This window comes from Nocardia sp. NPDC004711, assembly GCF_053601595.1.
In genome coordinates, this window is the sequence record NZ_JBSGCB010000034.1 from 1 (window position 1) to 109,815 (window position 109,815).

Sequence of the window (109,815 nt, forward strand, 5' to 3'; positions counted from 1 at the left end):
GAACGGCCCACCCGGCCCGGTCAGCTTCCCGGCCACCCGAGCGGCCAGAGCCTGCAGATCAACGGCATTGGTCATGAATCAAATCCTCGAATCCGATTGCGCGAATCTTCGCAGCTTGCCCGAGTGAAGCCTGTCACGCACGCCCCCGGACTGTGTCGAAGGTCGCTTTCAGGTAGGCGTCGGCACGATCGGAGCCGATCAGGCCGGGCGCCATCCGGTTCATGGCGTAGGCGAAGGTGACGCGGTGGTCCAGGTCGTTGACCACCATCGCGCCGCCCAGTCCGGCCCACCAGCACACCCGGCCGTCCGGCACGTGCGGTGCGGTCTGCGGCTGCGGCAGGCCGTAGCCGACGCCGAAGCGCAGCGGCAGCATGATGGCCAGGTCCAGGCCGTCGGACTGCTGCTCGAAGATGAGGTCGATGGTCTTGTCCGACAGGAACTTCCGGCCGCTCAGCTCGCCGCCATTGCTGATCAGCGACTGCAGGCGCGCGATGGAGCGGGCATTGCCGTGGCCGCCCATGCCGCCCAGCTCGGCCTGCTGCCACTGCGGGGTCCCGCATTCGGCGAAATCCAGCAGCGGCTGGAACAGGGTCTTGAACATGACGCTGTCCTGCGGCAGCAGCGACTGGTCGAACTCCGGCAGCTCCGGCGGCACCAGGGTGGCGATGCGGCCGAGATCGTCGGCGGCGGTGCCGATGTGGAAGTCGGCGCCCAGCGGGCCCGCCAGCTCCTCGGCGAAGAAGCGGCCCAGCGGCCGGCCGGTGACCCGCTTGATCACCGCGCCGAGCAGGTGGCCGTAGTTCATGGCGTGATAGCCGGACGCGGTGCCCGGCTCCCACCAGGGCGCCTGCGCCGCAAGGCGATCCGACGCCGCGTCGGTCTCGTAGATGTCCGAGAGCACGATGGGGTCCTCCCAGCCGGAGACGCCCGAGGTGTGCGAAAGCAGGTGCCGCACTTCGACATCGGCCTTGCCGTTGGCGGCGAACTCCGGCCAATAGTGGGCCACCTTCTGGTGCACGTCCAGCTCACCGCGGTCGACCAGCAGCAGGATGCTGAGCGCGACCATGGTCTTGGTGATGGAGAAGGTGTTCACCAGGGTGTCCGAGGCCCAGCGCGTGGTCTTCTCCAGATCGGCGTAGCCGCCCCAGAGATCCACCACCGGTTCGCCGTCGACGGTCACACACACCGAGGCGCCCAGCTCCGCGCCCGACTCCACCTGCTCGGTGAAAGCCGCACGCACAGCGGCGAATTCTTCGGAACAGAATCCAGCGACGTTGCTCATTCCGCCCACCTCTACGCCCGCACCAGCGCGCGGCTGCGGACCGGCAGGGCATTCCCGGCCGCATCGGCCCGGCGCGCGCCCTCCACCAGTTCCTTCTTCAGCTCGCGGACATAGACGTCGAAGTCGATCTGAATGGTGTGCCGCGGCGAGTTGTAGTAGCGCTCGGCGCGTTCGGCCTCCGCCTTCGCCACCGCCGCCGTCATATCCGCCTGCGACGGGAACCGGTAGTTGCCCGACAGGTACGCCGCGACCAGCTTGGACTGCTGCTCGGCGAAGTTCACCAGGGTCGGCATCGGCTGGGCCAGGCCGAGATAGAAGAGATTGTCGATCTCGGGCTTCATCATCTGGCGGTACAGCGGCAGCTTGTTGTTCTCGTCGGGCCGCAGCGCCGGATCGGTGAAGAACGGGAAGCTGATGTGGTAGCCGGTGGCGCACACCACCACATCCACCTCTTCGGACGAGCCGTCCGCGAAATGCACGGTCTTGCCATCCAGCTTGGTGATCGCGGGCTTGAAATCGATATCGCCGCAGCCGACCCGGTGCAGGAACTCCTCGCTCGCCGACGGATGCGCCTCGAACGGCAGGTGATCCGGCTTGGGCAGGCCGTAATCCTCCATGCGGCCGCGGTTCTTGACCACGAAACGCTGCTTGAGCTTGAGCGCCACCTTCGGCGGCATCCACGCCGGCACCACCTGGGTGTCACCGACCTTGCCGTTGACGTACTTGGGCAGCACCCACACGCCGCGGCGGGCCGAGACCCACAGCTTCGAGGCGATGAACTTCTGCGACAGCTCCGAGGCGATGTCCAGGCCCGAATTGCCCATGCCCACCACTACGACGCGCTTGCCGCGCATATCGATCGGGTCGAACGGGTCGTTGTAGGCGTGCGAGTGGATCAGCGTGCCGCCGAAGTCACCCGGATAGTCGGGCGTACGCGGATCCCAGTGGTGGCCATTGGCCACGATCAGCGCGTCGTAGGTCTCGACGCGGCCCTGATCGGTGGTCACCGTCCACAGGCCGTCGCTGCCGCGCTCGGCCGAAATCACCTTGTTGCCGAAGACGATTCGATCGCGGATGTCGAAATGGTCGACGTAGTCCTTGAAGTACTGGTGCAACTGGCTGTGGTGCGGGAAGTCCGGCCATTCCTCGGGCGCCGGGAAGTCCTCGAACTGCAGCCGGAACTTCGAGGTGTCGATGTGCAGGCTCTGGTAGCAGGCCGACATGCCGTTCGGGTTCTTGTAGTACCAGTTGCCGCCCACCTCGTCGGAGGCTTCGTAGCAGTCGAACGGGATGCCGTATTCGGCGAGCCGCTTCGCGGCGGTGATGCCCGACGGGCCCGCGCCGACGACGCAGACCCTGGGCAATTCACGATTGTGTGCAGATAGCGCAGCCAATTCACTCTCCTGGTTCGGCGACGGGTCACAGAGCCCTGCCGGACGTGATGTGCCACACACGCTAACACTCGCTAGACAGTGTGTCTAGTGAGTGAACTTGCGTCTATCATTCAGTCGTGACCCGATCCGACGTAGACCACCCCGAGACACCTGGCCAGAGCGACACGCCCCGGCGCACGTCGCTGCGCGACGAACAGAAGCGGCTGACCCGCAGCCGGCTCATCGACGCGGCCAAACAGCTGTTCACCACGCAGGGGTACGCGCCGGTCCGCGTCGACGACATCGCCGCCGCCGTCGGCTGCAGCCGCGCCACCTTCTACCTGCACTTCACCGGCAAACCGGATGTGCTGCGCGCGATCGCCGAACAGGGCACGCTGCCCAGCGTCCAGCACTTCTACGAGGACCTCGACCACGTGCTCGACACCGGCTCGCGGGAGGAATTCGCCGCCTGGATGCGGCGCGCCATCGACTGGTTCCAGGAGTACAAGGACCTACTGCCCGCCTGGGACGAGGCCACCACCCTCGAACCCGAATTCCGGGAAGTGGCACGAGAGGGCATCATGGCCCTCCCCAATGTCATGAGCTCCTACCTGTCCCGCTGGCCCGCCGACCGCCAGGACGAAGCCCGCCTGCGCGTGGAACTCCTTGTCGCCCAACTGGAACGATTCTTCACCCGCTGGGCCATGCAGGGCACCATCGACGTCTCCGCCGAGGAAGCCGCGAGTGTGCTCACCGACATCTGGTTCCCGGCCCTGCAGACCCCGAAGGGCTGATCCGCCCGGAGAGCTACTCCGAAATCGGCGTGACGCGGGCGCGGTCCAGTTCCCAGAACGCCCGCAGGGCAACGATTTTCCCGTCCGCATCCACCCGGTAGACGGCGACGAGATCAACCTCGACGACCACCTCGGGGCGTGCGCTGCGAATGGTTCCGGTGAAGGCCGCCTCATCGCCGCACGCGAACGAATCGGCCCACTCGAATTCGATTCGGCTGGGCTCGATCGCTTTGTCCCAGAAGGCCGCGATGGCCTCGTGACCCGAATGCCCCTCGCCCACCGGGTCATACGGGGAGATGCCGACCGGATCCTCGACGCGCGCGTCGGCCGCGAAGAGGGCGAGCCACTCGGCCTTGCGCTTGGCGCGCACCGCCGCCTGCGAGGCGAGTCCGGCGCGGCGGGCGGGATGTTCGGGCGACATCCCGCCATCCTGATCGCCGCCGAACCGAAGGGAACCGGCGAATACCGGTGAGCGAGACAGGTCAGGCCGCAGGACGGCACATAAGCGGAGCGCCTTAACCACTGCTGAGGAGTACCTACTGTGGCGTGGATCACACGGACACGACTCGGGCCGACGCTATTCGGCGTCGGCCCGGAATCTGAAATTAAATTGTTTTGGAATTCAGTGGCCGGCGGCGGAACCGGTCCAGCCGAAACCCGCGCCCTGATCCGTCGGCTGGGTGTTGTTGACCAGCGCCTGGCACTGGTCGTAGGTCTGGCCCGACTGGATGCACGCCGTCCACGGGTCGTAAATCGTGGGGAAATCGGCGGCGGCGGTGGCGGCCGGGCCGGCGATACCGCCCGCGATCACAGCGGCGACGACAAACTTCTTCACGTGGGGATCCTCCAGGGTCTTTACCGAATTGCGGTAAAGGTTGCCATGCGAATCGAAAATCACCAAGTGATAGGGGAATTGGGCGATTCGGTTTCGGGCCGGGCCCCTAACGGATCGGGGCGAGCCCCTAATCCGACCGGGCCCGGACCGTGCCGATCAGGCGACCCGGACGGCCGTCAGCGAATCTATTGCCGCGAAGTAGCGATCGATCAGCAAGCGCACCACGGCCGGGTGCACACCGATCGGCTCGGCGACACCGTCCGCACCCGCCTCGTGCAGGCGCTGGTGGAACAGCCCGTGAGCGAGCAGATAGGAGGCCACGAAGACCCGGCGCGCGCCCGAAGCCCGCACCGCCGCAACCACTTCCGGCACCTTGGGCTCGCCGGTCGCGATATAGGCCAGGTGGGCGGTCGTGCCGACGCGCTCCGAGAGCAGGCGCGCCGCGCGCTGCACATCCCGGCGCGCCCGCGCGTCCGAGGAACCCGCGGCGGCGAACACCACCGCGTCCCCCGGCCGCCAGCCCGCCGCACGCAGCCGCAGGTGCATCACCTCGGCCAGCGCCGGATCCGGACCCATCGCCTGGGTGACCGCGACCGCACTGTGAGCACTCGCGGCCACCTCTCGCGGCACGTCCTGATACACGTGGTAGCCCGAGGCCAGGAAGGCCGGAACCACCACGGCGGGAACCGGATCCAGATCCCGCAGCACCTCGGCCGGGGAGGGCCCCAGCACATCCACGAACGCGGTGCGCACCCGCGGCGTACCGGCGATCGCGATCTCACGCAACGATGCCGATGCGGCCCCGAAATCGGCACCGGCACCTGTCTCGGCGATCCCGCTGCGGACACCGTGCGCGAGCGCCGACGCACCCAGCTCCCGCGCAACAGCTCCGGCTAGTTCGGCGATCATCTCCACACCCCGGGCGCTCCGGGTGCCGTGCGCGACGAGCACCAGCGCCGGCGCGCTCACCAGGCACTCCCGGCCGGACGGCCGGGGCGCGTGGCCACCGCGGGGCGGGCGGCGGATACGGACTGCGCCGGGAAGCCCACCGGGCGGGCCGTCCCGTTCACCGGGGCGATCGGCCGACGGGCGGCCGCGGCGGGCGGCGGGACCTCCGCGTGCGGCGCACGGGTGCCGGGGATGCGCGGCGGCACCTCGCGGCGCGCTCCCAGACCCTGGGGGTGCGCCGGAACCGGCTGGCGCGCAGCCTGGTTCGGACCCTCCGGGTGCGGATTGTCGGTGCACTCGGCGGGGTCGAGAGCCAGCCGGTAGCCGCGCTTGACGACGGTCTGGATGGCCTTGGGGGTGCCGAGGCCCGCGCGGAGACGGGCGATGGCGGTCTCCACGGCGTGGGTGTCGTCGCCCCCACCGGGCAGGGCGGCGAGCAGGTCCTCACGGGAGACGACCCGGCCCGGCTGGCGGGCCAGGGAACGCATGAGCGCCATGGGCGCGGGGGCCAGCTGGCGCACCTGGCCATCCACGACGACGCAACCGCCGCGGACGCTGAGCAGGTGCCCGGCGGCCTGAATCCGGTTGGCGCGCCGGGGAAGTTCCTCGGCGACGTGGCGGGCCAGCGCGCCCAGCCGGGCGCGGCCGGGCATGGACGTCGTGACGCCCAGCTCCTCCAGCGGCGCGGCCGTGATAGGGCCGACGCAGGCCGGCAGCACCCGGGTGCGGAAGGCGTGCAGAACGGCCTCCAGCAGCCCGGTCTCCTTGGCGCGCATGAGAAGTGACGCCACGGCCGGAGCGCTGGTGAAGGTCACGCAATCCAGTCCGGCGGTGACGATGCCCTCGATGAGGCGGTCCATGGGGGTACGGTCCGCCGGCGGAATCCACCGGTAGACCGGAACCGGAACCACATCGGCTCCGGCGCAGCGCAATACTTCGCAGAAGTCCGGCACCGGCTCCCACTCGGTGGTGGCGCCGTGCAGCTGCACCGCGATCCGGACGCCCTCGACCCCCTGGGCCAGCAGGTGATCCAGCACCTCGGCGCTGGATTCCGAAGCGGGAGACCATTCTTCGCGCAGCTCGGCAGCGCGGATGGCGCCCTTGGCCTTGGGGCCGCGGGCCAGCATGCGGGTCGAGCCCAGGGTGACGCGCAGCTCCTCGGCCAGGCCCCAGCCCTCCGCGGCCTCCATCCAGCCGCGGAAGCCGATGCCGGTGGTGGCCACGGTGATCTGCGGCGGAGCCGCGACCAGCTGCCGCGTCACCCGCTCCAGCTCGGTGTCGTCGGCCAGCGGAATGATCCGGATGGCCGGGGCGGAAACAACATTCGCGCCTCGGCGGGCGAGCAGGGTGCCGAGTTCCTCGGCGCGCCGGGCGGCCGTGATGCCGACCGTGAAGCCGGCCAGCGGGGTACCGCTGTCCACCTCGGTCATGCCGTGCCGCCGATGAATTGGACCGGGTCGTTGGACACCGAGACCACACCGTCCGCGACGTGGACCGCGTACACCGGCAGCGAAATCGAATCGTCGTCCAGGCAGCGCCCGTCGATCAGCGAGAAGGCCTGCTTGAGCAGCGGCGACGCCACCACCGGCACACCACCGCGGTCGCCCACCAGACCGCGCGACATGACCGCCGCGCGCCCGAAGGGATCGATATTGCCTACGGCGAACAGCGTCCCGTCGGCGGTGAGGAACAGCGCCGCCTGGCGGCCGCCCTTCAGCAGGACCGCCACGCCGCGGCCGGGAATCAGATAGTCCTGCCGGCAGGCCTGGGTCCAACCCGAAACGGTCGTGACTGCGGTGCCGGGTGTGTCGATCACGGTCATCGGTACTCTCCTCCGAACGCCCTACCTATTGGTACCGGCGCCCTGTTTCCTCGCGGTTAAGCAGTCATTTCCCGTGCGTGGCGGTCTCTGTGGCGTGGGTCGCATTGACCGGGATGTCCGGGATGCCGAGCAGGACGGGCACCTTGCGCTCGCCGGTCTCGTCGAAACCGATGGTCGGGTCCGACTCCTCCGGCGCGTTCACGAAGGACACGAAGCGCGACAGCTTGCCCTCGTCCTCGAGCACCGCGGCCCATTCGTCCTTGTAGCCCTCGACGTGCTTGGCCATGGCCGCTTCCAGATCCGCGGCGATGCCCAGGCTGTCCTCGCAGACGACCTGCTCGAGGTAGTCGATGCCGCCCTCCAGGGCCTCCTGCCACGGCGCGGTGCGCTGCAGCCGGTCGGCGGTGCGGATGTAGAACATCAGGTAGCGGTCGATGTACTTGATCAGTGTCTCGTCGTCGAGCTCGCCGGCCAGCAGCACCGCGTGCTTCGGGGTCAGACCGCCGTTGCCGCCCACGTACAGGTTCCAGCCGTGCTCGGTGGCGATGACGCCGACGTCCTTGCCGCGCGCCTCCGCGCACTCGCGGGCGCAACCCGACACCGCCAGCTTCAGCTTGTGCGGGGAACGCAAACCGCGGTAACGCTTTTCGAGCAGCACGGCCATGCCGACCGAGTCCTGCTGGCCGTAGCGGCACCAGGTCGAACCCACGCAGGACTTCACCGTGCGCAGCGACTTCCCGTACGCGTGGCCGGATTCCATGCCCGCGTCCACCAGGCGCTTCCAGATCAGCGGCAGCTGCTCCACGCGGGCGCCGAACAGATCGATGCGCTGACCACCGGTGACCTTCACGTACAGGTCGAACTCCTTGGCCACCTCACCGATGGTGATGAGCTGCTCCGCGGTCACCTCACCGCCGGGCATGCGCGGCACCACCGAGTAGGTGCCGTTCTTCTGCAGGTTGGCCAGGAAGTGGTCGTTGGTGTCCTGCAGCGAGGCCTGCTCGCCGTCGAGGATGTGGTCGCTCGAGGTGGACGCCAGGATGGAGGCGACGGTCGGCTTGCAGATGTCGCAGCCGGTTCCGGTGCCGTACTTGGCGATCAGACCCGAGAAGGTACGGATGCCGGTCGACTGGATGATGTGGAACAGCTCCGCGCGCGACTGCGTGAAGTGCTCGCACAGCGACTTGGAGACCTCCACACCCGACTGCTCCAGCAGCTTCTTGAGCATGGGAACGCAACCGCCGCAGGAGGTTCCGGCGTTGGTGCAGCTCTTGATGGCCGGCACGTCGCAGGCGCCGTCGGCGATGGCGCCGCAGATCGATCCCTTGGACACGTTGTTGCAGGAGCAGATCTGGGCGTCATCGGGCAGCGCGTCCGCGCTCAGTTCCGCACCCGCCGGGGAGATCAGCGCGGCCGGATCGGCCGGCAGCGGGCGGCCGACCAGCGGGCGCAGCGCCGAGTACTGGGTGGCGTCACCGACCAGCACACCACCGAGCAGGGTCTGGGCGTCATCGGAGACGACCAGCTTGGCGTAGGTGCCCTTGGCCGCGTCGTGCAGCACCACCGACAGCGCGCCCTCGGTCCGGGCGTGCGCGTCACCGAAGGAGGCCACGTCCACACCCAGCAGCTTCAGCTTGGTGGACAGGTCCGCGCCCGGGAACTCGCCCGCGCCGCCGAGCAGGCGGTCGGCGACCACCTCGGCGGTGTTGTAGCCGGGGGCGACCAGGCCGTAGCAGACGCCCTCCACCGCGGCGACCTCACCGATCGCGTAGATGTTCGGGTCCGAGGTGCGCAGGCTCAGGTCGGTGAGGACACCGCCGCGCTCGCCCACATCCAGCCCGGAGGTACGGGCGATTTCGTCACGGGGACGCACACCGGCCGCGAAAACCACGACCGCGGCGCGCAATTCGCTCTCGTCGGAGAACGTGACCGACAGCCGCTCGGCGACCGGCGCGCCCTCGACGGTCTCGATCGAGGAGGTGCCGACACCGGTGTGCACGGCCAGACCCAGCTCGGTCACCAGCTTCTCGAGGATGGCGCCGCCGCCCTCGTCGATCTGGGCCGGCATCAGCCACTTGTTGAACTCGACCACGTGCGGGGTCATGCCCAGCAGGCGCAGCGCGTTGGCCGCCTCCAGGCCGAGCAGACCGCCACCGACCACGATGCCGACCGCGCCCGGACCGGCCGCCTCGGCCGCGGTCCGGATGCCGTCCAGGTCCTCGAGGGTGCGGTAGACGAAGCAGCCCTCGGCGTCGTGGCCCGGCACCGGCGGCACGAAGGCGTAGGAGCCGGTCGCGAGAACCAGTGCGTCGTAACCGATCACCTCACCGGTGGAGGTGGTGACCTTGCGGGCAATGCGGTCGATGGCGTCGGCCTTCACACCGAGCCGGACATCGACCAGGGTGTCGCCCGCGTAGTCGTTGCCGGGCAGCGCCAGCGCGGACGCCTCCCAGCTGCCGACATAGGAGGACAGGCCGACACGGTCGTAGGCGGCCAGCTTCTCCTCGCTGAGGACGATGACCTGCCAGGTTCCGGCCTCGTCACGGGAGCGCAGCGCCTCCACGAAGCGGTGTCCGACCATGCCGTGGCCGACCACCACAACGGTTTTGCGTTCGATGCTGTGGGTCATGACAGTCCCTTTCGCGAATGGACGTCAGGCGCGAGCCGACGAGGTGGACGAGGAATCGTTTGCGGCGGAGCCGGTTTCGGCTTCGAGGACCAGAGCCTCGGCCTCGACGACGACATCGGCGTCGGTGGTTTCGGAGGTCAGCGAGCGCAGGCTCGGGCGGCGCATGAAGACCGCCCAGCAGACGGCGGCGCAGAGCACGTAGAAGGCCATGAAGACCCAGAACGCGGTGGTCGCGGACTTGGTGGAGGCGTAGGAGGAGCGCAGCACCAGGTTGATGCCGACACCGCCCAGCGCGCCGATGGCGCCGACGAAGCCGATGAGCGCACCCGAGGTATTGCGGGCCCAGGCTGCCCGGGTGGCCGAATCACCGTCCAGGGAGCGGGATTTGGCCTCGAACACCGACGGGATGATCTTGGTGACCGCCCCGTTGCCGAAGCCCGAGATGACGAACAGCGCGGTGAATCCGACGATCAGGGCCACCAGCACGCCGCCCTTCGGGTGCCCGGCGTGATCACCCATGGTGGAGGCCACCGCGACCAGCACGGCCGCCGCGGTCATGGCGCCGAAGGTGTACAGCGTGACCTTGCTGCCGCCGATGCGGTCGGCCCACTTGCCGCCGTAGGGGCGGGCCAGCGAACCCAGCAGCGGGCCGATGAAGGCGATCTGCGCGGCGTGCAGGGTGGCCGCGGCGACGCTCGCGCCGCCGGCCTTGAAGCTGATCTGCAGCACCTGGCCGAAGGCGAAGCTGTAGCCGATGAAGGAACCGAAGGTGCCGATGTAGAGGAAGGCGATGGCCCAGGACTGCGGCACCCGCAGCGCCTTGAGCATGTAGGACAGGTCGGCATTCTGGTTCTTGACGTTGTCCATGTAGAGGGCCGCGCCCAGCGCCGCCACCACGATCAGGACCAGGTAGACCGCGCACACCACCGAGGCATTGCCGTAGTGGTTGCCCAGGGTGGCGATCACCGCCAGGCCGACCAGCTGCACCACCGGCACGCCGATATTGCCGCCGCCCGCATTGACGCCCAGCGCCCAGCCCTTGAGCCGTTGCGGGAAGAAGACGTTGATGTTGGACATCGACGAGGAGAAGTTGCCGCCACCGAAGCCCGCGAAGGCCGCCACGACCAGGAAGGTCGTGTAGGAGGTGCCCGGCTGGTTGACGAAGTACAGCGTCAGCAGCGTCGGGATCAGCAGCAGCAGCGCGCTCACGATGGTCCAGTTGCGACCGCCGAACTTCGCGGTGGCGACGGTGTACGGAATCCGCATGAAGCCGCCGACCAGGGTGGGCATCGCGCCCAGGAAGAACTTGCCGGCCGGGTCGATGCCGAACTTGTCGGTCGGCATGAACAGCACCATGACCGACCAGATCGACCACACCGAGAACCCGACGTGCTCGGCGAACACCGACCAGATCAGGTTGCGGCGAGCGATGTCCTTACCACCGGCTTCCCAAGCCGCGACATCCTCGGCATCCCAATGCTCGATGTCGCGCTTGCGGGTCAGCGTCGTCAACAAGAGGCCCTCCTGAAATCTGGATGGCCTCAAGGTAGGAAATCGGTATTGCGTCGATGCTGCGCGAAATGACCGGCAAATCAACGGTTGCTCACGAATATCGGGCAGCCGGCGTGAGAAGTGACCTCATGTTTCAGCTATGTGACACAAGGGTTTCCGGCAGCCACAAATCGCCACAAATCGCCAGGAAACGCTAGAAAATGCGTAACCGAGCCGGAAGTTGAGAGCCTTGCCACAAAGCATGGCCCCAACCTCACGGCTCGGCAACTCGAACGGTGAATTTATTTCCAGGTGTCTTCCAGCATCCGCGGCTTGCATGCCACCCAGGCGCCCGCCATCAGAATCAGGACCGCCACCACCAGGAAGCCGAACGGCGCCAGCCAACCCCCGGTCATCGTGTGCAGCGCGCCGAACAGCAGCGGGCCCACGCATGCCACCGAGTAGCCGACACCCTGGGTGAAGCCGGACAGCGCGGCCGAACCGGCGCCGGTGCGGGTCCGCAGGTTGATCAGGGTCAGCGCCATCGGGAAGGTCGACGGGCCCAGGCCCACCGCCAGCACCCACAGCAGCGGGGCGCTCATCGGCGCGAGCAGCAGACCGGCGAAGCCGATGAAGAAGAACACCGCGCAGCCGATGACGACAGGGAACGGATTGGCCATGCGGCCCACCACGATCGGCGCGCTCAACGCCGCCACCAGGCCGATGAGGGCGAAGATGCCGACCATGCTGCCGCCGAAGGAGGCGCTGGCGCCGGCGTCGCTGAAAATCGTCGGCATCCAGGTGAACAGCGAGTAGGTGATCAGCGAGGTCATGCCGAACATGAAGGCCATGCCCCAGGCCACCGGCGAACGCCACACCTTGCCGGTGGATTCGGCCGCCTCCGAGGGCAATTCGGTGGTGTCCACGCGGGCGTGGTCACGCCGCACCCGCAGCACCGCGATCCACGGCAGCGCGGCGGCGAAGGCCAGCGCGGCCCACATGCCCAGCGACAGCCGCCAGCCGTGCGCGTCCGCGACCGGCACCGCGATCAGGGCCGGGAACACGGTGCCCAGCTGCACCATCACGATGTAGACCGAGCTGAGCGCGGCCAGGCGATCCGAGAAGTACCGCTTGACCAGGGGCGGGATCACCACATTGCCGATGCCCATGCCGGCCAGGGCCAGCGCGGAGAATGCCAGCAGCTCCCAGGTGGCGGGCACCAGGGCGCGGATCACCGAGCCGACACCGGTCATGAGCATGGCCACCAGGGCGGTCGTCTCCAGGCCCAGGCGACGCGACAGCACCGGGGTCAGCAGCCCGCCGAGGGCGAACATGGCGGTCGGCAGCATGCCGAACACGCCGACCACCGCGGTGGAGTAGCCGATGTCCTGCCCGATGCGGGCGGCGAGCGGAGTGAATGCGGTGACGGCGACGCGAAGGGTGAGCGCGGACATGACGATGGCGACGAGCACGAGCAGGCGGCCCTCGAGGAGGGCGCGCTTCGACATTTCAGGGCGGAACCCGGTCGTCTCGCTCGGGGCATTGGAAAGGCCCCGCACCGGGGCCATCGTCTCATCCATCGTCGCAGTCACCCGGAAATCATAGGATGACCCGATGATGTGATGCAACGAATGTGAGGCAAGGTACGCTGTCACCCGTGCAACCAGTCCGGCGCACGAGCCTCATCGCCCAGGTGACCGAGCAGCTTCGTGCCGAAATCCGTTCCGGCCGTTGGGCCGTCGGCTCGCGTATCCCCACCGAACCCGAGCTCACCGAACTCACCGGCACCGGCCGCAATACCGTGCGCGAGGCCGTCCAGGCCCTCGTGCACGCCGGCATGCTCGAGCGCAGACAGGGCTCGGGCACCTACGTCATCTCCACCTCCACCCTCGGCGGCACCCTCACCGAGTACCTGGCCGACGCCCAGCAGCGCGATGTCCTGGAACTGCGGCGGGCCCTCGACACCACCGCCGCCCGGTTGGCCGCCGAGCGCCGCGACGACACCGACATCGCGACCCTGCGACGCGTGCTCGAAGAACGAAACCGCTACTGGGACACCGACTTCGATGCCGCCATCGAGGCCGACGTGCAACTGCACCGCGCCATCGTGGTCGCCAGCCACAATGCGGTATACCTGGAGTTCTACGACTCGCTGCTGCCCGTCATCGCGGCCGGCATCAGGTTCCGGTCCGAGCGCGAGGGCGAGACGTACCATGACGAGCACGCCGAACTGGTGCAGGCGGTCATCGACGGCGATCCGGAACGGGCGGCCCGCACCGCCAACTGCTTCCTCGACTCGCTCATGGCCGAATACCAGACGCTTGATACGAAATTCGAGTAACCGAAAGGTCACCACGCGACACGCCGCCGGGTGAGGTCGAATTACCGTCTCCGTCACGGAAAAACACTCGGATGTAAAAAGCGCTTCCTACGGTTGGACGCGACCGCAGCGGTTCCCCGACGACCGGGAACCCATGATGAGGGCGGTCGCGACAGCCGAGAGGACAGCTGCTCATGGCAACCGTAGTAGAGGCACCGGAAACGACCTTCGCCTTCCAAAGACGCGGACGGTGGATCGACCGCTGGGAACCAGATAACAATGAATTCTGGGAAAACGGGGGTAAACAAACCGCCCGGAAAAATCTGATCTTCTCGGTATTCGCGGAGAACCTCGGATTCAGCGTCTGGGTGCTGTGGGCCAGCGTGGTCACCGCCATGGGCTCGGCCGGATTCGCCTTCCTGAGCGCGAAGAATCCCGACGCGGTCAACAACGCGCTGCTGCTCACCTCCACCCCGACCCTGGTGGGCGCGGCCCTGCGGGTGCCCTACACCTTCGCCATCCCGCGCTTCGGCGGCCGCGCCTTCACCGCCTTCAGCGCGGCCATGCTGCTGATCCCCACGCTGGGTCTGGCGTATTTCATCAACCAGCCGAGCACACCCATGTGGGTGTTCATGGTGCTGGCCGCACTCGCGGGTGTCGGCGGCGGCAACTTCTCGTCATCGATGGCCAATATCAACTTCTTCTTCCCCGAGGGTAAGAAGGGCGCGGCGCTGGGCATCAATGCCGCGGGCGGCAATCTCGGTGTGGCACAGACACAATTGTTCGTGCCGCTCATCATCACGCTGGGCACCCACATCATGGCCAAGAACCCGGGCGGCTACCGGTTCGGCATCACTCTCGCTGTGCTGGTGTGGATTCCGTTCATCCTCGTCGCCCTGTTCGGCGCGCTGCGCTACATGGACTCGCTGTCCGGCGCGAAATCCGATGGCAAGTCCTACAAACTGGCCCTGAAGAACCGGCACACCTGGGTGATGGCGATCCTCTACATCGGCACCTTCGGCTCCTTCATCGGCTTCTCCTTCGCCTTCCCCACCCTGCTCAAGGCCAACTTCCCGAGTCTGGCCAAGATCGGCTGGATGGGCACCCTGGGCAACCTGGCCTTCCTCGGCGCGCTCGTGGGTTCCATGAGCCGGCCCTTCGGCGGCTGGATCGCCGACAAGCTCAGCGGCGCGAAGATCACGCTGTACGTCTTCGGTGGCATGGCGGTGGCCGCCGCGCTCATCGTGGCGTCGCTGTCGGCCAAGAACTTTCCGCTGTACCTGATCTCGTTCCTGCTGCTGTTCGTGTTCAGCGGCGTCGGCAACGGGTCGACCTACCGGATGATCCCGATGATCTTCACCGCCGAAGCGCGGCGGCACGCCTCGGAGACCGGTCAGGACATCGGGGCGGCCCTGATCTCCGCGAAACGGCAGGCGGGTGCGGCCATCGGCGTCATCGGCGCGATCGGCGCGGCGGGCGGCTGGATCCTGCAGCAGGCCCTGCGACTGTCGAACACCCACTACCACAGCATGAATCCGGCCTTCTGGGGCTACGTGGTGGCCTACCTCGCCATGGGCGCGATCTGCTGGTGGTTCTACCTGCGCTCGTCCTTCGCGGTCGGACGCGCACCCTCCCTGGCCCACGCCAACGTCTGAGCACACGCAATGCTCGGGCAATGACTTTGGAAGCGCGCCCTTCCAGAGTTCCCCATCCTCAGGGGAGCAGAAAGGCCGCGCCGGATTCGTCGCCCGGCGCGGCCTTTCCGCCTGTTCATCCCCCTAGAGCAGCAGGCGGATCATGTCGGCGGTGCGGGCCAGGCCCGGGAACGCCTCGGGGGTGGATCGCGGGTGCAGGGCGTGCACGGCGAGGCGGAACATGACCGCGCGCACCAGCATCTGCGGCCATTCGGGGAGATCGCCCCAGCGTTCCAGCAGGCCGTCGTCGGCGCCGCCCCAGGACAGGGCATCGACCACGATGACCGCCGCCGCCCAGGGGGCCGGCCGCCAGTACGGGGTGATATCGGTGAGACCGGGCGCGAAACCGCCCGAGAACAGGACGGTTCCGAACAGATCGCCGTGCACCAGCTGCGCGGGAGTGGTCACCGGTTTGCGCAGCGTGGACAGCTGGGTGATCAGGATCTGGCTGCGTTCGCCATCCGGGGAGGTGGCCTGCAGGATGCCGCCCAGCTTGAGACTGCGCAGCGGAACCGCTTCCCACGCAGCGCGATCCGCGGCCGCGAAGACATCCACATCCACCCACGGCGCGACCGGCTGCGCGGCCAGGAAACGCGGACGCTCCAGCCGCGCGGTCACCTGATGCAGGCGCAAGGACAGCGACACCACTTCGTCGTGCCGCGGCTCCGGCATGCCTTCGAGGAAGGTGTCGGCGCGCCAACCGGATACGACATACCGTCCATCGGTGGCCCGCACCGGCCGCGCCAGGCGCAGCCCGTCCACCCGCAGGGTCTCACGCACCTTCGCCGACCACGCCGCTCGCGCGTGATCGGTCACCGGGCTCAGGACCACATCGCCACAACGCCAGCCGCCGTCCCAGTTCCCCAGCGGAACCGGCACTTCCTCGCGCAACCCGAAGGTCGAGCGCACATGCTCGGGAGGTTCCACAGCAGTCATGGTCACGCGCGTACGGTACCGCTGTACCGCCTCCCCGCGACTTAAGGCCAGACTGGGAGCCGTCGGAGTGTCGTCGGCGACCGGCGGTCGGGCGCGTCACCGATTTCGGACGTACCCGGGGAGTTACCCGGATCCTTCCGAAATCAGTTGTCACGTCGCGATAAATCAACGTTTTCGGTCAGTAGACCGGTAGCGACGGGTCGACCTGGTTGGCCCAGGCGATGATTCCGCCCTGAAGGTGGGTGGCATCGGAGAAGCCCGCGTTCTTGAGCGCCGCGAGCGCCTCTGCCGACCGGATTCCGGTCTTGCAGTGCAGGACGATCGGGGTGTTCTGGGGCAGTTCGGACAGGGCCTCGCCGGAGAGGATGCGGTCCTTGGGGATCAGGGTCGCGCCCTCGATGCGGACGATGTCCCATTCGACGGGCTCGCGCACGTCGATGATGGCGACGTCCTTGCCGGCGTCGAGCATCTCCTTGAGGTCCCGGGCGGTGATGGTGGAGCCGATGGCCGCGGCCTGGCCCTCCTCCGACACCACGCCGCAGAACGCGTCGTAGTCGATGAGCTCGGTGATGGGCTGACGCTCCGGATCGCGGCGCAGCTTGATGGTGCGGTAGCTCATGTCCAGTGCGTCGTACACCATGAGCCGGCCCAGCAGCGGGTCGCCGATACCGGTGATCAGCTTGATCGCCTCGGTCACCATGATCGAGCCGATGGAGGCGCACAGCACGCCCAGCACGCCGCCCTCGGCGCAGGACGGGACCATGCCCGGCGGCGGAGCTTCCGGGTAGAGGTCGCGGTAGTTGATGCCGCGGCCGTCGGGGGCGTCCTCCCAGAACACCGAGACCTGGCCCTCGAACCGGTAGATCGAGCCCCACACGTAGGGCTTGCCGGCCAGCACCGCGGCGTCGTTCACGAGGTAGCGGGTGGCGAAGTTGTCGGTGCCGTCGACGATCAGGTCGTAGCGGCTGAACAGCTCGACCGCATTGTCGGGTTCGAGGCGAATCTTGTGCAGCTCCACGGAGATTCCGGAGTTGATCTCCAGAATCGAATCGCGGGCGCTGTCCGCCTTGGAACGGCCGATATCGGACTCGCCGTGGATGATCTGACGCTGCAGGTTGGAGGCATCGACCTCGTCGAACTCCACGATGCCGAGCGTGCCGACACCGGCGGCAGCCAGGTACAGCAGCGCCGGGGAGCCCAGCCCGCCGGCGCCGATCACCAGCACCTTGGCGTTCTTCAAGCGTTTCTGACCGTCCACCCCGAGGTCCGGGATGATCAGGTGGCGGCTGTAGCGGGCGACCTCGTCCCGGGTCAGCTCCGCCGCCGGCTCCACCAGGGGCGGCAGGGAGGGATGCGATGACACGTCTTCGGACTCCTCAATCGAATTCGCCGGAAACTCGCGGCCATTGCTGCAACACCGCAGGGCGGGGCGTTCTTCCCCAAGCCTACGGATGTCACGTCACAGCCGGGCGGGGAGGTCGAAGAGACGGAAGAGGTCCGGGGAGTGGAACAGGTCCAGGCGGGCGAAACCGTCGCGGTCGAGGGTGAGGACGTGGAGGTTGGCGGCCTCGAAGACATCGCCGCGCTCGACGTAGGCGGCCAGGGCCGGGCGGTTGTTGGCGCGGGTGGGTAGCAGGCGGAAGACCTCGCCGCGGGCGAAGACCCGGCCCAGGAAGGCGGTGACGGCGTCGCGGCCCTGGAACCAGGCCAGGAACGGCGGCATCTGGAGCATGACGTCGTCGCGCAGGATGCGCTCGAGGGCGTCGATGTCCATGGCCTCGAACGCCTCGACGTAGCGCTTCAGCAGCTCGCGCTGCTCGTCGTCGCCCAGTTCGGCGGGACCCGCCTGGACGCCGGACAGCTGTGCGTGCGCCCGCTGCAGGGCGCTGTTGACGGCGGCGGTGCTGGTGTCGAGCAGCCCGGCCACCTCGGCGGCCCGCAGCGCCAGCACGTCTCGCAAGATCAGCACCGCGCGCTGCAACGGCGGAAGGTGTTGCAGCGCGGCCACGAACGCCAGGCGCGCACTCTCCCGGGCCACCACCACCGCCGCCGGATCACCGTCCCCGAGCAGCGCGTCCGGGAACGGCTCCAGCCACGGCAGTTCGGGCGAAGGATCGAGACGCTCCGCCCCCACCACCGGATTCGGCTGTGCCAGATCGACCGGCAGCGCCCGCCGCTGCGCGCTCTTCAACGCGGTCAGGCAGACATTGGTGGCGATCCGATACAGCCAGGTGCGCAGCGAAGCCCGTTGCGGGTCATAGGAATCCGCCGACCGCCAGGCGCGCACCAGGATCTCCTGCACCAGATCCTCGGCATCGTGCAGCGAGCCGGTCATCCGGTAGCAGTAGGCGAGCAGTTCGGGGCGGTGCGAATCGGCGACGGCGACCACGTCGTCGACGGTGGCGGTCATCCCACCTTGCTAGCACGGCGTCGCCGAGCCGTCGAGCGATAGGCCGCCGACCAGCGGCCGATGAGTTTTCGCGAGCCGGTGAGTACGTACCCGTGACACCCCAACCGACCCGAAAGGTCACTCCCCCATGACCACTCACCAGCGCTGGACGCTCGCCCTCACCTCGGTGGCGTCACTCATGGTGGGGCTCGACGCACTCGTCGTCACCACCGCGCTCAACACCATCCGGGTCCAGCTCGGCGCGTCGCTCGAGGCGCTCGGCTGGACCTTCAACTCCTACACGCTCGCACTCGCGGTGTTCCTGCTGACCGCCGCGGTGATCGGCGACCGCATCGGCCGCCGCCGCCTGCTCATCGCCGGGCTCACGCTGTTCACCGTCTCCTCCGCCGCCTGCGCGCTGGCCACCGGCATCGGCGCGCTGATCGCCGCCCGCGCGGTGCAGGGCGTCGGTGCGGCCATGATCATGCCCGCCGCCTTCGCCCTGCTCGGGGTGGCCTTCCCGCCCGCCCAGCGCGGACGGGCCATGGGCATCTTCGCCGGGGTCACCGGGCTGGCCATCCTGGGCGGACCCGTCGTCGGCGGGGCCGTGGTGCAGGGCCTGACCTGGCAGTGGATCTTCTGGCTCAATGTCCCCATCGGCGCGGCCCTGATTCCGGCCGTCCGCCGCTGGGTCACGGAGAGCACCGGGCCCGCCGCCCAGGTCGACACCGTCGGCGTCCTGCTGTCCGGGCTCGGCGTGCTCGGGCTGGTGCTCGGACTGGTGCGCGGCAATGCGATCGGCTGGACCAGCGCCGAGATCCTGGGCGCGCTGCTCGGCGGCGGTGCGCTGCTGGCGGCCTTCGTCGGCTGGGAGCTGCGCACCCCGCAGCCCATGGTGCCCATGCGGCTGTTCACCCGCCCCGGCTTCGGCGCCGCCAATCTGGCGGGGCTCCTGATGACCGCCGCGATCTTCGGCACCGCGTTCTTCTTCGCCCAGTACCTGCAGGCCGGGCTGCACAACACCCCGCTCGGCTCCGGGCTGCGCCTGCTGCCCTGGACCGCAACGCTTTTCGTGGTCGCACCGCTGGCGGGCGCGCGCATGAGCCGGATCGGCGAACGCCGGTTGATCGTGGCCGGACTACTGCTGGCGGGGATCGGCCTGCTCTGGATCGCCCTGGCCGCCGGGGCCGGGGCCGGATACCCGGCGCTGATCGGGCCGATGCTGCTGACCGGCATCGGCATCTCGGCCGCCATGCCCGCGGTGCAGAACGCGGCGATCAGTTCGGTCGGACCGGAGTCCATCGGCACCGCGTCGGGGATCTACAACGCCCTGCGCCAGCTCGGCGGCAGCTTCGGAATCGCGGTCACCTCACCGGTTTTCACCGTCGCCGGCGGCTACACCTCGACGACGGCCGTCCAGCACGGCTTCCGCGCGGCGCTGCTCACCGCGGCCGCGGCGGCGACCCTGGGCGCCCTGGCGGGTCTGGGCGTCGCCCGGCACCGGCCTGCGGCCGCAACGGAATCCGCGCCCGCCGTCGCGGTGGAGGGCGCTCAGGCCCGCGGGTAGGGCCACGGGTTGAAGCGGCAGGTCTTGCCGTCCATCGGCACCACGCCTTCGGGATCGAGCTTCGCGATGTCGTTGTTCCTGGTCCCGAAGGTCTGCTGCATCATGACCGGCGCCAGTCCGCCGTCGACCTCGCACGGCTGGTGCTCGTGGTAGCCGATGGCATGCCCCACTTCGTGATTGATCTGGTACTGCCGGTAGGAGCCGACATCGCCCTCGAAGGCCAGCGCCCCGCGCACCCAGCGCACCTCCGAGAGCACCACGCGGCCCAGATCGGCGTTGTAGCAGGAGGAGTCGACCGGGATCTCGAAACCGCAGGACTTGCGGGTGGTGTCACGGGAGGTCAGCGAGATGCGGAAATCCGGAGTGCCGGTGTCCACGCGCCGGAAGCCGAAACGCGGATCATGGGTCCAGGACTTGGGATTCGCGAGCGTGGCGTCGACCATCTGGCCGATCGCCGGATCACCGCCGAGGCTGGCGGTGTCCACGCCGTCCTCGATCTCCACGGTGTAGGTGAACACGTGCTGGGAGCCGGTGCCGACCTGCGCGGTATTGCCGGGCACCACGTGCCAGTTGCCGGCGCCGGTGTCGGTGTAGGGCCCGCCGGGCGGGACCGCGCCGGTGGGCAGATCGGCCGCGTACTTGCCGTCGCCCTTGGGGGCGCCGCCGATGATGCCGCTGGGCTTGTCGGTGTGCTCGCTGAGACGGCCGAAGCCGGGGAGTCCGGTGCTGGCGTCGCCGGTGTGGCGCAGGGCGTCCACGACGACCAGGACGGTGATGACCAGCAGCACGGGCAGGGCGTAGGCGCGCCAGCCGTAGGTGCTCACGAAGCGGCCCAGCGGACTCTGCTTCTTGGTCTCGCGATCGGGGCGCTGCCGGTTGCGGGCGTCGGCGGGCGGGGCGGTGGGATCCCAGCGGGCGCGCAGCGGCTGGTGCGGCAGCGGCAGGTGATCGCCGGCGGGCCGACTTGGATCGGATGCGGATTCGGGCGGTGTGATGAGCCCGGAAGATACCGAGGGGCCGGTCTGCGATGCGCTGGCGCCGGTGTACAAACCGAGCGGATCGTGGATCGGCCCGCTGGGTCTTCCTCGGCGCTTGTTACCGGCGGTCTTCGGCACACCCGCCCCCACGGGGCGGCGCGAATCAGGCCCGCCGGAACTACTGCCCCCATGGTCGGTCACGACTGACAGACTCTCATAGCCCGCCCCCACGCACGGAAGGGCCGTCGCCGCGCGCTGCTATTGCTGCGAGATATCTCACGCCAATGCGGCAGAGCTCACAAATCAGAACATGTGCTACACAGTTGTGATCGGTCTCGCATAATCGACTGCGAGTCCCACTCGACCATCACAGGTGCTGATCGACAACAACCAGCACACCAAAATTCGGAACCTGGATCGGCACGGGCCCCATGAGCGAGTATCGTTCGTGGGATACCGGTGACATCCTTCCCACCGGGAATCAACTGGGAGAAAAGGCAATGACTGACCTCGTGGACCGGATGACGTCGCACCGCATGTCATCCGAGGCCATGGCGGCGAGCAAGCGCGGAACCCGCCTGCCCCGTGAGGCGCGCCGGGCGCAGCTACTCGCGGCCGCCAGCGAGGTCTTCGTGCTACGCGGCTATCACGCCTCGGGCATGGATGAGATCTCGCAGTGCGCCGGCGTCAGCAAACCGGTGCTCTACCAGCACTTCTCGAGCAAGCTCGAACTGTATCTGGCGGTCCTGCAGAACTACGTCGACGCCCTGGTGTCGAGCGTGCGCCAGGCGCTGCGCTCCACCACCGACAACAAGCAGCGGGTGCGCGCCGCCGTGCAGGCCTACTTCGACTTCGTCGATCACGAAACCCAGGGCTTCCGACTGGTTTTCGAATCCGATCTGACCAATGAGCCGCAGGTGCAGCGCCGAGTCGAGCAGGCCACCGAGGCCTGCGTGGACGCGGTCTTCGACCTGGTCGCCCACGACTCCGGCCTGGAGCCCTACCGCGCCCGTGTGCTCGCCGTCGGCCTGGTCGGCGCCAGCCAGCTGAGCGCGCGCTACTGGCTCGAGGCGGACCGGCCGATCAGCAAGGACGACGCGGTCGACACCACTGTCGCATTGTGCTGGGGCGGCCTGAAGCACGTGCCGCTGCACCCGATGGATTGAGAAATCCCCTCAATCCCCGACAACAACAAAAGAATTGCCCCGCCGAACGGCTCGGCGGGGCAATTCTTTTATGTCACTAGGGGTTTCAGGAAGCCCCGAGAGTTCGGCTAGACGGCCGCGAAGCCGACGCGACCCGAGGAGGGGGTGCCGATCTCGACATAGGCGACCTTCGCGGCCTGGATCAGGAACTTGCGGCCCTTCTCGTCGGTCAGCGTGACGACGCCGCCCCCACCCTGGAGCGCGCCGGTGACGGCCGCCTCGACCTCGGCGGGGGTCTGCGAGCTGTTGATGACGAGCTCACGCGGGCTATCCGAAATGCCGATCTTGACCTCCACGGCCAACCTCCGAACCTAGAGTCCTTGTGCTGTCCTGATCACGCTAGCGCAGCCGGGACAGCGTCCGGCCGCGACCGCCTGCGCTGTCAGCGAACAGCACCCACGGCGCTGTCGGGGAACAGCCACCCACGGCACTGTCTAGGAACAGCGCAGACGGCAGGAAGAACGGGAGTGTCAGCTCAGGCCGAGAACGCGCATGCGCTCGGCGTGACTGTTCTGCATGTGCTCGAACAGCGTGGCGACGCCGTTCAGATCGCCGGTGGCGGTGAGCACCAGCTCGGTGAGCCCGTCGCGCTGCGCCATCACATACTGCGCCTGGGTGATGGCCTCGCCCAGCAGGCGGCGGCCCCACAGCGCCAGCCGGTCCCGCTCGGACCGGTTCTGGGCGACCGCGGTGCGCACCTCCTCGATGACGAATTCGGAGTGGCTGGTCTCGGCCAGCACGTCGCGCACCACGTCGGCGACCTCGGGAGCCAGGGCGCCGGCGATCTCGGTGTAGAAGTCGGCGGCGATGCCGTCGCCGACGTAGAACTTGACCATCGACTCCAGCCAGGTGGAGGGGTCGGTGGAGGCGTGGTAGGCGTCCAGGGCGCGCACGAAGGGGGCCATCGCGTCGAAGATGTCGACGCCGCGGTCGGCCAGCGCCCGCTCCAGGGTCTTGAAGTGTTCCATCTCGTTGCCGGCCATCTTGGCGACGGCCACCCGGCCGCGCAGGGTGGGCGACAGCTTGGCCTCTTCGGCGAGACGGTAGAAGGCGGAGATCTCACCGTAGGCGAGGACCGCGAAGAGGTCGGTGGCTCCAGGATGTTCGGCGGAGATGCGGCCGTCGGAAGACGAAGGAATACGGCCATCGGAAGACTCCGAGGCAGCGCCGAGCGCAGTGGACGAGTTTGCTCCCATGGGACCCCACCCTAGCGGCCGGAAACGACGCGCATTCACCCATCGGCGACGACACCCGGGACGCACCCTCGATACGTTCGTAAGGCCTTGCGACACAACGTAATTCAGTGCTGGTCGCGCAGGAACTTGTCCAGCTGGGTCCACGTGGTGTCGCGGGCGACGAGAATGCCGAGGTGCGAGCCGGGTGCGGTCTCGTACCGCACCTCCGGCGAGCCGGTCAGCGTCGTCGTCCCGTGCTCCACCGCGGCGGCCGGGGTGATCACATCGTTCGGTCCACCGACGAGCAGCACCGGCTGGGTGATGTCGGCCAGCGCGATCTGCTGCTCGCCCAGGTGCACCACGCCCTTGCCGATGTCGTTGTTGAGGATGAAGCGGCCCCACAGCTGGTTGTAGAAACGCCCCGGATAGCCGGGCAGCGAATTCTGGAACCGGTCGATGGTCTCCATCCGGGCCAGGGTCGCGGTGTCCGCGAGATTGCTCGCGATGAAGAACGGCCGCTTGAGTTCCCGATCCCAGGCGGTGGCGCGGTAGGCGATCCGGGTCAGCTGCGCCGAGACCCCGCCGGCGGCGCGAATGGCCGCGGTGGCGGTGCGGCCGCCGTCGATACGCGCCAGGGTGCGCAGTTCGCGCGCACCGAGCATGTGGTCGTAGCTCAGCGGCGCGCCGACGGCCGTGATGGACCGGATGGGCAGCGCCTGATCGGCCGCGGCGGTCAGCAGGGCCAGGACGCCGCCGATGGACCAGCCCACCAGATCCACCGGACGGCCGCCGCGATCGGCCGACACCTCGCGGATGGCCTCGGGCAGGATGTCGTCGATCCAGGTCTCGAAGCCCATGCGCCGGTCCTCGAAGGTGATGTCGCCGCAGTCGACCAGGTATGGCGCGCGGCCGGTCTCCAGCAAGAACCGGGCCAGGCTCTGATCGGGGCGCAGGTCGAAGCAGAAGGCGGGCGCGGCCAGCGGTGGGACCAGCAGCACGGCCGGATCGTCGGGGCCCGCGCCGTCGTAGCGGCGCAGTTCGCGATGCGGCGCGTCGGACAGCACCGTCGACGGGGTGGGTTCGGGGGCCTCGATGCCGTCGCCGAAGGTCAGCGACCACATGTTGCGGGCGGCGGTGGTCACGGTGTCTGCCAAGCTCACCGCAATACCTTCGCAGATAGTGCTACACGGTGTATCACCTATGTGAGCAACTCAACTGTCCGCGCGGTGGCCGACACCGTTGTCCCCGGGCGAATTATGGTGCGCCACAATCATTAACGGCAATGCGAAACCCCGGATCAGACCGTCTTTCGCAACCGATAAGCGCGCCGACCAGCGCAATAACGCCACACATTAGCGGTGGCGGAAATCAGGGCGAAGGCCGTATCACGCTACAATCTCCGCGGACGGCGGAATTCACGCCCGTAGTCCACGGAAAATGTGCGCGCACTCCGATCCGCAGCACTGCACCGCCGCGCCAGGTCGACGCCCATCCACTGGAGAGGCATCCCGCAGCGGCGAGAAACACGGATCAAGTGGTCGTCGCGGACCGACCGGGTCCGCCCCACGCCTCGTGCGCGCGAGACGCGATAAACGAGGAAAGGCAAGAACCTGAGCAAGATCACCGTAGAGCAGGAACCGGGTGTGGCGGACACGCTGCTGACCGCGGAACTCGACGACACCCACCTCGCTCCCACTTTCGCCGAATTGGGCGTGCGGCCGGAAATCGTCCGGGCCCTCGCCGAGATCGGCATCGAACGCACTTTCGCCATTCAGGAACTCACCCTGCCGCTCGCACTGGCCGGTGAGGATCTCATCGGCCAGGCCCGCACCGGTATGGGCAAGACCTTCGGCTTCGGTGTGCCGCTGCTGCACCGCATCGCCACCGGCGACTCCGGCACCAAGGCCCTCGACGGCACCCCGCGTGCGCTGGTCATCGTGCCGACCCGCGAGCTGTGCATCCAGGTCACCCAGGATCTGGAGAACGCCGCCAAGTATCTCGACGACAGCACCGGAACCAAGGTGCGCATCACGTCGATCTACGGCGGCCGCCCCTACGATTCGCAGATCGAGGCGCTGCGCGCCGGTGTCGACGTGGTCGTCGGCACCCCGGGCCGCCTGCTGGATCTGGCCGAGCAGCAGCATCTGATCCTGGGCAAGGTGCAGGTGCTGGTCCTCGACGAGGCCGACGAAATGCTCGACCTGGGCTTCCTGCCCGATATCGAGCGCATTCTCAATATGGTTCCCGAGCAGCGCCAGACCATGCTGTTCTCGGCCACCATGCCGGGTCCGATCATCACCCTGGCCCGCACCTTCCTGAACCGGCCGACGCACATCCGCGCCGAGGAGCACCACGAGTCCGCGGTGCACGACCGGATCACCCAGCTGGTCTACCGCGCCCACGCGCTGGACAAGAGCGAGCTGGTGGCTCGCATCCTGCAGGCCGAAACCCGCGGCGCGACAATGATTTTCGCGCGCACCAAGCGGACCGCGCAGAAGGTCGCCGACGATCTGGCCGAGCGCGGCTTCGCTGTCGGCGCGGTGCACGGCGACCTGGGGCAGATCGCCCGTGAGAAGGCGCTCAAGAAGTTCCGCGAGGGCAAGATCGACGTGCTGGTCGCCACCGATGTGGCCGCCCGCGGCATCGACATCGACGACGTCACCCACGTCGTCAACTACCAGTGCCCGGAGGACGAGAAGACCTACGTGCACCGCATCGGCCGCACCGGCCGCGCGGGCAAGACCGGTGTCGCGGTCACCCTGGTGGACTGGGACGAGCTGAACCGCTGGGGCCTCATCGACAAGGCCCTCGACCTCGGCATCCCGGAACCGGTCGAAACGTATTCCCGCTCCCCCCACCTGTACGAGGAGCTCGGCATTCCGGAGGGCGTCACCGGCGTCATCCGCAAGCGCAAGCCCGAGCGCGACGAGGATGCCGTCGTGGTGGAGCGCGAACGCCGCGGCGCCCACAGCCGCAACCGCCGTCGTACCCGCGGTGGCCGGCCGGTCGAGGGCGAGGCGGCCGTGGTGACCACCGAAACCCCCGCCGCCGAGGCCGATTCGGCTGCCGGTGATCCGGAGAAGTCCGGCCGCCGTCGCCGCCGTCGCCGCCGCGGCGGCAAGGGCGGCAACACCCCGGCCGACGCCATCGTCGCGACCACGGTCGAGACGGAACTCGGCGCCGAAGGCCCCGCCGAGGTTGCCGACGTCGTCTCCGAGGATGCCGGGGACGGCGCCCGCCGGGGACGCAAGCGCACCCGCCGCGGGGGCAAGGGTTCCGCCGAGGGCACCGGCGTGACCGAAGCCGCCGCCGAGGTCGTCTCGGAGGCCGCGGTCGCCGAGACGCCCGCGCCGGTCGAGGCGAGCGTGGCCACGACGACGGTCGAGCCGGTCTCCGACGCGGTCGTGGCCGACGCGCCCCGCAAGCGCACCCGCCGCACCAAGGCGGCCGCCGAGGCCACGGTCCCTGCCGCCGAGGCTCCGGTCGCCACGGAGTCGACGGTCGTCGCCGAGACCGACGCCGCGGCAGCGGCTCCCGTGACCGCCGAAACGGACGCGCCCCGCAAGCGCACCCGCCGCACCAAGGCCGCCGTGGCCGAATCCGGCACCGGCGCAGAGGGTTCCGCCACAGTGGAATCGGCTGCCACCGATGGTGACTCGGCCGAGCCCGCCCTGCGGGCGCCGCGCAAGCGCACCAGCCGCGCCGCGAGCACAGCGCCGACCGCCGCGAGCACCACGCCGACCGCCGACGAGACCGCCACCAGCGCCGACGCCGAGGTCGCCGCGGAGACTCCGAAGAGCGCGCCGCGCAAGCGGACTCGCAAGGCCGCGGCGGCGACCGTCGAGGCCAACGACGCCGCCGAGGCCACCGCCGGAGCGGCGGACGGTGCGGAAGCGCCGAAGGCCGCGCCCCGCAAGCGGACTCGTAAGGCCGCCGCGGCGACCGTGGACGCCAACGGCGCGGCCGAAGCGGTCGCGGCGGCGGCGGACGGTGCCGAGGTGGTCGCGGAAGCGCCGAAGGCCGCGCCGCGCAAGCGGGTCCGCAAGGCCGTCAAGGCGGAGGTCGAAGCGGTCGAGTCGGGTACTGCGGCAAGCGGTTCCGACGAGCCCGCGGCGGCGGCTCCGGTGCGGCGGACGCGGCGGAAGAAGGCCGACGTGGACGCCGAGGCCGCCGTGGTGGTGACCGACGCCGCGGTCGCGGCCTCGGCCTAGCCGCGCGGATCGGTTACTCTCGCTGTCGTGCTCGCACCCGAGCGGCGGACGCGCGCCGATATTCTCACCGCTGTCGCGATCGCCGCTCTGGTGGCGATCGCGGCAGCGGTTGTGGTGCTGACCAGCGATGTGCGCGGCACCCACGCGCAATCCGCGAACCACACCCTCACCCCGCCGCCGGCGGCCGACTCGGTGCCCGCGCAGGTCAAGGAGCTGTGGCACGCCCCGGACGGCGCGGCCATGCGCTCGCTGACGGTGGGCGCGGTGGCCGTCACCGCCGATGACGGCACCGTCACCGGGCGGGATGCCCGCACCGGCGACGAGGTCTGGAAGTACCAGCGGGACATGCCGTTGTGCGCGGTGGAGGTCCAGTTCGGGACGGTCATCGCCACCTACCGGGATCAGCGCGGCTGTAGTCAGACCACCCTGCTCAACGCCGAGACCGGGACCCGGGTGGCGGCGCGGTCCAGCTACATGGACAAGCGGATCACCCTGGCCCCGGACGGCACCTATGTGCTCGCGCTGGGCGACGACCGCCTGGAGATGTGGCGCTCGGATCTGGTCCGCACCCTCGAATACGGCTACGTGGACGCCCCGGTGAATCCGCACACCCAGCCGCGCACCGACTGCCGGCTGCTCTCGGCGGGCTCGGCGCCCAGCCGGGTGGCGGTGCTGGAACGCTGCCCCAAGGACCCCGCCGACCGGCTGTCCATCCTCAATCCCGCGCCCAAGGACGGCACGGTGCCGGAGGAGTACAGCACGCACGTGCTCAACGAGCCCGGCGGCGCGGTGGACAGGGCGCGCGTGATCGCGGTGTCCGACACCCGGACCGCGCTCTACCTCCCCGCCACGCCGACCACCCCGCCGGTGCTGACCATCTATGACGTCAGCGGCAATCTGCTTGCCACCCACCAGGTTCCGGCCTTCACGGACACCGCCATGGTGGCGCGGCTGTCCACCGGTTTCTTCGTCTTCACCGGCGACAGCCTGATCGCCCTCAACCCCACCACCCTCGACCCCCAGTGGGGCGCCCAGCACGTGCTCGGCACCCCGGCGCTGATGGCCGGCCAGTTGGTGGCCCCGGTCCCGGACGGCCTGGCCGTCCTGGATCCCGGCACCGGCGCGCAGGTCTCGCGAATCCCGCTGCAGCGCAGCGACTATCACAACGAGCCCATCGGGCTGAGCGTCTCGGGCAACGTCTTCCTGGAGCGCCGGGGCACCCAGGTGTACGGCGTCGGCGCGGCCGCCTGACCCGGCCGCCCACGGGTGCCCGATTCCGACGGGTCGCTGCGGCCCGCTAGGTATTCGGGGAGGCGGTGGAGCATGATCGAATTCATGAGTGGTGGCGAATTCCGGTTGGTAGTGCTGCGACACGGGGAGACGGCCTGGTCGGCCGCGCGCCGCCACACCGGCCGCACCGATGTGCCCCTCACCGAGATCGGCGAGGCCCAGGCCCGGGCCGCCGGAAAACTGCTGTACGACATGGAATTGCGGAATCCGCTGGTGCTGAGCAGCCCCCGGCAGCGCGCGCTGCGCACCGCGGCGCTGGCCGGGCTGCCCGGCGTCATCGTCGACGACGATCTGGTGGAGTGGGACTACGGCGAATACGAGGGCCTCACCACGCCCGAGATCCAGCGGATGTCGCCCGGCTGGACCATCTGGACCGGCGAGACCCCCGAGGGCGAGACCGCCGAGCACGTCCGCAAGCGCGCCGACCACGTGCTGGCCACCGTCATTCCCGAGCTGGCCACCCGCGATGTGGTGCTGGTCGGCCACGGCCACTTCTCGCGCGCGCTCATCGCCCGCTGGGCCGAGTTCGAGGTGATCGAAGGCCGCCGATTCTTCCTGTCCACCGCCGCGGTTACGGTGCTGGGACACGATCACCAGGCTCGAACCGTGCTCGCGCACAATCTGGTTCCGCCGCTCAACCCGTAGGAAGGGGCCGCCGAATGATTCGCCGCGCCACCCCCGCCGACATCCCGGCGCTCGTCCAGCTCGTCCACGATCTGGCCGAGTACGAGAAGGCCGCCGACGAGTGCACCCTCACCGCGGCCCAGCTCGAGACGGCCCTGTTCGGGCCGCAGCCCGCGCTGTACGCCCATGTGGCCGAGACGGATCACGGCGTGGTGGGCTGCGCCATCTGGTTCCTGAACTTCTCCACCTGGAAGGGCGTGCACGGGGTCTATCTGGAGGATCTCTACGTCAAGCCGGAGGTCCGCGGCCGCGGGCTGGGCAAGAGCCTGCTCGCGACGCTGGCCCGCGAGGCCGTCGAGCAGGGGTACGCCCGCGTGGACTGGTCGGTGCTCACCTGGAACACCCCGAGCATCGACTTCTACGAATCCATCGGGGCCGAGCACCAGCACGAGTGGACCGGCTACCGCCTGCGCGGCGCGGCCCTGGCCCGCCTGGCGACGCACGCGGACGACTGAATTCGCCGCGGCATCCGAATTCGCCGCAGCATCGCTGGAAAGCGCTCGCTCACCCGAGTGGTGGGCGAGCGTCCGAAAACCCGCTCACGGGCCACTGAGCAACGATTACGGCGACTCTGCGCAAACCGCCGCGGCTATTCCTCGACGGAGCCGTAGCCCGCGGCCATCCACCGATTCGAGGCCGGAGCGAACAGCGCACCCAGCGCACCCAGCGCCAGCAATCCCAGCGGCGCCCCGAACTCGGGCCGGTCCGAGGTGAACATGTAGTACGCGACACCCAGCAGCAGCAGCTGGGTCAGCGTGGCGATGGCCCGCCCCCACCGCTTCCCGCGCATCAGCCCGATCCCCGCGGCCAGCACCGCGCCGCCCAGGATGGCCGCGTACCCGGCGGTGAGATAGCTGTTCTTGGGGCTCTGCGCCGACCCGTTCACGCCGACGATGATCAGCACGACCATCGCGACCAGGCCCAGCGCGCCCTCCAGCGCGACCAGCGCGCCCGCCACGCGCACCGTCCCCGGCACCACGTCGCTCTCGCCCGCGGGCTTGTTCTCGCCGTTGTTCTGCTCAGCCACCCGCCCAGCCTACGGTGCCAGATTTGCCCCTCCGCTTCGCTCCGGGGCGGATTCGCGGCCCCGAGGTCTCGATTCTTCCCTCCCCCGCTTCGCTCCCCCGCTCCAAGGCGGAGGTCTATTCCAGCCGCAGTCCAGAATCGAGACGGCCGCGAATCATCGAGGCCGTCAACCGAAGCCGTGATCGCGAGTGCTGCGCTCACTTTGAGCCCAGTAGGCTGCTTTGTGTGCGGACCCTGCTTATCGTGAACCCGAATGCCACTTCGACCACTCGGTCCACTCGCGATCTGCTCGCTCACGCACTGGAAAGCCGCACCCAGCTGACCGTTCGCCACACCGAGCACCGAGGGCACGCCGCCGAGCTGGCGCGCTGGGCCGCCGACACCCGGATGGACCTGATCGTGGTGCACGGCGGGGACGGCACGGTGAACGAGACCGTCAACGGTTTCCTCCCGCTGCCGGGTGAGCCGCAGCGGGAGTGGCTGCCGCGGCTCGGCGTCATCCCGGGCGGTTCGGCGAATGTGTTCGCGCGCTCGCTGGGCATCGAACCGGATCCGGTGACCGCCACCAATCAGCTCATCGATCTGTTGGCCGATGACGCGGACCGCCGTATCGGGCTCGGCGTCGCCGACGATCGCTGGTTCCTCTTCAGCGCCGGTGTCGGGCTCGACGCGGATGTGTGCGAGGCCATCGACGCCAAGCGCGCGGATGGCAAAACCGCGACGCCCGCGCGCTATCTGCGCACCACGGTCCGGCAGTTCTTTCGCGCCAAACGGCATGCCCCGCAAGTGCGTCTCGACATTCCAGGTAACGAACCGGTCACGGATGTGCATTACGCATTCGTGACGAATGCCAGTCCCTGGACTTATCTCGACAACACGCCCGTGGTCACCAACCCGGGGACCACATTCGAATCGGGTCTCGGAGTGTTTGCCATGCGCACGATGGGCGTGCTGCCCACCCTGCTGGTCGCCCGGCAGTTGCTTGCAGCCCATGGAGATCCCAAGAGCCGCACCTTGTTTCGCGATGACGACGTGCCGGCCGTGACCGTCACCGCGGCCGAACCGATCGGCTTGCAAATCGACGGCGACTTCATCGGACGCCGCAACATGGTGAATTTCACAGCCGTCCCGGATATCCTCGATGTGGTCGCGCCGAAGCCCTAGCCGGTTCGACACGCCCTAGAAACATCGCGGTTGCGCTGCGAAAACTGGCTCAACCGAGTACAAATGACACGGCGGATCCCCATGTAGGGGTCTTACAGCGTGAGCTTCCCCACGGTGCACCGGGTATCTATTGACATCTACGGTGTTCGTGAAAGCATTCACAAGCAACCGTGCGGAAACATTCGAGTCGCACAAGTGAACGGACCACAAACCCAAGGGGCAGCGCCGTGCGCGCCCTAGCAAAGGAGCAGAGGAATGGACTGGCGCCACAAGGCCATCTGTCGCGACGAGGACCCCGAGCTGTTCTTCCCGGTGGGTAACAGTGGTCCGGCGCTCGCGCAGATTGCCGATGCCAAGCTGGTCTGCGCTCGCTGCCCCGTCACCGCTGACTGCCTTTCCTGGGCCCTGAAGTCGGGCCAGGATGCCGGCGTGTGGGGTGGTATGAGCGAAGACGAGCGTCGCGCGCTGAAGCGCCGCAACGCGCGTACGCGTACCCGCACCGTCGTCTAACCAGCTAGGCGACAGGCGTTACGGCCGACCCCAGCCTCGCGGCCGCAACGCAATTCGGCCCGGCACCAATTCAGGTGCCGGGCTTCAGTGTGTAAAGGGGCCGGCCCGAGTCTGATCACGAGAGGAATTCCCGTTCAACGGGATTGACTCTTCGAACGAAAGTTCGGGCGCAGAATTTTCACTACGCCCGAACTCGTGCGCCGCGCAATATGTTTCAGCGAGCGGAGCGACGGCCGAGGGGAACTCGCAGCACCGCGTCGGTACCGACATCGGCGCCGGGATGAAGTCCGATGGACCCGCCCAATTCCGCCGTCACGAGAGTGCGGACGATTTGCAGGCCCAACCGGTCGGAGGCTTCCAGGCTGAATCCGTCGGGCAGGCCGCGGCCGTCGTCGCTGATGATGACGTCGAGCCAGCGCGCCGAACGCTCGGAACGGATTGTGACAGTACCGTTCTCGCCGGCGTCGAAGGCGTGCTCGATGGCGTTCTGCACCAGCTCGGTCAGCACCATGACCAGCGGCGTCGCCCGTTCGGCGGAGAAGACGCCGAGCGATCCGGCGCGGCGCACCTTGATGCGGGCGGTGTGCACGGTCGCCACATCGGCCATGATCGGCAGCAGGCGGTCCACCACCTCGTCCAGATCGACCTCTTCGTCGACCGACATGGACAGCATTTCGTGCACCGAGGCGATCGAGGTGACCCGGCGGACCGATTCGGTCAGGGCCAGGCGGGCCTCCTCGTTCTCGGTGCGGCGGGCCTGCAGCCGCAACAGCGCGGCCACCGTCTGGAGGTTGTTCTTCACCCGGTGGTGGATCTCGCGAATCGTGGCGTCCTTGGACAGCAGCGCGCGGTCGCGCCGCTTCACCTCGGTGACATCGCGGACCAGCACCGCGGCCCCGGCGAGTTCCCCGTGCGGGCGCAGCACCAGGGTGCGCAGCAGCACGGTCGCCCCGCGCGCCTCGACTTCCATTCGGCGCCCGGCCTTTCCGGCCAGGGCCGCCTGGATGTCGCCGACGACTTCCTGCGCGTCGAACGGATCGGTGATCAGCGAGCGGGTGGTCAGCGCCAGATCCTGGCCGACCAGGTCGTTCTGCAAACCCATGCGGTGATAGGCCGACAGGGCGTTGGGGCTGGCGTAGACGACGGTGCCCTCGGTGTCGAGGCGGATGAAACCGTCGCCCGCGCGGGGGCTGGAGTGCGCGCCGGTGCGGTCCTCGAGCGCGGGCCAGGTGCCGTCGGCGACCATCTGGCACAGGTCGTCCGCACAGGACATGTAGGCGATCTCGAGGCTGGAGCGCATCTTGCGACGCTGGGTATCGGTGTCACGGCCGAGCACGGCGATGATGTCGTCACCGACCCGCACCGGAATCGCCTCGCGCATGGCGTGCACGGGATGCGGGTGATAGACGCCGGTGAGGGCGGTATCGGTTTCGGTCCGAGCGATATCGGCGGTCAGCAGGGCCTCGAACACCTGCGGATTCGCCTCCTTGGTGGCGAGGGTGCCGACCAGATCCTCGAGGTGCACGGTAGGCGCGGTGGTGGGGCGGCACTGGGCGACGCACACCACCTCCGCGCCGGCACTGACCGGGCCCGTGCCCACCCAGAGCAGCAGATCCGCGAAGGACAGATCCGCCAGCAACTGCCAGTCCCCCACCACCCGCTGCAAATGGTCGACGGCCGCACCCGGTAGATCGGTGTGCTCGGCCAGTAGCTCACTCAGTGTCGACATTCACCACGCTCCTCTGTTCCCACGTCGCGTGTATGTTCCCACGCGACGCGGCAAGGGCGCCTCAGGAGCAGGTCGGGGGCTCGTCGCTCAGGAGATGACGGCGATCAGGTCACCCTGCTGCAGCACCTGGCCGGGGCTGACGTGGATGGAGGCGACGGTGCCCTCGATCTCGGAGATGACGGGGATCTCCATCTTCATCGACTCCAGCAGGACCAGGGTCTGGTCGACGCTGACCTTGTCGCCGACAGCGACCTCGATGTTCAGCACAGTCGACACCATCTCGGCCTTCACTTCCTCAGCCATGTACACCTCTCGCGTTCGCGTTGACCCGTAGCCCCTGAAGGTACAGCCAACCACACATGAAAGAATGACGGCCGACTGAAGGGAGATTACCTATGGGTAAGCGTGGACGTAAGAAGCGTGGCCGCAAGAAGAATGCCGCCAACCACGGCAAGCGGCCGAACGCCTGAGCCGTAGCGAAAAGCTCGAAAACTGCTGAGCGGCACCACTTCCCACTGGGAAGGGTGCCGCTTAGCTGTGTCCAGGTAGGTCCCTATTCCGCGGATTCGATCCGGGTCTCGACCCGCGTGTAGCTGGTCCTGATCTCCATCGTCAGGCGCTGGCGCAGGGAATCCGGTGCGCGGTCGCCGCCGCATTTGCGATTCAGCAGCGACTTCAGCTTCTCCTCCAGGCCGTAGGCCTCGATGCACGGCGAGCAACGGTCGATGTGCTCACGCAACCGTGCCTTCACGGTGTCGTCGCACTCGTTGTCCAGGAGCAGCCAGACATCGGCGAGCACCGCCGAGCAGTCCAGTTCTTCCATCTCGTCGCTCACTGGGTTACCTCCTCACGCGCCGCATCGCTGCTCGACCGATTGAATCCACGTTCCCGCGCCACGTCGGCGAGCAGGCCCTTGAGCTGCTTGCGGCCACGGTGCAGACGGGACATGACGGTACCGATGGGAGTTCCCATGATCTCGGCGATTTCCTTGTAGGGGAAGCCCTCCACGTCGGCGTAGTACACCGCCATCCGGAACTCCTCGGGAAGCGACTGCAGAGCGGCCTTGATGTCGTCGTCCGGCAGCGCCTCGAGGGCTTCCATCTCCGCGGAGCGCAGACCGGTGGAGGTGTGCTCGGCGGTGGAGGCCAGCTGCCAGTCGGTGATCTCGTCGGTCGGATACTGCGCGGGCTGGCGCTGCTTCTTCCGATACGAGTTGATGTAGGTATTGGTGAGGATGCGGTACAGCCACGCCCGCAGGTTGGTGCCCTCGCGGAACGAGCGGAACCCCTGGTAGGCCTTGGCGAAGGTCTCCTGCACCAGATCCTCGGCATCGGCCGGGTTGCGAGTCATGCGCAACGCCGCCCCGTAGAGCTGGTCCAGCAGCGGGAGCGCGTCACGCTCGAATCGCGCGGCCAGTTCCGCCGCGGATTCGGTACTCCTGGCACCGGATTCACTCACCTCGTCATAGTCGACCGCTTGATCGTCGCCGGCGTCGATGCGCTCGCTGTCCGCGTCGTCATCACGCTGGCGATCGACCATGTCGTCGTCGCTCGTCACGCTAATCCCTTCGATCGCCGTAGCACTTGAATCTACCGCGAACAGGGATTCGGCCAGGAAACCGGCCGGGGGCGCGACCTCGGCGGCCCCCCTGCGGAACAGCAGCGGCCCGGTCCGCACCGGGGGCTCTTCGACCAGAACGGTCACCGACTCCTCCTTGGATGAATGGGATGCGTGCGCCCGCGAACCGTGGGCCCTGCGGTTGCTGTGAAGCGCGTATCGCGTGCAACAGGTGTGACGCTCACCCTGTTCCCAGCACCGGAAACCGGTTGCGTCCGCTGGATAGGGTGAGCCCATGGCTGCAGCTCCGACCCCGGCGATCAAGGCTCTGATGCAGGCGAAGGTGGACCACCGGGTGCACTCGTATGCCCATGACCCGCGCAGTGATTCGTACGGGGCGGAGGCGGTGGAGGCGCTCGCGAGCGAGCTCGGGGTTACCGCCGGGCAGATCTTCAAGACGCTGGTGATCGAACTGGGGTCGGGCGGGCTGGCGGTGGCGGTATTGCCGGTGCCGACCACGCTGTCGCTGAAGGCGGCGGCCGCGGCGCTGGGCGGCGGCAAGGCCGCCATGGCCGACAAGGCCAAGGCGGAGCGGACGACCGGGTATGTGCTGGGCGGGATTTCGCCGCTGGGGCAGAAGAAGCGGCTGCCGACCGTCGTCGACGAGTCGGCGCTGGAGTGGGATCGGGTGCTGTGCAGCGCGGGTAAGCGCGGGCTGGAGATCGAGCTCGCCCCGGCGGATCTGGTCCGGCTCACGGGAGCGGTGACGGCCGCGGTCGCAGTGGCCTGACCTGCCCAAGAGGGGCGAATTGTCCGATTCTCCCGTGAGCGGAGACACAACCTCCGGAAAAAGCTTGCCAAGGGACAACTATGTCGGAATACTTGCGCCGTACAACTAGTTGACGCATACAAGCAGTTGACCGACGCAAGGAGGTGAGACCGACCGTGACCGACGATGACCCGGCGACTACCCCCACCGACATCGACGACGGCCTTGTCGACGCCATCGCCTACGAGATCGCCCGGCTCACCAAACTGCGCGACCGCACCAATGCGCAGGTCGCGTCCATGACCCAGGGCGAGATCGAACCGGCCGCGTTCAGCATCCTGTTCCAGCTGATCCACGACGGCCCGAAACGCTCGGGCGCGCTGGCCGAGGCCCTCTATTCCGACGCCTCGACCATCAGCCGGCAGGTCGCGAGCCTGGTCAAGCGCGGACTCATCGAGCGCCGCGCGGATCCGGCCGACGGCCGGGTCAGCGTCCTCGACGTGACCGACACCGGCCGCACCGTGGCCGCCCAGATCCGGGCCCGCCGCAACGACTCGCTGCGCCACATGCTGGTCGGCTGGGATCCCGATGAACGGGAGACCTTCGCCGCCCTGCTGCGGCGCTTCGTCGACGGCTACGAGGAGACCCGGCAGCGCATGCTGGCCGACATCGCGGCCCACAAAGACCTTCAGTCCTATTACGCACCCGCGGAGAGCAATTCGTGACTACACAAACGGAAGTGGCGGAGCCGGAACTCAATTCGGCCGGCTTCACCCACAAGCAGATCCTGGTCATCATGAGCGGCCTGATCATGGGCATGCTGCTGGCGGCCCTGGATCAGACCATCGTGTCGACCTCCATCCGCACCATCGCCGATGAGCTGCACGGCTATTCGGCGCAGGCGTGGGTGACCACCGCCTACCTGATCACCTCGACCCTGGCGACGCCGCTCTACGGCAAGCTCTCGGACATGTACGGCCGCAAGCCGTTCTACCTGGCCGCCATCTCCATCTTCGTGGTCGGCTCCCTGGCCTGTTCCATGGCGACCTCCATGTACGAGCTGGCCGCCTTCCGGGCCTTCCAGGGCCTGGGCGCGGGCGGGCTGATGTCGCTGGCGCTGACCATCATGGGCGACATCGTGTCCCCGCGGGAGCGCGCCCGCTACCAGGGCTACTTCCTGGCCGTGTTCGGCACCTCCAGCGTGGTCGGCCCGGTCGTCGGCGGCATCCTGTCGGGCACCGACCAGATCCTGGGCGTCACCGGCTGGCGCTGGGTGTTCCTGGTGAACGTGCCGGTCGGCATCATCGCGCTGGCCGTGGTGACCCGCGTGCTCAAGCTGCCCAAGCGCCCCGTCACCAAGGTGCCGATCGACTGGATGGGCATCTCGGCGCTGATCGTCGGCCTGGTGCCGCTGCTGGTGGTCGCCGAGCAGGGCCGCGAATGGGGCTGGACCAGCAGCCATGCCATCCTCTGCTACGCGCTGGGCGCGATCGGCGTGCTGTCCTTCATCGCGATCGAGGCCAAGCAGGGCGACGCGGCGCTGATCCCGCTGCGCATGTTCAAGAACTCCACCTTCGCCCTCGGCGTGGTCATCTCGGTGGTGGTCGGTGCAGCCATGTTCGGCGGCATCACCCTGCTGCCGCAGTACCTGCAGGTGGTCCAGGGCGCGAGCCCGACCAAGGCGGGTCTGCTGATGCTGCCGCTGGTGGCGGGCATGATGACCGGCTCGATCCTGGCCGGCCAGCTGATCGCCCGGACCGGGCGGTACAAGTACTTCCCGCCGGTGGGCGCGGCGCTGCTGACCTCCGGCCTGTTCCTGCTGCACCTGGTGTCGGCCGACACCGAGCTGTGGGTCGTCATGATCTTCATGGCCATCACCGGCTTCGGCCTCGGCAACCTGATGCAGCCGCTGACCCTGGCGCTGCAGAACGCGTTGCCGCCCAAGGACATGGGCGTGTCCACCGCGGCCGCGACCTTCTTCCGGCAGATCGGTGGCACCCTGGGCGTGGCGGTGTTCCTGTCGGTGCTGTTCACCCAGCTGGCTCCGAACATCACCACCTCGCTGGAGAGTGTCCGGGGCGACCAGGCCTACACGCAGGCCGCCACGGACGCGGTGAAGGGCCCCGACTCGGTCGACAAGAAGGTCGTCCTCGGCCTGTCGAACCAGGAGACCGCGCCGGCGGTCGTGGGCCAGGTGCTCAACGACAGCTCGGTGATCCAGCAGCTGAATCCGACGCTGGCGCACCCTTTCAAGGAGGGCTTCGCCAAGTCCATGGACCGGGTGTTCCTGTCGGCCACCTTCGTGGCGCTGCTCGGATTCATCCTGGTGCTGTTCTGGAAGGAGGTGCCGCTGCGCAGCGCAGGTGGCATCCAGGCCAGAAAGGAAGCCGTCGAGGCGGCGGACGCCGCGGCGGTCTGATCGGCCGGACGACAATCGAATCGGCAATGCCCCCGACGCGGAGACGCGGCGGGGGCATTGCCCTTTCACAATTCGGCCGAATTTCTGTGAGTTACTTGGGAGCGCGCAGTGAGCTTGTTGTGAACCTTTTGTCCGCAAGGTCCTATACGAACCCGAGGATGTGATGCGGTTTATGTCTCACCATCGGCGAATTCGCACGGCCGTCGCCGCCGGAGCGCTGGTACTGGCACTGGGATCCGCCCCGCTGACGATCGCGCTCGCGACGGCCGCGCCGGTGCACGCCGCTCCGGTCAATCCGAGCTTCCCCGACCCGGGCGGCCCGGGCGGCGGGCAGCCGCAGAAGAAGGACGAGCGCATCGACAAGGCGGAGAAGCTCGGCGGCAACATCATCACCAGGATGATCGACTCGATGGCCGACACCCTGAAGTGCACGCTCAATATCGGGCTGCCGACCGTGAAGTGCGGTTGAGACGAACCCTCCAAGCTCCCGTGCCCCGCTGCGTTCCGCAGCGGGGCACAGTGCTGGAACGGGAAAGAAGACGGTCAGATCAGGCTGATCTGAACGGCCTGTTCGTCCACCTGCGCCAGCAGTTCGGGACCGTTGTTCTTGACACTGTTGACCAGCGACGGCACTTCGCGCACCAGAATGTCCGAAACCGCTGCGGGGTAAGGCGTTTCCAGCAGCGATTCGGGAGCGGGGTGGTCCGGGTCCAGCCACGCGTCCCAGTGCTCGCGCGGCATCGGCAGGGGCATGCGGTCGTGGACCTTGGTCAGATCGCCGACCGCATCGGTGGTCAGGATCGTGCAGGACAGCAGGGGCTGCGCCTCGTCGCCTTGACTGCGGTCACGCCAGACCGACCAGAGACCCGCCATATAGAGGCGTCCCCCGTCGGCGCGGGACATGAAATACGGCCGCTTGACGGCCTTTCCGAACGCGTCGGCCTCGGTGACCCACTCGTACCAGCCGTCCATGGGCACCAGGCAGCGGCGCTTCTTCACCGCATCACGGAAGGAAGCGGTGGTGGCGGCCTTGTCGGCGCGGGCATTGAACAGCGGTTTGCCCTTCACCGGGATTCCGGGCTCGGCGGCCTTGGTCCAGGGCGGGATCAGACCCCAGCGCATGGCCCGGATGCGCAGGGTGGCCGGGTCCTCCGGGTGGTCGCGGTCGTGGCGTTCGACGACCGTGAGCACCTTATTGGTGGGAGCCACGTTGTAATTCGGATCGAAGCCCTGGTCGCCGGTCTCGTCGATAGCGTCGAGCTCGACGGCCAGCTTCGCGGGATTCGTCGTGGTCGCGTATCTACCGCACATGACGACCATGCTGCCATCGGGTGCCGACAGCCACCAGAAGTGAATCGCCCGCGATGTGATGGCAATTGACATCACTTGGACGGTATGAGACGTTCGTCTCATCACACTCTCATCAAGGGACGCCGCCAATCATGACTGCAACCGAAACCGCCCCGCTCGATCAGGCCGACACGCTGACTTCGGTCAACCCTGCCACCGGCGAGGCCCTCGCCACCTACAAGATCGATGATGAGGCGGCGGTGCGCGCGGCCGTCGCCAAGGCCCGGACCGCCGCCGCCACCTGGGGTGCGCTGACCTACGCCGAGCGCAAGAAGCACATTCTGCGCTGGGGCAGCAAGCTGGTCGAGAAGTCCGACGAGCTCAGCGAGCTCATCCACGCCGAGAACGGCAAACCCCTCGACGACGCCTTCCTCGAGCTCATGCTGGCCCTCGAGCACATCAAGTGGGCCGCCTCCAATGCCGAGAAGGTGCTCAAGCCCAAGAAGGTCGCGCCCGGCGCGTTCATGGCCAATTTCGCCGCCCACCTGGAGTACCGCCCGCTCGGCGTGGTCGGCGTGATCGGGCCGTGGAACTACCCGATCTACACCCCGAACGGCTCCATCGCCTACGCACTGGCCGCCGGCAACTGCGTGGTCTTCAAGCCGAGCGAATTCTCCACCGGCATCGGCAATTTCGTGGCCAAGGCGTTCGCCGAGGCGAATCCGGAACTGCCGGACGGCGTCTTCATCACCATCAACGGCTACGGCGCGACCGGTGCGGCGCTGGTCAAGTCCGGCGTCGACAAGCTGGCCTTCACCGGATCCACCGCGACCGGCAAGAAGATCATGGCCTCCGCCGCCGAGACCCTCACCCCGGTGCTGCTGGAGTGCGGCGGCAAGGACGCGGTGATCGTGGCCGCGGACGCCGACGTCAAGGCCGCCGCCGACGCGGTCGCCTGGGGCGCCACCGCCAACTCCGGCCAGACCTGCGCGGGCGTGGAGCGGGTGTACGTGGACAAGGCGGTCGCCGACGAGTTCGTCGCCGAGGTCAAGCGCATCCTCACCGACATCAAGCCGGGTTCGGACAGCAAGGCCTCCTACGGTCCGATGACCATGCCCAGCCAGGTCGACATCGTGCGCCGGCACATCGACGACGCGCTCAAGAACGGCGGCAAGGCCGTGCTGGGCGGGCCCGAATCGGTCAAGGGGCCCTTCATCGAACCGGTCGTGCTGGTCGACGTGGACGAGTCCTCGGATGCGGTGTGCGAGGAGACCTTCGGGCCGACCGTCACCATCCGCACCGTCAACGGCGTCGACGAGGCCGTGGAGCTGACCAACAAGAGCAAGTACGGGCTCGGGTCGGCGGTGTACTCGAAGAACCAGGGCATGGAGATCGCCCGGCGCCTCCAGGTCGGCTGCACCTCGGTGAACTCGGTGCTGTCCTACGCGGCGATCTCGGGGCTGCCGTTCGGTGGCGTGCGCGACTCCGGCATCGGCCGCATCCACGGTGCGCCGGGCCTGCTGGAATTCTCGCGTCCGCACTCGATCGCGGTGCAGCGCTTCGCGATTCCCGGCATGGCGCTGCTGTCCTACACCCGCACCGACCGGACCATGAAGCTGCTGCGCAAGATCGTGCCGCTGATTCACGGGCGCGCCAAGTAGGGAGAGCCGACCCCGGGACTCTCAGGGATAGCCGGTCTCCGTACGGAGACCGGCATTTCGCGTTCAAGGAGCCGGTGGCAAGGGCGTGGGGGCGAAGAACTCCTCGAGCGGGGTGGGACCGGTGTAGCGCTGACAGTTGCAGCGCGCCCAGGCCTTGAGACCGACGCCGGTCTTACGGAACGTCTCGGCGTGGCAATGACCCGCTTCGCGGTCGTGCAGGGCGAGGTCGTGGCCACAGCCGCAGACGGCCGGGCCGGCCGCGGCGCCGGCCTTGCTGCGGCGGGAGCCGAATCGGCCCGCGAGCCAGCCGCCGCCGACGAGCGCGCCACCGATTACGAGGCTGAGGGGATCGATCACCCGACCAGCATACGTACTCATATACGTATACGTCTAGGCTCGTCCACGCCCGACGGAACGACCGATCTGGCGAGTCCCGGGGTAACTCATCGGGCACGGGCTCAGTCGGGCACGGCACCCGACCGCCGGTCCGCGACGCAAGTCCCGGGAGAATTATCGGTCGGCGAAAAGGCTCGGGGAGGCGGGAGTGCGAAGATGGCCTTGTGACTTTTTGGCCCGCGCCCCACGTCCGAATTCCCGTCCACGCGACCGTGACCCTGCCCGGGTCCAAATCCATTACCAATCGGGCGCTGATCCTCGCCGCGCTGGCGGATCGGCCGTCCACCATCACCGGCGCGCTGCGCAGCCGGGATACCAACCTCATGATCGCGGCGTTGCGGGCCATGGGCACCGGCATCGAAGGCGAGGGCGAGACCCTCACCGTCACCCCGCCCGCCGAGTTCACCAGCGCCATGGTCGATTGCGGGCTCGCGGGCACCGTCATGCGCTTCCTGCCGCCGGTCGCGGCGCTGGCGCGCGGCGATGTCGCCTTCGACGGCGACGAGCAGGCGCGGATGCGGCCGCTCGGCACGATCCTGGACGCGCTGCGCGCACTGGGCCTCGACATCGACGGCAACCAGCTGCCGTTCGTGGTGCACGGCATGGGCGCACTGCGCGGCGGGCCGGTCACCATCGACGCCTCGAGCTCCTCGCAGTTCGTGTCCGGGCTGCTGCTGTCGGCGGCGCGGTTCGAGCAGGGCGTCACCGTGAACCACGACGGCGCGGCGCTGCCGTCCATGCCGCATATCGAGATGACCGTGGAGATGCTGCGGCGGGCCGATGTTCGCGTGGACGCGCCCAACGATCCGCGCAAGGCGCAGACCTGGACCGTGGCCCCCGGCCCGATCCGGGCGGTGGACTGGGAGGTCGAGCCGGACCTGTCCAATGCCACCCCGTTCCTGGCGGCGGCGGCCGTCACCGGCGGCGAGGTGAGCATTCCGCACTGGCCGCGGCTCACCACCCAGCCGGGCGACGTGATCCGGGAGATCCTGGTGCGCATGGGCGCCGAGGCGCGCTTCTTCGACAGCGTGCTCACCGTGCGCGGGCCCGAGCGCCTGGCCGGCATCGACATCGACCTGCACGACGTGGGCGAGCTGACCCCGACCGTGGCCGCCCTTGCGGCACTGGCGGATTCGCCGTCCCGGCTGCGCGGCATCGCGCACCTGCGCGGGCACGAGACCGACCGGTTGGCCGCACTCGCCACCGAGATCAACCGGCTGGGCGGCAAGGTCACCGAGACCGAGGACGGGCTGGCCATCGTGCCCAGTCCGCTCACCGGCGGGCAGTGGCGCTCCTACGCCGACCACCGGATGGCCACCGCCGGCGCGATCATCGGCCTGGTGACGCCGGGTGTGGAGATCGAGGACATCGGCACCACCGCCAAGACGCTGCCGAACTTCGTCGACCTCTGGGACAGCATGCTCGGCTCGTCGGGAGCAGACCACTGAGGCGGCGCGAGTACGACGAGTCCGATGTCCGGGTACGCCCGGGCAAGGGCTCGCGTCCGCGCACCAAGACCCGGCCGCAGCACCTGGATGCCGAAGCGGCCATGGTGGTTTCGGTGGACCGCGGCCGCTGGGGGTGCGTGCTGGACGGGGATCCGGACCGGCCGCTGACGGCCATGCGGGCGCGCGAGCTCGGCCGGACGCCGATCGTGGTCGGCGATCAGGTGGACGTGGTCGGCGACCTGTCCGGCAAGCCCGACACCCTGGCCCGCATCGTGCGGGTGGTCGATCGGCGAACGGTCTTGCGCCGCACCGCCGATGACACCGATCCGTTCGAGCGCGTGGTGGTGGCCAATGCCGAGCAGCTGTTCATCGTGGTGGCGCTGGCCGATCCGCCACCGCGCACCGGATTCGTGGAGCGGGCCATGGTGGCGGCGTATGTCGGTGGGCTGCAACCGATTCTGTGCCTGACCAAGCACGATCTGGCCGCCGACTCCGAATTCGCCTCGGCCTTCGAGGATTTGGATCTGACCATCGTCTACGGCGGCATCGAGGACCCGCTGGAGCCGGTGCTGGACCTGCTGGACGACAGGCTGACCGCGCTCATCGGGCACTCCGGGGTGGGCAAGTCGACCCTGGTGAACCGGCTGGTTCCGGAGGCGGAGCGCGCCGTCGGTGAGGTGTCCGGGGTCGGCAAGGGGCGGCACACCTCGACCCAGTCGGTGGCACTGCCGCTGCCCGACGGCGGCTGGGTCGTCGACACGCCCGGCGTGCGCTCGTTCGGCCTGGCACACATCACCCCCGACGACGTCATCCAGGCGTTCTCCGATCTGGCCGACGCCATCGAGAACTGCCCACGCGGCTGCACCCACCTGGGCCCGCCCGCCGACCCGGAGTGCGCGCTCGACGAACTGCCCGGCAAGGAGCTCCGGGTGGCGGCCATCCGCCGCCTGCTCACCGCCCTCAATTCGAACGATCCGTGGTTCCGGGGCAGTAGCGACACCTGAAGCTAGCCCTGAGTTAGCTGGGAAATCGCCCATTCGATACCTTTTGTGCATAACCGGCACGAAGGGATGGTCATGAGCGAAGAACTTCCCGAGTTGCAGCACGCCAATGGGCAGCGGCACAGCGATGTCCGGCCCGCACCCGACGAGCCCGATAGATCGGGGCGGGAACAGGACGAGTCCGGGCCGCGGGACCAGGACGAGACCCTGGCGCCCGCGCATCCGGACGACCGGTCCCCGGCCGGCGCGCACGATTGGCAGGACGACTGGGATCGGGCGCGCTGGGCGCCCTAGCAACATAATCGGGGCATGGCATTCGCTGAATGGCGGCGCCGGCCCGAGGCGCCCGCCCGCTGGAACCCGCTCCCGCGACTGGGCCGCGGCCTGGCCCGCCGCCGGACCGTCATGCGCATCGCACCGGCGGTGTTCGCGCTCGAACGCTTGACGCGGCGAGTGACGCACGGCCGCAAGGGAATACTCGATGTCGCGGGTCTGCCCGCGCTGCAGCTCACGGTGGCCGGCCGCCGCACCGGCCTGCCGCGCACGGTCAGCCTGCTCTACGTCCCGGACCCGTACGACGAGAAGCGCTTCCTGATCGTTTCGTCGAACTGGGGCCTGCCCGAACAGCCGTCCTGGTCGGCCAATCTGCGCGGCGCCGAACGGGCCGAACTGCTGGTCCGCGGGGAACGGTTCCCGGTCGAGGTGCGGCAGCTGACGGGCGCCGAGCGGGATCGCGCGTGGCGGCGGGCGCTGGAGTTCTGGCCGGGTTACGCGATGGAGCAGCGACTCGCGGGCACTCGCCGTTTCCGGCTGTTCGAGCTCACCCGGACCTGATCCGGAAATTGCTGCTGGACATTAGCTGTCAGCATGCGCGGCAGCCGGAACCACGCCTCAGTGCGGGCGCGTCAGGCGCATGCCATTGTCGAAGTCGATGCCCCGCAGCTCGGAACGGCTGGTGAGACCCAGCTTCTCGAGAATCCGGGACATGTGGTGCCCGACCGTGCGCGGGCTGACGAACAGTTCCGCGCCGATCTCCCGGTTGGTGAGCCCCTGGGCGGCCAGCCGGGCCACCTGGGACTCCTGCGCGGTGAGCGGTGTCGAGCCGGCGCCGGGCTTGGCGCCGGTGCCGGTGAGCTCCAGCTCGGAGCGGGTGCGGGTGGCCCAGGCGGCGGCGCCGATGAGGTCGAAAGCGTCGGCGGCGGCGCGCAATTGCTCGGCGGCGTCGCGGCGGCGGCGGACCCGGCGCAGCCACTTGCCGTAGAGCAGCTGGGTACGGGCGCGGCCGAAGCTGGTATGCCGGGTGTCGCCGACCGCCAGGGCGCGGCGGTAGTAGTGCTCGGCGCGGTCCTCGTCGGCCAGCAGTGCCCGGCAGGAGTAGGCGGTCGTCAGCGCCCAGCGGGCTCGCGTGCGCCGCGTCCAGGCCGCGATCAGCTCTGCGTACTCGGCCGCCTCGTCGAAACGGCCCACGCGGCAGGCGGCCTCGACCGTGTCGAGGGTGGCCAGCCGGGCCAGCGTGGGATGCGCGGCCTCGTGGCCGGGCAGGTACAGCGCGCGCAGGCGGCGATAGGCCGACTCGGCATCCCCGGCGGTCAGCGAGTGGAAGCCGTGATGCCAGTACGCGCCGCCGATCAGCGCCGACACCGCGTGCGGGCGGGCCAGGGCCAGCGCGCGATCCACGCTCTCGGCCACCGTGTCCGCGTCGCCGCGCTGGGCGGCCAGCCGGGCCCGCAGGTTCCAGCACTGGGCCAGGATATTGGCCGCGCCCGCGCCCGCGGCCAGCTCGAACACCTCGGCCAGGGTGCTCTCCCCCGCCTCCCAGTGACCGGTGGCGAACTGCACCACGGCCAGTTGCGGCAGCACGCCGAGCGCGGCCGGCCGGCCGCCCGAATTGCGCAGGCCCCCGGCCACTCTGAGGTACGGCTCCAGCGCCTGCTCGGCCAGACCCCACTCGAGCAACTGCCCGGCCGGCGGCAGCAGATGTGCGGCCGCGATGGGCGAGGGCGCGGCCCCGGCCGCTTCGAGCTGACCGTCCAGCGGCAGGTCCGCGGCGCGGCCCACCGACCAGGCCGCCCGGTCGGCGAGCAGCCGCAGGCCGGCCGCGAGGTCGGCGCCGCCGCCCTGCCATGGCGAATCCGGGCTCACGGCAGCGGTTTCCGGCCTCGCGGCGGATGCGCGGACGGCCTCGGCATCACGCAGCAGCAGGATGTGCGCCTGGGCCGGGTCGCCGGTGACGAATTCCAGCAGGCCGGGCAGGCCCCCGCTGGCCGTGGCGATCGCGGCGGGCGTGGTGCGGGTCTGGGCGAGGGCGAGCAGGCGCTGTGCCGACTCGATATCACCGCCCTCCCAGGCGAATCGGGCCGCACCGGCCAGCCGCACCCCGGCGGTGTCCGGGTCCGGGGTGATGGCCGCGGCGCGGCGCAGCACCGCGGCCGCGGCCAGCGTTCCGGCGCGGGCCCGCACCCGCTCGGCACCGTCGGCGAGCGACTGTGCCAGCGTGGGATTCGGGCCGTCGAGGACGGCGGCCAGCTGCCAGGTGCGCAGGTCGCCGTTCTCGGCGCCGGGCAGGGCATCGGCCAGGGCCAGGTGGACGGTGCGGCGCTCGGCCGTGGACGCGGCGTCGTAGGCCGCGCCGCAGAACAGACGATGCCGCATTTCGACGCGCCCGTCGGTGACCGTGAGCAGCCCGGCCGCCACCGCCGACTCCCAATCCGCCGCGGTGACACCGAGTTCGGTCGCGGCCGTCGCGACCGGGCACAGCGTGCCCCGATCCTCCGCGGCCACCACGGTCAGCAGGGTGCGCACTCGCGGCTCCAGGGCGGCCAGCCGATCGGCGAAGGCGGCACGCAGCCGCGGACCGAAAAGCGCCGGTCCGCAGCCGATTCCGGCGCCGTCCTCGGAGTCGATGGGAAATTCCTGCAGCGCCAGCGGATTGCCGTCGGCCAGCCGCAGCATGCGCGACGCGCGCGGCTCGCCGATGCCGCCGGAGCGCAGGGCCAGCAGCCGTCGCGCGTGCGCCTCGGTCAGCGGTGCGACGGGCAGCACGGGCAGCGGCTGCCACACCGTGGTGGCCGGGCATTCGCGTATCGCGGCCAGCAGCGCCACCCGGCCGGCGCCCAGGCGGCGCAGCGCGAAGGTGAGCGCCTGCCCGGTCGCGGCATCCACCCACTGGGCGTCGTCGACGATGAGCAGCAACGGCCGTTCCCGGGCGACCGTCGCCAGCAGTGTCACCAGGGCCGCGCCCACCAGGAAGCGATCGGCCGGCCCGGCGTCCCGGCCGAGGGCCGCGGCCAGGGCCCGCGCCTGCGGGACGGGCAGCGCGGCGACCCGATCGATCAGTGAGAGCAGCAGTTCGTGCAGCGCGCCGAAATCCCGCTCCGATTCGGCGGGAAATCCACGGCAGGTCACCACTCGAAAATCGGTGGCACGTAGCTCGGCATCGCGTAACAGTGCGGTTTTTCCGATTCCCGGTTCACCCCACAAGAGCAATCCCCCGCCGCGACCGGCGCGCGCCTCGCTCAATACGCGAGACAGTTCGGCCTGTTCTCGCTCCCTCCCCTGGAGCACCCGGATATCGCGCACATCGCAAGCTACCTCGATCCCCGAGAGCCGGACAAACTCGACGTCGCCGCCGTCCCATCGACTGAGATCACCTGGGAGATATGCGATTCCGAGTCTTTCAACGATGACCGATACGATGACCGATACAGCGACCGATTTTGATTCGCACCCCGTCGGCTAAAATGCTGCGCGAATTCGATCCAAAATCGGGCGACTCGCCCAATTCGATATCCATTGCATTCCCAGAAGATTGCGTGCTAAACATTCGTCCTCAGCTGAATTTCCGCTGATTCGTTTGATTCCAAAGGAGATTTCATGCGCAAGATCCGTGTTCTGGGTGTGGCCGCCGCTGCCACCGGTCTGCTGTTCGCCGGTGCGGGCCTGGCTGCCGCCGACGGCACCGCCCCGACCACCCCCGCCACGCCGACCACCGGATCGGCCGAGATCCTCACCAACCTCATCAAGGCGCTGATCACCGGTAGCGCCTCCACCCCGGGCACGACCACGACCACCACCACCGGAAACTGATCCGACCGGTTGCCACGCCGTCCCGGATCGACGCCGAAGGGGGTCGCCGATCCCGGCGGCCCGGGGTGCGGACACCGCCGGAAATAGTTAGCCTGCCGAGGTGGAAGACCGTGAGCGCAAGGAATTTTCGCCGCTCCTCGACGACGCCCTCGGGCCCGGCGCGCCCGTCACCCCGGAAGTCCGGATAGGGCGCAACGATCCGGAAGGCGTGCTGCCGGAATGCGTGCGCTGTGGAAAGCCCGCCGCCCTGCACCTGCGGGCGGTGTGGCTTTCCACCCGCGCCGTGCTCGCCGGAGACACCGATGTGGACAACCTGATCCAGGTACACGCCTGCGGAGGCTGCGCGGGCAGCGTGGCCGGGATGATCCTCATCAACTGGGACCCGCGCTACTGGGGCGAGTCGGTCCACCTGGAATGACGCCCAGGAGCGTCACTCCGATACGAGAACTTCAGCGCGGCCGCACAATTCGCATGCCATTGTCGAAATCCACGTCGACCAGATCGGTCCGGCCGCTGAGCCCGAGCTTGCCGAACACCCGCGACAGGTGATGGCCCACCGTGCGCGGGCTCAGGAACAGGTCGGTCCCGATCTCCCGATTGGTCAGGCCCTGCGCCGCCAGCCGCGCGACCCGCAGCTCCTGCGCCGTCAGCACCGAGGTCTCGCCGTGCGCGGTGACCGGTGCGGCCCGGCGGCCGGTCAGCTCGAGCTCCTGCCGGGCGCGCAGCACCCACCGGGCCGCGCCCATGCCCTCGAACGCCTCGGCGGCCGTGCGCAATTGCTCGGCCGCGTCGGCGCGCCGCCGGGCCCGGCGCAGCCACTTGCCGTAGAGCAGCTGGGTGCGGACATGATGCAGATCGTGGCGGGTGCGCCGGACGGCCAGCGCACGCCGGAAGTAGTGGTCGGCGCGATCCCCGGAGCACAGCAGGGCCCGGCAGGTGTAGGCGGCCGAGAGCGCCCAATCCGCGCGGGACCGCACCGCCCAATCCCGGATCTCCCCGTAGTATTCGAGCGCGTCGGCCTGCCGGCCGACCCGGGTGGCGGCCTCCACCAGCTCCACCGCGGCCAGCCGCGCGTAGGTCGGATGCCGGGCGTCGTGCCCCGGCTGGGCCAGGGTCCGCAGCCGCAGGTACGCGGTCTCCGGATCACCGAGGCTCAGCGCGTGGAAGCCCAGATGCCAGTGCGCCGACGCGATGAGCGCATGCGCCCGGCGCGGCCGCGCCAGCGCCAGCACCCGGTCCGCGCTGTCCAGCACCGTATCCGAATCACCGTGCAGCGCGGCGATCTTCGCGCGCAGGGCCCAGCACTGGGCGAGCACGTTCTCCACCCCGCCCGCCGCGGCCAGCTCGAACGCCTCGGCCAGGGTCTGCTCGGCGGCCGCGAACCGGCCATTGGCGAACTGGATGATCGCCAGCTGCGGTAGTAGCGACACCGCGGCGGGCGCCGAACTGCCCCGCAGGTACGCCGCCGCCTGGGTGTACGGCTCCAGGGCCGCGTCGGCCAGCCCCCACAGCAGCACCAGCGGCGCGGGCGGCAGCGGCCGGACCATGGTGTGGAAGCGCGAAATACCCTCCCGCACGGTCATTTCCGCGGGATCCAGATCGAGGACGCCGTGCCCGGCCACCCAGCGCGCGCGTTCGGCGTCGATCCGCAGGTGCGCGGCGGTCTCGGGATCCACCAGCTCGGCATCGCGCAGCAGCAGCCGGCTCGCCCGCTCCGGTTCTCCCGCAACGAATTCCAGTAGCCCGGCCAGCCCGCGCCCGGCCACCGCGGCGCGCTCCGGCCCGAGCCGGGCGGTGGCACGATCGAGCAGGCCGCGCGCGGAGGCGATATCGCCGCCCGCCCAGGCGGATCGACCGGCCGCGGCCAGCCGCTCCCCCGCCCGCTCCGGATCCGGCGTGATGGCGGCGGCCTGCCGCAGCATGGCCGCGGCGGTCATGTGCCCGTGATCCGCGCCGGCGGCCGCCGCGGCCAAGGCCGCGGCCAGCTCCTCGTCGGGGCACTCGGCGGCCATGGCCCGGTGCCAGATACGCAGATCCGCCGTGCCCGGTCCGGTCAGCGCGTCCGCCACGGCCAGCTGCGCGGCGCGGCGCTCGGCGGCCGTGGCGGCGTCGTGAACGGCGGCGCACAGCAGGGCGTGGGCACGTTCCACCCTGCCGTCGCCGACCGTGAGCATGCCTGCGGCCGTGGCGAATTCCCACGCGGCGGCATCGACGCCGAGGGCCGCCGCGGCGGTGGTCACGATACCCAGCACGCCGCGGGTCTCGGTGGCGGCGACGGTCAGCAGCACGCGCACCCCGGCGGGCAGCGCGGCGACGCGATCGCGGAAGGCCGCGCGCAGTCCGGGCCCCAGCGCCATCGGCTCGGGCGCGGTGCCCGCGAGATCACCGACGACATCCGGCAATTCGTGCAGGGCCAGCGGATTGCCACCGGCCACGGCGAGGATCCGGGCCAGCCGCAACGCGCCCAGCGGGCCGTGCCGCTCGGCGACGAGACGGCGAGCGTCGGCCTCGGGCAGGCCGGTGACCGGCAGCGCGGGCAGTTCCCGCCAGAGCGTGTCGGCCGGATCGTCGCGCAGTGCCACCAGCAGCGTCACCGGCGCCGCGGTCAGCCGGCGGCTGGCGAACACGAGCGCCTGCGCCGACTCCGGATCCACCAGCCGGGCCTGGTCCACGACCAGCAGCAGCGGGCCCTCGGCCGCGAGCGCCGACAGCAGCCGCACCAGGGCGGCGCCGACCAGGAAGGCGTCGGCCGCACCGGTGTGCAGGCCGAGCGCCACGCTCAGGGCCCGAGACTGGGCGGTGGGCAGCGTCGGCAGCCGGTCGGCCACCGGCAGCAGAAGTTCGTGCAGGGCAGCGAAATTCAGTTCGGATTCGGTGCTCATACCCTGACAGCGCAGCACCCGGAAATCGGCGGCGCGATCGACGGCGGTGCGCAGCAGCGCGGTCTTGCCGATGGCCGGATCGCCGTACAGCACCAGCGCCGATCCCCGCCCCGAACGGGCCGCCGCGAGAGCGCGATCCAACTGGCTCCGTTCACATTCCCGCCCGTAAAACTTCAGGTCCTCCCACACATCCGGGAATTTAGCCCAGCTAATAGAGCGCAACCAAGCTACCGCCGAGTAAATGGCACAAAATGTCTTGAATGACGCACATCACAAATTTGAGGGGAGTAATTCAATTAACGCGCAACCCGGTTCGCGCGATAAAAATGCCCTTGATTGCGATCCCAGCGAAGTGAAAAGGGCACGAATGGGATTCGGATCGGCGGCAGGCCGCAACGACCGCGCCCAGAGTCCGAATACCCCTTGCCGGGCTGCCGAAACACCTGAGCGGCAGGAAATTTCACCGAACGCCGGCCCGGGCGGCTCTGCGGTCGTCCGAATTGTCCGTTCTTTCGGCATCAGCCCTCTGATTCATTCCCGAAAATGACAGTGCCCCCGGCGATTTCGCCGAGGGCACGGTTTCCGTTCGAGCCGGGGAGCCGGCATTCGATCAACGGAAGATGGTCATGTACCACAGGCCGTCGGCGCCCTGATCGCACCGCCACTGCCAGCCGTCCTCACCGCGCAGCTGCACGCCGCCCGCCTGGAACTGGCCGCCATTGCCGTCGGCGGCGCAGGCGTCGACGGTGGCGTAGTTACCGTCGACAGTCAGGGTCTCCGCGTGCGCGGTCGCGGCGCCCAGCCCGGCGATGCCCAGGGCCATGGCGGTGAGGGCAAAAGTCTTGCGCATGATCGTGATTCCTTCCTGCTCGGCCGCCCCACGGCGACCGGACTGGAACCCATTTCAGCGAACCGATCGTGACTGTTTCATGACCACGCGAAAACCGCTGGTCCAGACCGGAAAACACTGCGCCCCGGGTGTGAACACCCGGGGCGCAGTGGGTTTCGCTTGGCTCAGTGGCGGCGCTTGGAGCGCGGGGCGCGGTCGGCCTTGCCCTGGGCGCGGGCCGCCTCACGGCGCTCGCGGCGGGTGCCGCCCTGACCGTCCTCGAGGCCGTACTCGTCACGGTCGCTGCGGATGGCGGCGTGACCGCCCTCGTCCGGACCGGAGTAGGACAGGCCGCGCGGACCGGACTCGTCGATGCCCTTGGCGCGCAGGGCCGCCGGAGCGCCATTGCCGTTGGCGGCCGCGTCCTCCTCGGTGGGGAGCGGGCGGTTGCCGACCGGCGACTGCAGGCCCGCGGCCACGTTCACGCCGACCGGCTGCGGCTGCTGCACCTCGACCTGGAGGTTGAACAGGAAGCCGACCGACTCCTCCTTGAGGCCGTCGAGCATGGCCGCGAACATGTCGAAGCCCTCGCGCTGGTACTCGACCAGCGGGTCGCGCTGCGCCATCGCGCGCAGGCCGATGCCCTCCTTGAGGTAGTCCATCTCGTAGAGGTGCTCACGCCACTTGCGGTCCAGGACGCTCAGCAGGATCTGGCGCTCCAGATTGCGCATGCTGCCCTCGCCCGCGAGGCCGTCGATCTCCGACTCGCGGTTGTCGTAGGCGGCGTGCGCGTCCGCGAGCACCGCGTCCAGCAGCTCCTCTCGGGTCAGCTCGCCCACCTCGCCGCCGTCGCTCTCGCCGGTGAGGTCCTTGTAGTCGATGCCGATGGGGTACAGCGTCTTCAGCGCGCCCCACAGCTTCTCCAGATCCCAGTCCTCGACATAGCCCTCGGCCGTGGCGCCATTGACGTAGGCGGTGATCACGTCGGTGATCATCTCCTGCACCTGGCCCTCCATGTCCTCGCCCTCGAGGATGCGGGCGCGCTCGGCGTAGATCACCATGCGCTGCTGGTTCATGACCTCGTCGTACTTGAGGACGTTCTTGCGGATCTCGAAGTTCTGCTGCTCGACCTGGGTCTGCGCGGACTTGATGGCACGCGAGACCATCTTGGCCTCGATCGGCACATCGTCGGGCAGATTCAGCCGGGTCATGATCGACTCGAGCGCGGCGCCGTTGAAGCGCCGCATCAGCTCGTCACCCAGCGACAGGTAGAACCGGGACTCGCCCGGGTCGCCCTGACGGCCGGAACGACCGCGCAGCTGGTTGTCGATGCGCCGCGACTCGTGCCGCTCGGTACCCAGCACGTAGAGGCCACCCGCGTCGCGGACCGCCTCGGCGTCCTCGTCCACCTGCTCCTTGACCCGCTCCAGGGTCGGGTGCCAGTGGGCCTCGTACTCGTCCGGGGTCTCCACCGGGTCCAGGCCCTGCCGGCGCAGCAGGATGTCGGCGATGATGTCCGGGTTGCCGCCCAGCACGATGTCGGTACCACGGCCGGCCATATTGGTGGCGACGGTGACCGCGCCCGGGCGACCCGCCTCGGCGACGATCTGCGCTTCCTGCTCGTGGAACTTGGCGTTCAGCACGTTGTGCGGGATACCGCGCTTGGTCAGCAGCTTGGACAGATACTCCGAGCGCTCGACCGAGGTGGTGCCGACCAGGACCGGCTGACCCAGCTCGTGCTTCTCCTGGATGTCGTCGGCGACCGCGGCGAACTTGGCCTCTTCGGTCTTGTAGATCAGGTCGGACTGATCGGCGCGAACCATCGGCTTGTTGGTGGGGATCGGCACCACGCCCAGGCCGTAGGTCTGGTGCAGCTCGGCCGCCTCGGTCTCGGCGGTACCGGTCATGCCCGAGAGCTTGTCGTAGAGACGGAAGTAGTTCTGCAGCGTGATGGTGGCCAGCGTCTGGTTCTCCGGCTGGATCTCCACGCCCTCCTTGGCCTCGATGGCCTGGTGCATGCCCTCGTTGTAGCGGCGGCCCACCAGGATTCGGCCGGTGAACTCGTCGACGATGATGACCTCGCCGCTGCGGACGATGTAGTCCTTGTCCTTGGCGTAGAGCTCCTTCGCCTTGATGGCGTTGTTCAGGTAGCTCACCAGCGGCGAGTTGGCCGCCTCGTACAGGTTGTCGATGCCCAGCTGGTCCTCGACGAATTCGACGCCCGCCTCGTGCACACCGATGGTGCGCTTCTTGATGTCGACCTCGTAGTGCAGGTCCTTCTTCAGCAGCGGCGCGATGCGCGCGAACTCCGCGTACCACTTCGAGGAGGCGTCGGCCGGGCCCGAGATGATGAGCGGGGTACGGGCCTCGTCGATGAGGATGGAGTCGACCTCGTCGACGATGGCGAAGTAGTGCCCGCGCTGGACCAGATCGTCCAGCGAGTGGGTCATGTTGTCGCGCAGGTAGTCGAAGCCGAACTCGTTGTTGGTGCCGTAGGTGATGTCCGCGGCGTACGCCTCGCGGCGCTCGGCCGGGCTCATGCCGCCCAGGATCACGCCGACCTCGAGACCGAGGAAGCGGTGCACGCGGCCCATCCACTCGGCGTCGCGCTTGGCCAGGTAGTCGTTGACGGTGACGACGTGCACGCCCTCGCCGGAGATGGCGTTGAGGTAGGCGGGCAGCACACAGGTCAGGGTCTTGCCCTCACCGGTCTTCATCTCCGCCACATTGCCGATGTGCAGGGCGCCGCCGCCCATGATCTGCACCTTGTAGTGCTTCTGGTTCAGCACTCGCCAGGACGCTTCCCGCGCGGTCGCGAAGGCTTCCAGCAGCAGCTCGTCGAGGCTCTCGCCGTCGGCGTAGCGCTGCTGGAACTCCGCGGTCTTGGCCTGCAGCTCGGCGTCGGTGAGGGCCGTGTACTCCTCGTCGAGGGCGATGACCTCGTCCGCCAGACTTGCCAGCCGCTTGACCGTGCGACCTTCACCAATCCGTAGCAACCTTGAAAAACTCAGCGCAGGCACGGGTCTTGTAGTCCTCTGGTCGGTGTTGTCGGTAGCCCCCACCATGGCGGGAAGCCTGCGCGCGGGCGCGCAATCACTAGCCATGGTAATCCGGAGCCCATCGTAGGTGCTGAACTGCGCGGGCGAGGGCGTGCGTGCTGAGGGAAAGCTGTGAAACCGGGCCGCCCGCACGGTTGCCCGGGAGCCGATCGGGGGCGCCAGCGACCCTTCAGCGAATGATCTTGCGTCCGAGGCTGATTCGTTACCCCTGACGTAGGATGTAGGGGGTCCGGCGTGCGGAGGCCTGCACCCGCGCACCCGGAGCTGGGGACACCGTTGACGGTGTGTGATCTCGGGCAATGCGGCCCATCCATTCCCCCAGGTGATCGGATTGCGATAGCTTGCCTTCGAAGAATGCCACGGCAACATTTGATGGAAGAACCGCCGGCGCCTAGGCAGGGGGACACTGCGGGCGCAGGCAGGGACTAGGGAGTAGCGGGCAGCGTGATCACCAGACTGACGCCGCAGGACGCGTCGTTCTACCGGTTGGAATCCAGCAGCAACCCCATGCACATCGGTTCCCTGGCCATCCTGCGCAATCCCGCGCCGGCCGGAAACTCGGGGCACGGGCCGCTGGATTATGACCGGCTGGCAACCCTGGTCGAGTCGCGGCTGCCGCTGGTGCCGCTGTACCGCCGCAAGGTGCGGGAGATCCCGTTCACGCTGGGCCGCCCGGTGTGGGTGGACGACAGCCACTTCGACATCACCTATCACATCCGCCGCTCGGCCCTGCCCGAGCCGGGCACCGACGAGCAGCTGCTGGACCTGGTGGCGCGGCTGGCGTCACGCCCCCTCGACCCCTCCCGGCCGCTGTGGGAGATGTATCTGGTCGAGGGCCTGTCCGAGGGCCGCTGCGCCATCTTCACCAAGACCCATTCGGCCCTGGTCGACGGGGACAGCGCGCTCGAGATCGGGCATGTGATCCTGGACACCTCGACCGCGCCCCGCGAGGTCGCCGACGACGCCTGGGTCGCCCATCGCGAGCCCGCCGACCTCGAACTGCTGCTCGGCGCGGTGCTGCACCTGGCCACCCAGCCGCGCGAGGGCCTGGAGGTGGCCCGCCACCACGTCGCCGAGGCCTTCGCCATGGTCGACGCCACCGGCAAGGCGGTGCAGAAGCTGGTGTCCATGGTCCGGGCCGCGGCCATCGGCGCGCCCGACAGCCCCCTGAACACCCGCACCTCGCGCAATCGCCGGTTCGAGGTGGTGCGCACGGATCTCGAGGACTACCGCAAGATCCGCAAGCGGTTCGACTGCTCCATCAACGACGTGATCCTCGCGGTGGTGACGGGCGCGCTGCGCAATTGGCTGCTCTCGCGCGGGCAGGTGCTGACCGAGGCCGACGCGCTGCGGGCGGTCGTACCCATGTCGGTCTACGCCGACGGACCGAACGGTGAGCTCAAACCCGCGGGCGAGGTCACCTCGCTGCTGGTGGATCTGCCGGTGGGCGAACCGAATCCGGTGATCCGCATGGAGCACATCAAGCACGCGACCGAGCCCCATTCCCGGCATCAGCTCGGGGTCCGCGCCCGCACGCTGATGCACATGGCCGGATTCGCTCCGGCGAGCCTGCATGCCATGAGCGTGCGGTCGGCGAGTACTTTTGCAGAGCACACGTTCAATCTGGTGATCACCAACGCGCCGGGTCCGCAGCAGCCCATGTACATCGGGGGCGCGCGGATGCTGGAGATGTACCCGGTGTCGCCGCTGCTGCGCTTTCAGGCTCTGAGCATCGGGCTCACGTCCTACGACGGACGGGTGTTCTACGGACTCACCGCCGATCGCGACGCCATGGCGGACATCGCGGTGCTGACCGCTTCGGTGCACGAGTCGATGGAGGAGATGCTCGGTGCCTGCGTCCAGTGAGTCGTCCCGCGTCTCGAAGAAACTACGGGTCTACGTCCCGGCCACGGTGCCGATGCTGCGGGAACTGGTCGCCGACCGCGAGATTCGCGCGCTCAACGACACCGCCTTCGCGGTGACGCCGGCACTGCGCGAGGCCTATGCCTCCGGCGACGACGAGGAGCTGGCCGAGGTCGCCATGGCCGAGGCCGCACGCGCCTCGCTGCGACTGCTCGCCGAGGAACAGGCCGCCGCGGACATCCGCGGCGATCGTGCGGGCGACGAATCCGGCGACGAACCCGAGGCCGCCCCGGCCGGACCGGTCTTCCGCCGCGCGGTCATCGCCGCCGATGTGGACGGCGCGACCCTGCGCCCGGATCTGGACGACGCCGTGGTGCGACTGTCCGGCCCGATCGCCTACGACCGCATCGCGTCCATCCACGTCGACCTGGCCGAGGCCGAGTCCGAGGTCGCCAAGGCCGTCGAGGTCATCGACGCCGCCGACATGGGCGACGCCGACGCCGAATTCGTACTCGGCGACGCCGAGGACCACCAGCTCGCCTGGTACGCAGCGCAAGAACTCCCCTTCCTGCTCGATCTCCTGTGACCCCACATGGCAGGTTCGCGTAAACCCACAGGTTCGCGGCCGTCTCGATTCTGGACTGACGGGGCGGAGGAGCGAACGGCTCCATAGACCTGCGCCTTGGAGGAGCGGAGGAGGGAAGAATCGAGACCTCAGGGCCGCGAACCCGCCCCGGAGCGAAGCGGAGGGGCAATCCAACACCGCCCCCGTAACCTACGATGCCGTAACCTGGCTGTGATGGTTGCTCATCACATGGGCGACGTGCGTACGACGACGCGCTGACCAGCGCGCACGACGACAGGAAGCGTTCCGGGATATGGCATCGAAGAGTGGTGGGTTCTCCGTGCGAGGACTGCGGGACTGGCTGGAAGCCCCCGTGGCCGAAGGCGGCACCGGCGGACGGACTCCCCTCGACGCGCTGCGCGGCGCCGCGGCGCGCATCACCACTCCCCTGCTGCCCGACGACTACCTGCACCTGGTGAACCCGCTGTGGTCGGCGCGCGAGCTGCGCGGCCGCATCGTGGAGGTGCGCAAGGAGACCGCGGATTCGGCCACCCTGGTGATCAAGCCGGGCTGGGGCTTCGACTTCAAATTCGAGCCGGGCCAGTACATCGGCATCGGCGTGCTGGTGGACGGCCGCTGGCACTGGCGCTCGTATTCGCTGACCTGCCCGCCGGATTGGACCGGCGACAGCGCGCACAAGGGCAGGCGGCTCATCTCCATCGCGGTGAAGGCGATGCCGGAGGGCTTCCTGTCCAGCCACATCGTCTCCGGGGTGCCGGCCGGGACCATCGTGCGGCTGGCCGCGCCGCAGGGCGGGTTCGTGCTGCCGGATCCGGCGCCGTCCAAGGTGCTGTTCCTGACCGCGGGCTCGGGCATCACGCCCGTCATGGCCATGCTGCGCACCATGGATCGCCGCAACGCGGTCCCGGATGTCATGCACATCCACTCCGCCCGCACCCCCGACGACGTGATGTTCGGTGACGAGCTGCGCGACATGCACGACCGGCACCCCGGCTTCACCGCGCACCTGCACCTCACCGGCGAGCAGGGCAAGTTCGCACTCGCCGATCTGGACGAGGTGGTGCCGGATTGGCGCGAGCGCGAGGTCTGGGCCTGCGGCCCGCTGCCCATGCTGGACGAGATCGAGAAGCATTGGGCCGCCCCCGGTCTGGAGTCCAAGCTGCACGTGGAGCGCTTCGAGATCGAGCGCAACGCCACCGGTGAGGGCGGCACCGTCACCTTCGCCAAGGCCGGCCGCTCCGCCGAGGTGGACGGCGCGACCACGCTGCTGCAGGCCGGTGAGGGCGCCGGCGTGCAGATGCCGTTCGGCTGCCGCATGGGCATCTGCCAGACCTGCGTTGTCACGGTCACCGAGGGCCATGTGCGCGATCTGCGCAACGGCAAGGAGCACCGCGCCGGAGACAAGATCCAGACCTGCATCTCCGCCGCGGCGGGTGACTGCACCCTCGAAATTTGACGCCCACTGCCTGACACCTGAACGCGCAGACACCGCTACTCTCGATACCAGCCCCCTCCTGGTTCGCGGCCCGTCTCGTTCTGGACTGAGCGGAGCGAAGCGGGGGAGCGCAGGGAGGGAAGAACGAGACCTCCAGGGCCGCGAACCCGCCCGTAGCGAAGCGCAGGGCAAATCAGACACGGAAGGACCCGCCGGTGGCCATCACCGACATCAAGGCATTCGCCCATCTGACGGCGGCCGATATCGAGACCCTGGGTCAGGAGCTCGACACCGTTCGGCGCGATATCGAGCACTCGCTCGGTGAACGCGATGCCCGCTACATCCGGCGCACCATTGCGGCGCAACGGATTCTGGAGGCCGCCGGCCGCGCCACGCTCTTCGCGTCGAAGAAGCGCTGGGCGTGGCTGACCGGCACCGCACTGCTGTCGGTCGCCAAGATCATCGAGAACATGGAGCTCGGGCACAACATCAGCCACGGGCAATGGGATTGGATGAACGACCCGGAGATCCACTCCACCACCTGGGAGTGGGATATGACGGGCACCTCGGCGCAGTGGAAAGCCGCGCACAACTATTCGCACCACATGTACACCAACATCCTCGACATGGATGACGATCTGGGCTTCGGCATCCTGCGCATGACGCGCGACGAGGAATGGAAGCCGATCAACCTGGCGCAGCCGGTCGCGAATCTGTTTCTGGCCGCGCTGTTCGAGTGGGGCATCGCGCTGCACGATCTGGCGGCCACCAAGGAACAGATGGGTGTGCCCCCGACCCAGTTCTTCCCCCCGCGCGACGTCGTCAACGAACCGAACACGGCGTTCTGGCGCAAGGCCGGTAAACAGGTCGCCAAGGATTTCGTGATCTATCCGGCGCTCACCGGCCGTGCCTGGAAGTCGACGCTGAAGGCGAATGCCACCGCGAACCTGATTCGCAATCTGTGGGCGTACGCGGTCATCTTCTGCGGCCATTTCCCGGACGGCGCGGAGAAGTTCACCGAGGAGCAGTTCGAGAACGAGACGCGGGGCGAGTGGTACCTGCGTCAGATGCTGGGCAGCGCCAATTTCGATGCCGGCCCGGTGATGGCGTTCATGAGCGGCAATCTCAGCTACCAGATCGAGCACCACCTGTTCCCGGATATTCCGAGCAATCGGTATCCCGAGGTCTCGGTGAAGGTGCAGGAGCTGTGCGACAAGTACGACCTGCCGTATACCACCGGCTCGCTGGGCAAGCAATACCTGTTGGCATTCCGCACGATTCACAAGCTGGCGCTGCCGGACCAGTGGCTCAAGCGGACCTCCGACGACGCGCCGGAGACCTCCTCGGAGCGCAAGTTCGCGGGCATCTCGCTGCCGTCCATGCCGACGTGGAACGGCAGTGAATGGCTGGCCGAGCACAGCGCGAGCGAGTGGCTGGCCGAGCACCAGCCGCGCTGGGGCCTGGACCCCGAGACCGGCGAGCGGCGCGGGCTGCGGTCGGCCATGCAGGAGGCCAAGGTGGCGCTCAAGGAGAAGGCCGCGCACGAGAAGCAGGTGTTGCGCGAGGCCAAGGCCGCACTGCAGGAAAAGGCGCGGACGGAAAAGGCCGCATTGGCCGATAAAGCACAACGCGGAGGCTGGTTCTCGCGTAAACTCCGACGCAATCGCTAGCAGAGTCGAGTCACGAAAACAATGCGGTATTCGACACGTTAGAGATTCGATCTTCGCCAACCTACGCGACCGTAACCTACGGTAGTGTAACCGCCATGGCGATCTCGGATGTCAAGGAATACGCGCACCTCACCCCGGAGGACGTCGAAGCGATCGGGGCGGAGCTAGACGCCATCCGCCGTGAGGTCGAATCGTCCCTGGGTGAGAAGGATGCCCGTTACATCCGCAATGTGATCCGTCTCCAGCGCGGCCTCGAAATCAGTGGCCGCGCAGTGCTTTTCGCGAGTCTCTTCCCGCCTGCGTGGCTGGCCGGCGTGGCCCTGCTGGGTACCGCCAAGATCATCGAGAACATGGAGATCGGCCACAATGTGATGCACGGGCAGTGGGACTGGATGAACGATCCGGAAATCCACTCCACCAAATGGGAATGGGACAACGCGGGCCCGTCCGAACACTGGAAGATCACCCACAACTTCCTGCACCACAAGTACACCAATGTGCTGGGCATGGATGACGACATCGGCTACGGCCTGCTGCGCGTCACCCGCGATCAGCGCTGGTCGCCGTTCTATCTCGGACAGCCGGTCTACAACCTGCTGCTGCAGATGTTCTTCGAATACGGTGTCGCCATCCAGCATTTGGAGCTGGGCAAGGTCGCCAAGAAGAAGTGGGCCCCGGGTTCGCCCGAGCGCATCCAGTTCGAGGAGGACCGCAAGACCGTTCTGAAGAAGATCGGCAAGCAGGCCGCCAAGGACTACCTGATCTTCCCGCTGCTCACCGGCCCGGCCTTCCTGGGCACGCTGACCGCCAATCTGGCCGCGAACGTCGTCCGCAATGTGTGGACCAATGCGGTCATCTTCTGCGGCCACTTCCCCGACGGCGCCGAGAAGTTCACCAGGTTCGACTGCGACAACGAGACGCAGGGCGAGTGGTACCTGCGGCAGATGCTGGGTTCGGCCAATATCTCGGGTGGCCCGCTCATGCACTTCATGACCGGCAACCTCTCGCACCAGATCGAGCACCACCTGTACCCGGACATTCCGTCCAACCACCTGTCGACCATCGCGGTGCGGGTGCGGGCGCTGTGCGAGAAGTACGACCTGCCCTACACCACCGGTTCGCTGCCGGTGCAGTACGCCAAGTCGTGGCGCACCATCATGAAGCTGTCGCTGCCCAACAAGTACCTGCGCCGCTCCACCGACGACGCTCCGGAAACCAAGTCGGAGAAGATCTTCGGCGGCGAGTCCAGCATCGACCCGATGACCGGACGCCGCCGCGGCCTGCGCACCGCGCTGCGGGAGGGCCGCCGCAAGCTGTCCCGGCGCGAACCGGCCCTGGTCGGCTGAGCCACCCGGCATCCCGGAACGCCCCCCGCCGAGTTTCCGGCAGGGGGCGTTTTCGCGGGAATGGGCCGATGACCCGAGTCGACCTCCGGCCTGGTTCACTGGACGCCGTGTGTTCCGAAGGTCCTGTCAGCGCCACCGAATGTCTGAGCGTCTACGACGCCATCAAACTGCGTCGTGATGTCCGCGCCGAATTCACCGGCGAGGTCGTCGACGACACCACGCTGCTCCGAATTCTCGAGGCGGCGCATCGAGCGCCCAGCGTCGGCAATTCGATGCCGTGGGATTTCGTGGTGCTGCGAGATCCGGCCACGCTGACGAAGTTCGCCGATCATGTGGCCGAGAAGCGGCAGCAGTTCCACGACTCGCTGCCGTCCGATCGCGCCGAGACCTTCAATCCGATCAAGATCGAAGGAATCGTGGAGAGCGGCACCGGCATCGTGGTGACCCACAATCAGGCGCGCGGCGGCACCCACGTGCTGGGTCGCGCGACCGTGCCGGAGACCGGCATCTACTCCACCATCCTGGCCATCCAGAACCTGTGGCTGGCCGCCACCGCCGAGGGCGTGGGCGTGGGCTGGGTGAGCTTCTACGACGAGCCGTTCCTCACCGACCTGCTCTCGCTGCCGCCGGGCGTGAAGCCGGTCGCCTGGCTCTGTGTCGGCCCGGTCGACGAGTTCCAGCAGATCCCGGACCTCGAGCGCTTCGGCTGGCGCCATCGGCGGCCCCTCGAATCGGCTGTGCACTGGGAACGATTCACCCCACGCACGGACGATTAGCCACGGACCGGCAGTCCCTGGACCAAGCCGGTCTGGTTACGCTCCCGCGACCGGACGACAGTCGACGCCATGACGACTTCGACCCGTATCGCCCTCACCCCCGGCCTCTGGACCCTGGACGCCGCGAACTCCACCGTCGGCTTCTCGCTGCGCAGCTTCGGACTGCTGCGTGTGCGCGGTGAATTCCGGCGCTTCGACACCGGATTCGTGGTGGACGACGCCGGGGCGGCGGCCATCGAGGCCACCGTCCACCTGGATTCCTTCCACACCGGCAATGCCAAACGCGACGACCACGTCCGCCACGCCGACTTCCTGGATGTGGAGCGCCGGCCGACCATGACCTTCCGGACGCCCGGTCCGATCCGGATCGGCGAATCCTTCGACGTGAACGGCGACGTCACCTTCGGCGAGCTCACGCGGCCGCTGCCGCTGACCGTGTCCTGGAACGGACTGCGGCCGCATCCCGTGACCGGCCGCCCATCCATCGGCTTCACCGCGGTCGGCAGCCTGGACCGCGGCGACTTCGGTGTCGGCCCGTCCTTCGGCGGCATGATCGGCCGCATCCTCTCCGTCGACCTCGGCATCCAGTTGAACGCACCGGCCGGATCCGTTCAGATTCCCAGCGACTCGATCACCATCTGAGCGACTTTCGCGCCGGAGTACTGCTGTTGACCGGTGATGAGGTTGCCGTCGCGGACGGCGAAGGCGCGGAACAGGCCACCGGTGACGAAGTTGGCGCCCAGCGCGATGGCCTCGTCCTGGATTCGGAACGGCATCACGGTACGACCCAAGGCTTGATCCGAGAAGTCTTCCTCGATATTGGCGAAGCCGGTCATGGTCTTACCCGTGATGAACGGCGTGCCGTCATCGGCGACAACGTCCAGCAGCGCGCAGGTACCGTGACACAGCACCGCAGTAGGCTTCTCGGCGGCGTGGAATGCCCCGATCGTGGTGGCCAGATCCTTGCGGCCCCGGAAGGTGAACATCGGCGACTGACCGCCACAGACCACGATGGCGTCGAAGTCGTCGTGGTCCAGATCAGTCAATACGGCGGTATCGTCCAGCAGAGCAGCCAACTCGGGGGTGTTGACGAAGCCCATGGTGATCAGATCGTCTGCCGACCACTTGCTCTCGTCGCGCGGGTCGGACATGGCGTCCATCTCGACTCGCCCGCCGTCGGGGCTGGCTATGGTGATCTCATAACGGGCTCTGGTGAATTCGTAATAGGGATGTGTGAGTTCGGCGGCCCAGAAGCCCACCGGAATGTTCAGCGTCGTCGAGGTCGCCGGGTTGGCGACCACCATCAGCACTCGGGGACGCTGGGCACGGGTCACATCGATGATCTCGTGATGCTCGGTCGGCTGCGCGATGGCCATTGTCGGTCCTCGGATGGTAGGAAAGGACTTCTGACTTCGCACGCCATCCTGCTGGCGCGACGATCAGGTGACGGGTCCGCTCTCGGTGCGGCGGTTGAGGTAGCCGAGCTGGATCGGCCGCAGATCGCCGCGCATGAAGCCTGCGCTGGTGACAGGCTCATCAGCGACGATGCGTCGCGCGGCGGCCTCGTCATCGGCGGTGAAGATGCCGACGCCGGTATTGACACTGCCCAGGGTAGGCCCGGCCACCAGCAGCACACCGGCGGTATCCAGACGCGCCAGCCATTCCCGGTGCGCCGCGAATGCCGATCTTTCGTCTGCGGTCATGGTGGCGATGAAATTGTCGCGGGGCGGATGCATCAGAAAGATCCACTCGGCCATTTGCCGAGTATACGTTCGCGGTCACGGTTGCCAGGTCGTTGCTCGGTGGCTGTGAATAACCGCCGTCGCGTGCCCCGCAGATCCGACAACCCCAGACCCGCCCCGGCCAGCAGCACGAGCGTGTCCAACGGCAGCCGCAGCTGCCAGAACGCGTCCGCGAACCCCTCCGGGTCGGCGGTCGCCGCACCGCGCAGCCCCGCGAGCCCGATCCAGGTCAGAGCCGAAGCGGCGAACCAGAATTGGCCGCGGGTGACCGGACGCGCCAGCGCCACCGTGATCAGCGGAGCGACGTTCACCGCGATCAGCAGGACCGACAGCACGATCCCGTAGACCGTTGCGGGACCGCTCAATTGCCCGGTGTATCCGCGGCGCGCGCCGGCATGCTGGGCGATCGCGTGGACGACGACGAGCACCAGACCCCCGGCGACCGCGATCACCAGCGCCGCCCGGTGAAGCCACTCGTTGTCCCACACCCGCGCGACGTGCGCGCACAGCAGGCAGACCGCCACCAGCAGCACCACATCCGAGACGAGGCCCGCCAGACCGCGGGTGACGGAGACGGAATCGACGCCGTCCCGCCACTGCGGTTCGATGAAAATCGCGCCGATCGCCAGCAGCGACAGCACCACGGTGATGGGGCGGGTCCGCGGCGCGTCACACCACAGGGCGAGCCGGGCCAGCGCCACGGCGGCCGTGATCGCGAGGGCGATCGCGAAGACACGCTCCATCCGCTCCTCCAGCGGCCGCGCGCGATTCGTCCAGCAATCCACGCCCGAGCCGTTCGCATCGTGTTGTCTTGGATTGGTATTCGTATCGCTGCTCGGCGCAGGGGACGGCCGCCGGGCTGCCTTCGGCACGGCGGCGCGCTGCGCATCCGGCGGGTCGGATATCGGGCCGCGATCGAACCGTCGATCGGACTCACACCATAGGTGCGGCTGACGGCGATGACCCGTTTCCGCGATCGGCGAGTCGCTGCTCGGATGACGGGATACCCGCGCACACCGCCACGGTCCGTCCGGCTGTCAGCGCAGCGCCTCGGCCAGGCGATGGCCGATGACCGCGACATCGTCGAGGGTGACCACCGGATCCCCGGAGTCGCGCTTGCCGGTGATCGTGATGGTCCCGGTGAACACGTCGCCCTGCACCACAGTGCGGCCCGCCGGTGCGGCGAGCTCCACCCGGGCGCCGTCGATGGTGTAGTAGTCGGTCGGCCCGCCGCTCACGAACGCCAGAGTCCACACCGCCGCATCCGAATACACCAGCCCATACACGGGATACCGTTCCCCCGCGTGCTGTTCGGCATTGCGCAGTCGCAGATGCAGGTCGTGGTCCGCCACCGGTTGCCCGCCCTCGGACCCAGTCACCGGAAGTGGCAGCGCCCCAGCGCTTCCCGGGCCGACCCCAGCGCTGCCCACGCCACAGCCGCCCGCCGCGACCACGAGTGCCGCGGCGCCGACCATCGTCCTCGCGACCATGACCTACCTCCGCTCATCTCGGTCACCCCGGGAATACCCACTCGACATCACCTCACCACCAACCATTTCCGCGCAGCACGCAAAAGACCCCGGCCCACGTCCGCGAGCCGGGGTCTCACCTGCACGAAGTCGTGTTCGCGCCGATCGTCACCGCTGCGGCGCATTCGGGTAACCGCCGATGGCCCCGCCCATACCCGCGCCGACCAGCGCACTGCCACGGAAATCTCCACCCGCGCGGTTCAGGGTGTCGATCGGAATGCCGGTCGAGCGGTCGCGGGGCGCGTCCCCGCAGAGGCCGATCGAGCCGGTTCTGATCCTCCTGCCCAGCGGGAACCCGCTGGGCGCCGGCCGCCGAAAACCGTTGGCACAGACGCGTGTCGGCTAGACCCGCTCCAGTACCGCCGAGGCCCCGATGCCGCCGGCGGCGCAGATGCCGAGCAGGGCGGTGGACTTGCCGGTGAGGGCGAGTTCGTTGGCCATGGTGGTGACCATGCGCGCGCCGGTCGCGCCGAAGGGGTGGCCGAGGGAGACCGAGCCGCCGTGCACATTGAGCTGGGCCGGATCGATCTCGCCCACCGCGGCGTCACGGTCGAGGCGGGTCTTGGCCCATTCGTGGCTGGCCAGCGCCGAGACCACGGACAGGGTCTGGGCGGCGAAGGCCTCGTGGATATCGACGAAATCGATGTCCGCGAGCGACATTCCGGCCCGGTCGAGGGCTCGCGGCATGGAGACGGCGGGGCCGATCAGCACCTGGTCGCGCGGGTCGACGCTGACGAAGCTCCAGGAGCGGAAGGCGGCGAGGGGCTCGTAGCCGAGCGCGCGCGCCTTCTCCTCGCTCATCAGCAGCACCGCCGAGGCACCGTCGGTGAGCGGGCTGGAATTGCCGGCGGTGACGGTGCCGTTCTCGGCGAAAACCGGTGCCAGCTTGGAGAGTTTGGCCAGGCTGGTGTCCGGCCGCACCAGTCCGTCCCGCGACACCGCGGTCCCGTCGGGCGTGCGGACCGGCACCACCTCGCGGTCGAAGCGGCCGGCGGCGATGGCCGCGGCGGCCCGGTGATGCGAGGTGGCGGCGAAGTGGTCCTGTGCGCCGCGCGAAATGCCGTGGATGCGCGCCATTTTCTCGGCCGACTCGCCCATGACCTCACCGGTGGTGCGCTCGGCGATCTGGGGCCGGCGCGGCATCAGGTCGAAGAACGGGGCCAATTGGGTTGCGGCGGTGAGATAGTCCTTGGCCTTGGGCTTGCCCAGCGCCAGCGGCGCGGCGGCGTGCACCAGCTTCTGCGGCAGCTTGATCTCGGCATTGCTGGTGGAGTCGCTGCCGCCGGCGACCATGATGTCGTACTCACCGCGTTCGATGGCGGCCGCCGCCGACACCACCGCCTGCAGCCCGGAGGCGCAGGCGCGCGTCACGGTGTAGCCCTCGCAGCCCGCGTCCAGTTCCAGGTCGAGCGCGATCTCCCGCGCGATGTTCGGCGCGCCGCTGGGCAGGATCACCCCACCCCACACGATGGCCTGGACATCCTGCTTCGGCAGCCCGGTCCGTTCCAGCAGCCCGCGCACAGCGCTATCGGCGAGGTCGATGGAGTCCATCCGCGTGAATTCGCTGAATGCCCGCACGAACGGGGTCCGAGCCCCGGCGACGATGACAGCACGGCGAGCGCCCTTGGTAGCCATGGCACAGTTTTAACTGATACACGCCGTAACAGCAAGAGGCCCCCGGGCACAACAGGCGACCGGGGTCCTGTTCGTGACCCCGGTCGAAAGGTGGATGTTCCCCAGCCGCTGGTTACGCGAGCCTGATGAGCCCGTAGTCGAAGGCGTGGCGGCGGTAGACGACCGACGGTCGGTCGGTCTCCTTGTCCTGGAACAGGAAGAAATCGTGGCCTACCAGCTCCATCTGGTAGAGGGCGTCGTCGACCGTCATGGGGATCGCGGAGTGCTGTTTGGTGCGCACCACATGACCGGGGCCGGCGGCTTCGTCCATCTCGTCGGCCGCGTGCTCGTGCGCGATGGATCCATTGGCGGAGAACAGGGATTCGTCGATGAGACCGGCGGTCGCCTCCGACACCGAGATCGGTGACTTGTCCCCATGGTGGACGCGACGGCGGTCCTTGAGCCGGCGCAGTCGGCTCTCCAGCTTCTCGACCGCGAACTCGAGGGCCGCGTAGAAGCTGTCCGCGCGCGCTTCGGCGCGGACGACCGGGCCCTTGCCGCGGGCGGTGATCTCTATCCGCTGGCAATTCTTGCGTTGACGACGGTTGCGTTCGTGGGTGAGTTCCACGTCGAAGAGGTAGATGGTGGGGTCGAACCGCTCGAGCCGAGAGAGCTTGTCCGCCACGTGAATTCGGAAATGGTCGGGCACTCCGCCCTCACCGAGGGTCCTGCCCTTGACCACGACATCCGCGATGGTGGCCCGAGTGGATGAATCGTCTGAGATGACCTCGTCATCGAGCAGCACCGTGGTGTCTGCGTTCTTCGCTGAGAGTCGTGAAGTAGTCGTCACGCGTACCTCCCGGATCTGGCCGCACAAGCCGCTCGTGCGGCGGGATTGAAACGTGTGCCGATCGATGAACTCGCTCGGCACATATGTCCGAGGCGCCACCTCCAAACTTGCGGTTCGGGTGTCTGATCGCCAACCTAGTGCGCCAGCGACCCGTCCGCCAGTGTTCACGCAAATTTCGGAGAATCAAGCCGCGCAAGTAACCAGCACGGCACGAACCGCCACCCTCGCAGCGGCCAGCGCACGCACCGATTCCCGCACCGTGACACCCGTGGTCAACACGTCATCGATCACCACTACCTCGGCATTTGCCGGAAACAGGGCACCCGGCGGGCGGGTGGTGGCTACTATGATCCGCCCGTGCAGATTGTGCTGGCGATCGCGGTGTCCCAGGCCCACCGAGTCGCGCACACCTGGCCGCATGCGCAACAGACGGACCAGTCGGCAATCAGATAGCAAACTCGCCGCGACGTTCGCGGCACGCACCACCGGATCTCCCCCGCGCCGCCGGGCGGCGGACCCGCGACTGGGCGCCGGCACCAGCACCAGCGGGCGGGCGGTGTCCCGCAAATGATCCAGCCCCCTGGCCAATCCGGCGCCGAGCGGCCGCGCCAGGTCCCGGCGGCACTGCTCCTTGATCGCCAGCACGGCCCGCCGCGGCGCGCCCGCGTAGCCGGCCAGCGCCCAGCACGGCACCCCGGGATCGGCGCGCGGGCGAATCCGGATGGGCGGTCCCGACAGCTCGGCGGCGCAGTCCGCGCACCACCCCGTCCCGGCCCGCCCGCACCCGCCGCAGGCGCGCGGCAGGATCAGATCCAGCAGTTCCCCCATGCCCCTCAGTGTGCGCCCTAGCCGGGCAGCACCGGAACCGCGTTGGCCCCCAGACCCGGAACTTCGCGCCAGTAGTCCTCGCGCCCTTCGGGATTGCGGGTCAGCTCCAGCACCGCGCGGGAGTCGGCCACGTACTCCTGATCCGGCGAGGCGCTCAGCACGCGCACCGGCGGGGTGAGGTTCTGGGAGGTCTGGGCGCGGAACTCGGAGCCGTCCACCAGCACCCCGGCCACCGGGTCCACATTGCCGTCGCGGCCCACCACGACCTTCTCGTCGCTGAGCCAGTCGATGGACACCGCGGGCGTGCTCAGCCCGATGGCCAGCGGCAGCGGCGAGGACAGCGAGAACTTCCCGTTCGGCTGCGGCACCACCACGGCCACGTACACCTTGCCGCTGGCGATGAGGGCCGCCCGCGCCCCGGACGGCGAGATGCGCAGCTCGGTGATGGGCGCGCGCGGCGAGGTCGAATTGGCCGCCGCCGCGGTCAGTTCGGCGATGTCGACGTCCTGCACCGAGACATTGCCGGTGGTGCGGTCGTGCACGGCCCGGATCACCCGGTCGCCGTCCACCACAGACCAGGCCGAGCTGCCGTCGGCGGGCCAGGTGGGCCGGGTGAAGGTGCCCCCGGTGGCGACCGGGAAGCCCTGGCCGTCATAGGTTCCGATGATCAGCGTGCGCTCGGGCTCGGGGTCCGGGCGGCCGGACTTGGCGACGGCGGCGACCAGCTGCCCGTCCGGCGACAGTCCCACCGACTGCAGGGTGTGGGTGGCGCCGAAGAAGCCCGGGGCAGCGGTGATTCCGCTGTCGGTGATCGCCACCAGCGACCCGTCGCGCACGGCGTGCATGCCGGCCCGGTTGCGGGCGATGCTGTCGGGGCTGCGGGCATCCACGTCGGCGCGCTGCCAGCCGCCGGCGTACCTGTCGTCGAGCGGCTTTCCGTCCGCGTTGAGCAGGTAGGGGCCGAGCACGTCGGCGCCGGAGAGGGTGAGGACGATCTGGGCGGCCATCACGTCGCGGGTGGGTGGGTCGAGGGCGGCGGCGCCGGAGAAGTCGGCGCTCAGCCCGCCGCCGCCGACGCCGATATTGTCGACATCGCCATTGGCCCTGGTGATCGGCCCGCGCAGGGTGACCGGCGCGCCCATGGGGTTGCGCACGGCGGGCGCGAGCGCGGACTGGGGTCCCTGGGCGAGCATGCCGAGCAGCCGCTGCGCCAGCTGGTCCTTGCGGGCGGAGATCCAGCGCAGGTCGGGCACCATGGCCTGCCCGGCCAGGTTCGGGAAGAACAGCGAATACCGGTGGTAGGACTTGGCGAAGGCGGCCTGTTCGACGATCACGCCGGGCGGCAGATCCTTGATCCGCCACTCGCCGTCGATCTTCTCCATGTCGACCTTGGTCTCCAGGGTGCCGTCACCGGGCCGGTAGGAGCCGTCCGGCGCCAGCTCGCCGATCTTGCGCGCCCGGATCACATAGGTGGCGGAGTCGCCGTTGCGGGACTCCCGCAGCGTATTGGGCTGTGAGTCCACGACGCTGGTGGACGCGGCGTCGTCCCACTGCGCATTCGCCGCGGGCGAGAGAAACTGCCGGGCCGACTGATGCCGGTCGGACGGATCGGCCGTGGCGGCCATGAAGTCCAGCAGCAGCTGCTCGGGTTCCCGCCCGGCGACGGGCGGCAGCGGCGAGGCGCTGGTGGGCTGGTGGTCCAGGCTGCCCAGCGCCTGCGGTGCCGAGGAGTCCGGCAGGCTCGCGCACGCACTGACACTGAGCAGGCAGCCGAGCACCGCCAGGGCCCGGCGCAGGCCCGCGGACGGCCTCCTCATGATTGGCCGTCCCCCTGGGCGGCCGGCACCGAGCCGCCGGAAGTGTCGCGGCCGGAACCGGTTCCGCCGGAACCGGCGGAATCATTGTCGGCGGCATGGTTTTCCCCGTTGGCGGCGGCTTCGGGCTTGGCGGCGGTTCCGTTGTCGGGCCCACCGACAGCGCCATTGTCGGACCCACCGACAGCGCCGTTTTCCGGCCCAGCGGCAGTGCCGTTCTCGGACCCTGCGGCAGTGCCGTTCTCGGTCCCGGCGGTGGTTCCGTCACCAGCCCCGGTGGTGGAGGGGAATTCCGGGGCGATGGCCTCGAATCCCGGTTCCTCGTCCCCGGTTTCCGTGGTCGGCGTTTCGGGGCCGGGTTCGGCCCCGACGTCGTCCGGGCCCGTGGTGCCCGGTTCCACTGCGCCGGGCGCGGATTCGACCGCCGCCGCGATGGAGCCGATGGCCGCCTGGCCGGCGTCCGAGCCCGCGATGTCGAGGGCCAGCTGCTCGGGCGAGACCGCGCCGCGAATCTTGGGCGGCTCCAACGAGAGTGGGCTGGTGCCGAGCTTGCGGCCGCGGACCAGTGGCAGGGTGAGCCGGAAGCTCGCGCCCACACCGATCTCGCCCCACGCCTCGAGCTTGCCCTCGTGCAGGTTGGCGTCCTCGACGCTGATGGACAGGCCGAGGCCGGTGCCGCCGGAGCGGCGCATGCGTGAGGGGTCCGAGCGCCAGAAGCGGTTGAACACCAGCTTCTCCTCGCCCGGCCGCAGGCCCACGCCCTGGTCGCGCACCACGATGGCGACGGCATTGGCGTCCACGTCGCCGCGCATGCGCATGAGCACGGGCTTGCCCTCGCTGTGGTCGATGGCATTGGCGAGCAGGTTGCGCAGCACGCGTTCGACGCGGCGCGGATCCACCTCGGCCACCAGCGGTTCCTCGGGCATATCCACCACCAGTTCGACGCCGGACTCCTTGGCCAGGTGCCGCACCGTGGAGACCGCGGCCCGCGCGCACATGCGCACGTCCAGCGATTCCACCTGCAGCTCGGCCACGCCCGCGTCGTGACGGCTGATCTCGAGCAGGTCGTTGAGCAGTCCCTCGAAACGGTCGAGTTCGTTGACGAGCAGTTCGGCCGAGCGCGCCAGCGCCGGGTCCAGGTCGTCGCTGGATCCGTGGATGAGGTCGGCCGCCATGCGCACCGTGGTCAATGGCGTGCGCAGTTCGTGGCTGACGTCGGAGGTGAAGCGGCGCTGCAGATTTCCGAACTCCTCGAGTTGGGTGATCTGGTTGGACAGGCTCTCGGCCATCTCGTTGAACGACATGGCGAGCCGCGCCATGTCGTCCTCACCGCGCACCAGCATGCGCTCCTTGAGCCGTCCGTCGGCGAACCGACTCGCGATCCGCGCCGCGGATCTGATGGGCAGCACCACCTGTCGCGTCACCAGCGCCGTGATGGCGGCCAGCAGCACCAGCAGCACGATGCCACCGATGAGCATGGTGCCGCGCATGAGCGACAGACTCCGTTGCTCATTGGTGAGCGGGAAGATCAGATAGATCTCCAGCGAGTCGATATCGGCCGAGGGGCTGCCGATGATCAGCGCCGAGCCCTTGTACCCGTCCGGGCTGGAGACCGTGGCGAACTGATAGGAGACCTGCCGCTGCTTGACGAATTGGCGTAGCTCGGCGGGAATCTCCTGGATGGCGCCGGAGGTGATCTCCTGCCCGCTGTCGCCCGTCATGGCCAGGGCCGCCTCGTAACTGCCTGCGGCGCCGCCGGTCTGGGTCCCGCCGGCGCTGCTGAACAGCGCGCGGCGGGCGTCGTCCAGGCGACTCTGCTGAGTACCCGAATCGTGCACACCGGTCAGTTGATTCTGAACGGTGTTGCGGGCGCGACCCATCTCCTCGACGGCCGCGTTGATCTTCGCGTCCAACAACCGGTCGGTGATCTGACTCGTGAGCACGACGCCCAGAATCGTGATGACGATCAGCGACAGGGTGAGTGTGGACACGACGACACGCAACTGCAGCGAACGCCGCCAGACATGGCCCAGTTGCTCGCCCAGATTGCGGAACCAGGCCACCGCTACCGCCAGCCACCGCTGAACGCGGTTTCTGGAGCCAGCGATCACGGCGGTCCGGCCTTGTAGCCCACACCTCGGACGGTCAGCACGATCTCGGGGTTCTCCGGATCCTTCTCCACCTTGGCGCGCAACCGCTGGACGTGCACGTTGACCAGGCGGGTGTCGGCGGCGTGCCGATAGCCCCAGACCTGTTCCAGCAGCACCTCACGGGTGAACACCTGGCGCGGCTTGCGGGCCAGCGCCACCAGCAGATCGAACTCCAGTGGAGTCAGCGAGATCTGCGCCCCGCCGCGGGTCACCTTGTGCGCGGGCACATCGATGACGATGTCGGCGATGGACAGCAGCTCCTGCGGCTCCTCCTCGGTGCGGCGCAGGCGGGCCCGCACCCGGGCCACGAGTTCCTTCGGCTTGAACGGCTTGACGATGTAGTCGTCCGCGCCACTTTCCAAACCCAGGACGACGTCGACCGTGTCGGTCTTCGCCGTCAGCATCACGATTGGCACTCCCGAATCGGCTCGCAGCACCCGGCACACGTCGATGCCGTTCATGCCGGGCAGCATGAGATCCAGCAACACGAGATCCGGACGCAGCTCCCGGACCGCGGTCAGCGCCTGCGTGCCGTCACCGACGACGTGGGGGTCGAAACCCTCACCCCGCAAGACGATCGTGAGCATCTCCGCGAGAGCCATATCGTCGTCGACGACCAGAATCTTCGGCTTCATAACGTCTAGTTTGTCACCTCTCCGGCTCTGATTCGGCCGCCACGCCAACACTCGTGACCTGTCGGCGCACATCCAACCCTATCCAGCAATAATTTCCGCGAGGCGCGCGGCCAGTGTTGCCGGATCGTCACCGGTCCGATGCACCCACCACGGTCCGTGCCAGTTGATTTCGGCCAGCTCACGGTAGACAGTACCGGTGCGACGCTGCAGTCCCCCGTCTTTCTCGTAAGCGTCCAAAGCCCGTGCGGCATCGGCTTCGCCGCGCAGGCGCGCGCGTTCCTCGGCCACATCGACCGGAACATCCAGCAGAATCTGGACATCCGGGGCGGGCAATCCGAAGCGTTCGAACTCCAATTCCTCGACCCAGGCCACGATTTCGCCGTGCGCGTCCTGCTCCAGGCGGGCCGCGGAGTACGCGGCATTGGAGGCGACGTAGCGGTCCAGTAGCACGATGTCGTTGTCCGCCAGCAGTTTCGAGAGCTCGTCGCGCGCGTCGGCGCGGTCGAGCGCGAACAGCAGCGCCATGGCATTCACAGACCGAGCGGTATCTCCATGACCGCCGCGCAGCGCCTCGGCGGCGAGGTCGGCATGCACGGAGACGCCGTAGCGCGGGAAGGCCAGAGTGGCGACCCGCAGCCCGCGGGCGCGCAGGACGGTGACAACGGCGTCGGTGAGCGTGCGTTTGCCCGAGCCGTCGAGCCCTTCCACCGGAACCAGTGCACCCATGCCGCGAGAGTACCGAATCGGCCGCGGTTCGCCCCGGCGGGATCCCGTTTGTTCGAAAGGCCCAGATTTTTGTAGCCATTCGATTGCTATAGTCCGGCCATGACTGCTGGATACGTGAGGTCAACGCAGCTCAGGAGAGCTTTTGTGATCCTCGCGTTAGCGATTGCCGCCATTGGTCCAACAGCCTGCGGCAGCAACTCCAGCGACACGAGCCCGGTCGCCGTGGCCGATCCCCACCGCCCCTTCGATCTGCAGGCCCACCGCGGCGGTCGCGGCATGACCATCGAGGAGTCGCTGCCCGGCTTCGCCAAGGCCGTCGAACTGGGCGTCACCACCCTGGAACTCGACATCGTGCTCACCGCCGACAAGAGGCCGCTCATCTGGCACGACCCGGTCATCCAGGCCGAGAAGTGCGCCGACACCGCCCCGGCCTTCCCCGGCGATCCGCGGTTCCCCTACGTCGGCAAGCTGGTCCACGACCTGACCTACGACCAGGTCCACACCCTCGACTGCGGCAGGAAGCTCGCGGAATTCCCAGCGGCACAGGAGCTTCCGGGCAACAGGATCGCGACGCTGCCGGAACTGTTCGATCTGGTGAAGAGCCACCCGGGCGCGTTCGGCACCGTGCGCTACAACGTGGAGACCAAAATCGAGGCCGCCCACCCCGAACAGTCCGCCACCCCCAGGGAATTCGTCGACGTCATTCTGGGCGCCGTCGAACAGGCCGGGGCCATCGGCAAGGTCGAGATCCAGAGCTTCGACTGGAGCAGCCTGCCGCTGGTGAAGGCCCAGAACGCGAACATCCCCACGGTCGCGCTGTACGACGAGACCACCTTCGCGCCGAACAGCCCGTGGCTGGGCCCGATTCGATACGAGGAACACGCCGGGGACCCACTGGACGCGATCAAGGCCCTGGGCGCGGACATTTCCTCCCCCGCCTACGTCGACCCCTGGACCATCGACGCGAAGGTCGGCGACAAGTACTTCAAGCTCACCACGACCGCCGAGTACGTCCGCGAAGCGCACGGTTTCGGCATCCGGGTGATCCCCTGGACCGTGAACGACAAGGCCACCATCGGACTGGCGCTCGACCAGGGCGTGGACGGCCTGATCACCGACTATCCGAACCGCGCGCGCGACGTCATGCAGGAGAAGGGCTACCCCCTCCCGAGGTCCTTCCGCAAATAAGCCACGCAAATCCGAAACGCGCGCCCTTCAACTCTTGTAGGGTCCCGGGCAACACTCCCCCTGCAAGGAGCGCAACCCTGATGAAGTCCCATCTCGCACACCACGGTCCGCGTGCCGCCCTGGCCGCCGTAGCGATCACCGCCGCCGCTCTTTCCACGGCCGGTACCGCCACCGCCGCCCCCGTCACCCTCGAACCCGCCAGCGCCGACCAGGCCGCCCCCGTGGCCGACTCCGGCTCGGCGTCCTCCCTGTCGAGCAACTCCGGCTCCAGCAATGTCGCCGGCACCGGCTCCAGCGCCAGTGAGCTCCTCAGCGCCGCCATCTGCACCATCCAGGGCGGCAAGTGGGTCCCCCTGATCGACATCTGCCTCAAGTAGCGGACGCACGGCGCCAACGAGATCCGGCCGGTCACCCTCTCGGGTGACCGGCCGGATCTTCATGCGCTACAGGCGGTTTCCGCTCAGTAGCGGTAGTGGTCCGGCTTGTACGGGCCCTCCACGTCCACGCCGATGTATTCGGCCTGGTCCTTGGTGAGCTTGGTCAGCGTGCCGCCCAGGGCCTCCACGTGGATGCGGGCGACCTTCTCGTCGAGGTGCTTGGGCAGGCGGTAGACCTCGTTGTCGTACTCGTCGGGCTTGGTCCACAGCTCGATCTGCGCGATGACCTGGTTGGAGAAGCTGTTCGACATCACGAACGACGGGTGCCCGGTCGCGTTGCCCAGGTTCAGCAGGCGGCCCTCGGAGAGCACGATGATCGACTTGCCGGACTCCTTGAACGTCCACAGGTCGACCTGCGGCTTGATGTTGAGCCGGTCCGCGCCCGAACGCTCCAGGGCGGCCATGTCGATCTCATTGTCGAAGTGGCCGATGTTGCCCAGGATGGCCTGACCCTTCATCGCCTTCATGTGATCGAGGGTGATGATGTCCTTGTTGCCCGTGGAGGTGATGACGATGTCGGCCTCACCGATCGCCTGTTCCACGGTGACGACGTCGAAGCCGTCCATCAGCGCCTGCAGCGCGTTGATCGGGTCGATCTCGGTGACCTGCACGCGCGCGCCCTGCCCGGCCATCGACTCCGCACAGCCCTTGCCGACATCGCCGTAGCCGCAGATCAGCACCTTCTTGCCACCGATCAGCACGTCGGTGCCGCGGTTGATGCCGTCGATGAGGGAGTGCCGGGTGCCGTACTTGTTGTCGAACTTCGACTTGGTGACCGAGTCGTTGACATTGATCGCCGGGAACACCAGCTCACCCGCGGCCGCGAACTGATACAGCCGCAGCACACCGGTGGTGGTCTCCTCGGTGACACCCTGCACGCTCTCGGCGATCGTGCCCCACTTGCCCTTGTCGGCCTCGATGCTGGCGCGCAGCAGGTTCAGGAAGACCTTGTATTCGGCGGAGTGGGTGTCGTCCTCGGGCGGGACCACGCCGGCCTTCTCGAACTGCGCGCCGCGCAGCACGAGCATGGTGGCGTCACCACCGTCGTCGAGGATCATGTTGGCCGGCTCGCCCGGCCAGGTCAGCATCTGATCGGCGGCCCACCAGTACTCCTCCAGGGTCTCGCCCTTCCAGGCGAAAACCGGCGTGCCCTTGGGCTCCTCGACGGTGCCGTGCGGGCCGACCACGACCGCGGCGGCCGCGTGGTCCTGGGTGGAGAAGATGTTGCAGGAGGCCCAGCGGACCTCCGCGCCGAGGGAGACCAGGGTCTCGATGAGCACGGCGGTCTGCACGGTCATGTGCAGCGAGCCGGAGATGCGCGCGCCACGCAGCGGCTGCACATCGTGGTACTCCCGGCGCAGTGCCATCAGGCCCGGCATCTCGTGCTCGGCGAGGCGAATCTCCTTGCGGCCGAACTCGGCCAGTGACAGGTCCGCCACCTTGTAGTCGATGCCATTGCGGACGTCAGGGGTCATGTTGCGGGACACAGCGGTCGTCATCTGCCTCTCCTGGTCGGCTGGTTCCCCCAAACCCTACGCGGCGGCCTGGTACTCGTACGCGGCGAGGATGCGCTCCCGCTTACGGGGTTGGATATTGGCCCGGCTCACGTCGCCCGCGTAGTGGGCGAGCAAGCGCGGATCCATGACGTAGCGCCACAGCGGCGGGATCAATGCCAGCAGGATCATGGTGGCGTACCCCGCTGGAAGCTGCGGCGCCTCCTCGGAGGTGCGCAGTGTCTGGTACCGCCGCCCCGGATTGGCATGGTGGTCGCTGTGCCGCTGCAGGTGGAACATGAAGATATTGGTGACCAGCCGGTCACTGTTCCAGCTGTCGCTCGGCGAGCAGCGGGTCCAGCTGCCATTGGGCCGCTTGCGTCGCAGCAGGCCGTAATGCTCGACGTAGTTGACGGTTTCGAGCAGGCCCGCGCCGATCACCGCCTGCAGCAGCAGATACGGCAGCACCCGCCAGCCGTAGACCGCCAGCAACCCGCCGAACAGCACGAGGGTCATAGCCCAGGCCTGCAGGATGTGGTTGTGGACACTGAACCAGCGGTGTCCCTTGCGGCGCAACCGTTCTCCTTCGAGATGGATTGCCGACCGGAAGCCACCGATCACGCTGCGGGGCAGGAACTCCCACAGCGACTCACCCATGCGGGCGCTGGCCGGATCGTCGGGCGTCGCGACCCGGGCGTGGTGGCCCTTGTTGTGCTCGACGAAGAAGTGCCCGTAGGCCGACTGCGCCAGCGCCATTTTCGACAGCCAGCGCTCCAATCGCTCCACCCGGTGGCCGAGTTCGTGGGCGGCGTTGATGCCGATGCCGCTGACGAACCCGAGAGTGGCCGCCAGCCCGAGCTTGTCGACGACGGACAGATCGTCGCCGGCCCACATGTACGCGGCGATGATCAGGCCGACCACCTGGATCGGCAGGAACATGTAGGTGCACCACCGGTAGTACCGGTCATTGGAGAGTAACTCGTAATCCTCGTCGCGCGGATTGGTGCCGTCTTCCCCGACGAACCAGTCCAGGACCGGGATGGCGATCAGAATGATGATCGGTCCGATCCACCAGAACACCTCCAGCTTGGTGTGCAACACCAGCTGCGACGGCAGTAACGCACACCCGGGCGCGATCAACCCCAGCACCCACAGGTGTCGTTTCGGATCCGGCGAACCCAACCGTTTGCCGACCATTTGCACGTTTGCCCCGCTAATCAATACCTCGATGAACTTCGCAGCTACATATCTTGAAACCTAGTCCCTGTTACAGCACCCGGCCGGACCGAAAGGTGGCCACCGTTACATCATGAGCAGTCGGTTCTGCCGCAACCGACCGCGTGGTACCCACCACTGGGGCTCGAACGCAAACCAGGAGCGAAACCGGGCTCAGCGAAACCACACATATCGAACCTGCGGGCGCCCGGTCCGGCCGTAGTCGGTTCGCCGTTCCACCACGCCGTCTTCGGCCATCCGCTCCAGATACCGCCACGCCGTCACCCGGGACACCCCCACCGCGCGCCCCGCCTCACCCGCGGACAGCCCGTCCGGCGCGGCCCGCACGGCCCGCGACACCTCGTCCATCGTCTGCGGCGCAATTCCTTTCGGCGAGGTGGGTCGCTGATCCGGAGTGCGCAGCACACCGAAGGCGCGATCGATGTCCTGCTGCGACACCGCCGTCTCCCCGGCCGGCAGCGCCGCCCGGTATTCGACGTAGCGGTCCAGCTTCTCGCGGAAGGCCGCAAAGGTGAAGGGCTTCAACAGATACAGCACCACGCCGTGCGAGACGGCCGAGCGCACCATGGCCAGATCGCGCGCCGAGGTGACGGCGATGACGTCCGGCCGCGGCCGCAGTCCCGCCAGTGCCGCGGCGACGGCGAGCCCGCTCATATCCGGCAACCCGATATCCATCAACACCAGATCAATGGGGACGCCGAAAGATTGTGACCTTTTCGCGATCGAGATGGCGTCGCGACCGGTGTGCGCCACCGCGACCACCGTGAAACCCGGCACCCGCTCCACGTAAGAGCGATGTGCCGCAGCGATTTTCGGCTCGTCCTCGACGATCAGCACGCGGATCGCCGATGCCGGCGCGGCATTCATCGCGGAAACCTCACGATCACCGCGGATTCCGGTTCCCACCGGGCCCGCAACTCGCCGGCGTGCCTGGCGACCAACCGGCGTACCAGCGCCAGGCCCAGCCCGTGGTGGTCGGTCTTGGTGGAATAGCCGCGTTCGGTGGCACGGGTGAACAACTCCTCCGACATGCCCGGGCCGCTGTCGGCCACCCGGACGTACAGCTCCGGCTCGTCCCGCCGCACCGTCACCTCCACCCACGCGTCCTCGTCGTGCCCGACCGCGTCCAGGGCGTTGTCGATGAGATTGCCCAGCAGCGTGACCATCTCGTGCGGCGTCAGCGGGTCGGTGGTGTCGAGCAGCGTGTCGCCGGTGACGGTCAGCTCCACCCCGTTCTCCGCGGCCTGCTCCACCTTGCCCAGCAGCAGCGCCACCACCGCGGGTTCGGCCACCGCGCCGGTGAGCCGGTCGATGAGGGCCTGGGACAGTTCGAGTTCCGCGGTCGCGAAGTTCACCGCCTCGCGCGGGCGGCCCAGCTCCACCATGGTGACCACGGTGTGCAGCCGGTTGGCGGCCTCGTGCGCCTGGGCGCGCAGCGATTCGGCGAAACCGCGCACGGAATCCAATTCGCCCAGCACATCCCGCAATTCGGTGTGGTCGCGCAGGGTGACCACGGTGCCGATGCGGCGGCCGGCGTGCTCCACCACGTCCTGGTTGACGACCAGCACCCGGTCCGGGGTCACGTGCATCTCGTCACGGACCACACCGGTTCCCAAGCGCTGCAACGACACCGGCAGATCCGCGCGCGTGATCGGCCCGTCCGGCAGATCGAGCAGCAGCCGCGCCTGATCGTTGACCACCTCGGCGCGCTCATCGGATCTGTCGAATACCAGCAGCCCCTCGTGGATCGAGTGCAGCACCGCGTCGTGATGTTCGTACATCGCCCGCAGTTCGGCGGGCCCGAGGCCATGCGTCTGCCGTAACAGCCTGCGCCGCAACAACAGCGAACTCATCATGGCCAGCGCCAGGCCGCCCGCCGCGGCGGCCAGGATCAGCGGCAGCTGGGCGCGGACCTGTTCGCCGATGTGGGTGCGGGTGACGCCCGCCGACACCAGCGCGACGATGCGGCCGTCGGCATCGCGCACCGGGGTGACCGCGCGAATCGACGGGCCCAGCGTGCCGGTGAAGGTCTCGGTGAACGTCTCCCCCGCGAGGGCGCGATCGATGTTGCCGCTGAAAGGTTTTCCGATCCGGTCGGTCTCGGTGTGGGTGTAGCGGGTCCGATCCGGGGCCATCACCACGATGAAGTCCATACCCGTCGCCTTGCGGATGGCCTCGGTCACCGGTTGCAGTGCGGCGGTCGGATTCGGGCTCCGCACCCCGGCCAGCGTCGAGGGCGACTGTGCCACCGCGATCGAGGTATCGATGACCTCCGCACGGGTGGCGTCGTCCTGCACCCGGCGGGTCTGCAGGAACGCCAGCATCGACGCGGCGGTGATCACCACCGCCAGTACCAGCACCTGCACCACGAACACCTGCCCGGCCAGCGTACGGCGGGCCCGGGTTCTTCGACCTCTCACGATTCCTCCGGGTACTTCATGAACATAATTTACGAAACAGTGACCCGCGTCACTCCCTGGATCATGATTCTCTCCGAACACCCGCGTGGAGCAAACGTCATGCGGGCACTGACCCGGAGGCACCAGCGAGATGAGCGACACGACAACCCGGCAGCGCCGAGACCGTACCCACTGGCTCTATCTGGCCGTCATCGTGGCCGTCGTCGCGGGCGTCCTGGTCGGCTGGCTGGCCCCGGGCGCCGGCAAGAGCGTCGGCGAGCTCGGCACGATCTTCGTGAACCTCATCAAGATGATGATCGCCCCGGTCATCTTCTGCACCATCGTGCTCGGCATCGGCTCGGTGCGGGCGGCCGCCAAGGTCGGCAAGGTCGGCGGCCTGGCCATCGGCTACTTCCTGATCATGTCCACGGTGGCGCTGGCCATCGGCCTGCTGGTCGGCAATCTGCTGCACCCGGGCTCGGGGCTGAACGTGGCCGCCCACGCGAAGGAGATCACCAAGTACGCCACCGACGCCAAGGCGGCGGGCGGCACCTGGCAGTTCCTCGAGGACATCGTGCCGACCACCCTGCTGTCGTCGCTCACCTCGGGCAAGGTGCTGCAGGCGTTGTTCGTGGCGCTGCTGGTGGGCTTCGGCATCCAGGCCATGGGCACCGCGGGCGAGCCGATCCTGCGCGGGGTCGCGTCGGTGCAGAAGCTGGTGTTCCGGATTCTGACCATGATCCTGTGGCTGGCCCCGATCGGCGCGTTCGGCGCCATGGCGAACGTGGTGGCGCGCACCGGACTCGACGCGGTCAAACAGCTGGCGCTGTTGATGGTGGCCTTCTATCTCACCTGTGTCGTCTTCATCTTCGGCGTGCTGGGCCTGCTGCTGCGGCTGGTGGCCGGGAACTCCATCTTCAAGCTGGTGCGCTACCTGGCGCGGGAGTACCTGCTGATCTTCGCCACCTCGTCCTCGGAGTCGGCACTGCCGCGGCTCATCGCCAAGATGGAGCATGTCGGCGTGGACCGCACCACCGTGGGTGTGGTTGTCCCGACCGGGTATTCGTTCAACCTGGACGGCACCGCCATCTACCTGACCATGGCCACCCTGTTCGTGGCCGACGCCATGGGCAAGCCGCTGTCCTGGCACGAGCAGATCGGCCTGCTGCTGTTCATGATCGTGGCCTCCAAGGGCGCGGCGGGTGTCACCGGCGCGGGCCTGGCCACGCTGGCCGGCGGCCTGCAGAGCCATCGCCCGGAGCTGCTGGACGGCGTCGGCCTGATCGTCGGCATCGACCGGTTCATGTCGGAAGCCCGTGCGCTGACCAACTTCTCGGGCAATGCGGTCGCCACGCTGCTGATCGGCACCTGGACCAAGACCATCGACCCGGCCCGGGTCCGCGCGGTGCTGGATCGCGAGATCCCCTTCGACGAGCAGGCCATGGTGGAGGACCACCCGGCCCCCGCCGCCCCGGAAGCACCGGGCTCGCAAGAGAAAGACCTGGTTCCGGCCTGAACCCAACCCCCAGGCCGAACCCGGACCGTCGGCGCGTTCTCCCCCCGTACGCGCCGGCGGAACCCGCACCCTGCCCGCACGACCAGCCGCCTCCGGCTCGTGCGGGCAGGGTTTCCCTTTTGTTTCAGGCCCCGACCGCGTTGTCTAGGCGCCGACCGCGTCCAGGGCCAGGGTGGCGGCGATGGCATTGGCCAGCTCGGCGCCCTTCACCTCGAAATGCCGCGCGAAATAGGCCAGGTGCTCGCCGTGCTCGTGGAAGTGGTGCGGGGTCAGCACGGCCGAGAACACCGGCACATCGGTCTCGAGCTGCACCCGCATGAGCGCGTCGACGACGGTCGAGGCCACGAAGTCGTGCCGGTAGATGCCGCCGTCCACGACGAGCGCGCAGCCCGCGACCGCGGCGTAGGAGCCGCGAGTGGCCAAACGCTTGACCTGCAACGGGATTTCGAACGCACCGGGCACCTCGATCACGTCGACCTCGGTGTAGCCGCGCTCGAGCAGCCCGGCCCGGCAGGATGCGACGGCCTTGTCGACGATGTCGCTGTGCCAGCGCGCGGCGACGAGGGCGATACGAGTGGAAGTGGGTGACATGGGGATTCCTCCTGTTCGCGATGTCACCCAGGGCAAGACGCGAACAGGCCCGTCCAGCGGTGCGGACGTGCCGGTGCCGCGTTCTCTTTCATCCGGACTGTGACCGTCGGCTCCGGGATCACACCGGAATCTGCTCGACCCACACTGCCGATGAGAGACACTGTGGCGCTCGCGGGCTCGTGCACTCCGGATCGGCCCGGATGCCATTACCGCCGGTGGGGAATTCCACCCCGCCCTGAGAACGTGTACGTAGCGGACAGTAACACGGGGATTCCGGCATCCGGAACCCCGTGTACCGCACAACACGACAGCACGGCCGGTGTCAGCGCACCAGCACGTCGGAATCGGCGGGCAGCCCGTCCACCGGCCACCAGCGCAGGTCGGTCGACTCCGAACTGCGTACCGGCACAGCCCCTTCCGGTGCCTTGATCTTGAACAGCAGGTCCAGGTGCCGGGTCGGCACGCCCAGCGAGCAGGTGATGGGGTGCGCCTGCGCGCCGTAGAGGCCGGGCTCGAGCACCAGCCCGTCGATGCCGGACTCCTCGGTCGCCTCACGGAAGGCGGCCGCCGCGACCGAATCGTCGGATTCCTCACAGTGCCCGCCCAATTGGATCCAGCGGCCCACCCGCGGGTGCAGGGTCAGCAGCACCTCGCGCTCGTCGTGGGAGAACACGATGGCCGAGGCGGTGATGTGCCCGGCCGCGTGCTCGCGCAGGCAGCCGCGCGGCGCGGAACCCAGGAAGGCCAGCATGGCCTCCCGGATGGAGCACTCCGGACCCGTTGCCGGAGACCAGGTCTCCAGCAGCTCGGTCGCCGATTTGTGCAGCGACTCCGCGCTCACAGCTCGACCAGCCCGAGGCCGGGCTCGCGCGCCTCGCGCGGGGCGACCTCGTCGAGCGGGTACCCGATGGCGATGGCGCCCAGCGGATTCCAGTCCGCCTCCAGGCCCAGCACGTCGCGGGTGACCTCGGGCGCGAAGATGGTCGACCCGATCCAGCAGCTGCCCACGCCTCGCACGGCCAGCGAGACCAGCAGGCCCTGCACGGCCGCGCCCACCGCGACGGTGAACATGGTCTGCTCGGCGGCGCGGCGGCGCTCGTCCGGATAGTCGTGCGCGCCGTCGGGCACGCAGAACGGGATGATCATCTCGGGGGCGTCGAAGAGGATGCGCCCGCGCGCGACCCGCTTCTCCACGCTCTCCGGGGTGCGGCCGTCACCGGTCAGGTCGGTGCGCCACTTCTCGGCCATGGCCTCCAGCAGCTGCTCGCGCAGGCCGCGCTTGCGGACCCAGACGAAGCGGACCGGACGGGTGTGGTGCGGCGCGGGCGCGGTGAGCCCGGCGGCGACGGCCTCGCGAATGAGCTCCGGCGGCACCGGCGTCTCGGCGAACCGTCGCACCGAACGTCGCAGCGGCACCGCCTGTTTGCGGCCGAGCTCGACGGATTCCTCGGTGCCCAGCCAGAACAGATCGTCCTCGCCGCGCCGCAGCAGATCCCCGGCGGTGGATCCGTCGTCGGTGTAGTCGAGCCCGCGCACCACCGCGACCGGGACGCCGCCCAGCTTGCCCTTCACCAGGTCCGCGGCCGCGGCCAGCTCGTCGGCCACCGCGACCAGGGTGACGTGCAGTTCGTTGCCCTGCCCGTCGACCGCGCCGTCGTAGTCGTGCAGCACCCGGATGCCCGCCGACCCGATGGCGGCGTCGATCTGGCCGTTGCGCCAGGCCCGGCCCATGGTGTCGGTGATGACCACGGCCACCTGCACGCCCAGGCGGTCGGCCAGCGCGGTGCGCAGCGCCTTGGCGCTGGCGTCCGGATCCTCCGGCAGCAGGACCAGTTCGCCCTGTTCCACATTGGAGCCGTCGACTCCGGAGGCGGCCTGCACGATGCCGAGCCGGTTCTCGGTGATGAGGGTGCGGTTCTTGCGCGCCAGCACCCGCACCGACTCGTCGAGCACCAGTTGCCGGCGCGCGGCGTCGCGTTCCTCGGGGTCGCTGGGCGCGGTCACGATGCGGCCCTCGGCCTTGGCGACGATCTTGCTGGTCACCACCAGCACGTCACCGTCCTGGAGCCAGGGCGCCCGTGCCGCGATGGCTTCGGAGACATCGTCGCCCGGGCGGAATTCCGGCAGGCCCGGAACGGGCAGGATGCGCAGTTCACCGCCGGACGCATGATCGCCCAGCGCTTCGATGGAATCCGTTGTCACGGTTTGACTCCCGCGATGTCGAGGGCTTCGCGAACCATCTCGGCGGTCGCGGCCGGGTCGGTCATGAGCAGTGGCACGCTCCGGACTTCGACGCCCGGAATGTCGGCGGTGTCGCCGGTGTGCACGAGCCAGCCGTCGAGAATGCCGGTGCTCGAGCGCGCGCCGTAGTAGGTGCCGACGGCCTCGGCGGAGGTTTCGACGCCGATCACCGACAGGCACTCATCGGCCATGCCGCGCAACGGTTTTCCGCCGATCACCGGGGACAGTCCGATCACCTTGGCATCGGTGGTGCGCAGTGCGCCCCGAATGCCGGGAACCGAGAGGATGGCGCCCACGCTCACGACGGGGTTCGACGGAGCGAGCAGGATCACATCCGCCGATTCTATGATTTCGATCACACCCGGGGCTGGTTTCGCAGCATCTGCCCCAATAGTCACGAATCCATGGGTCTCTACGTTCGCCCGGTATCGAACCCACCACTCCTGGAAATGGATCGCGCGGCGTTCGCCAGGGTTCTCCGGGTCGCCGATTACGACATGTGTTTCGCATCGGTCATCGGTTGCCGGAAGCAGTTTCACACCCGGTTGCCACCGATTGCAGAGCGCCTCGGTGACCGCCGAGAGCGGGTATCCCTGACGCAGCATTTCGGTGCGAATGAGATGCGTGGCGATATCGCGGTCGCCCAGCCCGAACCAATCGGGCTGAGCCTTGTATTTCGCCAGCTCCTCCTTGGCGCTCCAGGTCTCGTTCGCGTGCCCCCAGCCCCGTTCGGGGTCGATGCCGCCACCCAGGGTGTACATGCAGGTGTCCAGGTCAGGACAGATGCGCAGCCCGTGCATCCACACGTCGTCGCCGACATTGACGATGGCCGTGGTGTCGGCTCCGGGCAGCAGTTCGCGCACCCCCGTCAGGAACCGCGCGCCGCCGACTCCGCCGACCAGGACGGCGATCCGCAGGCCGGTGCCGGGCGCGGTGTCCGCTTGTTCTCGAGTCACATCCGCACAGCCTATGCGTTCGAAGCGGAAAGTCGTCCCGCAGCTCATTTGCTGCGAATTTGCTATTTGAACTGCGGGAACGCCTCCCGACGGGGTCGCAGATGGTAACGGAATCGCTTCGGCAGCTTGACCATCGCCGCTCCCGGCGTGTCTAATCACAGGCATGTCATTCCGGGTCCGCGTGAGAGTGCAAGGCGCGGACGGGTTTTCGAACAGGCGTTCGCACCGGAGTGGCGCCAAGCTCGGGGATGGCCGCGGGACTACGCCGCGGTGTTGGGCCGTCGGTGGGATCGGCTCCGACGGATTAATCATTCTGCGCTAACACACAGTGAGGAGGCGGAGCGATGGCCGAAGAGCTGGCCCCGTCGGGCATTCCGGGCGGTGTATCGCAAACCGATTCCACGACTGGCGCAGCACCTGACTTCTGCGCCGACGATCGGAACGGATACGAGGGGGGTGAACCGATGACGACTGTGCGACTGGGGGGCGGACAGTGGGCGCGAACCGCCTACCAGCCCGAACCGCCGCGGCTGAGCCTGATCGTCACCGGTGCCGAGGATATGTACGACACTTTCTCGCGCGGCGGTCGCATGATGACCGAGGCCGAACAATGGCAGGAACGGGCGCTGTGCGCCCAGACCGACCCGGAGGCGTTCTTCCCGGAGAAGGGCGGCTCCACCCGCGAGGCCAAGCGCATCTGCATGGGCTGCGAGGTCCGCGACGAATGCCTCGAATACGCCCTGGCCAACGACGAGCGCTTCGGCATCTGGGGCGGACTCTCCGAGCGGGAGCGCCGCCGCCTGAAGCGGGGCATCAGCTGAGACTCCCCCGCCTCCCCGAGCCTTCAGCGGGCGGCTTGGGAGCCGTTGACCGCTGGTAACCCGTGTCGGCGGTTGGGTGCCCAGACCACCTTGGACGTACCCGGCGAGTTACCCCGAACTTACGAAATCAGTTGTTGCGAAACGGAGTTCGGGGTAGGGCGGATGGGTTCCGGCTATTCCGGGTCGGGATCGATGATGTCGGGTTCCACACCCAAGTAGGTGGCGATCTGTTGTACGAGGACCTCGCGCAGCAGGTCGACCAGGTCGTCGGGGTCGCCGGCACGGAGCTCCAACGGCTTGCGGAACAAGACGACGCGGGCGCGGGTGGCCATGCCGTAGCGGTCCACGCCGGCCGGGATCAGGCGGGAGAGGGGTACCGGGCCGTCGGCCACCACCTCATCCGGCCAGGTGACCGAATCCGGGTGCAGCGGACGGATTTTCGGCACGTCGTCGACGGCGATGTCGAGCTTGGTGAGCTGCTCGTGCCAGCGGGTCTCCAGCGGCGCGAAGGCCTCCAGCACCAGACGGTCGAACTCCTGGCCCCGGGTGCGCCGGGCGGGCACGGTCGGTGGCAGCATCGGCCCGCGCACACCCCGCCCGCGGCGGATGACCGACCGCGCGGTGGGCGGTCGCCTCTTACGTGAACGGGTCATACCTTGAATCTAACCCTTACCCCGGGCGGGTGTGAGCACCCGCCTCGCCGGGCCGCCCGGCCGGTGCGGCGGCCCGCCCCGACGGCATTCCGGAGACCCGGCGACCGCATTCCGGGGGCCGTCGCGACGCGCCCGCGGCACGAAAGCGCACAGCTACCCGAGGCCCTCATGGCGCGAGTGAGACGGGCTTCATTGAGCGTGTCTGTGTCCACGAGGGCGTGAGGGGGGTTACCCTGCATGGCGTGATCCCCATGCGTCGTTGCTGCCGTCCAGGCTGCAAGAACCCGGCCGTCGCGACGCTGACCTATGTGTACTCCGACTCGATGGCAGTCGTGGGTCCGCTGGTCACGGTGGCGGAGCCACACTCCTGGGACCTGTGTGAAACGCATGCTTCCCGGATCACCGCGCCCAAGGGCTGGGAGTTGGTCCGCCACGAGGGCGGGTTTTCCTCCTCGACCCCGGACGACGACGATCTCACCGCGCTCGCCGAAGCCGTCCGCGAGGCCGGATTGCGCCGCCGCACACCGGAACCCGATCCGCGCGGCTACACCGACTACGCTCCCGCCCCGCAGCGCCCGACCCGCGCGGGTCGTACCGGCAGACGCGGCCATCTCCGTGTGCTGCCGGACCCGCCGGACCGCCTCTCCGAGACTTGAGCGAGCGGCTATGAGCCGTGATCCATCGACATTCCGTGCCGGCGGTGGAGTGCCGCCGACAATTTCGGACGTACCCGGCAAGTCACCCGCGCCTCACGAGATCAGTTGTCCGATTGGCAAGGGTCGGGGGAAGTCTCTCATTGTCGCGGTCAGCTACTAGGGTGGTGCGCATGACAGTCGCCCGGTCCGCCGAGTCCGTTCAAGCAGTCATCAAGGCATACGACGTTCGCGGAGTTGTCGGCGAACAGATCGACGCGGACTTCGTCCGGGACGTCGCCGGGTCCTTCGCCCGGCTGATGCGCGGCGAGGGCGCCCGGCGCATCGTCATCGGTCACGATATGCGCGACTCCTCACCGGAATTGGCCGCCGCCTTCGCCGACGGCGTGCTCGCCCAGGGACTCGACGTGGTGCACATCGGCCTGGCCTCCACCGACGAGCTCTACTTCGCCTCCGGCCACCTGGACTGCCCCGGGGCCATGTTCACCGCCAGTCACAATCCCGCCAAGTACAACGGCATCAAGCTGTGCCGCGCCAAGGCGCTGCCGGTCGGTCAGGACACCGGCCTGGCCACCATCACCGAAGAGGTCGTCGCCGGCGTCCCGGCCTTCGACGGGCCGCGCGGCACCGAGACCCGGGAGGACCTGCTCTCGGCCTACGCCGACTTCCTGCACAAGCTGGTGGACCTGAGCGGTTCGCGCCCGCTGCGCATCGCGGTGGACGCCGGCAACGGCATGGGCGGCTACACGGTGCCCGCCGTGCTGGGCACGCTGCCGCAGTACACGGTCGAGCCGTTGTTCTTCGAACTCGACGGCAGCTTCCCCAATCACGAAGCCAATCCGCTGGATCCGAAGAATCTGGTGGATCTGCAGGACCACGTCCGCAAGACCGGCGCCGACCTCGGCCTGGCCTTCGACGGCGACGCCGACCGCTGCTTCGTGGTGGACGAGAAGGGCGACCCGGTCTCGCCGTCGGCCATCACCGGCCTGGTGGCCGAGCGCGAGCTGACCAAGGAACCGGGCGCGACCGTCATCCACAACCTGATCACCTCGCGGGCGGTGCCGGAGCTGGTGACCGAGCTCGGCGGCACCCCGGTGCGCACGCGGGTCGGCCACTCGTTCATCAAGCAGCAGATGGCGGCCACCGGCGCGATCTTCGGCGGCGAGCACTCGGCGCACTACTACTTCCGCGACTTCTGGGGCGCCGACTCCGGCATGCTCGCGGCCCTGCACGTGCTGGCCGCGCTGGGCGAGAAGGACCGGCCCATGTCGGAACTGGCCTCCGCCTACGCGACGTACGCGGCCTCCGGGGAGATCAATTCGACGGTGGCGGATGCGCAGGAGCGGACCCTGGCCGTACTCGAGGCGTTCGGCAAGCGGGCGAAATCGGTCGATCGGCTGGACGGTGTGACCGTGCAGCTGGCCGACGGCGCGTGGTTCAACCTGCGCGCCTCCAATACCGAACCGCTGCTTCGACTCAACGTCGAGGCGCGATCGCAGGATGAAGTAGACGCACTCGTAACCGAGATCCTGAGCATCGTCCGCGCCTGACTGGAATAGTGGAATCACAGAGCTTGGATTCACCGTCTGGTGACCCGATGAGGGGAGGTGGCAACGCCCGATGATCGCTGGGACACCGGTAATCGACCTCGATGACGTCGCCTCGCTGGAGGCGGCGGACGCCGGGGGTGTACTCCGCTCCGCCGCGTCGGGGGGAGCCCAGGTAAGGGCAACCGCCGCGGCACTTTCCGAAGATGCGCTGACCCGGCTGACCGATCTGCGACCCCGCAGTCTGGTGCTGGTGTCGGGCAGCGGGCGCGCCGCGCGCGCGGCGGCGCTGTTGATCGCTGCCCTCGGCGACCGCACGAGTATGCCGCTGGTACCGGCGACTTCGATCCCGCCGTGGGTCGGGCCGCTGGACGTGGTGCTGGTGGCGGGTGACGACGCGGGTGATCCGCGACTGGCCGAAGCGGTGGACCGAGCACTTCGACGGGGTGCCGAAGTGGTCGTGGCCGCACCGGACGAGGGACCCATCCGGGCGGCCGCCGCCGGGCGCGCCACCATTCTCGCGCCGCGGGTGCGGGTCCTCGACCACAACCGCATGCTGCGCTATCTGGCCGCGGGCCTGGCCGTGCTGACCACCATCGACCCGCACCGCATCGGGCCGCTGGTGCCCGAATTGAACGCTCTCGCAGACCTGCTCGACGAGGAGGCGCTGCGCGACGGACCGCAGCACGAGGCCTTCCACAATCCCGCCAAGACCCTGGCCACCCGCATGCAGCAGCGCAAGCGCCTGGTGCTGGCCGGCGATTCCGGCGCCGCCACCGTGCTCGCCGAGCACGGCGCCGAGGTGCTGCTGGCCACGGCCGGGCAGACCGCCACCGCGGTCACGCTCTCGGAAGCCGTTGCGGCGCACGGCCGGTTGGTCGCCACCGCCGGGGTGGCCGCCCCCGGATTCGATCCGCTGTTCCACGACGAGCAGCTGGACGGGCCGGCGCCGGTGGAGCAGGTGCGGGTGTTCGTGGTGAGCGCCGATCCGGACGAGGTGACGGTGCGCCGGCGACTGGCCGTGTTCGGTTCCGACGCCGGGCTGGTCGACACCGACCTGATCACCCTGGACACCGAGGTGGCCGCCGCAGCCACCGTTGCCGCCGAGGCGGCGGGGCAGACCGCGCCCGCCGGCCGGGGTGGTGAGCTGGAAAAGCTTGCGGTACTCGCACTTCGGCTGGAGATGGCGGCCGCCTATCTCCGACTACTCGGTTCCCGCCCGGCCACCGGTCCGGGACGCTACGACGGGGGCAATTACTAGTGCACGAACTCGTTGGTGCGCTGCGTTCCTACGCTTGGGGTTCGCGCACCGCGCTCGCTCAGCTGTGCGGACGACCGGTCCCCTCCGCACACCCGGAGGCCGAACTCTGGTTCGGCGCACATCCCGCCGATCCGGCGCGGGTGCAGATCAACGGGCACAGCGAATCCCTGCTGGAGCTGGTCAGCGCCGACCCGCAGCGCGAACTCGGGCCGGTGTCGGGCGAATTCGGCGGAAAGCTGCCGTTCCTGCTGAAGGTCCTCGCCGCCGAGGAGCCGCTCTCGCTGCAGGCGCACCCCAGCGTCGAGCAGGCCCGGGCCGGGTTCGCGCGGGAGAACCACAACGGGGTCGCCATCGACTCCCCCATGCGCAACTACCGCGACGAGAACCACAAGCCCGAACTCGTGGTGGCGCTGCACCGTTTCGAAGCGCTGGCCGGATTCCGCGATCCGCGCCAGACCGTGCGGCTGCTCAATGCCCTGGACGTGCCGGAACTGAGCCAGTACGCCGAACTGCTTGCCGCCCAGCCCGACTCGGCGGGGCTGCGCACGCTGTTCACCACCTGGATCGCGCTGCCGCAGGGCAGTCTGAGCATGCTGCTGCCCAAGGTGCTCGACGGCTGCGTGCGGTATCTGTCGGAGGCCCGAAGCGGCGGCGCCGGCAAGGAATTCGTGGCCGAGGTGCGCACGGCGCTCGAGCTCGCCGAGGCGTATCCCGGCGACGCCGGGGTGCTGGCAGCGCTGCTGCTCAACCGCATCACCCTGGAGCCGGGCGAGGGCCTGTTCCTGGACGCCGGGAACCTGCACGCGTACCTGCGCGGGGTCGGTGTGGAGATCATGGCCAACTCCGACAATGTGCTGCGCGGCGGGCTCACGCCCAAGCACGTGGATGTGCCGGAGCTGCTGCGGGTGCTGGACTTCGAGCCGCTGGACCTGCCGGTCGTGACGGCGGAACGGGTGTCGGACAGTGTTTTCCGCTACCACACGCCCGCGCCCGAATTCGCGCTCAGCCGTTTCGAACTGGCCGCGGGGGGCGAGCCGGTACCGGTGCTGCGGTCGGGACCGGGGATCGCGCTGGTCACGCACGGGCGGGTGAAGCTGTCCCAGGGCAATCACGAGCTGATTGTGGAACGCGGGCGCGCGGCGTGGATCTCGGCCGCCGACGGCGGGATTCGCGCGCAGGCGATCGCGGTGGACGAGGATGGCGACGGGGACGCGGACGGCTCGGCGCAGCTGTTCTGCGCGGCCGTCGGCGAGGAGTGACGCCCGGGCTCTAGTAGGCTCTCCCGGTCAAAGGCGTTTTAGGACAAAACGGACAGAGGATTCGGGAAGGGGCGGTTCATTGTCTGCGGGCGGCGGTAAGAAGGCCATCCTGGCGGCGCTGAGCGCGAACGCCGGCATCGCGGCGGCCAAATTCGTGGGCGCGGCGATCACCGGATCGGCGTCCATGCTGGCCGAGGCCGTGCACTCGGTGGCCGACACCTCCAACCAGGGGCTGCTGCTGCTCGGCCAGCGCCGCGCGGAACAGGAGGCCGACCAGCTGCACCCGTTCGGCTACGGGCGCAACCGGTACTTCTATTCGTTCGTGGTCGCGCTGGTCATCTTCGCGCTCGGCTCGCTGTACGCGATCTGGGAGGGCATCCACAAGATCCAGCATCCCGAGGAACTGTCCAATCCGATCGTCGCGATCGTCATCCTCGGCCTCGCCATCTGCCTGGAGGGCTTCAGCTTCATCACGGCCATGCGGGAATCCAAGCCGCTCAAGGGCAATTCGAGCTGGTGGCGGTTCATCCGCAACTCGCGCAATCCGGAGCTGCCGGTGGTGCTGCTGGAGGACTCGGGCGCGCTGATCGGCCTGATCTTCGCCTTCGCGGCCATCAGCCTGACCATGATCACCGGCGATCCGGTGTGGGACGGCGTGGGCACCCTGGCCATCGGCCTGCTGCTCGGCGTCATCGCCGTCATCCTCATCATCGAGATGCAGAGCCTGCTCATCGGCGAGGGCGCGACGCCCGAGGAGGACGCCGCGATCCGCACCGCACTGGTCGACGACCGGCGCATCGACCGGGTCATCCACCTGCGCACCCAGTATCTGGGTCCGGAGGAAATGCTGGTGGCCGCAAAGGTTTCCATCGTGCCCGGCCTGACGATCGCCGATATCGCCACCGCGATCGACGACGCCGAGGCGCGGGTGCGCGCCGAGGTCCCGGCCGCCCGGGTCATCTACCTGGAGCCGGATCTATACCGGACGCACTCCCCCGCCTCCCCGAGCCTTTAGCGGACGGCTCAGGTGCCGTTGACAGTTGGGAACCCGTGCCGGCGGTTGGCGGCCCAATCGATTTCGGAGGTACCCGACGAGTTACCCCCACGAAATCAGTTGTCACTTATCGGTCGGCCAGGCGGATGACGAATCGCAAGCCCGACCAGGTGTCGTCGATGGCGGCGACCTTGTTGTCGACCAGCCCCTGAGCCAAACCGTATTCCCGAGCGGCGTTCTCACCGAGATCGGTGGGCACGCCGCTCGCCTTCTTGGGCCAGGCCAGCCACAGGCCGCCGTCGACCGCCAGCCGCTGCCGCCACCCGGGGAACCGCCGCGTCAGGGTGGCCCGGTCCGGACAGAACCCGAGGATCACGTCGTAGGGCCCGGCGGCCGCCCGGCGATGCACCTCGACCCCGCCGGGCAGTTCACCCAGCTCGAAACCCGCCGGCGCACCGGCCAGCAGTACCCGGCTCTCGGCCTTGATGCCGAGCTTGCGCGGCAGGGGCGTGCCCGAATATCCGGCCATGCCCCGGAGCGTAGCAATCAGATGCGCCAGTGGTCGGTGAGTAGTTCGAGAGGGTCGGTGCGGACGTCGAATTCGGTGCGCAGGGCGTGGCGAGCGGCGAAGTAGCCGTTCATGCCGTGCACGCCCGGGCCGGGCGGGGTGGCCGCGGAGCACAGGTAGACCCCGGGCAGCGGGGTCGCGTACGGATTCCAGCGGGGCGCGGGGCGGAAGACGGTCTGGCGCAAGGTCATCGCGCCCGCCGAGATGTCGCCGCCGATGTAGTTCGGGTTGTGGGCGGGCATGGTGGCGGCCGTGCGGACATGGGTGCCGAGAACGAGGTCGCGGAAACCGGGGGCGAAGCGTTCGACCTGGGCGGTGACGGCCTCGGTGAGATCCTCGGCGGAACCGTTGGGGACGTGGGCGTAGGTGTAGAGGGTGTGCTTGCCCTCCGGGGCCCGGGTCGGATCGACGACGCCGGGCTGGATGGCCAGCACGTAGGGGCGGTCGGCGTGCCGCCCTGCGGCCACGGCCTTTTCGGCGGCGACGGCCTCGGCGCGGGTGCCGACCAGATGCAGAGTGCCGGCGCGATCACAGCCGGTGGCCTGCCACGGGACGGGTCCGGCGAGCGCGAAGTCCACCTTGCAGGCCGCACCGCCGTAGCGGAACCTCTTGAGCGCGAAGTTGTATCGGGCGGGCAGGGTCGCGATGCGCTGGAGTTCGGCGGGCGCGACATCCAGCAGCACGGCCCGGACCTCGTCGAATTCGTCGAGGGAATCCACGCGGTGGCCGGTGAAGATGCGGCCGCTATGGGTTTTCAGATCATCGGCGAGCGCGTCCACGATGGCCTGGCTGCCGCCGCGCGGGACCGGCCAGCCACTCACATGGGCGAGGGTGCCGAGCAGCATCGCGACGCCCGCGCCCGGCACGCCCCGCGGGGGCCGGATGGCATGCGCGGCCACGCCGGTCAGCAGGGCGGGCGCGATGTCCTCGCGAAAACGCATGTTCCACAACGGCGTCGACTGTTCGAGCAGCCGGCGGACGAAGCGCAGTTCGATGCCCGGATCCAGGTGCAGCAGACCGGCCGGGTCGATCGGCGGGTGCCGCAGGTCCGACATGGCCAGCCCGACCAGGTCCTCCCACTTGCGCACCAGCGGGCCGAACAGCCGCCGCCAGGAACCACCGTCGCGCCCCAGGCCGTCGGCGGTGCGGTCGAGATCGAGCCAGGCCAGACCGGCGTGCCCGCCGTCGAGCGGATGCGCGTAGGAAACCTGCGGAGTGAGCAGTTCGACGCCGTGCGTCTTCAGATCGAAGGCCCGGAAGACCGGGGACGCCACCGCCATGGGATGCGCGCCCGCGCACAGGTCGTGGTGAAAGCCCGGCAGGGTCAACTCGCCGGTGCGGCAGCCGCCGCCGATGTGGTCGGAGGCCTCGTACACCTCCACCTCGAGCCCGGCCCGGGCCAGGATCACCGCCGCCACCAGCCCGTTGGGCCCGGATCCGACCACCACCGCGTCAGCCATGAATTCAGGGTAGGCCGGACACGGCCGGTGATGGCGCAACCATGGGGTCAGTCACCGCGAACCCATTGCGCGACCAGGATTTCCAGCCGCTGGTCCCGGAAGCCGGGCCGCAGGCGGCCACTGCGATCCAGGGTGGCCAGCCCGTGCAGGCTGCTCCAGCCGACCTCGGTGAAGGTCTCGGGATCGTGCGGCGGGGCGAAGGGGGCGAAGGTCTGCAGCAGCTCGCCGAAGGCGTCCTTCAACGCCGGCGGCGCCTCGGGGCCGAACTTCAGGTCGGTGTGCAGCAGGAACATGGCGTCGTAGAGGGCGGCGCTGTCGCGGGCGAAGTCGAGGAAGCCCTGAGCGACCGCGCGCAACGCCTCTTCCGGGGTGGCGGCGGAGGCGCGCAGTTGCTTGACGACCGCGGCGAATTCGGTGCAGCCCGCCTCGGCGACAGCCGACACGATGGCGTCCTTCCCCGCGAAATGGCTGTACAGCACGGGCTGGCTGTATTCGATGCGCTCGGCGAGCTTGCGCACGGTGACCGCGTCCCAGCCGTCGGTCTCGGCGATCTCGCGGGCGGTGTCGACGATGCGCTGCCGGCGCTCGGCGCGCTCGCGTTCCTTACGGGTCTGGATGACGCTCATACGAAAACTCTAGCATCGCTAGACAAACTACCGACGAATGATTTAGCGTTGCTTCATCAGTTAGCACTGCTAGAACTTGGAGCACCGGACATGATCACCTCGCGCCTCACCTCCCGCATCGCCACCACCCTCGCCGTCGCCGGAGCCGGCTTCATCGCCTACATCGGCGTCCGCTACCTGGCCGACCCGCAGGCCATGGCGCCCACCTTCGGCATGCGGGTCTCCCCCACCGGCGAAGCCGCCGACTTCCTGAACGTCAAGGGCGTCCGCGATGCGGCCTGCGCGCTGCTCATCGTGGCCCTGCTCGCCGCCCGCCAGCGATACGCACTCGGCATCGTCATGCTGGTCATGGCCACCATCCCCACCGGCGACATGCTCACCATCCTGCGCCACGACGGCTCGACGGCCACGGCCTTCGGCGTCCACGGCGTGACCGCCGCCCTGGTCGCCGCCACCGGCCTGCTCCTGGTGAACGAGCGCACCGCCACGGCAGGCCGCGCCATCACCGAGTGACCCGCCTCACACCGCGATGAATTCGCTCGCGCGGCGCCGTCGATCCCTTCGACACCACAGCGCAAGGAGATGATCATGGCGACCACCAAGCCCCACGGCCCGGCCTCGTACTTCCCCTCCATCGAGGCCAAATACGGCCGCCCCGTGGACGAATGGTTCGCCACACTGACCGCCTCCGGCCGCACCGGCCACAAGGACCTGGTCAACTGGCTGAAGACCGAACACGAGCTGGGCCACGGCCACGCCACCGCCCTGGTCCAGTTCCACCTCAACCCCGGCAAGTGGGAGCGCTGACCCGCCCCCACCCGGGAAGGTCACGCACCTCGGCCACCAGCAGCGGGCCGAGCGACACCGCGGCGAAGGCGAATCCCCCCACCAGCGCCACCGGCGACGCACCGAAGCGGGCGGCCGGCGGCCCCACCATCAGCTGCCCGCCCGGGATCGCCGCATAGGACAGCAGATCGCCGTAAGCGTGACCCGCGAGAGCATGTCACGCGGAACATGCTGCTGCAGTGAGACTTCCGAAGCGATATCGAGCGCGGTGATCCCGACCCCCGCCAGGACGGCACACCCCAGCGGCATCGGCAGACCGGCCCCGAAACCCCCAGCACCGCGAGCGCCAACGCCACCGGCGTCATCGCGCTCGCTGCCAGCGAGATCGCGCGGATCACGAGAAATCGCCGATAGCCGGATGGAAGCCTGACGCGAGCGTCCGTCGAATTCACCTACGGAAGACTACTTTTCGCGAGAGCCCTTCCGCTGCAACGCCTGCGCGAGATCCAACGTGATGGTGAACGGGACGCTGACCTCGAGCCGGTCGTGATAGATGCCAGTGGGCTCGTACGTCTCGATGGCCGGATCAAGTTCGCAGACCTAGACCACGACGCGGTCGTCGCAGTTCTCCACGCGCCAGAGGTGTGGAATCCCGGCTTCGGCGTACAGCAGCGGCTTACGTTTACGGTCACCGCGAATGTCTGACTGCCGGAACCTGATCGGCCGTCCACCTCGGGAGGTGGACGGCCGGTCGAGGGGTTCGTGGCGGTCAGACGTCGGTGGAGAAGCGGATGCCGCCGTCGGGGATGTCGACGCCGGGCCAGATGCGGGCGCCGCGGAGGAGTTCGCAGCGGGCGCCGACGTTGGCGCCGTCGCCGATGACGGCGTCGCGGACCAGGGCGCGCGGGCCGATGCGGGCGCCGAAGCCGATGATCGAACGCTCCACGGTGGCACCGGCTTCCACGCGCGCGCCGTCGAAGAGGATCGCGCCGTCGAGACGTGCGCCCGCGCCGACCTCGGCGCCGCGGCCGACGACGGTGCCGCCGATGAGGAGGGCGCCGGGGGCGATACCCGCACCGGGGTGGACCAGGGATTCGCCGCGCTGACCCGGCAGGGCCGGGGACGGGGCGATGCCGCGGACCAGGTCGGCCGAACCACGGACGAAGTCCTCGGGGGTGCCCATGTCACGCCAGTAGGAGATGTCCACGTGGCCCTGGATGTGCGCGCCCTCGGCGAGCAGCGACGGGAAGGTCTCCCGCTCGACCGAGACCGGACGGCCGGCGGGGATCTTCTCGATGTACTCGCGGCGGAAGACGTAGCAGCCCGCGTTGATCTGATCGGTCGGCGGATCCTGGGTCTTCTCCAGGAACGCGGTGACCCGGCCGTTCTCGTCGGTGGGGACGCAGCCGAACGCGCGGGGGTCGCTCACCCGCACCAGGTGCAGGGTGACGTCCGCGCCGGAGGTGTGGTGGGTCTCGAGGACGCTGCCGAGGTCGGTGCCGCCGAGCACGTCGCCGTTGAACACCAGGACGGTGTCGGCGCGCAGCTTGGGCAGCACATTGCGGATGCCGCCGCCGGTGCCCAGCGGTTCGGTCTCGGTGACGTATTCGAGCTCGAGGCCGAGGTCGGAGCCGTCACCGAAGTGCTCCTCGAACACCTCCGCCTTGTAGGAGGTGCCGAGCACCACGTGGGTGATGCCGGCATCGGCGATGCGGGCCAGCAGATGCTGCAGGAACGGCAGTCCGGCCGTGGGCAGCATCGGCTTGGGGGCGGACAAGGTCAGCGGACGCAGGCGGGTGCCCTGGCCTCCGACCAGGATCACCGCGTCCGTCGACCCGGCGGTACTACCGCTGTTCGCCATCTTCTCCCCTGTTGTCAGGTTGTCAGGAACGCGCGCCCGTGATGTTAAACACTCTCATTTCGATCACGTTCGCGCAGTGCGGATCGAACCGCAAGCCGGCATCGGATCGCAAGTCCAGCCTTCAGCGCGATGCGAAGCGGAGCCTGCCACCAGTGCGGATGCCGGTCGGCCTGGAAACGATAGGCGCTGGCGTGGTGCGCGGGCAGCATGGCCTCCGGGTGACGACCCGCGGCATGCCCCTTGGCGTGCGTGACCTCCGCGGACGGCACGAAGACATTGTGCCAGCCGGCCTTGCCCATCCGATCACCGAAGTCGACGTCCTCCATGTACATGAAGTAGCGGGAGTCGAAACCGTCGATGGAGTCGAAGGCGGCCCGGCGCACCAGCAGGCACGAGCCCGACAGCCAGCCGACCGAACGCTCGGAGATCTCCTCGTTGTCCTGGCGGTAGCGCAGGGTCCACGGGTTCTTGGGCCAGATGCTGCCCAGGATGGCGTGACCGGCGCCGTCGGCGATGCCGGGCACCGAGCGCGCGGACGGGTAGGTGCTGCCGTCCGGCTCTAGCACCATCGGGCCCAGGGCCCCGGCGCGCGGCCAGCGGCGGGCCGCGGCCAGCAGCTCGTCGATGGAGTCGGTACCCCAGCGCACGTCCGGATTGGCGATGACGATGAATTCGATGTCCGGGTCGATCTCGGCGACCGCGCGGTTGATGGCGCCGCCGTAGCCGATATTGCCGCCGGTGCGCAACAGGCGTACATGGGCGTTGGCCTCGGCGGCCATTTCCGGGGTGCCGTCCACCGAGCCGTTGTCGGCCAGGATGACCTGCGGTTTCTCACCGGTGGCGGTGGCCAGTGTGCTGATGAAGTGTTCCAGGTGCTCGCCGGGCGAGTAGGTCACCGTGACGACGGCCAGCTGCGGTTTTTTCTCCGCGGCGGGGGGTTGTCCGACAGAATCCGAGGGGCTCACGGGGGCCCAGGATAGTCGGAGATGGCGGTCAGTGCGTCGTTCAGTGCCTGCTTCCAGTGACGCAGCGGCGACAGGCCCGCGGCGGCCCACGAATTGCCTGAAAGGACCGAATATGCCGGGCGCGGAGCGGGTCTCGGGAAATCCTCGGTGCCGCAGGGCAGTACGCGTTCCGGGTCCGCGCCGAGGCCGGCGAAGACGGCCCGGGCCAGATCGAACCAACTGGCCTGTCCGGCATTGGTGGCGTGCAGGATTCGGGGTGTAGTGGGATTGCCGGGCCGGCCCGCCAATTCCAGCAGGCCGGCCGCGAGATCGCGCGCATAGGTGGGCGACCCGATCTGATCGCGTACCACGGTGATGGTGTCGCGCTCGCCTTCCAGCCGCCGCATGGTGGCCACGAAGTCGGTGCCGGCGCCGGTGTAGACCCACGCGGTGCGCACGATGTCCGCCTCGGGCGCGAACTCCAGAACCGCTTGCTCCCCAGCCAGTTTCGACCGTCCGTAGACCGTGGCCGGTCCGGTCGGATCGTCCGGTTCATACGGGTGGGTGCCGGTGCCGGGGAAGACGTAGTCGGTGGAGACGTGGATCAGCCGCGCGCCGTTCTCGGCGCACACCCGCGCCAGCACGCCCGGCCCGGTGGCGTTCACCGCGAAGGCGGCGTCCACGTCGGTCTCGGCCCGGTCGACGGCGGTGTAGGCGGCGCAGTTGATCAGCACGTCACCGGGATTCACCAGCTTGCGCACGGCATCGGCGTCGGTGATGTCGAGATCGGTGTGGGCCACGCCACGCGCGCCGGGCACGAGCGTCATCACTGCGCGCCCGAGCTGACCGCGCGCCCCCGTCACCAGCAGTCGCGCGGAATCCGGGCGCGGTCGGCCGGTGGGCGGGCTCACGTCATGGGCGGTCACGGCTCTCAGTCTGGCACGGACCCCGCACGACTCACGGAGCCGGCGATACTGCAACATCACCGCTACCGCCACTAGCCTGACTGGCGGGGGCCTTCCCATCGACGCGACCTCGCTCGTCGGGGTCCGCTCGGCCGAAAACGCGAAAGGGAGATCGGGTTGCCGGACCGCACCTGGGCATCCGCGCCGCTATCGCCGCGCTCCGGCAGGGGATCGCGCGAGCTATGGGGCGGCGGTCCGGGCCGCGTGGTGGCCGCCGTGCTCTCGGTGCTGGTGCTGACGGTGACAGGATTGGGCTGGCACAGCGTGGATCAGCTGGTGGCGGGCATCGAGCGAATCGGCAATCTGGGACTCGGCGGCGACAAGGCCGACGGCGCGACCGACATCCTCATGGTCGGCATCGACTCCCGCACCGACGCCCACGGAAACTCGCTCACCGCCGACGAATTGGCCATGCTGCACGCCGGCGACGACGGCGAGGGCGGGCTCAACACCGACACCATCGTGCTCATCCGAGTGCCCAACGACGGCAGCTCGGCGACCGCCATCTCCATCCCCCGCGACTCCTACGTCGACATCCCCGGGCTGGGCCTGGGAAAGATCAACTCCGCCTACGGCATCACCAAGGCGACCACGGAGCAGAAGCTGATCGACAAGGGCACCGATCCGGCCGAGGCCGATCGTCAGTCGACGCAGGCCGGGCGGCAGGCGCTGGTCAAGACGGTGGCCAACCTCACCGGCATCACCGTCGACCACTACGCCGAGGTCGGGCTGCTGGGGTTCGTGCTGCTCACCGATGCCGTCGGCGGCGTCGAGGTGTGCCTGAACAATCCGGTGGACGAACCGCTTTCGGGCGCGGACTTCCCCGCCGGGGAGCAGAAGCTCGATGGCGCACACGCTTTGAGCTTCGTGCGCCAGCGCCACCAGCTGCCACGCGGCGACGTGGACCGGATCGTGCGCCAGCAGGTGTACATGGCGCAGCTCGTGCACCAGGTGCTCAGTGCCAAGACGCTCACCAGTCCCAGCCGGCTGAAGGATCTCAGCGATGCCGTCGGCCGCACCGTCGTGCTCGACGACGGCTGGGATGTGCTCGGCTTCCTGCACGAGCTGCAGGACCTGTCCGGCGGCCAGGTGAAGTTCGAGACCATCCCGGTCAAGGACCTCAACGGCTGGACCGAGAACGGCGAATCCGTGGTCCGGGTGGATCCGGCGGCGGTGCACAAGTACGTGGCCAAGGCGGTCGGCGACGCCCCGAGCGAGGGCGGGGTGGACCCGTTCACGGTGACCGTCGACGTCTACAACGCCTCGGGTACCGCCGGCCTGGCCGCGCAGGCGGCGCAGGCATTGGCGGCCAAGGGATTCCGCACCGGCACGGTGGACAACTGGATCGGCGGCCCGATCCAGAGCAGCCGGGTGCTGGCGGCCTCGAGCGGCGACGCCAAGGCGCGGGCGGTGGCGCAGGCGCTGGGCGGGCTGCCGGTGATGGCGGAGTCGGGACTGCCCGAGGGCGCGGTTCGCGTGGTGCTGGCGACTGACTACGCTGGTCCGGGTTCGGCGACCGGCAGCGCCACCTTCGACTTCTCCGGAAGCAGTACGACCGCGACGCCGGTGCCGCCCGCCCCACCCATCGACGCCGGTACGAACGGACCGAAATGCGTGAACTGAACGAGACCCTCACCGAAGCGGTACTCGACCCCATCCTCGCCCGCGACCCCGCGGGCCCGCGCATCACCTATTACGACGACGCCACCGGCGCGCGAATCGAGCTGTCCGCGCTGACGCTGGCCAACTGGGCGGCCAAGACCGCCAATATGATTCGCGACGAATTCGGGCTGTCCTCCGGCGCCCGGGTCGCGGTGCTGCTCCCGGCGCACTGGCAGACCGCGGCCGTGCTGCTGGGCTGCTGGTGGGCGGGTGTGGAGGTGGTGCTGCACGCCGATCCAGACGCTGAGCTGGCGCTGGTCACCGCCGACCGCATCGACGAGGCCGACGGGATCGCGGAGGTCGCCGCCCTCTCCTTGGATCCGATGGGCCTGCCAGTGCGCGATCTGCCGATCGGCGTCACCGACTACGCCACCTCGGTGCGCGTGCACGGCGACCAGTTCCATCCGCGTGGCATCGGCTGCGCGCTCGACGGCACCTCGGTCTCCGCCGTCCTCGACGAGGCCCGCAAATCCGCTGCCCGCCAGGGCTTCACCGCCGAGGACCGGGTGCTGTCGACCGCGTCCTGGGACACCCCGGCCGAACTCGTCGACGGGTTCGTGGCGGTGCTGGCCGCGGGGGCCTCGCTGGTCCAGGTCGCCAATCCCGACCCGGCCTCCCAGGAACGCCGCCTGGCGTCGGAGCGGGTGACCGCCCAGCGCCGCTGAGCACGCCTTTCCGAGTACGGCCCTCCTACCGCGGTAGGAGGGCCTTTTCCCTCTTCAGGATGTTTCTCGTCCGCGGCGATTTCCGTACGGTGGAGTCATCCGACGACGAGGGAGTCCCGCGATGATGAGTCCGCGATATTGGACCCGGTGGCTGGTCGAGCACGGCGCCCCGCGGTGGGCGCTGCGACTGCAGGCGCGGCAGGACAACCCGTTCGCGAAACTGATCACCACCTCGGACGCGCTGCACGACCCGTACCCGCAGATCGAGGAGATTCGCCGCCGCGGCCGCCTGGTGCACAACCCGTACACCTGGGCCACCGCCGACTACGAGCTGACCCGGGCCATCCTGCGTGACAATCGCTTCGGCGCATTCGGGCCCGATGGCGTGGATATGCCGGCGTGGCTGCGCGATCGGCTGAAGCGGGCGCAGACCCCGCCCAATCCGGTCGAACCGCCGTCGATGCTGATGATCGATCCGCCGGATCACACCCGCATCCGCAAGTCGGTCTCGGCGGCCTTCACCCCGCGCGCCGTCGGCCGGCTGCGCGATCGGGTGGAGTCGGTGACCGCCGAACTACTGGACGCGCTGCCGCCGAACGGCTCCGCCGATCTCATCGCGGACTTCGCCCAGCAGGTGCCGATCGCCATCATCACCGAGATGCTGGGCTTCCCGCAGACTTCCCGCGACGAGTTCCTCAGCTGGGGTGACGCGGCCAGCCCACTGCTGGACATCGGCATCTCCTGGCGGTCCTGGCGTGATGCCTACACGGCCATGGGTGTCATGGACAGTTATCTGAACGAGCACCTGGCCGAGCTGCGGCGCGCGCCCGGCGAGGACATTCTCTCCAGCCTGGTGACGGCCGGGGAACTGAACGAGCGCGAGCTCAAGGCGACCGCGAGCCTGCTGATGGGCGCGGGGTTCGAGACCACCGTCAACCTGATCGGCAACGGCGTCGTCCAATTGCTCTCGCATCCCGATCAATTGGCCATGCTGCGCGCGGACCCGGACCTGTGGCCGCAGGCCGTGGACGAGATCCTGCGCTTCGACCCGCCGGTCACCATGACCGCGCGAATCGCCCTGTGCGACGCCGAGGTCGGTGATTTCCGGCTCGCGGCGGGCACGGTGCTCGTGATGTCGCTGGCGGGCGCGAACCGGGATCCGAAGAAGTTCGAGGACCCCAACCGCTTCGACATCACCCGCGCCGATGCCCGCGAGCACCTGACGTTCTCCAGCGGCATCCACACCTGTCTGGGCGCGAGCCTGGCCCGGATGGAGGGCGCGTACGCGCTCCGCGCGCTGTTCGACAACTTCCCCGACCTCACCCTGGCGGGCATGCCCGAACGCCGGCGGCTCTACACCCTCCACGGCTACGCGCACATGCCCGCCCGGCTGGGGCGGCGCGCGACCGCCACCGTGTGACCGACTGCGGCCTACCGTGTGATCGATTGTGGCTCAGTAGAACCCGACCACGTCGTCGCCCCACACGGTATTGCGATCGCGGTCGGGGTCGTCGATGACGCGGTCCATATTGTCGATGACCAGGGTGGTGCGGGTCGCGGCGCTGTAGGGCGGCCAGTGCTTGGAGCCGTCGATGGCGGCGGGCACGCCGTATTCGGCGAAGGCCAGCCAACGGCGCATCATCCGGCCCGAAACCTCCTGTGCCGCTTTGCGTCCGCCCAGCCAGAAGGTGGGGTCGTAGTCGAAGGAGCCGAAATTGCCGAAGACATAGGGCAATTCGGTGGCATGGCCGGCGCCGACCCGGGCGGCCTTGAGCATCGGGGTGGCGTGGTCGAAGCGGTACATCCAGGTCGGCGAGTGCGCCGAATGCGCGTCGGCCACCCAGTGCGAGGGCATGCGGAAGGCGGCGTCGGTGGACATGGTGAGCGCGCCGCGCGGGGTGCTGGACTCGTAGGCGGAGGCGATCTCGGCCAGCCGCTCCGGTGACAGGCCGGGGTGTTCGGCGGCCACCCCGCGCAGCATGGCGTTCACCGCATCCGGGGTGACCGGCATGATGGGCGAGCGGAACAGCCGGAACAGCGAGGCCTCGTCCTTGTTGGTGCCGATGATCAGCGGCACCCGGTGCGAACGGCCCTGCTGGAAGCGCTCGCTCGGGTACGCGGGCAGCAGGTTGCCGTCCACCACGGGCGCGGCGGCCAGCCGGCCGGGTTCGCGCAGCGGCACCTCGTCGAGCAGGGCGCCGGCCGCGGTCACGATGCGTTCGATGGGCATGGTGAGCAGCTCGGCCGAATGGTCGGGGGTCAGCTCCAGCAGTTCCAGATAGCGCTTGGCCACCACGGCGGCGCGTTCGGGCCCGAAAACCGTGGTGGCGGGCGGGGATTGGGCGATGGCGCGGTGGAACAGGCCCGCCGACAGCGGTGAGGTGAGCAGCGCGGTGACGCAGCCCGCGCCGGAGGATTCGCCGAAGACGGTGACATTGCCCGGATCGCCGCCGAAGGCCGCGGCATTGTCGCGCACCCACTGCAGGGCGGCGATCTGGTCGTGCAGGCCCAGATTCGGGACGAATTCCTCACCGAGCGAGGACAGGTCGAGGAAGCCCAGTGCGCCGAGCCGGTAGTTGACCGCGACCACGATCACGTCACCGGTCTCGGCCAGCCGCCGCCCGTCGTAGATGGCCTGGGCGGCGGTGCCCAAGCAGAAGGCCCCGCCGTGCAGCCACACCAGGACCGGGCGGAGTTCGTCCGCGTCGGCGACCGGGGCCCAGAGATTGAGCCAGAGACAGTTCTCGCCCATGCGCAGGTTGGCGTCGACGGGCACGAAGCCCGGGGTCTGCGGGGCGACGTCCCCGACGCGCACGCATTCGCGGACGCCGGTCCAGGATTGCGGGGGCTGGGGCAATCGGAAGCGATTGGGCCCGGCCGTGCTGGCGCCGTAGGGAATGCCGCGCCACAACGCCACCGCACCGTCCAGCACCCCGGACACCTCGCCGTTCGCGGTCCGCGCAACCGGCGCGCCATCACGTTCCGACAGCCTGCCGAAGAATCGAGTGCTCACACCACACCTCCTCGTACTCCGTAAATCGAGGGTACTGGGTGGTCCCCGGTGCACCGCGGGATCGACGTCAGCGCGCCGCCGGTACGCCCGGGCGTCGTTTACGCTGGGCGGGTGCCGAGCTATGCGTATCGATGCCGCAGCTGCGGCGACACCTTCGAGCTGACCCGTCCCATGGCCGAGGCGTCCGCCCCTGCGACGTGCCCGGAGGGCCATGATGACACCGTCAAACTCCTGACCACCTTCGGGACCGTGACCCGCGGCGGCACCGCCCCCGCACCCGCGCCGGCCCCGTCGAGCGGTGGCGGCTGCTGTGGGGGCGGCTGCTGTAGCTGACCCGGCGGCCGGCGGGACGCGGCGGGCATTATAGATGGGCCAATGCGATGACTTCTGGAGTTCAGCGAAACCGCGTAGACTTCCAGCAGGTCGGGACAGCATTTCTGGAGCCCTATCATGACCGAGAGAAAGAGTTCACGCACAAGGTTCACCCGGTTGGCGGCTGCCGCCGGTATAGCCGTGCTCGCCGCGATTCCGGTCGCCGCAGCCGCGGCAAAAGCGCCTACCGCGCAAGCAACGACGCCAACGTCTGCAACCCAGCAAGTCGACAGCCCTGGTTGGGGCGGCGGCCACGGCTGGGGTGGCGGTGGCGGCTGGGGTGGCGGCCACGGCTGGGGAAATGGCCCCGGCTGGGGTGGCGGCCATGGCTGGGGTGGCGGTGGCGGCTGGGGTTGGGGTGGCGGCAACGGCTGGGGTGGTGGCAATGGCTGGGGTGGCGGTGGCGGCTGGGGATGGAATCCCGGCTGGTGGCTACCCGGCTGGGGTGGCTGGGGCAGCTTCTAGCGCCGGTGATCGAGCCCGGACACGCACAGCGTGCCGGGCTCGGTCGCATCGAGTACCACCCCTGTGAAGCCAGGTTCGACCAACTCGGCTGAAGCCGGTGACGAGATGAAGATCGTGTGTGTCGGTGGCGGGCCGGCCGGGTTGTACTTCGCTATTTCGATGAAGCGACGCGACCCGGCCCATGACATCACGGTGATCGACCGCGATCCCCCCGGGTCCACTTACGGCTGGGGCGTCGTGTATTGGGACGACCTGCTCGACATTCTGTATCGAAATGATCCCGACAGCGCCCAGGCGGTGCGTGCCGGGTCGGTCGTATGGCGTGAACAGGCAATCCATGTGTGCGACAACGAGACCGCGCATTTCGCGGGCTACGGCTTCAGCATGGGGCGCGCGGCCTTGCTCGACGTCCTTTCGCGACGGGCGAGGGACCTGGGCGTCGACGTCCAGCACGGGCGAGACGTGGATGATCTGACCGGCTTCGACGATGTCGATCTCATCGTCGCCTCCGACGGCGCGAACAGCCGGATACGACAGCTGGGTGATCATCGTTTCGGCACGTCGGTCACACTCGGCGAGAATCGATATATCTGGCTCGGTACGGACAAGGTCTTCACCCGATTCACCTTCGCCTTCGAACACACCTCGGCCGGTTGGATCTGGTTCCATGCCTACCCGTCGATTGCCGGAAGAATCAGCACCTGCATCATCGAATGCCAACCGCAGACTTGGCATGGACTGGGATTCGATTCCCTGGACAACCTGGAGAACGTGCGGGTTCTCGAGAACATATTCGGCCGCCCTCTCGACGGCCACTCGTTGATCAGCAAGACACGAGGCGAATTCGCAAGGTGGAGCCGCTTTCCCGAGGTGACCAACAAGATCTGGTATCACGGCAACGTGGTGCTGCTCGGCGATGCGGCGCACACGACGCACTTCACCATCGGCTCGGGCACCCGGTTGGCAATCGTCGACGCTGTCGTGCTCGCCCAGAACCTGTACGAGCATGCCGAGGTCGCCGACGCGCTGAAGAATTACGATGCGCAGCGGCGCGCGGCGCTGCGCCCGATACAGGCCGCCGCCCGTACCAGCATGGTCTGGTTCGAACACGCCGACCGGTACCTCGACCGCGGCGCCGTGCAGTTCGCCTATGCGATGTCGGTCCGGCACGGGCTGCAAATGCCGTGGCGGTATCAGCTGCACCTGCTCACACAGGTACCCACGGTGCGCAGGATCCGCCGTGCCATCGACTCCGGACAGCGGTGGCGGCGGGCTGCCCGACGAGGGGAACTCGCGATGGCACCCCGCTCGAGCCGCTAGCTCGCCGGTTCGGTGTCCTTCTTGTCCGCGTGGCCGAGCGAGCGGCCGGGCGCCACCCGGTCCCGGACGCGCTGCTTGAGGATGGCGATATCGGGAAAACCGCCGTCGGCCTTGCGTTCCCAGATCTGGTCACCGTCGACGGTGATGCGGAAGACGCCGCCCTCGCCGGGGATGAGGGCGACCTCGGACAGGTCGGTGGCGAACGTGGTGAGCAACTCCTGAGCCATCCAGCTCGCGCGGAGCAGCCAGCGACACTGCGTGCAGTATTCGATCGCGACGCGGGGCATGTCCGCGACCTTACCGGGCGGGCCCCGCGCGGCCGTTGGAGCGGGCCCGCTCGTGGTTGTCGGAGCGGGCCCGCTCATGGCTCGGATCTGTCGGTGCCCTCGGATACAACTTTGCTCAACCGAGGAAGGGGGGATGGATGACCACCGCTTGGACCGCCGATCATGTCGGATCGCTCGCACCGGACGCCGCATCGCTGACCGCCGCGCGCAAGCTCCGTGGCAAGTGGAGCGGCACCGGCATTCACGACACCGCGCTGTGGGGGCGGTGCCAGGGCAGCGGCAGCCGACCGTATCAGACCATCGTGGATCTGTCGGGGCCCGCGTACAAATGCACCTGCCCGAGTCGCAAGTTTCCGTGCAAACACGCACTGTCCCTTTTGTTGTCGTGGAGTGCGGGTGACGTGCCCGCCGCCGACACCGTGGCCGATTTCGCCGCCGACTGGCTGGCCGGCCGGGCCACCCGCGCCGAGCAGCAGGCCGCGCCCGAGGCCAAGCCCGCGCGCGGCGAGCGGAAGTCCGAGGGTGCTTCACGAGGAGATATCACGTGTTCGATCAGAAGATCAA

Annotated in this window: 101 protein-coding genes, 4 pseudogenes and 1 riboswitch; of the genes and pseudogenes, 49 read left to right on the forward strand and 56 right to left on the reverse strand. The window is 68.7% G+C overall.

Annotation, left to right across the window (positions count from 1 at the left end):
• Window positions 1–133: 133 nt before the first annotated feature.
• Together ACWEKS_RS30440 and ACWEKS_RS30445 are read right to left on the reverse strand one after the other, a co-directional pair.
• Window positions 134–1,282: a serine hydrolase domain-containing protein gene (locus ACWEKS_RS30440; RefSeq protein ID WP_452343272.1), complete on the reverse strand. Its 1,149-nt coding sequence runs from the start codon at window positions 1,280–1,282 to the stop codon at window positions 134–136.
• An 11-nt stretch (window positions 1,283–1,293) separates the two neighbouring features.
• Complete coding sequence (locus ACWEKS_RS30445; RefSeq protein WP_452343273.1) at window positions 1,294–2,646, reverse strand: flavin-containing monooxygenase; 1,353 nt, start codon at window positions 2,644–2,646, stop codon at window positions 1,294–1,296.
• Between the two features lie 146 nt (window positions 2,647–2,792).
• Between ACWEKS_RS30445 and ACWEKS_RS30450 the strand changes: the two genes are divergently transcribed.
• Window positions 2,793–3,449, forward strand: a complete 657-nt coding sequence (locus ACWEKS_RS30450) for a TetR/AcrR family transcriptional regulator (RefSeq protein ID WP_379379487.1) — start codon at window positions 2,793–2,795, stop codon at window positions 3,447–3,449.
• 13 nt (window positions 3,450–3,462) lie between these two features.
• Here ACWEKS_RS30450 and ACWEKS_RS30455 read toward each other — a convergent pair whose 3' ends face one another.
• The 8 genes and pseudogenes from ACWEKS_RS30455 to ACWEKS_RS30490 form a co-directional block, all read right to left on the reverse strand.
• Window positions 3,463–3,870 (reverse strand): nuclear transport factor 2 family protein, encoded by a 408-nt coding sequence (locus tag ACWEKS_RS30455; RefSeq protein ID WP_452343274.1) that lies wholly within the window; start codon window positions 3,868–3,870, stop codon window positions 3,463–3,465.
• Between the two features lie 201 nt (window positions 3,871–4,071).
• Window positions 4,072–4,347 (reverse strand): hypothetical protein, encoded by a 276-nt coding sequence (locus ACWEKS_RS30460; RefSeq protein WP_452343275.1) that lies wholly within the window; start codon window positions 4,345–4,347, stop codon window positions 4,072–4,074.
• A gap of 93 nt (window positions 4,348–4,440) precedes the next feature.
• Window positions 4,441–5,253 (reverse strand): sirohydrochlorin chelatase, encoded by an 813-nt coding sequence (locus ACWEKS_RS30465; RefSeq protein WP_452343276.1) that lies wholly within the window; start codon window positions 5,251–5,253, stop codon window positions 4,441–4,443.
• A gap of 263 nt (window positions 5,254–5,516) precedes the next feature.
• Window positions 5,517–6,662 (reverse strand): annotated as a pseudogene (locus ACWEKS_RS30470) (uroporphyrinogen-III synthase); the annotation flags it as partial.
• Window positions 6,659–7,054 (reverse strand): nitrite reductase small subunit NirD, encoded by a 396-nt coding sequence (gene nirD, locus ACWEKS_RS30475; RefSeq protein WP_452343277.1) that lies wholly within the window; start codon window positions 7,052–7,054, stop codon window positions 6,659–6,661. The pseudogene ACWEKS_RS30470 and the gene nirD, both read right to left, overlap by 4 nt.
• 64 nt (window positions 7,055–7,118) lie before the next feature.
• Window positions 7,119–9,683, reverse strand: coding sequence for a nitrite reductase large subunit NirB (nirB, locus tag ACWEKS_RS30480; protein ID WP_452343278.1), 2,565 nt, complete (start codon window positions 9,681–9,683; stop codon window positions 7,119–7,121).
• 24 nt (window positions 9,684–9,707) lie between these two features.
• Window positions 9,708–11,198: a nitrate/nitrite transporter gene (locus ACWEKS_RS30485; protein ID WP_452343279.1), complete on the reverse strand. Its 1,491-nt coding sequence runs from the start codon at window positions 11,196–11,198 to the stop codon at window positions 9,708–9,710.
• A gap of 278 nt (window positions 11,199–11,476) precedes the next feature.
• Window positions 11,477–12,766: an MFS transporter gene (locus ACWEKS_RS30490; protein ID WP_452343280.1), complete on the reverse strand. Its 1,290-nt coding sequence runs from the start codon at window positions 12,764–12,766 to the stop codon at window positions 11,477–11,479.
• 65 nt (window positions 12,767–12,831) lie between these two features.
• Between ACWEKS_RS30490 and ACWEKS_RS30495 the strand changes: the two genes are divergently transcribed.
• Window positions 12,832–13,515, forward strand: coding sequence for a FadR/GntR family transcriptional regulator (locus tag ACWEKS_RS30495; protein ID WP_452343281.1), 684 nt, complete (start codon window positions 12,832–12,834; stop codon window positions 13,513–13,515).
• A 173-nt stretch (window positions 13,516–13,688) separates the two neighbouring features.
• Window positions 13,689–15,149, forward strand: coding sequence for an MFS transporter (locus ACWEKS_RS30500; RefSeq protein WP_452343282.1), 1,461 nt, complete (start codon window positions 13,689–13,691; stop codon window positions 15,147–15,149).
• Window positions 15,150–15,272: 123 nt separating this feature from the next.
• Here the strand turns inward: ACWEKS_RS30500 and ACWEKS_RS30505 are convergent, their stop codons facing one another.
• The 3 genes from ACWEKS_RS30505 to ACWEKS_RS30515 all read right to left on the reverse strand — a co-directional run bounded on the left by ACWEKS_RS30505 (window position 15,273) and on the right by ACWEKS_RS30515 (window position 18,534).
• Entirely contained in the window at window positions 15,273–16,124 is an 852-nt protein-coding gene (locus ACWEKS_RS30505) for a TIGR02569 family protein (protein WP_452343343.1), read from the reverse strand.
• Window positions 16,125–16,302: 178 nt separating this feature from the next.
• On the reverse strand, window positions 16,303–17,487 hold the full coding sequence (gene moeZ, locus ACWEKS_RS30510) for an adenylyltransferase/sulfurtransferase MoeZ (protein WP_452343283.1): 1,185 nt from the start codon (window positions 17,485–17,487) through the stop codon (window positions 16,303–16,305).
• Window positions 17,488–17,583: 96 nt separating this feature from the next.
• Window positions 17,584–18,534 carry a sigma-70 family RNA polymerase sigma factor gene (locus tag ACWEKS_RS30515; RefSeq protein WP_452343284.1) on the reverse strand — a complete coding sequence of 317 codons (951 nt, stop codon included), beginning with the start codon at window positions 18,532–18,534 and terminating at the stop codon, window positions 17,584–17,586.
• 127 nt (window positions 18,535–18,661) lie between these two features.
• On the opposite strand from ACWEKS_RS30515, the gene ACWEKS_RS30520 reads away from it, so the two are divergent.
• Complete coding sequence (locus ACWEKS_RS30520) at window positions 18,662–20,080, forward strand: DHA2 family efflux MFS transporter permease subunit (protein ID WP_452343285.1); 1,419 nt, start codon at window positions 18,662–18,664, stop codon at window positions 20,078–20,080.
• Here the strand turns inward: ACWEKS_RS30520 and ACWEKS_RS30525 are convergent.
• Entirely contained in the window at window positions 20,065–21,024 is a 960-nt protein-coding gene (locus ACWEKS_RS30525; RefSeq protein ID WP_452343344.1) for a DUF3152 domain-containing protein, read from the reverse strand. The two genes, ACWEKS_RS30520 and ACWEKS_RS30525, sit on opposite strands and share 16 nt — an antisense overlap.
• Before the next feature lie 533 nt (window positions 21,025–21,557).
• Here ACWEKS_RS30525 and ACWEKS_RS30530 point away from each other — a divergent pair.
• Window positions 21,558–22,223 (forward strand): TetR/AcrR family transcriptional regulator, encoded by a 666-nt coding sequence (locus ACWEKS_RS30530; protein ID WP_354834016.1) that lies wholly within the window; start codon window positions 21,558–21,560, stop codon window positions 22,221–22,223.
• A gap of 107 nt (window positions 22,224–22,330) precedes the next feature.
• On the opposite strand, the gene ACWEKS_RS30535 is transcribed toward ACWEKS_RS30530, so the two are convergent.
• The 3 genes from ACWEKS_RS30535 to ACWEKS_RS30545 form a co-directional block, all read right to left on the reverse strand.
• Window positions 22,331–22,558, reverse strand: a complete 228-nt coding sequence (locus ACWEKS_RS30535) for a DUF3107 domain-containing protein (protein WP_452343286.1) — start codon at window positions 22,556–22,558, stop codon at window positions 22,331–22,333.
• Window positions 22,559–22,732: 174 nt separating this feature from the next.
• Window positions 22,733–23,458 carry a ferritin-like fold-containing protein gene (locus ACWEKS_RS30540; protein WP_452343287.1) on the reverse strand — a complete coding sequence of 242 codons (726 nt, stop codon included), beginning with the start codon at window positions 23,456–23,458 and terminating at the stop codon, window positions 22,733–22,735.
• Between the two features lie 104 nt (window positions 23,459–23,562).
• Entirely contained in the window at window positions 23,563–24,597 is a 1,035-nt protein-coding gene (locus tag ACWEKS_RS30545; protein WP_452343288.1) for an alpha/beta fold hydrolase, read from the reverse strand.
• Between the two features lie 483 nt (window positions 24,598–25,080).
• On the opposite strand from ACWEKS_RS30545, the pseudogene ACWEKS_RS30550 reads away from it, so the two are divergent.
• The 4 genes and pseudogenes from ACWEKS_RS30550 to ACWEKS_RS30565 form a co-directional block, all read left to right on the forward strand.
• A pseudogene (locus ACWEKS_RS30550) lies at window positions 25,081–26,586 on the forward strand (DEAD/DEAH box helicase); the annotation flags it as partial.
• 1,089 nt (window positions 26,587–27,675) lie between these two features.
• Window positions 27,676–28,899: an Rv3212 family protein gene (locus tag ACWEKS_RS30555; RefSeq protein WP_452343289.1), complete on the forward strand. Its 1,224-nt coding sequence runs from the start codon at window positions 27,676–27,678 to the stop codon at window positions 28,897–28,899.
• Between the two features lie 84 nt (window positions 28,900–28,983).
• The gene (locus tag ACWEKS_RS30560; RefSeq protein WP_452343290.1) at window positions 28,984–29,583 is read left to right on the forward strand and encodes an acid phosphatase; all 600 of its coding nucleotides are present in this window, start codon (window positions 28,984–28,986) and stop codon (window positions 29,581–29,583) included.
• 14 nt (window positions 29,584–29,597) lie between these two features.
• Window positions 29,598–30,077 (forward strand): GNAT family N-acetyltransferase, encoded by a 480-nt coding sequence (locus tag ACWEKS_RS30565; protein ID WP_364607563.1) that lies wholly within the window; start codon window positions 29,598–29,600, stop codon window positions 30,075–30,077.
• Window positions 30,078–30,211: 134 nt separating this feature from the next.
• On the opposite strand, the gene ACWEKS_RS30570 is transcribed toward ACWEKS_RS30565, so the two are convergent.
• The gene (locus ACWEKS_RS30570) at window positions 30,212–30,649 is read right to left on the reverse strand and encodes a hypothetical protein (RefSeq protein WP_452343291.1); all 438 of its coding nucleotides are present in this window, start codon (window positions 30,647–30,649) and stop codon (window positions 30,212–30,214) included.
• A 224-nt stretch (window positions 30,650–30,873) separates the two neighbouring features.
• Between ACWEKS_RS30570 and ACWEKS_RS30575 the strand changes: the two genes are divergently transcribed.
• Window positions 30,874–31,812 carry a diacylglycerol/lipid kinase family protein gene (locus ACWEKS_RS30575; protein WP_452343292.1) on the forward strand — a complete coding sequence of 313 codons (939 nt, stop codon included), beginning with the start codon at window positions 30,874–30,876 and terminating at the stop codon, window positions 31,810–31,812.
• Between the two features lie 255 nt (window positions 31,813–32,067).
• Window positions 32,068–32,322: a WhiB family transcriptional regulator gene (locus ACWEKS_RS30580; RefSeq protein WP_011211115.1), complete on the forward strand. Its 255-nt coding sequence runs from the start codon at window positions 32,068–32,070 to the stop codon at window positions 32,320–32,322.
• A 214-nt stretch (window positions 32,323–32,536) separates the two neighbouring features.
• Here the strand turns inward: ACWEKS_RS30580 and ACWEKS_RS30585 are convergent, their stop codons facing one another.
• A complete protein-coding gene (locus ACWEKS_RS30585; RefSeq protein ID WP_357002128.1) occupies window positions 32,537–34,051 on the reverse strand; it encodes a sensor histidine kinase in 1,515 nt (504 codons plus the stop codon).
• 87 nt (window positions 34,052–34,138) lie between these two features.
• Window positions 34,139–34,354, reverse strand: coding sequence for a biotin/lipoyl-binding carrier protein (locus ACWEKS_RS30590; protein ID WP_452343293.1), 216 nt, complete (start codon window positions 34,352–34,354; stop codon window positions 34,139–34,141).
• 92 nt (window positions 34,355–34,446) lie between these two features.
• Here ACWEKS_RS30590 and ACWEKS_RS30595 point away from each other — a divergent pair, with 92 nt between their 5' ends.
• A complete protein-coding gene (locus ACWEKS_RS30595; RefSeq protein ID WP_153805149.1) occupies window positions 34,447–34,521 on the forward strand; it encodes a 50S ribosomal protein bL37 in 75 nt (24 codons plus the stop codon).
• 83 nt (window positions 34,522–34,604) lie between these two features.
• Here the strand turns inward: ACWEKS_RS30595 and rsrA are convergent, their stop codons facing one another.
• Complete coding sequence (rsrA, locus tag ACWEKS_RS30600) at window positions 34,605–34,874, reverse strand: mycothiol system anti-sigma-R factor (protein ID WP_452343345.1); 270 nt, start codon at window positions 34,872–34,874, stop codon at window positions 34,605–34,607.
• Between the two features lie 8 nt (window positions 34,875–34,882).
• Entirely contained in the window at window positions 34,883–35,755 is an 873-nt protein-coding gene (locus ACWEKS_RS30605; protein WP_452343294.1) for a sigma-70 family RNA polymerase sigma factor, read from the reverse strand.
• A 148-nt stretch (window positions 35,756–35,903) separates the two neighbouring features.
• On the opposite strand from ACWEKS_RS30605, the gene ybaK reads away from it, so the two are divergent.
• From ybaK to ACWEKS_RS30625, 4 genes are all read left to right on the forward strand, one after another.
• Window positions 35,904–36,398 carry a Cys-tRNA(Pro) deacylase gene (gene ybaK / locus ACWEKS_RS30610; RefSeq protein WP_452343295.1) on the forward strand — a complete coding sequence of 165 codons (495 nt, stop codon included), beginning with the start codon at window positions 35,904–35,906 and terminating at the stop codon, window positions 36,396–36,398.
• A gap of 155 nt (window positions 36,399–36,553) precedes the next feature.
• Entirely contained in the window at window positions 36,554–37,102 is a 549-nt protein-coding gene (locus ACWEKS_RS30615) for a MarR family winged helix-turn-helix transcriptional regulator (RefSeq protein WP_452343296.1), read from the forward strand.
• A gap of 71 nt (window positions 37,103–37,173) precedes the next feature.
• On the forward strand, window positions 37,174–38,796 hold the full coding sequence (locus tag ACWEKS_RS30620; protein WP_452343346.1) for an MDR family MFS transporter: 1,623 nt from the start codon (window positions 37,174–37,176) through the stop codon (window positions 38,794–38,796).
• Between the two features lie 172 nt (window positions 38,797–38,968).
• A complete protein-coding gene (locus ACWEKS_RS30625) occupies window positions 38,969–39,265 on the forward strand; it encodes a hypothetical protein (RefSeq protein ID WP_452343297.1) in 297 nt (98 codons plus the stop codon).
• 74 nt (window positions 39,266–39,339) lie between these two features.
• Here ACWEKS_RS30625 and ACWEKS_RS30630 read toward each other — a convergent pair whose 3' ends face one another.
• Entirely contained in the window at window positions 39,340–40,107 is a 768-nt protein-coding gene (locus ACWEKS_RS30630) for an SOS response-associated peptidase (protein ID WP_452343347.1), read from the reverse strand.
• A gap of 131 nt (window positions 40,108–40,238) precedes the next feature.
• On the opposite strand from ACWEKS_RS30630, the gene ACWEKS_RS30635 reads away from it, so the two are divergent.
• A complete protein-coding gene (locus ACWEKS_RS30635; RefSeq protein ID WP_452343298.1) occupies window positions 40,239–41,747 on the forward strand; it encodes an aldehyde dehydrogenase family protein in 1,509 nt (502 codons plus the stop codon).
• Window positions 41,748–41,810: 63 nt separating this feature from the next.
• Here the strand turns inward: ACWEKS_RS30635 and ACWEKS_RS30640 are convergent, their stop codons facing one another.
• Window positions 41,811–42,125 (reverse strand): hypothetical protein, encoded by a 315-nt coding sequence (locus ACWEKS_RS30640; RefSeq protein WP_452343299.1) that lies wholly within the window; start codon window positions 42,123–42,125, stop codon window positions 41,811–41,813.
• Between the two features lie 182 nt (window positions 42,126–42,307).
• Here ACWEKS_RS30640 and aroA point away from each other — a divergent pair, with 182 nt between their 5' ends.
• The 4 genes from aroA (at window position 42,308) to ACWEKS_RS30660 (ending at window position 45,426) form a co-directional block, all read left to right on the forward strand.
• Entirely contained in the window at window positions 42,308–43,591 is a 1,284-nt protein-coding gene (gene aroA, locus ACWEKS_RS30645; protein ID WP_452343300.1) for a 3-phosphoshikimate 1-carboxyvinyltransferase, read from the forward strand.
• Entirely contained in the window at window positions 43,588–44,595 is a 1,008-nt protein-coding gene (rsgA, locus tag ACWEKS_RS30650; protein ID WP_452343348.1) for a ribosome small subunit-dependent GTPase A, read from the forward strand. The genes aroA and rsgA overlap by 4 nt, the downstream gene beginning before the upstream one ends.
• 72 nt (window positions 44,596–44,667) lie before the next feature.
• Window positions 44,668–44,886, forward strand: coding sequence for a hypothetical protein (locus ACWEKS_RS30655; protein WP_452343301.1), 219 nt, complete (start codon window positions 44,668–44,670; stop codon window positions 44,884–44,886).
• Between the two features lie 15 nt (window positions 44,887–44,901).
• Entirely contained in the window at window positions 44,902–45,426 is a 525-nt protein-coding gene (locus ACWEKS_RS30660; protein ID WP_452343302.1) for a nitroreductase family deazaflavin-dependent oxidoreductase, read from the forward strand.
• Window positions 45,427–45,483: 57 nt separating this feature from the next.
• Here ACWEKS_RS30660 and ACWEKS_RS30665 read toward each other — a convergent pair whose 3' ends face one another.
• The gene (locus tag ACWEKS_RS30665) at window positions 45,484–48,171 is read right to left on the reverse strand and encodes an AAA family ATPase (protein WP_452343303.1); all 2,688 of its coding nucleotides are present in this window, start codon (window positions 48,169–48,171) and stop codon (window positions 45,484–45,486) included.
• A 294-nt stretch (window positions 48,172–48,465) separates the two neighbouring features.
• On the opposite strand from ACWEKS_RS30665, the gene ACWEKS_RS30670 reads away from it, so the two are divergent.
• On the forward strand, window positions 48,466–48,678 hold the full coding sequence (locus tag ACWEKS_RS30670; protein ID WP_452343304.1) for a hypothetical protein: 213 nt from the start codon (window positions 48,466–48,468) through the stop codon (window positions 48,676–48,678).
• A gap of 100 nt (window positions 48,679–48,778) precedes the next feature.
• Window positions 48,779–49,096: a hypothetical protein gene (locus ACWEKS_RS30675; protein WP_379427423.1), complete on the forward strand. Its 318-nt coding sequence runs from the start codon at window positions 48,779–48,781 to the stop codon at window positions 49,094–49,096.
• A gap of 31 nt (window positions 49,097–49,127) precedes the next feature.
• Here the strand turns inward: ACWEKS_RS30675 and ACWEKS_RS30680 are convergent, their stop codons facing one another.
• Window positions 49,128–51,749 (reverse strand): AAA family ATPase, encoded by a 2,622-nt coding sequence (locus ACWEKS_RS30680; protein WP_452343305.1) that lies wholly within the window; start codon window positions 51,747–51,749, stop codon window positions 49,128–49,130.
• A gap of 52 nt (window positions 51,750–51,801) precedes the next feature.
• Between ACWEKS_RS30680 and ACWEKS_RS30685 the strand changes: the two genes are divergently transcribed.
• The gene (locus ACWEKS_RS30685) at window positions 51,802–52,107 is read left to right on the forward strand and encodes a hypothetical protein (protein ID WP_452343306.1); all 306 of its coding nucleotides are present in this window, start codon (window positions 51,802–51,804) and stop codon (window positions 52,105–52,107) included.
• A gap of 63 nt (window positions 52,108–52,170) precedes the next feature.
• Here the strand turns inward: ACWEKS_RS30685 and ACWEKS_RS30690 are convergent, their stop codons facing one another.
• Window positions 52,171–52,410: a hypothetical protein gene (locus ACWEKS_RS30690; RefSeq protein WP_354833969.1), complete on the reverse strand. Its 240-nt coding sequence runs from the start codon at window positions 52,408–52,410 to the stop codon at window positions 52,171–52,173.
• 164 nt (window positions 52,411–52,574) lie between these two features.
• Window positions 52,575–55,409, reverse strand: a complete 2,835-nt coding sequence (secA, locus tag ACWEKS_RS30695) for a preprotein translocase subunit SecA (RefSeq protein ID WP_452343307.1) — start codon at window positions 55,407–55,409, stop codon at window positions 52,575–52,577.
• A gap of 483 nt (window positions 55,410–55,892) precedes the next feature.
• On the opposite strand from secA, the gene ACWEKS_RS30700 reads away from it, so the two are divergent.
• From ACWEKS_RS30700 to ACWEKS_RS30730, 7 genes and pseudogenes are all read left to right on the forward strand, one after another.
• Window positions 55,893–57,314, forward strand: a complete 1,422-nt coding sequence (locus ACWEKS_RS30700; protein WP_452343308.1) for a WS/DGAT/MGAT family O-acyltransferase — start codon at window positions 55,893–55,895, stop codon at window positions 57,312–57,314.
• Window positions 57,298–57,897, forward strand: coding sequence for a DUF6912 family protein (locus ACWEKS_RS30705; protein WP_452343309.1), 600 nt, complete (start codon window positions 57,298–57,300; stop codon window positions 57,895–57,897). The genes ACWEKS_RS30700 and ACWEKS_RS30705 overlap by 17 nt, the downstream gene beginning before the upstream one ends.
• Before the next feature lie 292 nt (window positions 57,898–58,189).
• Window positions 58,190–59,353, forward strand: a complete 1,164-nt coding sequence (locus ACWEKS_RS30710) for a ferredoxin reductase (protein WP_452343310.1) — start codon at window positions 58,190–58,192, stop codon at window positions 59,351–59,353.
• A 194-nt stretch (window positions 59,354–59,547) separates the two neighbouring features.
• Window positions 59,548–60,691: pseudogene (locus ACWEKS_RS30715) on the forward strand (fatty acid desaturase family protein); the annotation flags it as partial.
• Between the two features lie 406 nt (window positions 60,692–61,097).
• Window positions 61,098–62,348 carry a fatty acid desaturase family protein gene (locus ACWEKS_RS30720; protein ID WP_452343311.1) on the forward strand — a complete coding sequence of 417 codons (1,251 nt, stop codon included), beginning with the start codon at window positions 61,098–61,100 and terminating at the stop codon, window positions 62,346–62,348.
• Between the two features lie 107 nt (window positions 62,349–62,455).
• A complete protein-coding gene (bluB, locus tag ACWEKS_RS30725; RefSeq protein ID WP_452343312.1) occupies window positions 62,456–63,124 on the forward strand; it encodes a 5,6-dimethylbenzimidazole synthase in 669 nt (222 codons plus the stop codon).
• Window positions 63,125–63,193: 69 nt separating this feature from the next.
• Window positions 63,194–63,766 carry a YceI family protein gene (locus tag ACWEKS_RS30730; RefSeq protein WP_452343313.1) on the forward strand — a complete coding sequence of 191 codons (573 nt, stop codon included), beginning with the start codon at window positions 63,194–63,196 and terminating at the stop codon, window positions 63,764–63,766.
• Here ACWEKS_RS30730 and ACWEKS_RS30735 read toward each other — a convergent pair.
• The 11 genes and pseudogenes from ACWEKS_RS30735 to ACWEKS_RS30785 all read right to left on the reverse strand — a co-directional run bounded on the left by ACWEKS_RS30735 (window position 63,736) and on the right by ACWEKS_RS30785 (window position 75,012).
• Window positions 63,736–64,500, reverse strand: a complete 765-nt coding sequence (locus ACWEKS_RS30735) for a type 1 glutamine amidotransferase domain-containing protein (protein ID WP_452343314.1) — start codon at window positions 64,498–64,500, stop codon at window positions 63,736–63,738. The two genes, ACWEKS_RS30730 and ACWEKS_RS30735, sit on opposite strands and share 31 nt — an antisense overlap.
• A gap of 63 nt (window positions 64,501–64,563) precedes the next feature.
• A complete protein-coding gene (locus ACWEKS_RS30740) occupies window positions 64,564–64,881 on the reverse strand; it encodes a YciI family protein (protein WP_452343315.1) in 318 nt (105 codons plus the stop codon).
• A complete protein-coding gene (locus ACWEKS_RS30745; RefSeq protein WP_452343316.1) occupies window positions 64,860–65,609 on the reverse strand; it encodes a hypothetical protein in 750 nt (249 codons plus the stop codon). The genes ACWEKS_RS30740 and ACWEKS_RS30745 overlap by 22 nt, the downstream gene beginning before the upstream one ends.
• A gap of 294 nt (window positions 65,610–65,903) precedes the next feature.
• Window positions 65,904–66,356: a hypothetical protein gene (locus ACWEKS_RS30750; RefSeq protein ID WP_452343317.1), complete on the reverse strand. Its 453-nt coding sequence runs from the start codon at window positions 66,354–66,356 to the stop codon at window positions 65,904–65,906.
• A 381-nt stretch (window positions 66,357–66,737) separates the two neighbouring features.
• Entirely contained in the window at window positions 66,738–68,030 is a 1,293-nt protein-coding gene (locus ACWEKS_RS30755; protein ID WP_452343318.1) for an acetyl-CoA C-acyltransferase, read from the reverse strand.
• A 112-nt stretch (window positions 68,031–68,142) separates the two neighbouring features.
• Window positions 68,143–68,814 carry a ribosome hibernation-promoting factor, HPF/YfiA family gene (hpf, locus tag ACWEKS_RS30760; protein ID WP_452343349.1) on the reverse strand — a complete coding sequence of 224 codons (672 nt, stop codon included), beginning with the start codon at window positions 68,812–68,814 and terminating at the stop codon, window positions 68,143–68,145.
• A gap of 228 nt (window positions 68,815–69,042) precedes the next feature.
• Window positions 69,043–69,678 carry a ComF family protein gene (locus ACWEKS_RS30765; protein WP_452343350.1) on the reverse strand — a complete coding sequence of 212 codons (636 nt, stop codon included), beginning with the start codon at window positions 69,676–69,678 and terminating at the stop codon, window positions 69,043–69,045.
• Window positions 69,679–69,704: 26 nt separating this feature from the next.
• Entirely contained in the window at window positions 69,705–71,504 is a 1,800-nt protein-coding gene (lpqB, locus tag ACWEKS_RS30770) for an MtrAB system accessory lipoprotein LpqB (protein ID WP_452343319.1), read from the reverse strand.
• A gap of 440 nt (window positions 71,505–71,944) precedes the next feature.
• Window positions 71,945–73,612 (reverse strand): annotated as a pseudogene (gene mtrB / locus ACWEKS_RS30775) (MtrAB system histidine kinase MtrB); the annotation flags it as partial.
• Window positions 73,609–74,286 (reverse strand): MtrAB system response regulator MtrA, encoded by a 678-nt coding sequence (mtrA, locus tag ACWEKS_RS30780; RefSeq protein ID WP_033090495.1) that lies wholly within the window; start codon window positions 74,284–74,286, stop codon window positions 73,609–73,611. The pseudogene mtrB and the gene mtrA, both read right to left, overlap by 4 nt.
• A 78-nt stretch (window positions 74,287–74,364) precedes the next feature.
• Entirely contained in the window at window positions 74,365–75,012 is a 648-nt protein-coding gene (locus ACWEKS_RS30785) for a dTMP kinase (protein WP_452343320.1), read from the reverse strand.
• A 99-nt stretch (window positions 75,013–75,111) separates the two neighbouring features.
• Between ACWEKS_RS30785 and ACWEKS_RS30790 the strand changes: the two genes are divergently transcribed.
• A complete protein-coding gene (locus ACWEKS_RS30790) occupies window positions 75,112–76,200 on the forward strand; it encodes a glycerophosphodiester phosphodiesterase (protein ID WP_452343321.1) in 1,089 nt (362 codons plus the stop codon).
• Between the two features lie 80 nt (window positions 76,201–76,280).
• Window positions 76,281–76,577: a hypothetical protein gene (locus tag ACWEKS_RS30795; RefSeq protein WP_452343322.1), complete on the forward strand. Its 297-nt coding sequence runs from the start codon at window positions 76,281–76,283 to the stop codon at window positions 76,575–76,577.
• 83 nt (window positions 76,578–76,660) lie between these two features.
• Here the strand turns inward: ACWEKS_RS30795 and ahcY are convergent, their stop codons facing one another.
• From ahcY to ACWEKS_RS30815, 4 genes are all read right to left on the reverse strand, one after another.
• Window positions 76,661–78,136 (reverse strand): adenosylhomocysteinase, encoded by a 1,476-nt coding sequence (gene ahcY / locus ACWEKS_RS30800; RefSeq protein ID WP_452343323.1) that lies wholly within the window; start codon window positions 78,134–78,136, stop codon window positions 76,661–76,663.
• Window positions 78,137–78,169: 33 nt separating this feature from the next.
• Complete coding sequence (locus ACWEKS_RS30805) at window positions 78,170–79,327, reverse strand: alkane 1-monooxygenase (protein ID WP_452343324.1); 1,158 nt, start codon at window positions 79,325–79,327, stop codon at window positions 78,170–78,172.
• 192 nt (window positions 79,328–79,519) lie between these two features.
• Complete coding sequence (locus ACWEKS_RS30810; RefSeq protein WP_452343325.1) at window positions 79,520–80,233, reverse strand: response regulator; 714 nt, start codon at window positions 80,231–80,233, stop codon at window positions 79,520–79,522.
• Window positions 80,230–81,690 carry a sensor histidine kinase gene (locus tag ACWEKS_RS30815; RefSeq protein WP_452343351.1) on the reverse strand — a complete coding sequence of 487 codons (1,461 nt, stop codon included), beginning with the start codon at window positions 81,688–81,690 and terminating at the stop codon, window positions 80,230–80,232. Before ACWEKS_RS30815 ends, ACWEKS_RS30810 begins: the two co-directional genes overlap by 4 nt.
• A gap of 226 nt (window positions 81,691–81,916) precedes the next feature.
• On the opposite strand from ACWEKS_RS30815, the gene ACWEKS_RS30820 reads away from it, so the two are divergent.
• Complete coding sequence (locus ACWEKS_RS30820; protein ID WP_452343326.1) at window positions 81,917–83,281, forward strand: cation:dicarboxylate symporter family transporter; 1,365 nt, start codon at window positions 81,917–81,919, stop codon at window positions 83,279–83,281.
• A gap of 144 nt (window positions 83,282–83,425) precedes the next feature.
• On the opposite strand, the gene ACWEKS_RS30825 is transcribed toward ACWEKS_RS30820, so the two are convergent.
• The 4 genes from ACWEKS_RS30825 to cofD form a co-directional block, all read right to left on the reverse strand.
• The gene (locus tag ACWEKS_RS30825) at window positions 83,426–83,872 is read right to left on the reverse strand and encodes a 6,7-dimethyl-8-ribityllumazine synthase (RefSeq protein WP_364607442.1); all 447 of its coding nucleotides are present in this window, start codon (window positions 83,870–83,872) and stop codon (window positions 83,426–83,428) included.
• A gap of 76 nt (window positions 83,873–83,948) precedes the next feature.
• Window positions 83,949–84,119, reverse strand: a riboswitch (FMN riboswitch).
• 75 nt (window positions 84,120–84,194) lie between these two features.
• A complete protein-coding gene (locus ACWEKS_RS30830) occupies window positions 84,195–84,713 on the reverse strand; it encodes an NUDIX hydrolase (protein WP_354833929.1) in 519 nt (172 codons plus the stop codon).
• The gene (locus ACWEKS_RS30835; protein WP_452343327.1) at window positions 84,710–86,074 is read right to left on the reverse strand and encodes a coenzyme F420-0:L-glutamate ligase; all 1,365 of its coding nucleotides are present in this window, start codon (window positions 86,072–86,074) and stop codon (window positions 84,710–84,712) included. The genes ACWEKS_RS30830 and ACWEKS_RS30835 overlap by 4 nt, the downstream gene beginning before the upstream one ends.
• Complete coding sequence (cofD, locus tag ACWEKS_RS30840; protein WP_452343352.1) at window positions 86,071–87,030, reverse strand: 2-phospho-L-lactate transferase; 960 nt, start codon at window positions 87,028–87,030, stop codon at window positions 86,071–86,073. Before cofD ends, ACWEKS_RS30835 begins: the two co-directional genes overlap by 4 nt.
• Before the next feature lie 599 nt (window positions 87,031–87,629).
• On the opposite strand from cofD, the gene ACWEKS_RS30845 reads away from it, so the two are divergent.
• On the forward strand, window positions 87,630–87,890 hold the full coding sequence (locus ACWEKS_RS30845; protein WP_354834123.1) for a WhiB family transcriptional regulator: 261 nt from the start codon (window positions 87,630–87,632) through the stop codon (window positions 87,888–87,890).
• A gap of 173 nt (window positions 87,891–88,063) precedes the next feature.
• On the opposite strand, the gene ACWEKS_RS30850 is transcribed toward ACWEKS_RS30845, so the two are convergent.
• The gene (locus tag ACWEKS_RS30850; RefSeq protein ID WP_452343328.1) at window positions 88,064–88,543 is read right to left on the reverse strand and encodes a metallopeptidase family protein; all 480 of its coding nucleotides are present in this window, start codon (window positions 88,541–88,543) and stop codon (window positions 88,064–88,066) included.
• 251 nt (window positions 88,544–88,794) lie between these two features.
• Here ACWEKS_RS30850 and ACWEKS_RS30855 point away from each other — a divergent pair, with 251 nt between their 5' ends.
• The 5 genes from ACWEKS_RS30855 (at window position 88,795) to ACWEKS_RS30875 (ending at window position 94,278) form a co-directional block, all read left to right on the forward strand.
• Window positions 88,795–89,199 carry a DUF3499 domain-containing protein gene (locus ACWEKS_RS30855; RefSeq protein ID WP_379394368.1) on the forward strand — a complete coding sequence of 135 codons (405 nt, stop codon included), beginning with the start codon at window positions 88,795–88,797 and terminating at the stop codon, window positions 89,197–89,199.
• A 170-nt stretch (window positions 89,200–89,369) separates the two neighbouring features.
• On the forward strand, window positions 89,370–90,746 hold the full coding sequence (locus ACWEKS_RS30860) for a phosphomannomutase/phosphoglucomutase (protein ID WP_379379605.1): 1,377 nt from the start codon (window positions 89,370–89,372) through the stop codon (window positions 90,744–90,746).
• Window positions 90,747–90,816: 70 nt separating this feature from the next.
• Window positions 90,817–92,004 (forward strand): tobH protein, encoded by a 1,188-nt coding sequence (locus ACWEKS_RS30865; RefSeq protein WP_452343329.1) that lies wholly within the window; start codon window positions 90,817–90,819, stop codon window positions 92,002–92,004.
• Window positions 92,004–93,263, forward strand: a complete 1,260-nt coding sequence (manA, locus tag ACWEKS_RS30870) for a mannose-6-phosphate isomerase, class I (RefSeq protein ID WP_452343330.1) — start codon at window positions 92,004–92,006, stop codon at window positions 93,261–93,263. Before ACWEKS_RS30865 ends, manA begins: the two co-directional genes overlap by 1 nt.
• Window positions 93,264–93,342: 79 nt before the next feature.
• Entirely contained in the window at window positions 93,343–94,278 is a 936-nt protein-coding gene (locus tag ACWEKS_RS30875) for a cation diffusion facilitator family transporter (protein ID WP_379394214.1), read from the forward strand.
• Between the two features lie 106 nt (window positions 94,279–94,384).
• Here ACWEKS_RS30875 and ACWEKS_RS30880 read toward each other — a convergent pair whose 3' ends face one another.
• The 3 genes from ACWEKS_RS30880 to ACWEKS_RS30890 are packed head-to-tail and all read right to left on the reverse strand — an operon-like array spanning window position 94,385 to window position 96,911.
• Window positions 94,385–94,786, reverse strand: a complete 402-nt coding sequence (locus ACWEKS_RS30880) for a DUF3052 domain-containing protein (protein ID WP_354833914.1) — start codon at window positions 94,784–94,786, stop codon at window positions 94,385–94,387.
• A gap of 17 nt (window positions 94,787–94,803) precedes the next feature.
• Window positions 94,804–96,285, reverse strand: a complete 1,482-nt coding sequence (locus ACWEKS_RS30885) for a phytoene desaturase family protein (protein WP_452343331.1) — start codon at window positions 96,283–96,285, stop codon at window positions 94,804–94,806.
• Between the two features lie 47 nt (window positions 96,286–96,332).
• On the reverse strand, window positions 96,333–96,911 hold the full coding sequence (locus tag ACWEKS_RS30890) for a TetR/AcrR family transcriptional regulator (RefSeq protein WP_452343332.1): 579 nt from the start codon (window positions 96,909–96,911) through the stop codon (window positions 96,333–96,335).
• A 90-nt stretch (window positions 96,912–97,001) separates the two neighbouring features.
• On the opposite strand from ACWEKS_RS30890, the gene ACWEKS_RS30895 reads away from it, so the two are divergent.
• Entirely contained in the window at window positions 97,002–97,424 is a 423-nt protein-coding gene (locus tag ACWEKS_RS30895) for a DUF4267 domain-containing protein (RefSeq protein WP_452343333.1), read from the forward strand.
• 75 nt (window positions 97,425–97,499) lie between these two features.
• Window positions 97,500–97,718 (forward strand): DUF4287 domain-containing protein, encoded by a 219-nt coding sequence (locus ACWEKS_RS30900; protein ID WP_452343334.1) that lies wholly within the window; start codon window positions 97,500–97,502, stop codon window positions 97,716–97,718.
• 748 nt (window positions 97,719–98,466) lie between these two features.
• Here the strand turns inward: ACWEKS_RS30900 and ACWEKS_RS30905 are convergent.
• From ACWEKS_RS30905 to rfbD, 3 genes are read right to left on the reverse strand one after another with little or no spacing between them, the layout of a single operon-like run.
• Window positions 98,467–99,558, reverse strand: a complete 1,092-nt coding sequence (locus ACWEKS_RS30905; RefSeq protein WP_354833902.1) for a mannose-1-phosphate guanylyltransferase — start codon at window positions 99,556–99,558, stop codon at window positions 98,467–98,469.
• 44 nt (window positions 99,559–99,602) lie between these two features.
• Complete coding sequence (locus ACWEKS_RS30910) at window positions 99,603–100,523, reverse strand: glycosyltransferase family 2 protein (RefSeq protein WP_452343335.1); 921 nt, start codon at window positions 100,521–100,523, stop codon at window positions 99,603–99,605.
• Complete coding sequence (gene rfbD / locus ACWEKS_RS30915; protein WP_452343336.1) at window positions 100,520–101,428, reverse strand: dTDP-4-dehydrorhamnose reductase; 909 nt, start codon at window positions 101,426–101,428, stop codon at window positions 100,520–100,522. The genes ACWEKS_RS30910 and rfbD overlap by 4 nt, the downstream gene beginning before the upstream one ends.
• A gap of 156 nt (window positions 101,429–101,584) precedes the next feature.
• On the opposite strand from rfbD, the gene ACWEKS_RS30920 reads away from it, so the two are divergent.
• The 3 genes from ACWEKS_RS30920 (at window position 101,585) to ACWEKS_RS30930 (ending at window position 105,214) form a co-directional block, all read left to right on the forward strand.
• Complete coding sequence (locus ACWEKS_RS30920; protein ID WP_452343337.1) at window positions 101,585–103,090, forward strand: LCP family protein; 1,506 nt, start codon at window positions 101,585–101,587, stop codon at window positions 103,088–103,090.
• Window positions 103,078–103,794: a TIGR03089 family protein gene (locus ACWEKS_RS30925; protein WP_452343338.1), complete on the forward strand. Its 717-nt coding sequence runs from the start codon at window positions 103,078–103,080 to the stop codon at window positions 103,792–103,794. The genes ACWEKS_RS30920 and ACWEKS_RS30925 overlap by 13 nt, the downstream gene beginning before the upstream one ends.
• A gap of 124 nt (window positions 103,795–103,918) precedes the next feature.
• The gene (locus tag ACWEKS_RS30930) at window positions 103,919–105,214 is read left to right on the forward strand and encodes a cytochrome P450 (protein WP_452343353.1); all 1,296 of its coding nucleotides are present in this window, start codon (window positions 103,919–103,921) and stop codon (window positions 105,212–105,214) included.
• 33 nt (window positions 105,215–105,247) lie between these two features.
• Here the strand turns inward: ACWEKS_RS30930 and ACWEKS_RS30935 are convergent, their stop codons facing one another.
• Complete coding sequence (locus tag ACWEKS_RS30935; RefSeq protein ID WP_452343339.1) at window positions 105,248–106,807, reverse strand: carboxylesterase/lipase family protein; 1,560 nt, start codon at window positions 106,805–106,807, stop codon at window positions 105,248–105,250.
• A 111-nt stretch (window positions 106,808–106,918) separates the two neighbouring features.
• On the opposite strand from ACWEKS_RS30935, the gene ACWEKS_RS30940 reads away from it, so the two are divergent.
• The 3 genes from ACWEKS_RS30940 to ACWEKS_RS30950 all read left to right on the forward strand — a co-directional run bounded on the left by ACWEKS_RS30940 (window position 106,919) and on the right by ACWEKS_RS30950 (window position 108,964).
• Window positions 106,919–107,140 (forward strand): FmdB family zinc ribbon protein, encoded by a 222-nt coding sequence (locus tag ACWEKS_RS30940; RefSeq protein WP_354833894.1) that lies wholly within the window; start codon window positions 106,919–106,921, stop codon window positions 107,138–107,140.
• Window positions 107,141–107,257: 117 nt separating this feature from the next.
• Window positions 107,258–107,644, forward strand: coding sequence for a hypothetical protein (locus tag ACWEKS_RS30945; protein WP_452343340.1), 387 nt, complete (start codon window positions 107,258–107,260; stop codon window positions 107,642–107,644).
• Window positions 107,645–107,803: 159 nt separating this feature from the next.
• On the forward strand, window positions 107,804–108,964 hold the full coding sequence (locus ACWEKS_RS30950; RefSeq protein ID WP_452343341.1) for an FAD-dependent monooxygenase: 1,161 nt from the start codon (window positions 107,804–107,806) through the stop codon (window positions 108,962–108,964).
• Here ACWEKS_RS30950 and ACWEKS_RS30955 read toward each other — a convergent pair.
• A complete protein-coding gene (locus ACWEKS_RS30955) occupies window positions 108,961–109,251 on the reverse strand; it encodes a SelT/SelW/SelH family protein (protein ID WP_354833890.1) in 291 nt (96 codons plus the stop codon). The genes ACWEKS_RS30950 and ACWEKS_RS30955 overlap by 4 nt on opposite strands.
• 137 nt (window positions 109,252–109,388) lie before the next feature.
• Here ACWEKS_RS30955 and ACWEKS_RS30960 point away from each other — a divergent pair.
• On the forward strand, window positions 109,389–109,815 hold a 427-nt coding region (locus tag ACWEKS_RS30960; protein WP_452343342.1), incomplete at its 3' end, for an SWIM zinc finger family protein.

Bases quoted from the DNA above. Each gene is read 5' to 3' on its own strand.
- ACWEKS_RS30440 (WP_452343272.1), bottom strand. From the start codon at position 1,282: ATGAGCAACGTCGCTGGATTCTGTTCCGAAGAATTCGCCGCTGTGCGT.
- ACWEKS_RS30455 (WP_452343274.1), bottom strand. From the start codon at position 3,870: ATGTCGCCCGAACATCCCGCCCGCCGCGCCGGACTCGCCTCGCAGGCG.
- nirD (WP_452343277.1), bottom strand. From the start codon at position 7,054: ATGACCGTGATCGACACACCCGGCACCGCAGTCACGACCGTTTCGGGT.
- nirB (WP_452343278.1), bottom strand. From the start codon at position 9,683: ATGACCCACAGCATCGAACGCAAAACCGTTGTGGTGGTCGGCCACGGC.
- ACWEKS_RS30500 (WP_452343282.1), top strand. From the start codon at position 13,689: ATGGCAACCGTAGTAGAGGCACCGGAAACGACCTTCGCCTTCCAAAGA.
- ACWEKS_RS30505 (WP_452343343.1), bottom strand. From the start codon at position 16,124: ATGACTGCTGTGGAACCTCCCGAGCATGTGCGCTCGACCTTCGGGTTG.
- ACWEKS_RS30515 (WP_452343284.1), bottom strand. From the start codon at position 18,534: ATGACCGCCACCGTCGACGACGTGGTCGCCGTCGCCGATTCGCACCGC.
- ACWEKS_RS30520 (WP_452343285.1), top strand. From the start codon at position 18,662: ATGACCACTCACCAGCGCTGGACGCTCGCCCTCACCTCGGTGGCGTCA.
- ACWEKS_RS30530 (WP_354834016.1), top strand. From the start codon at position 21,558: ATGACTGACCTCGTGGACCGGATGACGTCGCACCGCATGTCATCCGAG.
- ACWEKS_RS30540 (WP_452343287.1), bottom strand. From the start codon at position 23,458: ATGGGAGCAAACTCGTCCACTGCGCTCGGCGCTGCCTCGGAGTCTTCC.
- ACWEKS_RS30560 (WP_452343290.1), top strand. From the start codon at position 28,984: ATGAGTGGTGGCGAATTCCGGTTGGTAGTGCTGCGACACGGGGAGACG.
- ACWEKS_RS30565 (WP_364607563.1), top strand. From the start codon at position 29,598: ATGATTCGCCGCGCCACCCCCGCCGACATCCCGGCGCTCGTCCAGCTC.
- ACWEKS_RS30580 (WP_011211115.1), top strand. From the start codon at position 32,068: ATGGACTGGCGCCACAAGGCCATCTGTCGCGACGAGGACCCCGAGCTG.
- ACWEKS_RS30585 (WP_357002128.1), bottom strand. From the start codon at position 34,051: ATGTCGACACTGAGTGAGCTACTGGCCGAGCACACCGATCTACCGGGT.
- ACWEKS_RS30590 (WP_452343293.1), bottom strand. From the start codon at position 34,354: ATGGCTGAGGAAGTGAAGGCCGAGATGGTGTCGACTGTGCTGAACATC.
- rsrA (WP_452343345.1), bottom strand. From the start codon at position 34,874: ATGGAAGAACTGGACTGCTCGGCGGTGCTCGCCGATGTCTGGCTGCTC.
- ybaK (WP_452343295.1), top strand. From the start codon at position 35,904: ATGGCTGCAGCTCCGACCCCGGCGATCAAGGCTCTGATGCAGGCGAAG.
- ACWEKS_RS30620 (WP_452343346.1), top strand. From the start codon at position 37,174: ATGAGCGGCCTGATCATGGGCATGCTGCTGGCGGCCCTGGATCAGACC.
- ACWEKS_RS30625 (WP_452343297.1), top strand. From the start codon at position 38,969: ATGTCTCACCATCGGCGAATTCGCACGGCCGTCGCCGCCGGAGCGCTG.
- ACWEKS_RS30630 (WP_452343347.1), bottom strand. From the start codon at position 40,107: ATGTGCGGTAGATACGCGACCACGACGAATCCCGCGAAGCTGGCCGTC.
- ACWEKS_RS30635 (WP_452343298.1), top strand. From the start codon at position 40,239: ATGACTGCAACCGAAACCGCCCCGCTCGATCAGGCCGACACGCTGACT.
- ACWEKS_RS30640 (WP_452343299.1), bottom strand. From the start codon at position 42,125: ATGAGTACGTATGCTGGTCGGGTGATCGATCCCCTCAGCCTCGTAATC.
- ACWEKS_RS30655 (WP_452343301.1), top strand. From the start codon at position 44,668: ATGAGCGAAGAACTTCCCGAGTTGCAGCACGCCAATGGGCAGCGGCAC.
- ACWEKS_RS30660 (WP_452343302.1), top strand. From the start codon at position 44,902: ATGGCATTCGCTGAATGGCGGCGCCGGCCCGAGGCGCCCGCCCGCTGG.
- ACWEKS_RS30670 (WP_452343304.1), top strand. From the start codon at position 48,466: ATGCGCAAGATCCGTGTTCTGGGTGTGGCCGCCGCTGCCACCGGTCTG.
- ACWEKS_RS30685 (WP_452343306.1), top strand. From the start codon at position 51,802: ATGGCACAAAATGTCTTGAATGACGCACATCACAAATTTGAGGGGAGT.
- ACWEKS_RS30690 (WP_354833969.1), bottom strand. From the start codon at position 52,410: ATGCGCAAGACTTTTGCCCTCACCGCCATGGCCCTGGGCATCGCCGGG.
- ACWEKS_RS30710 (WP_452343310.1), top strand. From the start codon at position 58,190: ATGGCATCGAAGAGTGGTGGGTTCTCCGTGCGAGGACTGCGGGACTGG.
- ACWEKS_RS30720 (WP_452343311.1), top strand. From the start codon at position 61,098: ATGGCGATCTCGGATGTCAAGGAATACGCGCACCTCACCCCGGAGGAC.
- ACWEKS_RS30730 (WP_452343313.1), top strand. From the start codon at position 63,194: ATGACGACTTCGACCCGTATCGCCCTCACCCCCGGCCTCTGGACCCTG.
- ACWEKS_RS30735 (WP_452343314.1), bottom strand. From the start codon at position 64,500: ATGGCCATCGCGCAGCCGACCGAGCATCACGAGATCATCGATGTGACC.
- ACWEKS_RS30740 (WP_452343315.1), bottom strand. From the start codon at position 64,881: ATGGCCGAGTGGATCTTTCTGATGCATCCGCCCCGCGACAATTTCATC.
- ACWEKS_RS30745 (WP_452343316.1), bottom strand. From the start codon at position 65,609: ATGGAGCGTGTCTTCGCGATCGCCCTCGCGATCACGGCCGCCGTGGCG.
- ACWEKS_RS30750 (WP_452343317.1), bottom strand. From the start codon at position 66,356: ATGGTCGCGAGGACGATGGTCGGCGCCGCGGCACTCGTGGTCGCGGCG.
- ACWEKS_RS30755 (WP_452343318.1), bottom strand. From the start codon at position 68,030: ATGGCTACCAAGGGCGCTCGCCGTGCTGTCATCGTCGCCGGGGCTCGG.
- lpqB (WP_452343319.1), bottom strand. From the start codon at position 71,504: ATGAGGAGGCCGTCCGCGGGCCTGCGCCGGGCCCTGGCGGTGCTCGGC.
- mtrA (WP_033090495.1), bottom strand. From the start codon at position 74,286: ATGAAGCCGAAGATTCTGGTCGTCGACGACGATATGGCTCTCGCGGAG.
- ACWEKS_RS30785 (WP_452343320.1), bottom strand. From the start codon at position 75,012: ATGGGTGCACTGGTTCCGGTGGAAGGGCTCGACGGCTCGGGCAAACGC.
- ACWEKS_RS30790 (WP_452343321.1), top strand. From the start codon at position 75,112: ATGACTGCTGGATACGTGAGGTCAACGCAGCTCAGGAGAGCTTTTGTG.
- ACWEKS_RS30795 (WP_452343322.1), top strand. From the start codon at position 76,281: ATGAAGTCCCATCTCGCACACCACGGTCCGCGTGCCGCCCTGGCCGCC.
- ahcY (WP_452343323.1), bottom strand. From the start codon at position 78,136: ATGACGACCGCTGTGTCCCGCAACATGACCCCTGACGTCCGCAATGGC.
- ACWEKS_RS30805 (WP_452343324.1), bottom strand. From the start codon at position 79,327: ATGGTCGGCAAACGGTTGGGTTCGCCGGATCCGAAACGACACCTGTGG.
- ACWEKS_RS30810 (WP_452343325.1), bottom strand. From the start codon at position 80,233: ATGAATGCCGCGCCGGCATCGGCGATCCGCGTGCTGATCGTCGAGGAC.
- ACWEKS_RS30815 (WP_452343351.1), bottom strand. From the start codon at position 81,690: ATGCTGGCGTTCCTGCAGACCCGCCGGGTGCAGGACGACGCCACCCGT.
- ACWEKS_RS30820 (WP_452343326.1), top strand. From the start codon at position 81,917: ATGAGCGACACGACAACCCGGCAGCGCCGAGACCGTACCCACTGGCTC.
- ACWEKS_RS30825 (WP_364607442.1), bottom strand. From the start codon at position 83,872: ATGTCACCCACTTCCACTCGTATCGCCCTCGTCGCCGCGCGCTGGCAC.
- ACWEKS_RS30845 (WP_354834123.1), top strand. From the start codon at position 87,630: ATGTACGACACTTTCTCGCGCGGCGGTCGCATGATGACCGAGGCCGAA.
- ACWEKS_RS30850 (WP_452343328.1), bottom strand. From the start codon at position 88,543: ATGACCCGTTCACGTAAGAGGCGACCGCCCACCGCGCGGTCGGTCATC.
- ACWEKS_RS30855 (WP_379394368.1), top strand. From the start codon at position 88,795: ATGCGTCGTTGCTGCCGTCCAGGCTGCAAGAACCCGGCCGTCGCGACG.
- ACWEKS_RS30860 (WP_379379605.1), top strand. From the start codon at position 89,370: ATGACAGTCGCCCGGTCCGCCGAGTCCGTTCAAGCAGTCATCAAGGCA.
- ACWEKS_RS30865 (WP_452343329.1), top strand. From the start codon at position 90,817: ATGATCGCTGGGACACCGGTAATCGACCTCGATGACGTCGCCTCGCTG.
- ACWEKS_RS30880 (WP_354833914.1), bottom strand. From the start codon at position 94,786: ATGGCCGGATATTCGGGCACGCCCCTGCCGCGCAAGCTCGGCATCAAG.
- ACWEKS_RS30885 (WP_452343331.1), bottom strand. From the start codon at position 96,285: ATGGCTGACGCGGTGGTGGTCGGATCCGGGCCCAACGGGCTGGTGGCG.
- ACWEKS_RS30890 (WP_452343332.1), bottom strand. From the start codon at position 96,911: ATGAGCGTCATCCAGACCCGTAAGGAACGCGAGCGCGCCGAGCGCCGG.
- ACWEKS_RS30895 (WP_452343333.1), top strand. From the start codon at position 97,002: ATGATCACCTCGCGCCTCACCTCCCGCATCGCCACCACCCTCGCCGTC.
- ACWEKS_RS30900 (WP_452343334.1), top strand. From the start codon at position 97,500: ATGGCGACCACCAAGCCCCACGGCCCGGCCTCGTACTTCCCCTCCATC.
- ACWEKS_RS30905 (WP_354833902.1), bottom strand. From the start codon at position 99,558: ATGGCGAACAGCGGTAGTACCGCCGGGTCGACGGACGCGGTGATCCTG.
- ACWEKS_RS30925 (WP_452343338.1), top strand. From the start codon at position 103,078: ATGCGTGAACTGAACGAGACCCTCACCGAAGCGGTACTCGACCCCATC.
- ACWEKS_RS30930 (WP_452343353.1), top strand. From the start codon at position 103,919: ATGAGTCCGCGATATTGGACCCGGTGGCTGGTCGAGCACGGCGCCCCG.
- ACWEKS_RS30945 (WP_452343340.1), top strand. From the start codon at position 107,258: ATGACCGAGAGAAAGAGTTCACGCACAAGGTTCACCCGGTTGGCGGCT.
- ACWEKS_RS30950 (WP_452343341.1), top strand. From the start codon at position 107,804: ATGAAGCGACGCGACCCGGCCCATGACATCACGGTGATCGACCGCGAT.
- ACWEKS_RS30955 (WP_354833890.1), bottom strand. From the start codon at position 109,251: ATGCCCCGCGTCGCGATCGAATACTGCACGCAGTGTCGCTGGCTGCTC.